This is a genomic window from Brevundimonas sp. RM1 (assembly GCF_052907225.1).
The window spans coordinates 1-110,721 of the sequence record NZ_JBRERY010000001.1 but is presented as its reverse complement, the minus strand read 5'-3'; the positions used below and the strand labels follow the sequence as shown (position 1 = coordinate 110,721).

Below are 110,721 nucleotides of genomic sequence, written 5' to 3'. Positions count from 1 at the left end.
CGCCCCCGCCATGCAGGTGGCGCACCGCAGCCACGTCATCCCCATGACCGATCCCCAGGTGCTGAACGGGATCATCATGGCCGAGGCCCCGCACATCATCGTGCCGGAAATCGAGGCCATCGCCACCGACGCCCTGGCGGCTATCGAGGCGGCGGGGCTGGCCCGCGTCATCCCCACCGCCCGCGCCACCCAGCTGACCATGAACCGCGAAGGCATCCGCCGTCTGGCCGCCGAAGAGCTGAGCCTGCCGACCAGTCCCTACGCCTTCGCCGCCTCGGCCGAGGAACTGGCGGCGGGGGCGCAGGCGGTGGGCTTCCCCTGCTTCGTCAAGCCGGTCATGTCGTCCTCGGGCAAGGGCCAGTCCTATGTCGAGGGGCCTGAGGGCGTGGCCGAGGCCTGGGCCTATGCCGAAGCGTCGGGGCGGGTCGCGGGCGGCGTCGTCATCGTCGAGGGGCGCATCGACTTCGACTATGAGATCACCCTGCTGACGGTGCGGTCGTTGCGCGACGGCGCCGTCCGCACGGACTTCTGCGCCCCCATCGGTCATCGCCAGCAGAAGGGCGACTATGTCGAAAGCTGGCAGCCGCAGATCATGAGCCCCGCCGCCCTGAAGACGGCGCAGGCCATTGCGGCCAAGGTGACGGAGGCGCTGGGCGGTCTCGGCGTGTTCGGCGTCGAACTGTTCGTGAAGGGCGACGAGGTCTGGTTCTCGGAGGTGTCGCCGCGTCCGCATGACACCGGGCTGGTGACGCTGGCGACGCAGGTCATGAGCGAGTTCGCCCTGCACGCCCGCGCCATTCTGGGCTTGCCCGTGGACGTGACCTTGCGCGAACCCGGCGCCAGCGCCGTCATCTACGGCGGCATGGAGGCCGAGGGCGTGGTGTTCGAAGGCGTGGTCGAGGCCCTGTCGGTCCCGACCGCCGACCTGCGCCTGTTCGGCAAGTCCGAGGCGTTTGAGCGCCGCCGCATGGGCGTGGCCCTGGCGCGCGGCGCCGACACGGACGAAGCGCGTGCGCGCGCGGCCGAGGCGGCGGGCAAGGTGCGGGTAGTCGCTCCGTAGTCCTTCTCCCACAACGGGAGAAGGACCGGCCAAGCTTCTTCGACTTTTGTCGATTGGCGCCGGACGCGATTAGGGTCCAAAAAAGACGAAAGGTCGCACCCAGTCGACCCGGAGGACCGTTCGTCATGGGCAAGCTCAAGACGGCGCTGATATTCGGCGCCATCGCTATCCTGGGGGCTGTGTCCCTCGCCGTCATCGCCCTGCACCAGGGCGAGAGCATCAGCGCCGTCTGGATCGTGGTCGCGGCGCTGTGCGTCTACGCCATCGCCTACCGCTTCTACGCCCGCTATCTGGCCGGGAAGGTGCTGGGGCTGAACGCAAGGCGGCCCACACCGGCCGTCCGGCACAATGACGGGTTGGATTACGTTCCGACGCCACGCAACGTCCTGTTCGGCCACCATTTCGCGGCCATCGCGGGCGCAGGGCCGCTGGTCGGGCCGGTGCTGGCGGCGCAGATGGGCTATCTGCCCGGCGTGCTGTGGATTCTGGTCGGCGCCGTGCTGGCGGGGGCGGTGCAGGACATGATCGTCCTGTTCATGTCGACCCGCCGCGACGGCCGGTCGCTGGGCGACATGGTCCGCACCGAGATGGGCCCCATCCCCGGCGTCATCGCCCAGGTCGGGGTGCTGATGATCATGGTCATCATCCTGGCCGTGCTGGCGCTGGTGGTGGTCAAGGCCCTGGCTGAGAGCCCGTGGGGAACCTTCACCGTCGCCGCCACCATTCCCATCGCCGTCTTCATGGGGCTGTACACCCGCTTTCTGCGCCCCGGCCGCGTGGGCGAGGTGTCGGTGATCGGCGTGGTGCTGCTGGTCCTAGCCATCATCGGCGGGGGCCATATCGCCGCCGATCCGTTCTGGGGTCCGGCCTTCACCCTGTCGGGCACGACGCTGGCCATCGCCATGATGGCCTACGGCTTCATCGCCTCGGTCATTCCCGTGTGGCTGCTGCTGGCGCCGCGCGACTACCTGTCCACCTTCCTGAAGATCGGCGCCATCGTCGCCCTGGCCGTCGGCATATTGATCGTGCGCCCGCATGTGCAGATGCCCGCCATCACCCCCTTCATCGACGGCACCGGGCCGGTCTTCTCGGGCGCCCTGTTCCCCTTCCTGTTCATCACCATTGCTTGTGGCGCGGTCTCGGGCTTCCACGCCCTGATCTCGTCCGGCACCACGCCGAAGCTGCTGGAGAACGAGAACCAGATCCCGCTGATCGGCTACGGCGCCATGCTGTGCGAAAGCTTCGTGGCGATCATGGCCCTGATCGCCGCCACCGTGCTGGACCCGGCCGTCTATTTCGCCATGAACAGCCCGGTCGCCGTCATCGGCGACAACGCCGCCTCGGCCGCCGCCGCCGTGGCCCAGTGGGGCTTCCACATCACTCCGGCCGAGCTGGAGCAACTGGCCAAGGACGTCGGCGAACACTCCATCCTGTCGCGTGCAGGCGGTGCCCCGACCCTGGCGGTCGGCATGGCGCACATCCTGTCGGGCGTCATCGGCGGCAAGGCCATGATGGCCTTCTGGTACCACTTCGCCATCCTGTTCGAGGCCCTGTTCATCCTGACCACGGTCGATGCGGGCACCCGCGTCTGCCGCTTCATGATCCAGGATCTGCTGGGCATGGCCGTGCCCAAGATGCGCCAGACGCAATCCTGGACCGGCAACGTCGTGGCCACGGCCCTGACGGTCGGGCTGTGGGGCTATTTCCTCTATACCGGCGTGGTCGATCCACTGGGCGGGATCAACAGCCTGTGGCCCCTGTTCGGCATCGCCAACCAGATGCTGGCGGCGGTCGCCTTGATCCTGGGCACGGTCGTCCTGTTCAAGATGAAGCGGCACAGGTTCGCCTGGGCCACGGCGGTTCCGGCGGTCTGGCTGCTGATCTGCACGGTCACGGCAGGACTGCAGAAGCTGTTCCACCCCGACGTGAAGATCGGCTTCCTGGCCCACGCCCGGAAGTATCAGGACGCCATGGCCGCCGGCGACATCCTGGCCCCGGCCAAGACCATCGGCGACATGCACCGGGTCATCGTCAACGACTACGTCAACTCAGCGCTGACGGCGGGCTTCCTGTTCGTCGTGCTGACGGTCGTGGTCTATGGCGTCGGGGCCTGCCTCAAGGCGCTGAAGTCCGACCAGCCGACCGTGGTCGAAACCCCGGCCGCGCATGAGCTGACCCTGACCGACGAAGCGATGGACATCGCCCGTGCTTAAGTCCTCTTCATCCTCAGCGACGACCGGCGGCGCAGACCTGCTCTGCGCCTGCCGGGACACGTTGGTGCGGTGGGGCAAGGACGCCCGCCGCACCGCCGGGCTGATGATCGGCCAGCCGGATTATGACGCCTATGTCGCCCACGCCGCCGTCACCCATCCGGATCAGGCGCCGCTGGACCGCACCGCCTTCTTCCGCCTGCATGAGGCGCGGCGGTTCGGCGAAGGCGGCGGCTTCCGCTGCTGCTGAAGCGGCTTGACCGCACCCGGACGGTTACAGGCGATCATATCTTGTTACGGGCCTTGTTACGGCGACGGGGTTGCAACCGCGCGCGCTCCGTCCCACTAAGGCGCCAATCATAACCGCCCCTGTTCAGGAGACTGCTCCCCATGACCGTTCGCGTCGCCATCAACGGCTTCGGCCGCATCGGCCGCCTCGTCCTTCGCTCGATCGTCGAGCACGGCCGCAAGGACATCGAGGTCGTGGCGATCAACGACCTGGGCCCGGTCGAGACCAACGCCCACCTGTTCCGCTATGACTCGGTGCACGGCCGCTTCCCCGGCACGGTCACGACGGGCGAGGACTGGATCGACGTCGGCACCGGCAAGATCAAGGTCACGGCCGAGCGCGACCCGGCCAACCTGCCGCACGCCGAGCTGAAGGTGGACATCGCCCTGGAATGCACGGGCATCTTCACCTCCAAGGACAAGGCCTCGGCCCACCTGAAGGCCGGAGCCAAGCGCGTGCTGGTCTCGGCCCCGGCCGACGGCGCCGACAAGACCATCGTCTTCAAGGTCAACCATGAGACCCTGACGACCGACGACATCGTCGTGTCCAACGGCTCGTGCACGACCAACGCCCTGGCCCCGGTGGCCAAGGTGCTGCACGACCTGTTCGGCATCGAGCGCGGCTACATGACCACCATCCACGCCTACACCGGCGACCAGCCGACGCTGGATACGATGCACAAGGATCTGTACCGCGGCCGCGCCGCCGCCCTGTCGATGATTCCGACCTCGACCGGCGCCGCCAAGGCCCTGGGCCTGGTCCTGCCGGAACTGAAGGGCAAGCTGGACGGCTCGTCGATCCGCGTCCCGACCCCGAACGTCTCGGTCGTCGACCTGAAGGTCGTCGCCGGTCGCGAAGTCACCGTCGAGGAAATCAACGCCGCCCTGCTGGCCGCCGCAAACGGCCCGATGAGCGGCGTCCTGGCCACGACCACCGACCCGCTGGTCTCGGTCGACCTGAACCACGTGGCCGCCTCTTCGACCGCCGCCCTGCCCCAGACGCAGGTCGTCGACGACAAGCTGGCCCGCGTCCTGACCTGGTACGACAACGAGTGGGGCTTCGCGACCCGCATGGCCGACACCGCCCTGGTGATGGCGAAGTTCCTCTGATCCGGCCTCGCGCCTGACAGACTGCTGACCTATGAGGGGCTCTCGCCGAACGGCTGAGAGCCCCTTGTTTCAAGACGACGGGCCCGCCGCCCAGATCAAAAGACGGACCACCGATGACCTTCCGCACCCTCGACGACGTTTCCGACCTTTCGGGCAAGGCCGCCCTGGTCCGCGTGGATTTCAACGTGCCGATGGAGGACGGGAACGTCACCGACGACACCCGTCTGAAAGCCGCCCTGCCGACCATCCACCGCCTGCGCGAGGCGGGCGCCAAGGTGGTGCTGCTGGCCCACTTCGACCGTCCCAAGGGCGAGCGCGTGCCGTCGATGAGCCTGAAGCCCGTGGTCGAGCCGCTGGAGCTGCTGCTGCACGGCCCCGTGCGCTTCGCCGACGACTGCGTGGGCGATGAGGCCAAGGCCGCCGTGGCCGATCTGGACGCGGGCGGCGTGCTGCTGCTGGAGAACGTCCGCTTCCACAAGGGCGAGGAAAAGAACGACCCGGCCTTCGCCCAGCAGCTGGCGGAACTGGGCGACCTCTACGTCAACGACGCCTTCTCGGCCGCGCACCGCGCCCACGCCTCGACCGAGGGTCTGGCCCGCCTGCTGCCCGCCTATGCCGGTTGCGCCATGGCGCGCGAGCTTGAGGCGCTGGACGCGGCGCTCGGCAAGCCGCAGAAGCCGGTCATCGGCATCGTCGGCGGTGCCAAGGTCTCGACCAAGCTGGACCTGCTGAAGAACCTGGTCGCCAAGCTGGACTACCTGGCCATCGGCGGCGGCATGGCCAACACCTTCCTGTTCGCCCAGGGCGTCGATGTCGGCGGCTCGCTGTGCGAGAAGGATCTGGCCGACACCGCCCGCGAGATCATCGAGGAAGCCCGCCGTCAGGGCTGCGAACTGCTGCTGCCGGTCGATGTGGTGGTGGCCAAGGGCGTCAAGCCGGGCATCGAGTCGGGCGTGCGCGCCCTGGATCGCATCGCCGCCGACGACCTGATCCTGGACGCTGGGCCTGAGACGGTCGCCCGTCTGAACCGCGCCATGGATCTGTCGAAGACGCTGATCTGGAACGGTCCGCTGGGCGTGTTCGAGGTTCCGCCCTTCGACAAGGCCACGGTCGAGGCCGCCAAACACGCCGCCGAACTGGCCAAGGCCGGCAAACTGGTCGCCGTGGCCGGCGGCGGCGACACTGTCGCGGCCCTGAACCACGCGGGCACGGCCGACGACATGACCTTCGTCTCCACCGCGGGCGGCGCCTTCCTGGAATGGATGGAGGGCAAGGTTCTGCCGGGCGTCGAGGCCCTGCGCGCCGCCTAAAAACGTCAAGGCGAGGGCTGTTCGCGGCCCTCGCCCCTGATGTCTGAAGCTTTAGTCTTCGCCGTCCATGTCGACGGCGCGCGCGACCAGATCGCGCCACGTCGGATCGGTGTCGTCCACCAGATCGACGTCGTCCAGCAGGGCCACCGCCCCGCCGCCGTCGGGCAGGATCAGACCCAGCACCTCCATCAGATCGCCGTCGGGCCCGACATGGGCCTCGGCCTGAACGATCACCGCCGCCTGTTCGCCGTCGTCTTCCCACCAGATGACCGGCTGAGGCAGCTCCATGTCGATGACGCGCGCCTCTTCGGTGTCGCCCAGAGCGAACACGGCCTTGCCCGCCTGAACATCGTCCAGCGTCGCCACGGCCCCGTTGAAGGGCGTCAGCCGCGCCCAGTCGTCGACGTCGAAACCGCCGCCGTCCTCATCCAGCGCATCATCGTTCTGGCTCATCGCCGCTCCTTGGTCAGATACGCCGAGGCGTCGCGTCCACTTAGAGGCTGCGCGCCCAAAGTCCACCAGGCTTGCGCCCTGTCACATCGGCGTGACTTCCCCCGCCCGACCGGCTAAGACCTCGGGCAAAATCATATCTGGTTCAGGAGACTATCCATGGCGCGCATCACGCTGCGACAACTGCTCGACCACGCGGCGGAGCACGACTACGGCCTGCCCGCCTACAACATCAACAACATGGAACAGGGCCTGGCCATCATGGAGGCCGCCGACGCCGTCAATGCGCCGGTCATCATCCAGGCCTCGCGCGGCGCCCGCTCCTACGCCAACGACGTCGTCCTGGCCAAGCTGATCGACGCCCTGGCTGAACTGTATCCGCACATCCCGGTCTGCATGCACCAGGACCACGGCAACGGCCCGGCCACCTGCGCCACCGCCATCCAGTACGGCTTCACCTCGGTGATGATGGACGGCTCGCTGGAAGAAGACGCCAAGACCCCCGCCTCCTACGAATACAACGTCGACGTGACGCGCCGCGTCACCGAGATGGCCCACAGCTGCGGCGTCTCGGTCGAGGGCGAACTGGGCGTGCTGGGCTCGCTGGAGACCGGCATGGGCGAGGCCGAGGACGGCCACGGCTTCGAGGGCAAGCTGGACCACTCGGCCCTGCTGACCGACCCGGATCAGGCCGTCGACTTCGTCAAGGCCACCAAGGTCGACGCCCTGGCCATCGCCATGGGCACCTCGCACGGCGCCTACAAGTTCACGCGCCAGCCGGACGGCGAAGTCCTGGCCATGAACGTGATCGAGGAAATCCACCGTCGCCTGCCCAACACCCACCTGGTGATGCACGGATCAAGCTCGGTGCCGCAGGATCTGCAGGACATCATCAACGCCTATGGCGGCCAGATGCCCCAGACCTGGGGCGTGCCGGTCGAAGAGATCCAGCGCGGCATCAAGAACGGCGTGCGCAAGGTGAACATCGACACCGACAACCGCATGGCCATGACCGGCGCCATCCGCAAGCTGCTGGCCGAAAAGCCGGGCGAGTTCGACCCGCGCGCCTATCTGAAGCCCGCCAAGGAAGCCATGCGCAAGCTGTGCCAGGAGCGCTATCTGCAGTTCGGCTGCGAAGGCATGGCCTCCAAGATCAAGCCCCTGTCCACCGCCCAGATGGCCAAGCGCTACGCTTCGGGCGAACTGGACCCGCGCATCGGCTGATCGCCGGTCGCGTCTTGATCAGACTGAAACGCCCGCCTTCGTCGACCGGAGGCGGGCGTTTTCATGTTCACCAGACGCCGTAGCGGCCGCCGATCGCCCCGCGCACCGCCCGCGCCTCGATCTCTGCGTAGTGAAGCGCCTCTTCGGCCTGGCGCGCATCGCGACGGGCGTCGCGAATTTCGTCACGCACTTCACGGATACGGTCGCGGATGCGGCGGCGCTCCTCGTCGGTCAGGCCGTCCTGGCGCAGCTCGCGCTGTTTGGCCTCCAGCTTGTCCTCGCGATTGTCGATGCGGCTGATCGCCGAGTTCAACGCGCTCTCGGCAGAGGCCACCGCCTGCTCGACCGCATGGATGCGCCGCCCGTCCTCATAGGCAGGCAGGAAGTCTCGCTCCTCGGCCGGGGCGCAGACCCCGCCGTAGCTGTTCCCTTCGCGCCCCTGCCGGAAGCCGTTCTCCCAGGTGCAATAGGTTCGCAGCCCGTCTTCTCGCGAGGCCAGATAGGCGCTCATGTTCGGCGCCACCCCGTATTTGGCGCAGGCCTTGGCGTGCTCGTCCAGGCGGCTGACCTGGCGTCCGGCCGCGCCGTCGCGCCAGCCCTGACCGCCCCAGTCGCCGACCAGGCACTGATCCTCGTTCATGGTGGCGCAGCCCGACAACAGCGTCAGGCCCGAAACAGCGACAACGGCGGCGATCAGCGACTTCATCTTCGGCCTCTCCAGGGGCGTTTTCGCGTTTGAGGTCTGATGACGTCTCTGCACGCAAGCCATGCTATTTCGCCTTATGGCCGATGAACCTTTGCTGACGGAAGACGACGAAACGCTCGAGGATGCGCCGCGCGCCGCAGAACGACTTCAGGCGCGCATCGACGCGCCGGGCGTGCGTCTGGACAAGGCTCTGGCCGAGGCCTTCCCGACCCTGTCCCGCGCCCGGCTCCAGGCCCTGCTGGCCGACGGCGCCGTCACCCGCGACGGCCAGACGGTCTCCAACGGTTCGGCCAAGGCCCAACCCGGTCTCTATGTGGTCGCCCTGCCGCCCGTCGCCCCGGCCACGCCTCAGCCGGAAGCCATCCCCCTGACGGTGCTGTTCGAGGACGCCGACCTGATCGTCATCGACAAGGCGCCCGGCATGGCCGCCCACCCGGCGCCGGGCTGCGAGACCGGCACCCTGGTCAACGCCCTTCTGGCCCACTGCGGCGACAGTCTCTCCGGCATCGGCGGCGTGGCCCGCCCCGGCATCGTCCACCGCCTCGACAAGGACACCTCGGGCGTCATGGTCGCCGCCAAGTCCGACCGCGCCCACGCAGGGCTCTCCGCCCTGTTCGCCGCCCACGACATCGAGCGCACCTATGTGGCCCTGACGCGCGGCGCGCCCTCGCCCGAGAAAGGCCGCATCCAGACCCAGATCGGCCGTTCCAGCGGCGACCGCAAGAAGATGGCCGTGCTGCGCTCCGGCGGACGCGAGGCGATCACCGACTATGTGGTCCAGCAGACCTTCGGCCGCCCGGCCAAGGCCTCGAACGCTCCGCTGGCGGCTCGCGTCGCCTGCACCCTGCACACCGGCCGCACCCACCAGATCCGCGTCCACATGGCGTCCAAGGGCGCGCCCCTGCTCGGCGATCCCGTCTACGGCTCGGGCAGTCCGGCTGCTGCCGTCCGCGCCGCCGTCGAGGCGTCCGGCTTGAAACGCCAGGCCCTGCACGCCGCCGTCCTCGGCTTCATCCACCCTGTCACCGGCGAAGCCCTTCGCTTCGAAACCGCCCCGCCGGACGACATGCAACGCCTCGAAGCCCTACTGTCCGAACTCTGACGCTCCGGACCGGCGTCCGACTGCGCCAAACTGTCCGCTTTATTAGCAACAACATCTGTGCTAGATAATGACGACGACGGCGAAGGACTGAGCATCGCCGCCGAATTGGGACAATCCGCCCCTTTCGCTTCGGGCAACGGATTCCCATCTTGTCAGTTGAGGGGCGAGGTGATGACGCACGTCATGTGGTCGGAACCGCAACGCCAGCTCATGTAGCCGGAGGGACCATATGGCCAACAATACGCTGACGGTGATGTCGCCTGAACAGGGACTGTCCCGTTATCTTACGGAAATCCGTAAGTTTCCCATGCTGACCAAGGATGAGGAGTTCATGCTCGCCAAGCGGTGGAGCGAACACCAGGATCCTGAGGCCGCCCACCGTCTCGTGACCTCTCACCTGCGCCTCGTGGCCAAGATCGCCATGGGTTATCGCGGCTATGGCCTGCCGATCGGCGAGGTGATCTCCGAGGGCAACGTCGGCCTGATGCAGGCCGTCAAGAAATTCGATCCCGACAAGGGCTTCCGCCTGGCGACCTACGCCATGTGGTGGATTCGCGCCTCGATCCAGGAATACATCCTGCGCTCCTGGTCCCTGGTGAAGATGGGCACCACGGCCGCCCAAAAGAAGCTCTTCTTCAACCTGCGCAAGGCCAAGAGCCAGATCTCGGCTTTCGAGGAAGGCGACCTGCACCCTGAGCATCTGACGGCCATCGCCACCAAGCTGGGCGTGTCGGAAGAAGAAGTCACCAACATGAACCGCCGCCTCGGCGGCGACGCCTCGCTGAACGCCCCGCTGCGCGCGGACGGCGAAAGCGAGTGGCAGGACTGGCTGGCCGACGACGACGCCGTCAGCCAGGAAACCCAACTCGCCGAAAACGAGGAAAAGTCGATCCGCATGAGCCTGCTGCAAGAGGCCATGGAGGAACTGACCGACCGCGAGAAGCACATCCTGACCGAGCGCCGCCTCAAGGACGACCCCGTCACGCTGGAAGAACTCGCCGGCCAGTACGGCGTCAGCCGCGAGCGCGTGCGTCAGATCGAGGTGCGCGCCTTCGAAAAGCTGCAGAAGGCCATGCGCGCTGCGGCCGAGGAACGGAACCTGGTCGACGCCTGACGTCGACCAGGGCTCACTACCCTGCCCGCGCCAGGGTCTCGGGCGGCGCCAGCTTCAGCACCGCCTGAACCGGCGCCGTTAGCGCGACCTTGGTCGGCGCCCCGGCGGCCAGCACCGTATCCAGACCCGCTGCGGCGATCGCCAGCGGCGCGTCGCCGGTCTTGATGGCCAGCGCTTTCAGGGTCTCGGCCTGCTGCTTGATGGCTCGCACGGCCTGCATCGGATCGCTGTCGAACTGCGTCAGGGCCGAAAACAGGATCCGCATAGCCTGATCCTTGACCGCCACCGCGGCCTCGGCGCCGGAACGCGGCTTGTCCGCCTTGCGCTTCTGCGGCCCGGCGTAGTCGTCCGAGTTGAAGCGTCGCCGATCCGGCCCGACATAGCCCACCGCCTCGACCCAGTCGCGCGGCTTGGTCGCCAGGTTCTCGATCCGTCGTTGCAGATCGCCGCTGGTGAAGGGTTTTCTCAGGAATTCGTGCACGCCGGAATCCCGCGCGCCCTTGATGGCGCTGGCGGTCGCCTCGGCCGTCACCATGATGATCGGCGCGCGGCGGCATGACAGGCTGGAGCGACGGATGCGCCGCACCAGGGCCTCGCCGTCCAGCTTCGGCCCCGCCCGCTCGGTGCAGATCAGGCCCGGCTCCATCTCGCGCGCCAGGTCCAGCACCCGCGCCTCGTCGCCCTCGACCACGACTTCGCGCGATCCGAACCCCTTCAGCAGGTCCATCAACAGGCGCGCGGCGGCGGGATTGGGGTCGACGATCAGCACACGCCGAACCACCGGCGCGATCCTCTGCATCGTCTTGGCGTCTAGGGCGAACACGGGGCGAGCTCCATTCCAGAGCCCGACCCTATGCCCCACGGGTTAAGGCGATGTTGCCTCAGCCCAAAAACGTAAACTCAACCTTGGAAAGGATCGCGCATCAGAATGGTGTCGTCCCGCTCGGGGCTGGTCGACAGCAGGGCCACCGGCGCGCCGATCAGCTCCTCGATCCGCCGCACATACTTCAGCGCATGGGCGTTCAAATCCTTGAAGCTGCGGACGCCAGCCGTGCTTTCGTTCCAGCCTTCCAGCTCTTCGAACACCGGCTCGGCCGAGGCCTGATCCTTTAGGCTGGACGGCAGATAATCCAGCACCTCGCCGTTGATGCGATAGCCGACGCAAATCTTCAGCGTCTTCAACCCGTCCAGCACGTCCAGCTTGGTCAGGGCGATGCCGTCGATGCCGTTGATCGCCACCGACTGGCGCACCAGCACCGCGTCGAACCAGCCGCAGCGACGCGCCCGGCCGGTGTTCACGCCGACCTCGCGACCGACCACAGCCAGATGTTCGCCGACCTCGTCGTTCAGTTCGCAGGCGAAGGGGCCTTCACCGACGCGGGTCGTATAGGCCTTCACGATGCCCAGCACATAGCCGACGCCGCGCGGACCGACGCCCGACCCCGCCGCCGCCTGTCCGGCGATGGTGTTCGAACTGGTCACATAGGGATAGGTGCCGTGATCCACGTCCAGGAAGGCGCCCTGGGCCCCTTCGAACAGCACGCGCTTGCCCGCCTTCTGCGCGGCGTCCAGCACCCGCCACGCCGGCTTGACGTAGGGCAGGATCTTCGGCGCGATCTCCAGCAGTTGCGCCAACAGGGCCGCCGGGTCGATCGGCTCCAGTCCCAGACCTGCGCGCAGCGGATCATGGTGCGAGCGCAGGCGGTCGATCTTGATCTTCAGGTCGTCTTCATTGGCCAGGTCGCAGACGCGGATGGCCCGACGCCCCACCTTGTCCTCATAGGCCGGGCCGATGCCGCGTCCGGTCGTGCCGATCTTGGCGCCCGGCGCGCTGGCGGCGGCTTCGCGCGCCACGTCCAGCGCCGGATGGATCGGCAGGATCAGGCAGGCGTTGTCGGCGATGGTCAGGATGTCAGGGGTGATGGCCACGCCCTGGGCCTGGATCTTCTCGATCTCGCCGACCAGGTGCCAGGGGTCCACGACCACGCCGTTGCCGATGATCGAGGGCTTGCCCTGCACCACGCCCGACGGCAGCAGCGCCAGCTTGTAGACCTTGCCGTCGACGACCAGCGTATGCCCGGCGTTATGGCCGCCCTGGAACCGCACGACCATGTCGGCCCGGTTCGACAGCCAGTCGACAATCTTGCCCTTGCCCTCGTCGCCCCATTGGGCGCCGACCACTGCGACGTTAGCCAAGACCGTTTCTCCGCAATCCAGAATGCGGTGGGAGCCTATAACCCCTGAATCGTCCGGAGTCGCCCCCCAAAGGGCGTAGAATGGGCGACAGAATTATCCGGCCAGTTCGTCGACCGCCGCCTGGAACGCCCACTCCAGCCATGGCGTCGCGGCCACGACGTCCGCCGTTTCCACCGTACAGCCGCACCACAGGCGCAAGCCCGGAGGCGCATAACGATGCGGCTCCATGTCATAGACCGCCCCCTCGCCTTCCAGCAGCCCCTTGAACCGCTTCACGAAGGCCTTCTGTCCCGCCTCGTCCATCGCCGCGATACGCGGATCGACGAACTTCAGACAGACCGACGTGGTCGAGCGGATTTCGGGGCGTTCCGGCAGGAAGTCGATCCAGTCGGTCCGCTCCACCCACTCGGCCAGGGCCGCATAGTTGGCGTCTGTGCGCGCGATCAGCGCAGGCAGGCCGCCTGCGCCCTTCGCCCAGTCCAGCGCGTCGATCCAGTCCTCGATGGTCAGGACCGAGAAGGTGTTCATCACCACCCCGTCCGCCAGGGTCCGGTCAAAACCCTTCTTGTCGACGATCCGCAGCACCTTGGGCACGGCCCGATCGGGGCGATAGGTATCCAGCCGCGCCACGGCGCGCGGCGACAGCACCATCAGGCCGATGCCCGCCTCGCCGCCCAGCGCCTTCTGGAAGCTGAAGGTCGTCACATCCAGCTTGTCCCACGGCAGGTCCATCGCAAACGCCGCCGAGGTCGCGTCGCAGATGGTCAGCCCCTCGCGATCATCGGCGATCCAATCCCCGTCCGGCACGCGCACGCCCGAGGTCGTGCCGTTCCACGGAAACACCACGTCCTTCTTCGGATCGACCTTCGACAGGTCAGGCAGTTCGCCCCACGGCGCCGTCAGCACTTCCGGCTCCAACTTCAAGTGATCGCGCACGTCCGTCGCCCAGACCTGGCCGAAATTTTCATAGGCGACGACCTGCACCGGCCGCTCGCCCAGCATGCACCACAGCGCCGCCTCGACCGCGCCCGTGTCCGACCCCGGCGTATAGAGCAGCACATAGTCGTCCGGCGGACTCAGCACTTCGCGCGTCAGCTTCAGCCCATGCGCGAACCGCTCGGCCACTTCCGGCGCGCGGATGCCCCGGCCCATCAGGTTCGTCGGCAGTCCCGCCAGCGACCAGCCCGGACGCTTGGCCGTCGGCCCGGCCGAGAACCAGGGGCGAGCGGGCTTGGCGGCGGGCTTGGGCGTCATGACGGTCTCTACAGTCTCGGGGAGGAGAAGAAGGAAGCTAAGCCCTTAGGCCATCAACGGCCGGGCTTGTAGGGCCGGCGCTCACGCCATTCGGTCGCAAACCGGACCAGTTCGTCGTCCGGCGTCTCCGGCAGCGTCACCACCAGTTTCGCCAGCAGATCGCCGCGCTTGCCGTTCGCATGGGCCCCGCGCCCCTTCAGCCGCAGCACCTTGCCCGAGTTCGAGCCCTTAGGGATGGTCATCATCACCGCGCCCTCGGGCGTCGGCACCTGGATCTTCCCGCCTAGCACCGCGTCGGGGACCGACACCGCCAGATCCATCGTCAGATCGGCGCCGTCGCGCTTGAACACCGGATGCGGCTGGATGCGCAGTTCGATCAGGGCGTCGCCCGCCTGACCGCCCCGCCCCGGCGCGCCCTGCCCCTTCAGCCGGATCACCTGGCCTTCGGAAGCGCCCTTGGGAATGGCCACATCCAGCATCCGCCCATCCGAGAACTGGATGCGCCGCGTCGTCCCGGCGATGGCGTCCTCAAGGCTGATGTCCAGTGTCGCCCGCACGTCCTGGCCGCGCCCGCCGCCGAACCCACGCCCAGCCCCACGCCCGCCGCCGCCGAAAGCGCCGAAAATCTCTTCCAGATCGATGTCGTCGAGGCTGGCCCGGCCGCCGGGACCGCCCTCGCCGCGCCCGCCGAAGCCGAAGCCCCCGAAACCGCCGCCGCCCGGCCGTCCGCCCTGCGCCCCCCCGCCGAAGCCGCGGAACTGCTCGCGTCCGTCGGCGTCTATCTCGCCGCGATCATATTTGGCGCGTTTCTCGGCGTCGCCCAACAGGTCGAAGGCGGCGGTGATGCGCTTGAACCGTTCCTCGGCGGCCTTGTCGCCGGGGTTCTTGTCGGGGTGCAGTTCCTTGGCCAGCTTGCGGAACGCCTTCTTGATCTCGTCCGCGCTCGCGCCCTTGGAAACGCCCAGTTCCTGATAGGGATCGCCAGCCAATTTTCGCTCCACTCCGGATCAATACAGACCAGAGCGTCAGTTAAGCCATGCGCCCGCCCGCCGAAAGGGGCCGACATGGTTTAGATCGGCAGGACCAGCGGAACTATCGCCTCCGCGCCCCAGCCGTACCCGTCGCCCCACTGGGCCACGGCGACCTTGGCTATGGAGCCGACGCCGCCCGGAAAGTCCGCCGCGACCTCGACCGCGCTGTAGACGGCCGCCAGCCCCTCGACCTCCCAGATCCGGCGCACGACGGCCCCGTCCAGCACCCGCACCCGGAACCGTCTCGGATCGACCTCGACCGGCTCGCCCTCCCAGCCGTCGCCGTCCTGCCGCACGCGCGGCAGCCAGTTCAACCGCCATCCGCCGCCTTCTGGGCTCGCCTTCAGATGCGCCGGTCGCCACGGCGCCGCGTTCCGGTTGCTCCAGGCGAAGCTCACCTCCGTCGTCCCCGTCCCGCCCGGCGGCGAACCCACAGGCCCCGCTCGCCAGACCCGCGGCAATCCGCGCTCGACCGCATCGACCTGGGCCCGCGCCATGCCGCGCTCCAGCACGACGACCAACGCCCCCGGCTCCGCCCCGCGCGCCGCCGCCTCTTCCGTCCCCTGCTGCCCGCGCAACAGGCCGCTCAGCCGCCACACGTCGCCGCCGATCAGTTCGGCCCGGCGGAACTGCGCCAGCTCCCACCCGTCCGCACTGCGCACCGCCAGCAGATTGGCGCCCGACAGCACCGCCTCGACCGCCCGGCTCTGCGGCGCCTGCCCCTCGATCCGCACGCTCAGCACGCCCGTCTCGTCCCAGCGCCCGACCACGCCGGGCCGCAGCGGCGCCGTCAGCGTGCCCACCGTCGCGGGCGTCTTCACCACCGCCCTATGCGTCAGACTGTCGACCGAGACCCCGCCATGCAGCGCCATCGGCGTCCACGGCTCCGCCGCCGCTGCGACCACCGGCCGCCCGTCCGCCTCCTCGCCCGGCAGCGGCGGCAGGTCCAACAGCATCAGGAACGGGGCCCCCGGCGTTCCCGCGCCGCCGCCGTCTCCACGCCAATCCTCGGGCGCGTCCACAACGACCACCTCAACCATCGGGGTCAAGGTCGCGCTGGGCGTCTCATCCCAGTCCAGCCGCTCGACGCGCCAGTCGCCCGCACGGCCCTCCACCGCCGTCACATCGCCCGGCTCCAGCCTCAGCGCCTCCAGCGGCCCCAGCTTCAGCGTCAACCGCTCGGCCGCCTCGCCCTGCAACAGCCGCTGCGCCGCCGCCGTCGCCAGCCCGGTCCCGACTACGGCGGGCAGCGCCGCGTCCACGCCGCCGCCCTCGCCGTCGCCGCGCACCGTCACCGCACCCAGCTGATAGTCCGCCGCCTCGTCGATGAAGCGCAGCCGCGCCGCCCCCGGCCGAGGCGTCAGCCGACGATCCGCCGCCTCGCTCCCGCCCTTGTCGGGCAGGGCCAGCGCCGCCTGATGCAGCGTCATCTCCCGCGCCGTCTCGCCCAACACGGCCACCCGACCATCCCGCTCGGCCGTCGTCGCCCCCAGCGCCTGCACCAGCGGCGACAGCGCATCCTTCGTCGCCATCGGCCGGTCGATGACATAGCCCGTCACCCCGCCGTCCACCCCCCCGACCGTGAAGTCCGTCTCCGCCAGACCGCCTCGCTTCAGGATCGCCTCGATCAGCCCGCGCGCATCGCCGCCCATCCGCCCGTTCAGCCAGTGCCCCGTGCGCCAGGCGCCCGCGTCCGCCCACACTTCACCCAGCGCCGGAAACGCCGGATAGGGCCGCGCATCCCAGCACCAGACGTCCGCACCCTGCAGCATCGGCCCGCCATAGACGCCCGAGATCGGATTGTTCGCCGGCTGTGCATAGTGCCCCAGCACCGCCTCGATCAGCCGCCGCTGCATCCGATCGTCGCGCGTCCCGGTCGAGTGCGGCGGCAACGCGTTCTCGCTGCTCTTGGGGTCCTGGAACAGGTTGGGCGCATTGCCCCCGCGATCCACCGCCGCACAGCCGAACTCGGTCAGCCGGATCGGCTTCATCCCGGGAACCCAGTCCGTCGGCGCCGCCTGCCGCACGCCGCCCACGCGCTCATGATGCCGGTTCGACCACCAGCCCTTCAGATCCTTATAACGCCAGATCCAGTCTTCGCCGTGGGCGCCGTCCGTGATCGCCGTGCGCCGCTGCGCCGCCCGATCCGCCGCGCCGGCGTAGAACCAGTCATACCCCTCGCCGCCCGCGACCTGCGCCGCCAGATAGGCCGGGTCCGACGGCCCTTTGAAATCTTCGGCGTCCCGCCCGCCGTCGCCGCCGCGCCAGTCGCCCATCGGCGGATACCAATCGATGCCGACGTAATCGATATTCGGGTCCGCCCACAAAGGATCGAGGTGAAACCGAACCTCTCCGTCCCTCTGCCAGCCGAAATACTCCGACCAGTCGGCGGCGTAGCTCAGCTTGACCCGCGACCCGACCACCGCCCGGCACTCCGCCGCCAGCGCCCGAAACTGCGCCACCGCCGGAAAGCCCCCGTTCGCATCCCGCGTCCAGGTCAGCCCCCGCATCTCCGAGCCGATCAGCAGGCCGTCCGCCCCCTCATCCGCCGCCATCCGGGCATAATGCAGCGCCAGCCGCCTCAGCCCCCAGCCGTGCCGAACAGGGCCGCGACCTCAACCGCCGCCCCCGCCCCGTCCGTCCCCGCGATCCGCCCCCGCCACGGATAGCCGGGGCAGTCCATGAAGACGAAGGGATACAGCGTCACCTCCAGCCCGCGCGCCTTCAGCGCCCGGATCGCCTGCCGCACGCTCTGATCCGACGGCGTCCCTCCATAGGCCGGGCCTTCGCCGCCCTCTCCGTCTTCGACCCGGCTGATCAGATGCGCGTCCGCGCGCGTCATCCCCGCCACGCCCCAGACCAGAGGCTGTGTCGGCTTGTCCCGCCGCTCCACCCCCGGCCGGATACGGCAATGGCCCATCCGCACGTCATCGCCGAACCAGCCGACCACCAGACTGACCCGCTTCAACCTCGGCGCCTGCGCCGTCAGCTGATCCAACGAGGCCTCCAGGTCCGTCTGACCCGCCGTCAGATGCACGTTCTCCGGCGTGGACTTCGCCAGCCCCTCGCGCCGCATCACCGGCTCGGTCGCCAGGCAGAACTCTCCCGCGCCGGGGATCAGGCACACGCCCTCCAGCCGGTCTTCCAGCTGCGGCGCCGCCCCCTGCGGCCGCCGGAACACCTCGAACGCCAGCTGCGGCGGCCGGTCGCCATAGGCGTCCAGCGGCAGATCCTCGAACACCACATAGGCCGTACCGCGATAGGCGGGCGCCCGCCCCTCCACCGCCTCGATCAGCGGGTCGGGCGTCTGATCCTCGGTCCCGCGATGCAACCGCATCGTCACGCCCGCCATATCCATCGGCTGCCCGTCGGCCCACACCCGCCCGATCCCGTCGATCGCCCCCTCGCACAGGGCCACGGCGAAGCTCAGCGAATAGGCGTAGTCGACCGTCTTCTGGCCGCCCTTGCCGCCCGACCGCTTCTCCTTCCTCTCCAGAAAGCGCGCGGCCCAGATCACCTGGCCGACCACCCGCGCCCTTCCGAAGACGCAGGCCATCGGCGCCCCCTCGGCCGAGGACTGCAGTTTCAGCCCCTCCAGCCTCGGCCCGACCTGCCGCGCGGGCGACAGGCCGGCGACCAGCCAGTTATCCGCCGCCCGCCCCAGAACCCCGCCGATAAAGCCCCCGATCGGTCCGCCCAGCGCCGACCCGATCCCGCCCAGAACGACCTGCGCCATGCCTGCTCCTTCTTAGAAATTCGGCCAGCGAAACGCCGCGACCAAACGCCTGCGCCACCACGCCCCCATCCAGCTTTCGACCACTGACCGCCCCCAATAGGCGTGGATCATCCGCCGCTCCGGCCCTTCGACCGCGCTCAACACGGCGCAATGCTTGGCCGGACAGCGCGCCGCCATGCGGAACAGCAGCACATCGCCCAGCCCCGCCTGCTCCGGCGCGATCTCCACCAGCCGCCGCCGCGCCGCGGCCCACAGCGCCTCCTCGCCCCCGACCTCGGCCCAGTCGGGACGATAGGGCGGCGGCGCCTCCGGCTCCTCGCCGACTGCCTCGCGCCACACCCCGCGCACCAGGCCCAGACAGTCCGCCCCCTCGCCCTTCACGCTGGCCTGATGTCGATAGGGCGTCCCCAGCCACCCCCGCGCCGCCGCCACGACCCGCGCGCGCCGTTCGGCATCCCTCATCGCCTGCGGCTCCGGCCGTCATTGCGTCCCGCCGCAGGTCGCGCCGTCAGGAAATCTTCGCCCGGAATGTCCGGAAAGCCCTGGAAATTGACCCCGTTCCCGAACACCCCCGTACAGGTCGCCCACCGCTTGTCGCGGTTGCGCCCCGCGACCGCCGCCGCATCCAGCCCGCACCGTCCATCGCCCAACACCGCGTCGCAGCCCCGGCCATAGGTCCGACCGACCACCCGCTCCAGCGCCGCCATCGGCCCGTCCAGATCGGCGACGAAGCGCCCGTTCTCACGCCGTATCCGCGCCAGCCTTCCCTTCCACAGCCGCACCCTCAGGTCCGGCCGCATCCAGTCCACGCGCCACAGCTCGACCTCGGCGGCGTCATACCGCCCCGCCGCTATGTCTTCTTCGGTGATCGCCGCATCATCCAGCCCGCCCGACGCCGACAGCGCACCCGCCGCCAACCCGACCTCGCCGTCGCCCGCCCCGCCGGTCCAGCCGCTGGCCGCCCGGCACGCCACGCCCTCGACCTCCAGATCGCGGTCATGGTCGGTGAAACCCATCGCCCGCCCGTCCGCCCGCCTCAGCAGCCAGACATGACATAGCGTCGCCGCCCCGCTCTCGATGCGGGCGGCCAGTTCGTCCGGAACATTCCGCATGGCTCAGACCCGCACCTCGATCAGCGGCATGGCGACCATCCGCCCGGCGCCGAAGCTCTCCAACGTCACCTCCATCCGGTCCGCGTCGAACCGCACCGGCACGTCAAAGGCGAAGCCCGCCGTCACCGCCGCGCCCTGCGGCGGCGGCGTCGCCAGCATCACCCGCCCCGTCGTTGTCTCCAGATTGAAGGCCGCCGTCTCCACGCCCGCCACGGCCACCCGCACCGATCCCTCGACCGGCTTGGCGATGAGGCGTCGATGATCGCCATAGGCCTTGCTCAACTGAAAGACGCGCGCCTGCCCGTCGCCCGTCCCGATCGCCTGATCCAGCGGCGTCACCGCCGCCCCCGGCGCTCCGCTCCTGAAGTCCGCGAAGTCGCGAAACCGGAACCCGTGCAGCCGCCCGCGCCGCGCTTCGAAAAACGCCGTCAGCGCCGCCATATCGTCCAGCGACCGCAAACCCGCCCCGATCAGATAGCGCCTGCGCCCGTCCGCCCAGGGCGTCGAGCGGCGCTCGAACCCTGACGCCAGCGTCGTGATCTCCGTCCTCCGCTCGACCCCGCCGGTCGAGCCGAACGCCAGCCGCGCAGGCAGGCGCACCTCATGAAAGGCCATGCGTCCTCGCTACTTGATGTGGATTGCGTCCCGTCGCGGGACAGATTGCGAACGTTTCGCGAGAAACTTCACCCGACGGCAGTCTTCGGGTTGTCCGAACGGCCAGGCTCAGCCATGCTTTCGTCACAACACGGCCAGGCCGGAAACAAGACAGGAGATCCGCGTGCGCGGCGAAATTCTCAGCTATGACGACGTCTCGGGCACGGGCCTGATCAGCGGCGACGACAGCATCCGCTACGGCTTCACGCGCGCGGACATCCAGGCTGGCGGAACCGTCGCCGTCGGCGCTCGCGTCGACTTCGTGCCGGAAGGCATGGAGGCGACCCAGATCATGATCCTGGCCTCCACCGCCCCCGCGGCGGCCTTCGGCCAGGCCGCCGCCTCGTCGACGGGCGGCGCCCCGCTCGGCGCCTATGACTTCGCCACGGCCATGCTGTCCTTCAACGGCCGCCTGCGCCGCCAGCATTTCTGGATCAGCTGGCTGATCCTGCTCGGCGCCGGCGTGGTGCTGGGCTGGATTCCCATCCTCGGCGGCCTGATCTCGCTCGGGCTGATCTGGCCGAACCTGGCCATCACGGTGAAGCGCCTGCACGACATGGGCAAGTCGGGCTGGTTCGCCGTCATCCCCTGGGTCGCCAACATCATCGGCTTCTTCATGATCATCGGCGCCGTCGGCACCGCCATCATCACCAACCCGCAGGCCTTCGAGAGCGAAGATCCCTCCGTGGCCCTGTCCATGCTGGGCTCCATGATGGGCGGCCTCAGCATCATGCTGCTCGTCGGCCTGGGCTTCCTGCTCTGGATCGGCATCTCCGACAGCCAGAAGGGCGACAACAAGTTCGGCCCCAATCCCAAGGGCGAATAATCGACCCATCGGTCTGCAAAGGGACGCCTCCGGGCGTCCCTTTTTTGTTGGCGCTGTCGTTCGACGCACAGCCCCTCCCTGCTTAAGCGCCGCTAGCCGCGCGCGCCCAGCGCCGTCGCCCGCGCCAGCATCCGTGCGATCTGCGTCTCTGACCGCAGCAACCCCTCGGCCCCGCCGTCCACCGTGACGTTGACCGTCACTCCGGTCGCGCCGCCCAACGGCTCGATCGTCCCCGCGCCCGACGGACGGAACACCTCCGGCCCGCGCTCGCCGACCAGATAGGCGCCCCCGCCCATCACCGGCCCGCCGTCCGCCCGCGCCCCGCCGAAACCGCCCAGCGCCGCCGCTATCGCCCCCGCCAGCCCGCCCCCGCCGCGCGCGCCCGCCGCCGCATTGACCACGTTCAGCACCGCCCGCGCCAGTTCGGCCAGCGTCACCTCTCCATCCGCCGCCGCCCGCGTCAGCGACCGCGTCAGGCTGGCCCCCGCGCGCCCGAAGGCGTCCTCGATCGAGGCCGCCGCCCGCTCCGCCGGCTCTTTCAGCGCCTCCAGCGCCGCCGCGGCCTCCGCCGCCTTCACCGGCACGGCGTCGATCCCGTCCGGTCTGAAACCATCAGTCATCCGGCCACCTCTCCTGCATCCGCTCCAGTTCGCCGCGCCCCAGCGGCGCGGCCTGAGCCGGCCCCGCCGTCAGCATCCGCCATTCCTTAAGCGACAGCCGCCAGAAGCCCTCCGGCCCCACGCCCATCCGCGCCGCCGCCTGCATCATCTCCGCCCATTGACGGTCTTGGGGCGTCATCAGGCGGCCGCCGCAAAAGCCTTCGCCACCGCCTCCGCCGCCTCGCGCGGCTCGACCGGCGCCGTCGCCAGCCCCTCCGCCAGCGCCGCCTCGCCGCCACCCCGCAGCAAGGCCGCCAGCACCACCATCAGATCGCGCGCCGACAGCGCCTTCATCCGCTCGGCCAGCGCCGCCATCCCGGCGACGCCCAGCCCCGTCTCGATCTCGGCCAGCGCCCCCAGCGTCAGACACAGCTTCCGCTCCGCCCCCGCCAGCCTCGCCACGACCTCGCCCCGCACGCCGTTCACCATCACAGCGCCGAGAACGTCACTTCGCCCGCGCTGGCCAGACTCAGCGCAAAGCTGGCCTCGCCCTCATGCTCCCCGGCGTATTCCAGCGCCGCCACCAGGAACGGCCCCTCCAGCACGCCGAAGTCCGGCACGATCAGCCGCCATGTCTTCGCCGCCTGCTCGAAGAAGGCCTCGCGGATCAGGGCGTCCGACGCCGCGTCGCGAAAAATCCCCTGCCCCGACACCGCCGCCGACTTCACGCCCGCCCCCGCCAGCAGTTCGCGCCACCGCCCGGCGCTGTCGCTGTCGGTCGCGTCCACCGTCTTGGCGTTCAGCGAGATCGTCCTCGCCCTCAACCCCGCCACCGTGATGAAGGCGCCGCCCGCGCCCTCGATCTTGAGCAGGATGTCCTTGCCCCGTTGTGCGCTCATCTCAGATTTCCTCCGTCACGGCTCTCAACCGCATCACCGCCCACGCCCGCTTCAGATCCGCGCTGCGGAACAGGTCCGTAAACGTCACGCCCAGACTGACCGCCCTCACTCCGTCCGCCTCCAGCGGCGCATCGGCCAGCCGCGCCCGCACCGCCGCCGCCACGGCCCGCGCCTCCTCCAGCCCCCTGAACCGACTGGCGCAGGTCAGGGTCAGCCGCTGCTCCACCCCGCCGCCGTCGGCGTTCAGCGGCCGGCTCTCGCACCGTCCAATCACCAGATGCGGAAACCCCGCCCCGGACGGCGCTTCGTCCCAGACCCGCACCGGATCGCCCAGCAGCGCCTGCAACGCCCCATCACCGCCCAGATGCGCGATCAGCGCCTTCGCCAGCGCCCCTTCATGATCCTTCATCGCGCCCGCTCCAGATCCAGCCGCACCCGGCCCGCCGCCTTCGGATCGGCCTCGATCCCGACCACGGCCCAGTCCGCCCCGCCGAAGCGCACGACCAGCCCTTCCTCCAGCCTCGAATCGGCCCGCACCGTGGCGCTCAGCGTCTCCACGCCGCGCGTCACGCCCGCTTCCGTTCGCTCGCGCCGCCTGCGCGCGCCCAGCGCCAGCCACAACGACCCGACCGGCTCATAGCTGACCACCTGCCCGCCATAGGGCGTCTGCGCCGCCACCGGCCGCACCAGCGACGCCACCACCTTCATCGCGCCCGCGCTCACAGCCGCACCACGCGATAGGGCGCGATCCACCCCTCGACCGGCGCCGCGCTCATCTCGCCGTCGCCTCGCTCATAGGCGCGCATCACCAGCATCATCACCGCCAGCCTCAACGGCGCCGCAGAGGTCGAGGTCAGGCTCAGGCCCACCTCCCCCTCCACCCGCGCCTTGGCGGCGTCGATCAACGTCTGGATCAGCCCGTCCTCCGCCTCATGCTCGACGCGCAGGAACAGCTTCGCCTCCGTGAGGCTCACGGGTGCGCTCATACAAATCTCCAATGTTCTGCTGCCTTCTCCCCTTGGGGGAGAAGGTGGGCGCCGGAGGCGCTCGGATGAGGGGAAGGGTTCAACAGACGACCGGCTGACCGAGAGCGCGCCGCCCCCGTCCCCCTCATCCGTCTCGCTGCGCGAGCCACCTTCTCCCCCGCAGGGGAAAAGGAAGCCCGTCATCGCCCTTACGAGGCCGCGAACTTCATCAGCTTGATCGCGTCGAAGTTCTGCACCCCGCCGCCGACACGCTTGGTCGTGTAGAACAGCACATAGGGCTTGGCCGAATAGGGATCGCGCAGCACCCGCACCCCCGCGCGATCCACGATCAGATAGCCGCGCGCAAAGTCTCCGAACGCGATCGACAGACTGTTCGCCGCCACATCCGGCATCGTCTCGATCTCAGTGACCGGATAGCCCAGCAGACTGGCCGTCTCGCCCGGCCGCGTCGCCGGCGACCAGACATAGTTCCCGTCCGCGTCCTTGAACTTGCGCACCGCCGAGACCGTGCGCCGGTTCATCACGAAACGCCCGTTCGGCCGATACTGGGCCTTGGGCGCATAGATCAGGTCGATCAGCTTATCGACCGGACTGGCGCTGGCGAAGGCGCCCGCCGCGCCCGACGCCACCGTGCCGATTTGGCCCCAGGTCTGCGTCCCCTCGGTCGCCGTCGCATAGGCCAGGAAGCCCTTGGGCTTGTTCACCCCGTCGCCGCTGACGAAGGCCGCCGTCTCCTGCGCCGCGAAGGCGTCCTCAACCTCGGCCGCCAGCCATTCGTCCAGGTCGATCAGGGCGTCGTCCAGCAGGGACTGCGTCGCCGCCGGACAGGCGTAGAGATCCGCCGACGAGAACTCCAGCAGCGCCAGCGTCGCCGGGTCCGTCTCCGGCCGCGCCGCCGTCTCGGCCACCCAGCCCGCCTGAACACCCGCCGTCGACACCGGCTTCCTGAACACGCCCGAGCCGACCGTGCGCACCGTGGCGATCTCGCGCATCGGCGACCCCGCCATCAGACGTCGCTCGATGGCCCGCTCCGTCTCCGGCGGCACGACATAGCCCGCCGAGTTCGACGCCGACGACAGCCCCGCCTTCAGCTCCAGCCCGTGCGCCTGACCCGACTTCATATAGCCGTCCCACGCCGCCTTGGCCTCCGGCGCCGCGACCACGGCGGGCGGCTCGGCGCCCAACATCGGACGGCGGCTCTCGCTCAGCGCGCGGTCCATGCGCGCCTGCGCCTGAGCCACCGCCTGATCGATGCGCGCCACCTTCTCCTCCAGCAGCGCATCGGCCGAAGCCTTCTTCTCGATCTCGTCCAGACGGGCGTCATTGGCCCCTTTGAACGCCTCGAACGCGGCCATCATCTCATGCATGGCGGCGCGCGCCTCGGGATGGCCCGAGACGGTCTTGATCTCTTTCATGGTCTCTCCAGAAAAATGCGCGACCGTCCTGCGGCGCGCCGTCAACCGGGCCAGGCCCGGAACTGGTGCGATCCTTCGTGCATCCGGGGAACCGTGCTACGCCGTCCTCGGATCAAGGGATGGATCAATGTTCAAGATCGCCGTCGCCGCCGTGTCTGCGGTTGGGCTCATGTCATGCACGGCGCATGACGCTTCGGCTCAACGCCCCTCCGCCGCCTCGTCGTCAGAGACGCCGCGCCTCTCGCCGGGCCAGGGACGCCTTTCGGCCTACACCTCGATCAATCTGCGGATGTTCGAGACCCTGGGCGCCTGCGAGCATCTCAATCGCGACAGCGCCGGCGATCAGGCTTTCGCGGCGCACCTCCATCGCCACGCCCCGACCGCCGATCAGGCCGAACGCCGCGCCCTCCGCGAAGCCTATGACAGAGGCCGCAGCCCCGCCGTCGCCTCGCGCCAGACGCCCGAAACCTGCGCCATCGCCCTGCGCGGCTACCGCCAGGAAACGCCCGAACTGCACGGCCGCCGCGATGATCGCCCCCTCGCCTCGCCCAAGCTCTGAACCATGCGGATCGTCTTCCTCTACGGCCCCGTCGGCGCGGGCAAGCTGACCGTCGGCCGTGAACTGGCGCGCCTGACTGGCCTGCCGCTGTTCCACAACCACTTCGTCGTCGACGCCGTCGGCGCCGTGTTCGACTTCGGCTCCGAGCCCTTCATCCGCCTGCGCGAAGCCTTCTGGCTCCAGACCTTCGCCGAGGCGGCCCGCGCCGGGCGCTCGCTCATCTTCACCTTCGCGCCCGAGGCCACGGTGGACCCCGGCTTCCCCGCGCGCGTCCAGGCGGCGATCGAACCGTTCGGCGGCGCCGTGACCTTCATCGCCCTGGCCGTCTCGCCCGAGGAACAGGAACGCCGGATCGTTCAGCCCAGCCGCGCCGCCTTCGGCAAGCTTCAGTCGGTCGAGTTGCTGCGTCGTCTCCGCGCCGACTTCGACGCCAGCCTGGCCGCCATGCCGCCCGCCGACCTGATTATCGACACCGAGGCCTGCTCGCCGTCCCAGGCCGCCGAGCGCATCGCCGCCCATCTGGCCGACCGATAGGTCCGCTACGACTTCCTGCGGTTCAGCTTCACCAGGCCGAACCCCACGGCGAAGCCCAACAGCAGGCCTATGGCCATGTTGTCGATCAGCGCGCCCAGGATGATGCCTCCGCACACGCCCAGAACAAAGGTTCCGCCGCTCTTCTTGTCCATCGCCCGCTCCCGCCTTGCGAAGGCCGCATCAGCCTTCGCTGGGCCGAAGTCGTCAATCTGTTTTCGCTCTGAACCGCGCGCCCGGCAGCATCGGAAACGTCACCAGCGACACCTCCCACAACTCCGCCCGGCTCAGCACCCTCAAGCGCCCGTCGCGCCGCGCCTTCATCGCCCGAAAGCCGATCGACAGCCCGTCCAGCGCCCCAGCCCGCGTCAGGGCGGCCGCATAGCGGGCCTCGGCGGACCAGTCCTCGATCCGTCCCTCGACCCACAGGCCGCGCTCGTCCTCGACCATCCGGTCCCAGACGCCGACCACCGCGCGGCTCTCGTGCTGATGCAGCATCCGCACCCCGCCCGCGCCGGTCTTGGCCAGACTGTCCGCAAACACCCCGCGCGCCGTCACGTCGCCGTTCAGATCGGCCACGCCCCACAGGGAGGCGTAGCCCTGGATGGCCAGCGCCGCCCCCGCACGGCCGGTCGTCGCCATCACTTCCCCTCCAGCTGTCGTTCGATCCGCTCGACCGCCGCGCGCACGGCCTCGCCCTGGGCCTCCAGCCGCGCCAGCCGCTCGGCGACCAGCCTCTGCTCGTCCACCCGCTGCTCCAGAGTCGCGATTCGCGCCGCCGCCCCGCCCGCCCACACCAGACCGCCGACGGTCTGCACCGCCAGGGCCGCGATCAGGGCGACGGGAAACTTCCTCGCCTGATCCGTCATTCGCCCACTCCCGCCATCCGGCGCCGTTCCTCGTCGGTCAGGAAGCTCGCCGCATTCAGCCGCGCCCACAGCGCATCCCGCTCGACCTGCAGGGCCGGAACCGCATCCAGATCCGGCTCGATCCGACAATCGACGAACCGCCCGCCCAGCCACCCCGTCATCGCCCCCGCCGCCTTCCTCACCAGCGGGATCACCGTCCCGCGCCAGAAAGCGGCATTCGCCTCGCGATAGTTGGCGTAGGTCGCATCCCCGGGAATCCCCAGAAGCTGCGGCGGCACGCCAAAGGCCAGGGCGATCTCCCGCGCCGCCGCGTGTTTGCCCGCGATGAAGTCCATGTCGTGCGGCGTCAGACTCATCGGCTTCCAGTCCAGCCCGCCTTCCAGCAGCAGCGGCCGCCCGGCGTTGCGCGCCCCCGCGTGGGCCTCGCCCAGCTCCGCCTTCAACGCCTCGAACTGATCCGCCGTCAGCCGCTCCCCGTCCTTGGCGCCATAGACCAGCGCCCCCGACGGCCGCGCCGCATTGTCCAGCAGCGCCTTGTTCCAGGCCCCCGACGCATTGTGCACGTCGATGGCGAAGGCCGCCGCCTCCAGAGGCGAGAACCCGTAGTGATCATCCGTCGGGTGAAACAGCTTCAGATGCATGACCGGCGACCAGCCGTCGCCATGCCGCGCGATCCGCACCGCGCGCCCGCCGACCGCATACTCATAGGCTTCCGGCCACCCCGCCCGCCCCGGCACCACCTTCACCCGGTCCGGCCTCAGCGCCCACAGCTCGTCCGGCGCCCCGTCGCCATCAGCGTCTCCGGTCGCCTCGACATAGGCGTTGCCCGCCGTCTGCAGCGCGCCGTACAGCGCCTCCATCAACTCCCCGCCCGACTGCTCGGGATTGGGCTTGTCGATCAGCCGCGCCAACGGATGATCCGCTGTACGCACGCCCCCGACCATGACCATGAGCGGCGTCGAGGCCGCCGCCTCCGCGATCATCCGCACGCAGCGATAGGCCACGGCGTTCTTGCCGAAGCCTTCGTCCGCCAGGTGGGCGTAGTCGCGCGGCGTCCACCGGGGACGGCCAGCCGAAGTCAGGGCGATCAACGGCCCCGCGCGGCTATCCTTGATCTCGGGCGCAGCCATGCGCCGCCGACCGAACGGTCGTCGCCAATCCATATGGTTCTCCATGATCTCTTCCCCTTCTCCCCTTGTGGGAGAAGGTGGCAGCCCTCGGGCTTGACCCGGGTGCTGACGGATGAGGGGTTGCGCCGCCGCTTGCCCCTATCCGACGGTCGCCGTCGCAAAACCCCTCATCCGTCCGGCTTCGCCGTCCACCTTCTCCCACAAGGGAGAAGGACCAGATCACAACGCCCGCAATCTCGGCTGCGTCTTCCCGGCCAGCAGCAGGTGCGTCAGCGCCCAGACCAGCGCATCCGCCCGATCCGGGCTCTTGCCCCCCGGCGCCTCGCTCCCCAGCGCCATCATCTCTTCTTCCAGCGCTGGAAACGCGCCGCAGTGAACCACCAGCCCCTGCTCGTACAAGGCCGCAACCGGCTCCGCCCGCGCCTTCTTCGACCGGCTGGCGTGGACCAGCCTCACCTGCGCCGGACAGTCCGCCTGCCCCAGCAGGCTGCGCACCATCTCCCCGCCCTGATTGGCCTCCGCCAGCACCAGATCGGCCTCGAATTCCCGCGCCGTCTCGGCTGCGCGCCGCGCCCAGCCCGCAGGCGACAGCCCCCGCATCGAGCGATCCGCCAGCACATAGCCCGTCCTATCCTTTCGCCCCGCCGCCACGATCCCGCAGGCGTCGCCGTGGGCGCTGGCGGGCGGATCGACCGCCACCACCACCCGCTCGAACTTCGCCGGACGGCTTCCCCGCGCCCGCGCCAGATCCTCGGCCCGGAACAGGGCGCCGTCGGCCTCGACCACCAGCCCCTCCATCTCCTGCGCCTCCAGCCGCGTCCCGGCGTAGAGCGCCTGCAGATGCCCCAGAAACCCCGGCGCCAGATTGTCCGCATTGTCCTTGGTCGCCAGCCGCGCCTTCACCACCCCCGGCTCGGCCAGCAACCGTCTCAGCGCCGGAATCGGACGCGGCGTCGTCGTGATCGCCAGCTTGGGATCCGCCCCCAGCCGCAGCCCGAACCTCAGGTTCGACAGCGTCGCCTCGATGTTTCTCCAGGCGCAGAACTCATCCGCCCAGGCCGCATGAAACTGCGGCCCGCGCAGGCTGTCCGGGTCTTCCGCCGAAAACGCATAGGCCGCCGCGCCCGATGGCCAGACCAGCCGGCGCCGCCCCGCCTCCCAGCGCGGCCGGTTGTCGCCCGGCGCCTGCGCCTTCAGCCCCGACGGCCCCTCGACCATCACCTCGCGCACGTCGTGCAGCGCCGGACCCACCAGGGCGAAGGTGCGATCCTTCGCCTTGGCCAGCTCATTCATCCAGAACCCGCCCGCGAAGGTCTTGCCCGACCCGCGCCCGCCCAGCAGCACCCAGGTCCGCCAATCCGTATCAGGCGGCGGCCAGACCTGATCGTCGTTCAGCCTCGGCGTCGCCCTCAGCAACCGCAGCAGCTCCTCGCGCGTCGCCTGTTCCAGCCGCTGCTGCGCCAAACCCCTTGCGCTCGGCGACCCCGAGAAGATGATCGAGACGAGACTGCAGCTCTGCCCGCACGGTCCGTTCTTCATCGTCGGTGATGTCACGATCGTCTTCGCTCATTCCGTCCTCTTCAGGGTCGCGAGGCTTTCGAGGGGGCGAGGCCGCCAAGGCCGCCACAGCCTTGGCCGTGCGGGCCAGCACGCCGATGGCGCGCCCCCGCTTCTCGGCCTCGGCCACGTCGGCCGGCGGTTCTGCGGCGGCCACCACGGCGATCGCCTCGTCGGTCAGCTGCATCAGCCGCCCCAGCGCATCGTCCAGCCATTCGGCCACTGCCGCCGCCCGCCCCGCCTCTTCCCCTTTTCCCGCCATGACCGAACCATAGCGGACCAGCGTCCTCAGGCTGGCGAACAGCCTCCAGAACCTCGCAAAGCCGGGAATTTCCTGGGATCGGCGCCCCCGGCTGCGATAGCCGGGACGAGATGGCCTTCGCCTATACCGCCATCGCGGGCGGTTGGTCGCAGGACAGCCACCGCGTCAGGGCGGCGGCCAGTTCGGCGATCTGGATCGGCTTGGCCAGGTGGCCGTCCATCCCCGCCTCCAGACAGCGCACCACCTGCTCCGACTGGACGTTGGCCGTCAGCGCCAGGATCGGCGTCCGTCGCCCGGTCCCGGCCTGCATCCGGCGGATTTCGCGCGTGGCCTGCAGCCCGTCCATGACCGGCATGTGCACATCCATCAGCACCAGGTCATAGGCGCCCGAATGCACCGCATGGACCGCTTCGGCGCCGTCGGCGACGGCCTCGACCTCCAGCCCCAGATTTCTCAGGATGGCGCTGACCAGTTCACGGTTCGCCGCCGCGTCGTCGGCCATCAGCACCCGCCCGCCGATCGCAGAGTCGGCCGCCTGTCCCTGACGCGTCTCGACCGCATCGTTCTCGGCCTCGGCCACGGCCAGCGGCGCCTCGAACCAGAAGGTCGAGCCCTGTCCCGGCGTGCTGTCCACCCCGATCTCCCCGCCCATCAGTTCGACCAGACGGCGCGAGATCGCCAGCCCCAGCCCCGTCCCGCCATAGACCCGCGTCGTCGAGGCGTCGGCCTGGGTGAAGCGATGGAACAGTTCGCTGATTTTTTCAGGCGGTATGCCGATGCCGGTGTCGCTGACCGCCGCCCGCATCCGCCACAGGCCGCTCTCGTCGAACCGTCCGTTCAGCGTCAGCGTCACCTCGCCCCGCGCCGTGAACTTCACCGCATTGGACAGGAAGTTCAGCATCACCTGGCGCAGCCGCCCCTTGTCGCCGGTCAGGCGCGCAGGCGTATCGGCGGCCACCACCACGCGCAGGATCAGCCCCTTGAGCGAGCACTGGCTCTCGATGATGGCGGCGGCGCCGTCCACCAGGGCCCGCGTGTCGAACGGCTCGGGGTCCATCTCGATGGCGTCGGCTTCCAGCTTGGAATAGTCGAGGATGTCGTTGATGACGCCCAGCAGGGCCTCCGACGCCGTGGCGATGCGCTCGACATAGATGCGCTCTTCCGGCGGCAGATGCTCCGATCCCTGCAACAGGCCGGAAAAGCCGATGACGCTGGTCAGCGGCGTCCGCAGTTCATGGCTCATATTGGCCAGGAATTCGCTCTTGGCCTGCACCGCCGCCTCGGCGGTCTCCTTGGCCTCCAGCACCTCGGCCTCCAGCGTCTTGCGCTGGGTCATGTCGCGGATCACCACCACCACGTCATCGACCTGGCCGTGCTCGTCCTTCAGAGCCTTAAAAGTGCATTCGACCCAGACGGTCTCGCCGTTCTTGTGCACCGCCCGGTGCTCCAGGCGGGTCGGCTCGCCGGTCTTCACCGCCTTGCCGATGGCGCCCAGCACCAGATGGCGGTCCTCGGGGTGGACATAGTCGGTCGACTGGCCGCTCATCTCCTCGTACGTCCAGCCCAGAAGCTGCTGGATCGCCGGCGAGATGTATTTGCTCGACCCGTCCATCTTGACCCGGGTGATGACGTCGCCGGTGTTCTCGGCCAGCAGGCGATAGCGCCGCTCATTGGTCTGCGCCGCCCGCAGGAGCCGCTCGCGCTCGGTCACGTCCTGCAGCACGCCGAACAGGGCGATCACCCGGCCGGTGGCGTCCTTCTCGGTCGCCCCCTCGGCCGCCACGACGCGCTCGACGCCGTCGGCCCCGACCAGCCTCAGCTTGAAGGTATAGCCCTCGCCCGTCTTCAGCGCCCGCTCGACCAGGCGCTGAATCTCCGCGCGGTCGTCTTCGTGATAGTGGCTGAACACGTCCTCCAGCTTGGGCGAGAAGGCGCCCGGCGCGATCGCATGGATGCGATAGATCTCGTCCGACCAGGTCACGGCCCCCGTCGTGATCTCATAGCGCCAGCGCCCGACCCCGACCATGTCCTCGGCCAGCCGCAGCGTCTCCAGACGCGCCGCCTCCTGGCGCATGGCCTCGGCGTGCTCCATCAGTTCGCCCGCCAGGCCGGCCAGTTCGCGGATCAGCCGCAGCTCCGTCTCCGTCGGCGCAGGACGCGGGTTGACGTCCATCACGCCGATGGCGCCCGCCGGACGGCCGTCGCCCGCGCATACCGTGGCCCCCAGGAAGAAGCGCACCCGCGGTTCGCCCGTCACCATCGGATGATCGCGATAGACCGGATGCTCCAGCGCGTCCTCGACCGCCACCACCGCTTCGGGCCCCAGGCTCGCCAGGGCGTGGCTGACGCTGCTCATGCGCGGAATGCTGATCTCATCCAGCCCCACGCCGGACAGAAAGACGGCGCGGTCCTCGTCCAGCACGGTGATCATGGCGTGAGGCGCGCGGAACGCCGCGCAGGCGATCGCCGTCAGCCGGTCAAACGCATCCCGCGCGCCGGTCCTCGCCCTCTTTTGTGCTGCGACAATGCCCATCTGCCCCCGTCCTACCCCCCTGCGGACGAATTATTCGTTAGCAGAGCCGCGTTCGCCCATCCACTCCGGAGCCTCGAACTCCAGCGCGTCCTCCGGCTCCTTCAACGCCAGCTCCGAAACCGTCTGGCGCCGCACCGAGACCCCGGCCGTATGCACCGTCTCCGGGTCGCCGGACACCAGCGGGTGCCACCAGGCCAGCGTCCGCCCTTCATGCAGCCGACGATAGGCGCACGACAGAGGCATCCACTTCAGCCGCTCGATGTTGTCCGGCGTCAGCTGCACGCAGTCCGGCACCTCAGCCTGGCGCCGGGCGTAGTCGGTGCAGGTGCAACGGTCCGGGTCGAACAGCTTGCAGTGCACCCGCGTCGGGATGATCTGCCCCGTATCCTCGTCCTCGAAACGGATGACGCAGCACAGGCCGCAGCCGTCGCACAGGCTCTCCCACTCGGACGGAGACATCTCCGCCAGGGTCTTGGTTTCCCAGAAAGGCTTGGGCGAGGTGGAATTCATGGGCGCGGCTATACGCCCCAAATCCCCATCTGTCGCGGTTTCAGTGACTGACGCTCTTGGAGAAGAGGTTGATCACCACCACCCCGCCGATGATCAGCGCCAGGCCGATGATCGCCGGAAGGTCCAGCTTCTGCTTGAACAGGAACAGGCCGATCACCGAAATCAGCACCACCCCCAGCCCGCTCCAGATCGCATAGGCCAGCCCCACCGGCATCTGCTTCAGCGCCAGGGTCAGCAGGTAGAAGGCGATGCCGTAACAGACCGCCAGCCCCGCCGTCGGCAGCGGTTTGGTGAACTGCTGCGACTGCTGCAGCAGGGTCGTACCCATCACTTCGAAACCGATCGCTCCAAGCAGGGCCAGCCAGGTCGTCGGGCTCATTCAGCGCTCTCGCCATAGGCGTCCGTCAGCAGACTGCCCGGCGTCAGCAGCGACAGCAGGGCCTTTCTCTGCTCCGGCGACACCTCATGCGTTCCGAACAGGTCGCTCATCCACAGACCGTCGGCGATCAGACGCAGCATCAGGGCGTCGTCCTTGCCTGCCGGATCGTCGGGATCGTCAACCGCCAGAGCGCCCATCGCCGCGCGCCAGCGCGGGGTCAGGCTCGGTTCAATGGCGCATGCAGCCAGGACGGCGCGGCCGATGCTGAAATCGCGCTCTGTCGCGGGTTCGTAAACGATCGTCCGCAGATAGGCCCGGGCGTTGCGGCCATAGGGGTTGGGATCGCGCGCCGCCTCGGCCAGCACCGCCGCCGTCATTTCGGACGCCAGATGGTCGATCACCCCCTCCAGCAGAGCCAGCTTGTTCGGGAAGTGATGCAGCAAGGCCCCCTTGCTGAACGGCAGGCGCGCCACCACCGCATCCAGCGTCACCCCCATCGCCCCCTGGTCGGCGGCGATCTCGATGGCCATGTCGATGATCTGGCGGCGGGTGTCTTCGGGCGTGCGGCGGGTCGGTTGAGCGTCCATGCAAAGCGACATACCGTCTGGACGGTTTTATGTAAATCCCGAAATATTGGCCCTCGCCCCCCGGTCCGCGCTATAGGCGTCGCCTCCCTTTTCGGACTGGTGTTCATGGCCGCTCGCCCCCCTCTCGTCGCCCTCAAGGACGTCCGCCTTCAGGACGGCCCCCGCCCGCTGTTCGACGGCGTCGACATGGCGATGGAGCCGCGCAGCCGCGCCGCCCTGGTCGGCCGCAACGGGGCGGGCAAGTCCACCCTGATGAAGGTGGTCATGGGCCTGATCGAGCCGGACTCCGGCGACCGCTCGGTCCAGGCCGGCACCCGCTTCGCCTATGTCCCGCAGGAGCCGGTCATCACCGGCGAGACCCTGGCCGACTACGCCGCCTCGGGCGAGGCCGAGCGATGGACCGCCGAAAGCTGGCTGGAGACCTTCGGCCTCAACCCGAACAAATCCACGCAAGGCCTGTCCGGCGGCGAGATCCGCCGCGCCGCCCTCGCCAAGGCCTTCGCCGAAGAGCCGGACCTGCTGCTGCTGGACGAGCCGACCAACCACCTCGACATCCTGGCCATCGAACTGCTGGAGAACGAGCTGATCCAGGCCCGCTTCGCCCTGCTGGTGGTCAGCCACGACCGCGCCTTCCTGAACCGCGTCACCGACACCGTTCACTGGCTGGAAGGCCGCAGGGTCCGCACCCTGAACAAGGGCTTCGTCGAGTTCGACGACTGGGCCGCCAAGGTCATGGAGGAAGAAGCCGAATCCCTGCGCCGCCTGACCAAGCGCATCGAGGCCGAGACCTACACCTTCTACCGCTCCATCACCGCCCAGCGCACCCGCAACGAGGGCCGCGCCCGCGCCCTGCAGCAGATGCGTCTGGACCGGGCCGAACGGGTCAACGATCTGCCGCGTGAACTGAACCTCGGCGTCGATTCCGGCGCCGTCTCGGGCAAGCTGGTCGCCGACATCAAGGGCGTCAGCAAATCGTTCGGCGACCGGACCATCTTCAAGAACCTGACCACCCGCATCATCCGCGGCGACCGTCTGGCCATCGTCGGCCCCAACGGCGCGGGCAAGACCACCCTGGTCAAGGTGCTGCTGGGCGAACTGGCGCCGGACGAGGGCGCCGTCCGCATGGGCGCCAACCTCGAACCCCTCTACCTCGATCAGTCGCGCGAGGGGCTGAAGTCGGACATGACCCTGTGGGACGCCCTGACGCCGGGCGGCGGCGACTCCATCCTGGTGCGCGGCCGCTCCATGCACGTCGCCGCCTACTCCAAGGACTTTCTGTTCCAGGAAGCCCAGCTGAAACAGCCCATCTCCACCCTGTCGGGCGGCGAGCGCAACCGGCTGCTGCTGGCGCGGGCGCTGGCCCAGCCCGCCAATCTGCTGATCCTCGACGAGCCGACCAACGACCTCGACATGGACACGCTGGAGAAGCTGGAGGAACTGCTCGAATCCTACGACGGCACCCTGATCCTGGTGTCGCACGATCGCGATTTCGTCGACCGTCTGGCCACCTCGACCATCGCCCTGAACGGCCGCGGCGACGTGGTCGAGACGCCCGGCGGCTGGCAGGACTTCCTGCGCCAGAACCCCGGCTTCCTCGCCCCGCCCCCGACCCACGCCGACGCCGCCCCCTCCGGGGCGCGTCGGGTCGAGAAGGCGGAGCCTTCTGACCGCGCCCCGAAGAAACAGGCCAAGCTCTCCTACAAGGACGCCCGCCGTCTGGAAGAGGTCGAAAAGCTGATGGAGACACTGCCGGTCGAAATCGCCCGTCAGGACGCCATCCTGGCCGACCCCGACCTCTACGCGCGCGATCCCGCCGCCTTCGACCGCGCCATGAAGGCCGCCGAAAAGGCCCGCGCCGAGCTAGAGGCCGCCGAACTGGACTGGCTGGAGCTGGAAGAGAAGAAGGCCGATCTGGCGGGCTGAGAAACACGCTGCGACACGCCGCACATTCTTCGCCAAATCCCTCCGTATCCAGCCAACCCTTCCGCGATAAGGGCAGAACCCACGGTTTACATTCGCCCCCGCTTGCCGCCTCATTCCAAGCTGGGCGGCGTCGTTCGCGCGCCCGGCTCTCGAGGGGGAGCCGCGTAGACAAACTGGGGGTTTATCCATGAAGAGACTGCTTGTCGTCGCCGCTTCGGCGCTGGCCCTAGCCGGGCCGGCCATGGCGCAAAGCGGGGGCCAGAGCGGGCCTCAAGGCGCGCCGCGCGTCGATGTCGCCGCCGCGAACCGCACCGAAGCCGCCATCCCGCCGCCCGTCATGTCCGAAACCCGCCACACCGGCGTCTTCGGCGGCCAGCGCATCGCCTACCGCGCCATCGCCGGCGAAACCTATCTGAAGGACAAGGAAGGCAAGCCGCTCGCGGCCATGGTCTCCTACAGCTACATCAAGGAAGGCCCGACGGACCCGAACCGTCCCGTGACCTTCCTGTGGAACGGCGGCCCCGGCTCGGGCTCCCTGTGGCTGCACATGGGCGCCTTCGGGCCCAAGCGCGTGGTCGTGCCGTCGGACGCGCGTGACGACGGCGCCGCGCCCTTCCCCATCATCGACAACGTCGACTCCCTGCTGGACGTCACCGACATCGTCTTCATCGACCCGATCGGCACCGGCTTCAGCCGCGCCCTGGGCAAGACCGACCCGGCCGACTACTGGGGCGTGACCAAGGACGCCAAGTCGATCGCCGAGTTCATCCGTCTGTGGCTGAACGAGCATGGCCGCTGGAACGCGCCGAAATTCATCGGCGGCGAGAGCTACGGCACCACCCGTTCGGCGGCGGTGATCAACGAGCTGGAAGGCAGCTACACCGACGTATCGATCAACGGCATCCTGCTGATCTCGTCGATCCTCGACTTCAGCCTGGCCGCCGACGCCCAGGGCAATGAGCTGGGCTTCGTCACCACCCTGCCCTCGATGGCGGCCGCCGCCTGGTACCACGACAAGGTGCCGAACAAGCCCGCCACGGTCGAGGAGTTCGTCGCCGAGGCCCGCGCCTGGGCCATCGGCCCCTACGCCTCGGCCTTGCTGAAGGGCAACGCCCTGCCGGCCGACGAACGCGCCACGATCCTGCAGCAGCTGTCGCGCTACACCGGCATCTCCCAGACCTATCTGAGCAACGCCAACCTGCGCCTGTCGCCCGGCCGCTTCTACAAGGAGCTGCTGCGGGATCGCGGCCTGACCATCGGCCGTCTGGACGCCCGCTACACCGGCGTCGACTACGACAACGCCGGCGATCGCCCGGACAACGACCCCAGCTTCTACGGCATCGACGGCGCCTATACCGCCGCCATCAACGCCTGGGCGCGCGAGGGTCTGAAGTATTCGCCCGACGTGGTCTACTCCTCGATCGGCGGCACCCGGAACTGGGACTGGAACCTGCCGACCGCCGGGCGCGGCGGGGCGGAGTATCTGAACGTGGCCCCCTACATCGGCCGCGCCCTGCGTGAAAACAGCGGCCTGCGCGTCTGGGTGGGTCAGGGTTACTACGACTTCGCCACGCCCTTCTTCGGCGCGGAATATTCGCTGAACCGTCCGGGCTTCCCGACCGACGGCCGCATCGAGTGGCATTACTACCACTCGGGCCACATGATGTACGTCCGCGACGACGACCTGAAGAAGCTGTCGAACGACATCCGCACCTTCATCCGCGCACGCTGATGATCCGCCGCCATCCGCTCCTGCGAGCGGGTGGTGGTCGCTTTCCTGTGGACAACGCAAGACGCTGATCCGCTTCCGCGAATTTCGTCCGTCCACAGATATCCACAGACTTGCCCACCGGGTCCGGGAGAATTCCGCACAGACGCGCCGATTTGGGCGCTTGCCCAATAACGGATTTCGCGGGAACGTCAACAGGCCGAGGGACACGGCGGCGCGGAAATCCGGGGAGACCCGGAGATCAAGCGGACCGGTCCGGCTCTCTGACCCAGGGTTCCAAGCCTCTTCGGAGGACGCGGAAACACCGAAGCAGGGCCCAGGCTCCCGATCCTCTAGCGCTTCGGCGCCGGGATCACGGAGAACCAGGCCGGGATCGACGGACGGCGCGAGGTTCGCCTTGCGGAACGCCGAAGACCAGGGGCCGATGGAATGACAGTCGAACGACGCCGGGTCCGCCCGCCGACGCTAAAGACCGACTTCCGACCCGATAGCGGCCAAGTCCAACCCGGACTTGGCGAGGGGACGCGATCCGCGATCCGACCGGCGACGGTCTGGCTCAAAGGGTTACGTCCCCTCGCTCAATTCCGGCGCATGATTTCCGGGCTGAAATCCCGCCCGGCGACGCCCCGCCGCCTTTCCAAGCGCGGCCCGTCCCCCTACACCCTAGACGTGATGACTCGCGCCCGCCTGCACCGACGCGGCCTGATGGCCGGCGCCCTCGGCCTGACCGCCCTGGGCGTCCTGTCCGCGTGCGGCCGACGCCCGGCCCAGACCGACGAATCCGGCCGGGTGCGCCTGCGGGTCGCGGCGGGCGGCCCAGCCGGCGCCCTGCACGGCGGCTTCTACCAGGCCGTCGCGACCGGGGCCTATGAACGGCGCGGTCTCAACGTCGAGATTCTGGCCGGGCCGTCAGGCGCCGACATCCCCGCCCTGCTGGCCGCCAGCGCGGTCGAACTGGCCGTCGGCCGCGACAGCTTCCTGCCCCTGCGGCTGATCGCCGACCGGGCGCCGGTCAAGGCCGTGGCCGCCTTCCTGCAGAAAGACCCCGTCGTCCTGCTGGCCCATCCCGGCCAGGAGCTGGAGGATCTGACCGTCCTGCGCGGCCGCCGCATCCTGATGGAGCCGGGCGACCAGACCGGCTTCTGGACCTGGCTGCGCACCCGCTTCGACCTGACGCCCGACCAGGCGCAGACCGGCGCCCCCGAGGACAATCTGAAGGCCTTCCGCGAGGATCGCCAAAGCCTGCTGATCGCCCGCCTGACCGACGGCGCGCCCAGCCTGATCGCGCGCGAGGTCGGCTTCCAGCCCCTGGTCCTGACCCCGGCCGAGGACGGCTATCCCTCCTATTCCGGCCTGGTGCTGGCGCCCAACGCCTTCGCCCGCGACAACGCCCACGCCCTGCGCGACTTCATCGCCGCCTCGGTCGAGGGCTGGCGCGACTATGTCCACGGCGACGGCGCCAAGGGCGACGCCCTGATCCGCCGCGCCCATCCTGACCTGCCCCAGCGCGTGCTGGACGCCGCCCGCGCCTCGCTGCGCGCCCAGGCCATGGTCGACGGCGGCGACGCGGCCCTCTACGGCCTTGGGGCCATGACGCCCGAACGCTGGCAGGCCTTCGCCGAACAGACCCAGGACGCCTATCCCGCCGCCCCCGACTGGCGCGAGGCCTTCACCAGCCAGTATCTGCCCTCGCGCGGCTAAGCCTGTCCGGCGTTAGGCGCGGATTAAGCCGCGCCGCCTAGGCTGTCCGGCTGAACGTCTTCACCTTGCACGAGGCGCCGGTGCCGCGCATCCTGACCATTGCCGTCCTTCTGCCCGCGCTCGGCGCCTCGACGGCCGCCCTGGCGCAGGCCGCGCCGTGGGCGCCGCCCCAGGCTCAGACGCCCTACCCGCCCGCCGCCTATAATCGCCAGCTATCCTGGCCGGGCCGCGCCCAGGCCCATCCGTCCAGCCAGACGGCCCCCGCCTATCCGGCCGCGCCCGCCGACGGTTTCGCCCCGCCGCAGGAAGCGGCCTACTTTGCGCCGCCCGCGGCTCAGACCGTCGCCCGTCCGGCCGTCATCCCGCACGGCGGCTATCCGTGGCGCGCCGGCGCGCCGGGCTACAACCGTCAGCTGACGCCCGCCCAGGCCTGGGGCGCGCCGTCGCCGATCCCGGCTCCGCCGTCGTCGGCCAACGCCCTGACGCCTGCGCCCGACTTCCGGCCCGTGACCAGCCATCCCGACGCGACCTGGGGCCCCTACGTCTCGCCCCCGGCCCAGCAGCCCGCGCCGGCCTACACGCCCCCGGCGCCGTATCAGCCGACCTATCAGCCGGCGCCCTGGACGCGTCAGCCTCTCTCGGTCCCGCCCCAGCCCGTCGCGCCGCCGCCTTCGGGCGAGGCCCCCGCGCCCTACGTCCCCGAGGCCCAGCCTCAGCCTCAGCCGATAGAGCGCGCTCCGGCGCCTGGCCACGTTCCCTGGACGCACGCCCAGCCCCAGATGCAACCCGCGCCCCCGCCGCCCGTCCAGCGCACGCCGCTGCCCGAACCGGCGCCGATGCCTATGCCCGAGCCTGTGCGGCCGACGCCGCCCGCGCCAGCCCAGCCCATCCCGGTCCAGCCCGCCCCGCGCGCCGTCGCGCCCCAACCGGCCCCGCAACCCGCTCCTGAGCCGGTCCGGCAGCCCGCGCCTGTTCCCGAACGCATTCCTGAGCGCGTCCCCGCGCCGCCCGTCCAGCCTGCGCCCGCGCCGATTCCGACTCCGGCTCCCGTTCCGGCCGACCCGGCCTTCGATCCGATGGCCCCGCGCCGCGACGCGCCGATCTTCCAGTTGCAGCGCAACACGCCCCAGCCGCCCGCTGCGACGCCCGCGCCCGCTCCGACTCAGGATCAGGCGCCCGCAACGCCCGCAGCCCCGACGCCTCAGCCCGCGTCCAATGACGCCCCGTCCCAGGGCAGCGCCCGCTACTATTCCGTCCACCGCCAGGCGGGCCGCCAGCCGGACGCCACGCCCCTGCCTGCGCCCAACTATCTGGACGCCATGCCGGTCGAGCTGAACGAGACGCCGTCCTCCGACGACCTGGCCCAGCCGCCCGAGCCGCCCGCCGTGATGCGCGACGCCCAGGGCCGCCTGCGCGCCGCCCCGCTGGCCGACGACCCGATGCTGCCATGAGCGACGGCGCCGCCCCCTCCCCCTCCGTCGCTTCCCCGGCCGAGACCGGCTCGCGCCTGCCCGACCTGATCGCCCTGGCGCAGGAGGAGTCCAGCCCCAAGCGCCGCGCCCTGCTGCGTGAGCTGACCGACTGCTTCTTCGGCGCCGCCGAGCGTACGGAGACCGAGACCGCCCTCTACGGCGCCGTCCTGTCCGACCTGACCGACGCCATGGAGACGGCCGTGCGCGCCGAACTGGCCGAACGGTTCGCCCAGTCGCCGGACGCCCCGCATCAGCTGATCCGCCGCCTGGCCAATGACGAGGCCGAGACCGTCGCCGCCCCCGTCCTCAGCACCTCGCCGGTGCTGACCGAGGCCGATCTGATCGGCGTGGTGCGCTCGCGCGGTCAGGGCCATATGCGCGCCGTCAGCCGCCGCGCCGCCGTGTCCGAGGCCGTGTCCGACGCCATCGTCGAGCGCGGCGACGACGAGACCCTGGGCGTGCTTCTGGGCAACGAAGGCGCCGCCCTGTCGCGCGCCGCGACCGAAACCGCCGTCGAGCGCGCCCGCGCCAACCCGGCCCTGCACGCCGTCACGGTCGAGCGCGCCAGCCTGCCGCCCGACCTGCTGAACGACCTCTATTTCGACGTCGAGGCCCGGCTGCGTCAGCGCATCCTGGAGCAGAACGCCCGCATGGACCCGGCCCTGCTGGAAAGCGCCCTGGCCGCGGGCCGCACGCGCGTCGCCGCCGAGGACGGCGCCCTGCCCGCCGACTACGCCGAGAGCCTGGCCTATGTCGAGGAACTGCGCGCCGCCAACCAGCTGACGCCTCAGGTGCTGGCCCGCTTCCTGCGTTCGGGCGGCCAGACCGCCTTCCTGATCGCCCTGTCGCAACTGGCCGACGTCGACTTCCACACCGCCCGCCAGATCATCGAGCGCCGCGAGCTGGACGCCCTGGCCGTCATCTGCAAGGCGGCGGACCTGGATCGCGCCCTGTTCCTGACCTACGCCGTGGTGCTGCTGAACACCGACGACAACGCCATGGGCAAGGCCCGCGCCTATGCCGGGATGTACAACGAGCTGACGCGCGAGGCGGCCCTGCGGACCCTGCGCTTCTGGCGCGCCCGCAAGGCCATGCAGGCGGCCTAGCCTATTCTTCGTAGCCGGTCGGGCGCGGCGCCGGACGACGGCGCTCGCGGTCGAAATCCATCCGGTCGCGCGGCAGGGCCTCGGGGCATTCGTCGCGCATGAAGGCCAGCATCTTCTCGCGCACCTCGGCCCGCAGGTCGAAGGCGACCGAGGCGTTGCGCGCGCTGGTCAGGCAGCGCACCTGGGCCGTCCGCTCGGTGACGTCCGTGACCTGCAGGGCCACCACGTCGCCGTCCCAGTGCGGCGAGGCGTGGGCGATCTGCTCCAGCTTGATCCGCAGCCGATCGATGGGCGCCTCGTAATCCACATAGAGGAAGGACACGCCGATCAGGCGCGAATCCTCGCGCGTCCAGTTCTGAAACGGCTTCTGGATGAAGTAGGTCAGCGGCAGCACCATGCGTCGCCAGTCCCACAGCTTGACCACCACATAGGTCGAGGTGATCTCCTCGACCCGGCCCCACTCGCCCTCGACGATGACGGCGTCGTCCAGGCGGATCGGCTGGGCGGTGGCGATCTGGATGCCCGCGATCAGATTGGTCAGGAAGGGCTGCAGCGCCAGACCGGCGACGATGCCGACCACCCCGGCCGAGGCCAGCAGCGACAGGCCCCACTGCTTGACGCCGGGAATGGTCAGCAGCGCCAGCCCCAGGGTGATCAGGCCGATCAGGATGGCCGCGACCCGTTGCAGGATGCGCGTCTGGGTGACGTGCTTGCGGGCGTAGAGGTTGTCCTCCGCCTCCATATTGAACTTCTTCAGGTGGACGATGGCGCCCATGTCCACCGCGCCCGCCAGCATCCAGCCGCAAACCAGGATGAAGCCGAACAGCAGGCTGCGCCGGATGAACAGCGACGGTTCGGGGTCCAGCGGCGACACGGTGACGGCCAGGGCCAGGGCGATGATCATCACCGCGATCCGCACCTTGAGCCGGGCACGCTTCAGCATCCCCTTCCAGAACTCGTCGCGGTTGCGCACCGCCAGCTTCAGCAGGGCGAAGACCACCTGATTGGCCGCCCAGCCGATGAAGACGAAGACCACGGTGATGATTGAGATCACCGCCCATTCCGGCAGCCAGTGAAACTGACGCCAGAGCGCGAAGATGGTGTTGGTCAGGTCGGTCACGAACTGGGGCATGGGCGGAGGTTAGACGGCCCAAACAGCCACGTCATCCCGCTTCCCTCTCCCGATGGGAGAGGGCTTGAGCGCACGAGAGCGTTAGCGATCGTTCTTGCGCGAAAGGGTGAGGGTTCGCGGGTGAAGTCGGCCGAAGGCCGCAACTGGCCGGTCAAGCGACGGCTTACGCCGACTGACAGGACAAGCCCCTCACCCTTTCGCTTGGCGGATCGCCTTCGGCTCTCCGAAGCTCAAGCCCTCTCCCGCCGGGAGAGGGTTCAGGAGGCCGCCGCCTCCACCAGATCGGCCAGCCTTTGCGCCGCATCCGGGATCGCCACGGATCGCGCCGCCGACGACATGGCCGCCAGCCCCGCCGGATCGGCCAGAATGGCGGTCAGCGCCGCCGTCAGGCTCTCGACCGTCAGGTCGTCCTCGGCGATCACCGTCGCCGCGCCCGCCTCGGACAGGGCCCGCGCGTTCAGGGTCTGGTGGTCGTCCATGGCGATCTTCAGCGGGATCAGCACCGACGGCAGGGCCGCCACCGCCAGCTCCGAACAGGTCGAGGCCCCGGCCCGCCCGATCACCAGATGCGCCTTCGACAGCCGATCCGCCATGTCGCGGAAGAAGGGGGCGACCTCGGCCTCGATCCCGGCGTCGAGGTAGATCTGGCGCGCGGTCTCCAGCGTCTCGGGCCGCGACTGCTGCTGCACCTTCAGACGGTTGCGGATGGCTTCCGGCAGGGCCGCCAGCGCGCGCGGCGTCGTCTCGGACAGGATGCGGGCGCCCTGGCTGCCGCCTGTCACCAGCACGTGGATCGGTCCGCCTTCGACCGGCGCGGCATAGGCCCGGTCGAACAGGGCGCGGATGTCCGGCCGCACCGGATTGCCGACCAGCTGGACGCGATCCCTCACCTTGTTCGGCGCCCGGCCCAGCGTGGGAAAGGCCGCCGCGATCACGCCCACGCTGGGCGCCAGATAGCGGTTGGTGCGGCCCAGCACGGCGTTCTGCTCATGGATGACGGTCGGGCGGCGCGTCGTCACCGCCGCCAGCAGGGCCGGCGCCGACGGATAGCCGCCGAAGCCCACCACCACGTCCGCGCCCGTGCGCTGGAACGCCGCCTTGGCCTGCCCCACGCCCTTCAGGATCGCCAGCCCGGCCTTCATCAGACCGATGGGACCGCGCCCGGTCGCCGCATCCAGCGCCAGCCGCTCTTCGGCGGGGAAGGCGTGGGCGTACTGCTCGCCGCGCCTGTCGGTGGCCAGCACCACGCGCCAGCCGCGCGCCGCCATCTCGCGGGCCAGCGCCTCGGCGGGGAACATATGGCCGCCGGTGCCCCCGGCGGCGACGACGCAGACCTTGTTCATGGATGGTGCTCTCTTACGGCAGCAGGCGGCGACGCGGGGCGACGTTCGACCCCAGTTCATAGGCGCCCGGACGGCGCCGGGTCAGGGCCAGGGCGAACCCCATCGTCAGCCCCATGGCCATCATGGACGACCCGCCATAGCTGATGAAGGGCAGGGTCATCCCCTTGGTCGGAATCAGGTTCAGGTTCACCGCGATGTTGATGCAAGCCTGCAGACCGATCAGCATGAACAGCCCCGCCGCCGCCGTCTGTTCGAAGGAGTCGTTCAGCTTCATCGCCTTGCGCATCCCGCGAATGACGATGAAGGCGTAGAGCCCGATCATGATCAGCGACAGCACCAGGCCGAACTCCTCGGCCCCGACGGAATAGATGAAGTCGGTGTGCAGGTCGGGGACGTGGCGCTTCATCACCCCCTCGCCGATGCCGCGCCCAACCAGGCCCCCGGCGCGGATCGCCTCGGACGCGCGGTCGATCTGGTGGGTGTCGGTCGTCTCGGGCGACAGGAAGCGGCTCAGGCGGTCCCGCATGTGGCTGAACATGAAATACAGCGACACCACCCCGCCCGCGCCGACCGCCGCCAGCGCCGCCACCCACTTCAGCGGCACCCCGGCCATGAAGAAGACGGCCATGAAGGTCGTGGTGATCAGCAAGGTCTGGCCGATATCCGGCTGGATCAGCAACAGGCCGACCGTCAGCGCCCACAGGCCGAAGGCGATGCTGACGCCGGGCACGCCCTCGCCCTTCTGGGCCTCGGCGAACATCCAGGCGGCGAAGACGATCAGGCCGGGCTTGGCGAACTCGGACGGCTGCAGGCTGAACGGCCCCAGGTTGATCCAGCGCGCAGCCCCCTTCACCGTGTCGCCGATGAAAGGCAGGGCCGCCATGACCACGATGGCGCAGAACAGGGCCAGCACCGCGATCCGCCGCACCCCGCGCGGCGACAGCAGCGAGGCGCTCAGCATGGCGATCAGCCCCATGGTCGAGAAGACCATCATCCGCCACGAATAGTGGAAGGGATCGCTGATCGATTCATCAGCCAGGATCGCCGCCGGGCTGGAGGCGAAGCTCAGCGCCACGCCCAGCCCCACCAGCGTCAGCGCCGCGCCCAGCAGGCCGCGATCCACCGTCCAGAACCAGCGCGCGATCAGGCTCTGGTCGTTGCGCGAAAAGGGATGGCTGTAGCTGTTGTGGGTCATGCGGCGGGCTCCGGCCGTGCGCCCAGGCTCAGGACGGCGGCGCGGAACGCCTCGCCCCGGACCTCGAAATCGGGGAACTGATCGAAGCTGGCGCAGGCGGGCGACAGCAGCACCACCTGCTCGCCCCCGGCCGCGGCCGCGTCAGCGGCGGCCAGTTCGACGGCCCGCTCCATCGTGTGCGCCACGACGTGCGGCGTGTCGGCCAGAGTGACAGCGAAGGCGTCCGCCGCCTCTCCGATCAGATAGGCCTTGGTCACGCGCGGGAAGAGGTCGTGCAAGGTTTCGATGCCGCCGTCCTTGGCCCTGCCCCCCGCGATCCAGAAGACAGCCGGGTAGGAGGCCAGCGCCTGCCGCGCGGCGTCGGCGTTGGTGGCCTTGGAATCGTTGATGAAGCGCACGGAGCCCAGCCGCCCGACGGCCTCCATCCGGTGCGACAGGCCGGGGAAGGTCAGCAGGCCCTCGACCGCCGCCTCATGCGACACGCCCAGCGCCCGCGCGGTCGCATAGGCGAAGGCTGCGTTCTGGGCGTTGTGGCGGCCGGGCAAGGACCGCGCGGCGGTCAAATCGGCCAGCACGGCGCCGCCCCCCGTCAACACGCCCGCCGCCGCCCCATACCCTTCTCCCCTTGTGGGAGAAGGTGGGCCCGAAGGGCTCGGATGAGGGGTCTCTCCGACCGAAGCCACAGCCGCGTCGCCGGACACGGGGAGCAACCCCTCATCCGTCTCGCTGCGCGATCCACCTTCTCCCACGAGGGGAGAAGGAAGACTCAGAACCGTCTCGACCCGCCGCCCCTGCGCCCGCAGGTCCGCGGCAGCCTTCCGGCCCCATTCCTCATCCACGCCGACCAGCGCCAGCGCCTCATCATCCTGCGCCTGGAATATCCGACGCTTAGCGGCGACATAACCCTCCATCCCGCCGTGGCGGTCCAGATGGTCCGGCGACACATTGGTCAGGATCGCCACGTCCGGCGCGAAACTCGTCGTCAGGTCCAGCTGATAGGATGACACCTCGATCACATAGACCGCATCCGCCGTCGGCTCCGGCAGGGCCAGCACCCCGATCCCGATATTGCCGCCGATGTGGACGCTGAGGCCCGCCTGCTTCAGCACCCAGCCGATCAAGGCCGTGGTCGTCGACTTGCCGTTTGTGCCGGTGATGGCGACCACGCGCGGCCGCTCCCCTTGCGGCAAGGCGGCCAGCGCCCGCGCGAACAGCTCCACATCGCCGATAACCGGCACGCCCGCCTCATGGGCGCGCTCGACGCTCCAGTGCGGCTTGGGATGGGTCAGCGGCGCGCCCGGCGACAGCACCAGGGCGGCGAACCCGGACCAGTCGGCCCGCGTCAGATCCTCGACCAGGAAGCCTTCCGCCTCAGCCTGCATCCGGCCCGAGACGCCGTCGTCCCACAGCACCGGGATGGCCCCGCCCGCCTGAAGCGCGCGCGCCGCCGTGATCCCCGACCGCCCCAGGCCGAAGACCGCAACGCGACGCCCCTCGAAGCCGGGAACGGGGATCATCGGCTCAACGCAGCTTCAACGTGGCCAGACCGAGCAGCGCCAGCATGGCGGCGACGATCCAGAAACGGATGACGACGGTCGATTCCGGCCAGCCCATCTTCTCGAAATGGTGGTGAATCGGCGCCATCAGGAAGATGCGCTTGCCCGTCAGCTTGAAGTAGCCGACCTGGATCATCACCGAGGCCGCCTCGACCACGAACAGGCCGCCGACGATGCCCAGCACCAGCTCGTGCTTGGTCGCCACGGCCATCGAGCCCAGGGCGCCGCCCAGAGCCAGCGAACCGGTGTCGCCCATGAAGATCTTGGCCGGCGGCGCGTTGTACCACAGGAAGCCCATGCCCCCGCCGATGATGGCGGCGCAGAAGATGGCCAGTTCGCCCGCGCCGGGCACGTGGTGGACCTGCAGATAGTCCGCGAACAGGAAGTTGCCGACCAGGTAGGAGATGATGCCGAAGGCGCCCGCCGCCATCATCACCGGCACGATGGCCAGGCCGTCCAGGCCGTCTGTCAGGTTCACCGCGTTCGAGAACCCGATGATGGTGAAGGCGGCAAAGGCCACATAGAACCAGCCGATGTTCAGCAGCACCGCCTTCAGGAAGGGGAAGGCGATCGAGGTCTCAAGCCCCGGCGAGGTCGGGGAATGGGTCATCCACAGCACGGTCAGGACGCCGGCGATCACGGCCACGACCGTCTGGGCCAGCAGCTTCTGCTTGGACGTCAGCCCGGCCGAGGTCTGCTTCGTCACCTTGGCGTAGTCGTCGATGAAGCCCAGCACGCCGAAGGCCGCCGTCACGCCCGAGACGATCCAGATATAGGGGTTGGTCAGGTCGCCCCACAGCAGCACGGCCACGCCGATGCCCGCCAGGATCATCAGCCCGCCCATGGTGGGGGTGCCGACCTTGGACAGGTGGGACACCGGGCCGTCGTCGCGGATCGGCTGGCCCCGGCCCTGCTTGGCGCGAATCCAGTTGATGAAGCGGCTGCCCATGGCGACCGCCACGATCATGGCCGTGGCCATGGCCAGGGCCACGCGCACCGTCTGATACTGGATCAGGTGCAGCAGCGGATATTCCTGGGCGATGTCCGCGTAGTAGAGATAGAGCAGGTAGAACATCAGGCGGACTTCCCTTGGGCCTCGGCGGCGACGCGCGCCTCTTGTTCGGCCACGCCGAGATTTGCAAGCGCGGCCGCGACCAGCGAGGCCTTCGACCCGTTCGAGCCCTTGACCATGACCACGTCGCCCGGCTGCGCCAGCAGGGCGGCCTCAGTCGCCAGTTCGGTGGCGGTCGCGCGCCACTCGCCGCGCAGCGACGGCGGCAGGGCGTCGTGCAGCAGGCGCATCTGCGGCCCGGCCGTGTGCACCAGGTCCAGCCCGGCGGCGACGATGGCGGGGGCCAGACCTTCGTGCAGAGCGCGGCTGTGTTCGCCCAGCTCCAGCATGTCAGTCAGCACCACGACCCGGCGACCGCCTAGCCCCACCGGCTTGGCGCCCAGACTGACGAAGCCCGCCTTCATCGACAGCGGATTGGCGTTGTAGCTCTCGTCGATCAGGGTGAAGGCGCCGCCGGGCACAGCGACCGTCCGCTCCTGCCCGCGCCCGGCCAGAGGCTGGAACCCCGCCAGCGCCTGCAGCGCCGTATCCAGCGACACGTCCAACGCCTGCAGCATCAGGATGACGCACAGGCTGTTCAGCCCCCAGTGCACGCCCGACTGGGCCAGCCGATATTCGATGCGCCGGCCGTCCAGCTCGGCCGTGACGGTCGCCCCCTCGCTGTCGGCGACGAAGTCCAGCAGACGCGCGTCGCAGCCCGCATCATGGCCGAAGGTCCGCACCACGGCTCCGGCCTTCTCCGCCCCCTGACGCACGATGTCGGCATGGGCGTCGGCGGCGTTGACCACAGCGATCCCGCCCGGCGCCAGCCCCTCGAAGATGGCGGCCTTTTCGCGCGCCACGCCCGCCTCGCCGTCGGCGAAGGCCTCGATGTGCACCGGCCCGACCGTGGTGACGCAGGCTGCGTGCGGGCGCACGAAGGCCGACAGCGGCCCGATCTCGCCCGGATGGTTCATGCCGATCTCGAACACGGCGCGGTCCGTGCCCTGCGGCATCCGCGCCAGCGTCAGCGGCACGCCGATGTGGTTGTTGTAGCTCTTGATCGAGGCGTGGCTTGATCCGGCCAGATCGAGGCCCGCCTTGATCGCCTGGGTCACGCTGGTCTTGCCGACGCTGCCGGTGACGGCGCCGCGCAGTCGGGCGCGATCGCGGGCGGCGACGCCCAGCGCCTCCAGCCCCTTCAGGGTGTCGGGCACCAGCACATAAGACCCGCCCTCGACCGGCCGGTCGACCAGGGCGACCGTCGCGCCCGCCGCAAAGGCGGCCTCGGCGAACTCATGCCCGTCGCGCGCGCCGTGCAGGGCCAGGAACAGGTCGCCCGGCTGGATCTCGCGGCTGTTGTAGGTCAGGCCCGAGACTGATGCGTCGGGTCCATGAAGCCGTCCTCCGGTCGCCGAGGCGATGGCTTCGGCGGTCCAGAGCGGCGTGTGAGCGTCAGGCATGGTCTTTCAGGGCTTCGGTCGCTTCGGCGGCGTCGTCGAAGGGATGCACGACCCCGCCGACGATCTGTCCCTGTTCATGCCCTTTTCCGGCGATCACGACCACATCTCCTTCGCGCATCAGGGAGACGGCGTGGCGGATGGCCTCGCGGCGGTCGCCGATCTCCAGCGCGTCGGGGCAGCCTGCGCGGACCTGAGCCCGAATGACGGCGGGGTCTTCGGAACGCGGATTGTCGTCGGTGACGATGGCCGTATCGGCCAGACGCCCGGCGATCTCGCCCATCAGGGGACGCTTGGCCCGGTCGCGGTCGCCGCCCGCGCCGAAGACCACGATCAGACGGCCGGTCGCGTGGGGACGAAGCGCGTTCAGCACCGTCTCCAGCCCGTCCGGCGTGTGGGCGTAGTCGACATAGACCTCGCCGCCGCGCGCGCCGCCGGGAATGCGTTGCAGGCGGCCCTGCGCGCCCTGAATCAGCTCCAGCGCCGGGATCACGCGGTCCGGGTCTTCGCCGCCCGCGATGCACAGGCCCGCCGCCACCAGGGCGTTCGACGCCTGGAAGGCGCCCGCCAGCGGCAGCAGGACGTCATGCATCCGGCCGCGCACGTCGAGGGTCAGGCGCTGGCCTTCCGGCGTCGCCCGGCGCGCCAGCAGGGTCAGGTCGCGCCCGCGCTCGCCGACACCCATCACGCCCAGCCCCGCCATGATCGAGGCCGAGGCGAAGGCCGAATAGGCGTCGGAATCCGCGTTCAGCACCGCCGTGCGGCCGCGCGGCAGCAAGGCCTCGAACAGACGCATCTTGGCGGCGCGGTAGTCCTCCATCGTGCCGTGATAGTCGAGGTGATCCTGCGTCAGATTGGTGAAGCCCGCCGCCTTGATCGCCACCCCGTCCAGACGGCGCTGGTCGATGCCGTGGGACGAGGCCTCCAGCGCCAGATGGGTGACCTCCTTGCGGGCCAGTTCGGCCAGCAGGCGCGCGGCCTCGGCGGCGTCGGGGCTGGTCAGGCCGGGGCCGGTCAGGGCGTAGGTCTTGTCGCCCTTCTGGCCGACGACGCCCAGGGTGCCCATGCTGGCCGACTTCAGGCCGAGCCCTGCCCAGATCTGGCGGCAGAAGTTGGCGACCGAGGTCTTGCCGTTGGTGCCCGTGATCGCGACGCAGGTGCGCGGCTGGGCGCCGTAGAAGGCGCGCGCGGCGATGGCGTAGGCCCGGTGCACGTCGCCCGACCCGACCAGAACCGGCGCCGCCCCCGCGGGCGTGTCCGACGGCGCCAGCACGGCGGCGGCCCCTTTCGCCAGGGCCTGCGGAATGAAGGCGCGGCCGTCGGCCTGCGTCCCCGGCAGGGCGACGAACAGGGCGCCGGGCACGACCTGGCGGCTGTCGGCGGTGACGGCGGTGATCTCCGGGTCCGAGGCTACGTCGCGGCGCAGCAGTTCGGAAAGGCGCAGCTGGCTCATCGGCCGTCGCCCTCCACGTCCTGGAACTCGGGGATCTTTTCGCCCAGGGCAGTGGACCAGCGGTCGGCCTTGCGCTCGACGCCCAGGAAGCCCGCGATGCGGTCGGCGATGCGGCCCACGGCGGGCGCGGCGACATAGCCGCCGGTGCGCGGATAGACGCCCGGCTCGTCCATCAGAACGAAGACGGTGTAGCGCTTGGCGTCCACCGGCCCGTCGGCGGGGAAGACCCCGGCGAAGGAGCCGACGGCCACCGCCGGATTATAGCGGCCGTTGACCAGCTTGTTGGCCGAACCCGTCTTGCCGCCCATGCGCAGACCCGGCGCGTCGGCGAACCGGCCCGAGCCGCGCGTGACGTTGCGGCGCATCAGGTCCAGCATGACGGCAGACGTCTCGGGCGAGACGACCTGATGCGTCTGGGCGTTCGGACGCCCGCCCTTGCGCAGGGTCGGCGGCACATAGCGCCCGCCGTTCACCAGCGCGCCATAGGCCGACACATACTGGATCGGCGTGACCATGATGCCGTAGCCGAACGACAGCGACGCCAGGGTGCTGTCGTCCCACTTCCTGACCTTAGGCGGGGCGGCCGATTCCTTCAGCTCGATCGGGGCGGCGTCCAGCAGGCCCAGACGGCGGAAGTAGTCGCGCATCACATCGCCGCCCATCTCGACCGCCAGCCGCGAGGTGCCGATGTTGGACGAATGCAGATAGACCTCCTCCAGCGTCAGCACCTTGTTGGTGGCGTGGAAGTCGGTGATGCGTCGCTTGCCGATCTGCAGCGCCTGGGAGGCGTCGAACAGGGTGTTCATGTCGGCCCGGCCGGTGTCGATGCCGGCGGCGACGGTGAAGCTCTTGAACACCGAGCCCATCTCATAGTGGGCCGAGACGACGCGGTTCAGCGTGGCCTCTTCCGGCGCGGCGTTGCGGCGGTTGGCGTCATAGGTCGGCCACGAGGCCATGGCCAGGATCTCGCCCGTCTGCACGTCGGCGACCACGGCGACGGCGCCCTTGGCCTTGTGCTCCTCGGCTGCGATGGCCAGCTCGTTCTCGACCACGCCCTGAACCCGCAGGTCGATGGACAGGGGGAAGTCCTCGCTGGCGGCGCCCGCCGCGCGGATCTCCTGGTCGAAGGCCAACTCGGCGCCCGCGACGCCCTGGCCGCCCGTGTCCGAACGACCGATCAAGTGCACAGCCGAGCTTCCCAGCGGATAGACGCGACGGTCTTCCGGCTCGAACGTCACTCCGCCCAGGGCCAGGGCGTGGACCGCCCGACGCTCGGACGGCGTCAAGCCGTTCAGGGCGATCAGACGGCGCTCGCCGCTCATCACCCGGTCCAGACGCGCAGCCGAAATGCGCGGCAGGGCGCGACGCAGCTGGGCCTTGGCCGCCGGAATGTCCCAGACCTCGCGCGGGTCGATGTAGAGGCCGTAGTGGGTGATGTTGGTCGCCAGCAGCTGGCCGTTGCGGTCCACCAGATCGGCGCGCGTCAGGGCGCCGGGATGGAAGCCCGCCCCCGCCCCGCCGCGCGGCGTCAGCAGCGCGGCGTGCGCCGCGCCCAGGGCCAGGCAGGAAAAGACGACGCAGAAGGCGGCCATGATCAGGAAGATGCGGACGCGGGTGTCTTCTTCCGGGCGAGCGTCGGCGCGGGCGCGCTCGAACGAATGCTCCAGGTTCCACACCAGGGAGGCGACCCACCGCCCCCAGGCCGAAACGGCGCCGCCGAAGGTCGCCTGCGGGCGGCCGCGATAGCCCATGCCGTGATGGTCATGCACGCTCATTGCACGGCCCCCGCAGCAGACGCCGCAGATGCAGCGACGGGCGCGGCGGCGGGCTTTTCAGCCGGCGGGGGCGCGATCGCGGGCAGGGCCGCCTCGCCCGCCTGCTTCTTCACATCGACCGGACCCAGACCGATCTCGCGCGACAGGGCCTCCAGCCGCGCGGGCTGCTCCAGCCGCGTGACCTCGGCGCGCAGCAGACGCACCCGCTCGCGGTTTTCGCGAATATCACGCTCGATGCGGCTGATCTCAGCGCTCTCCCGCGCAGCCGCCGCCTTGGCGATATAGACCGAGAAGACCAGCGCCAGCACGCAAGCCACGCCGATGATCTCGACGCAGCGCACGCCGCGCACCTTCCACTCGAACAGGCGCTTCACGGGAACGGGCATGGCGATCATGCGCCCCTCCCCTTCATCGCGCCCCAGGCCGGGGCGTCGGTCCGCACCGCCGCGCGGATCTTGGCCGAGCGGGCGCGGGGGTTGGCGGCCAGTTCGGCCTCTCCCGCCTCGCGCGCGCCCTTGAACAACAGGTCGAAGCTGGGCTTGCGCGTCTCGACCGCGACCGGCGCATGGCGCGATCCGCCCGGCGCATTGCCGGTGCGCTCGGTCAGGAAGGCCTTGACGATGCGGTCTTCCAGCGAATGGAAGGTGACGACGACCAGCCGCCCGCCGGGCGCCAGCGTCGCCTCGGCCGCCTCCAGCCCGCGCTCCAGCTCGCCCAGTTCGTCATTGACGGCGATGCGCAGGGCCTGAAACACCCGCGTGGCCGGATGGATGGCGGCGCCGCGACGCCCGCCCAGGGCCTTCTCCACAACCTCGGCCAGATCGAGGGTGCGAGTGAAGGGCTGCTCGACCCGACGACGCAGGATGGCGGTGGCGACCCGGCCCGACTGGCGTTCGTCGCCGTACAGCTTGAAGATATGGGCCAGCGGCCCGTGGTCCCAGGTGTTGACGATGTCGGCGGCGGTCGCGCCCTCATCGCTCATCCGCATGTCCAGCGGCCCGTCGCGCATGAAGGAGAAGCCGCGCTCGGCCTGATCCAGCTGCATGGACGAGACGCCGATGTCGAAGACGGCGCCGTCCAGCTTGGCCTTGCCGCTCTCCTCGAACGCCTCAGCCAGACCCGAGAAGGGCGTGCGGATCAGCTGGAAGCGATCGGGAAAGTCGCGCGCCACGGCCTCGGCGAACGACTGCACCGTCGGGTCGCGGTCCAGCGCCACCACATCCGCCCCACGCTCCAGAATGGCGCGCGTATAGCCGCCCGCGCCGAAGGTGGCGTCGATGATGACGTCGCCCGCCTTGGGCGCCAGCGCCTCGATCACCTCGGCCAGCAGAACAGGGGCGTGCGGAGAGGTCATGCCGCCCCTCCCGCCTTCGCCGCCATCGCCTGACGCCGCATCTCGCCGAACTGCTTCAGGCCCTCGCGCGCCATGCGGCGCTGCTCGGCGCGGTGCGCGGCCCACTTGTCCTTGTTCCAGATCTGAAAACGCTCGCCGACGCCGTAGATGACGACCGTGTCCGACAGGTCGACCTCAGCGCACAGATGCTCCGGCAGGGTGATGCGCCCGCCCGAGTCATAGGCCAGCGGCTTCTGCTCGCCGAAGATCGAGGCCTCCAGCGCCGAGCGGTAGGGATCGCCGAAGGGCAGGCTTTCGATCACCGCGCGATATTCGGCGAACAGCTTGTCGCCGCCCGCTTCCAGGCAATCGGCTTCGATGGAGGGAAAGCAGAAGACGCCGTGCTCGGCGCCGTTCTCGGCCGTGCGGAATTCCTGAGGGATCAGGAGACGGCGTTTGCCGTCCAGCTGCTTCTCGTAGGTCGAGAGAAACACGCCCTGCCCTATCGAACCCTGCGGCCCGTCCCTGAAATCCGTTGAAGAAAGCCCACGCGTCGGGCTTTCAGCCCCTACTCATGAGCCATTGGGATAGCATGGGACTGAATGGGTCTCAATGGGATTAGTTGACGCCCTTTAACCTAATTTGCGGTTCGATCAGCGTCGTCGGGACTGTAAAATCAGAACATACACAGAACAAAATGAGTATTCACAGCCTGTGGACGGGTTCTAACGCCTTGATTTCAACGGAATGGTTAATGAGCCCCCTCTCCTGATGGGAGAGGGCTTGAGCCTCCAAGAGCGAAGCGATTGGAACAGACGAAAGGGTGAGGGTTCGCGGGTGAAGTCGGCCAAAGGCCGTGGCTAGGCGTCAACGCGACGGCTTACGCCGATTGACAGGACAAGCCCCTCACCCTTTCGCGCAAGAACGATCGCCGACGCTCTCGTGCGCTCAAGCCCTCTCCCGCCGGGAGAGGGTCAGTTGTCCCTGAAATAAACACCAGACGGCCTGTAAGCCGGGTTCTGTTCCGCCCGAAAGCGGCGACGATCATTCCTCTGGGCCGCCCATTGCTGGACGGCTCTCGCGACCTACCCGGACGCCTGGGGCGGTGAGCCCTGCGGAGCGAGCCCCGCGCGACGTCCCTATTTGGTCTTGCTCCAGGCGGGGCTTGCCATGCCGTCGACGTTGCCGCCGACGCGGTGGGCTCTTACCCCACCCTTTCACCCTTCCCTGAGCCGAAGCCCAGGCGGTTTGCTTTCTGTGGCGCTATCCCTCGGGTCACCCCGGGCGGGCGTTACCCGCCGCCTTTTCACCGTGGAGCCCGGACTTTCCTCGACAGGAGCAAGCCCCCGCCGCGACCGCCCGGCCGTCTGGCTAGCGCTAGATGCGCGCGAATGGGCGGAAGGTCAATGCGGATGAACAGCCCCTCTCCCGATGGGAGAGGGTCATGTTTTTAATCCAGCACGCCCGTCACGCTCTCGACCGAGGCCAGTTGCAACAGGCCGACCAGACGCGCCCGCGTCTCGCCGTCGGCGATCCCATCGACGCGATCGGGCCGCCAGTGGCGCTGGAAGGCCTCGACCGTCAGGCGGGTTTCCTCGTCATAGGCCCCGCCCGGCTGCACCCCATAGCCCAGCCGGTGCAGGCCCGAGCGCAATACGATGACGCCCAGCCCTTCGTCACCGGGCGACAGGGGCGCGCCCAGGGCGCCGATGCGTTCGGGCGCGGGGTCGAACCACAGGCCGTGCCCGGCCTCGGCCAGACGCTTCCACGGAAACAGCTCGCCGGGATCCTGCTTGCGCTCGGGCGCCAGGTCGGAGTGGGCGATGATGCGGGCGTCGGGGATGGACCAGCGGGTGCGGATGTCGCCGACCAGGGCGATCACCGCCTCGATCTGCGGCTCGGGGAAGGGGCGATAGCCGAACTCATGGCCCGGATTGACGATCTCGATGCCGATGGAGGCGGCGTTGACGTCGGTCTCGCCCTGCCAGGCGCCGCGCCCGGCGTGCCAGGCCCGACGCTCTTCCGGCACCAGACGCAGGATGGAGCCGTCCTCGTCGACGACATAGTGGGCCGAGACCTTGGCCTCTGAGTCGCGCAGGCGGGCGATCGCCTCCTCGGCGGTCTCCATGCCGGTGTAGTGCAGCACCAGAATGTCCGGCGGGCCGCGCCGGGCGTCGAAGTTCGGGGACGGCGCGTCGGTGAAGGCGATCATGAGGGGCCGATCAGCGCCCTTCCTTTTCCCAGCCGTAGGCCACCCAGGTGTCGCCGACCTTCTTGGCGTCGATGACGCCGTCGTCGCGACGACGGCGGGCGCTCATGGTGCGGCGGGCGCGCAGGGCGAAACCGGCGAAGAAAACCAGCACCCCGCCGACGACGGCGATCATGGCCACGGCGGCGGCGGTGAAGACGGCCAGCAGGGCGCCGACCGTCACGGCCAGGGCGGTGGCGATCAGGCCCGCGACCCAGACGAAGGGCGCCAGCAGGCCGGAACCGGGCCGACGGCGCGCGTTGAAACCCAGCTGGCCCATCGGGTCGGAGTTGATCATGAACTCAAAGCCTCTCTCAGCGTCCTGATGAACGCCTGAAGCGCAATGTCGGTCCATCGACCTGAACGGTCAATGCACTGCGACATCACGCGCCAGTCACATTTGTTGTCCCGGCCAAGCCTCAGAAGGCCGGCTGATCCGCCAGGACCACCGCTCCGCGGCTGCGCATCCGGTCGGCCTCGACGCGGCTCAGCATGGCCTGGGCGGCGGGATCGCCCATCACCTGGCCGACCTTGACCATGGTTTCGGCGGCCTGACCCGAGGCGCCGAAGGCGGTCGCCAGCGCCTCCCACGGCGTCTGCGGTTGCGGGAAGCGCTTGAAGCGGACCGTCTCGGACGACGGGATCTTGGCCAGCTGACGCGCCTTGGCGACCGCCTCCTCCAGACCGCCCAGCTGGTCGACCAGACCCAGGCCGTGCGCCTGAGCGCCGGTCCAGACACGGCCCTTGGCGATCTCACGCACGCGCTCGACCGGCATCTTGCGGCCCTTGGCCACACGGGCCACGAACTCTTCGTAGATGCGGTCCATCGAGGCTGCGAAGGCGGCGCGCTGCCCCTGATCGAAGCTCTGCGTCGTGGAGAAGGCGTCGGCGTAGTCGCCGCCGACCGACAGGCCGCGCATGTCGACGCCGAAGCGGCCCAGGGCGTCGGCCAGGACGAACTTGCCGCCGAAGACGCCGATCGAGCCGGTCAGGGTCGAGGGCTGGGCCACGATCCAGTCGGCTTCCGAGCTGATCCAGTAACCGCCGGACGCGGCGTAGGCTCCCATCGACACCACCACCGGCTTGCCCGCCGCCTTGGCCGCGCGCACGGCGGCCAGCACCTGCTCAGACGCTTCCGGAGAACCGCCCGGCGAGGAGACGCGGAAGACGATGGCCTTCACGTCCTTGTCCTCGATGGCCTCATAGATGGCCTTGGCCGTGTCGTCCGAGCGGATGCTGGTCCCGCCGCCGAAGGGCGAGTCGTTGTCGCCGCGGCCGGTCATGATGGCGCCCTCGCCGCCCACGATGGCGATGGCCGACTTGGCCGAGCCGGAGCCTGAGGTGCTACGCGTTCCCTTCAGCGAGGCGTATTCGCCGAATTTGACGATCTTGGCGTTCTTGCCCGCCTTGGTCTTGGCGGCGGCCTCGGCTTCTTCGACCTGGCCGATCTTGTCGACCAGCTTCAGCGACAGGGCCTGCTCCGCCGGATAGGGGCCGGCCTCGATCACGGCCTTCAGGGCCTCGGGCGTGGTCTTGCGGTCGCGGGCGATATTGGCGATGGCGCTGTCGTAGATGGAGCCCATCCAGGCGACCATGGCCTCGCGGTGCGGAGCGGTGAAGTCGCTCTGCGTGAATTCGTTGACGGCGTTCTTGTACTCATACCGCTGCTCGAAGTCGGCCTTGACGCCGTACTTCTGGAAGGCGCGGCCCAGGAAGACGCTGTCGACAGCCAGACCCGTCGCCTGGAAGTTCGCCGTGTTCTGCAGCCACAGCTGATCCGCGCTGGCGGCGACCATATAGCTGGACGTCACGGCGCCGATCGGCGCAAAGCCCTGGCTGTGGGCGATCACCGTCTTGCCCGAGGCGCGGAAGCGAGCGATCGCCTGACGCACTTCGTCGGCCGAGGCGGGCGTCATCCCGACTTCCGGCGCGCGCACCAGCAACACCTTGACGTTGTCGTCGGCCGCCGCCTGAGCCAGCACGTCCACGACCTGAACCACCGACAGGCTGGAGCCGCCGAAAGACGCAAAGGGATTGACCGGCGTCTGATCCGTCAGGCCGCTGCGCAGATCCAGCTCCAGCACCGTATGGGCGGGCGTGGTCGGCTTGGAGGCCCCGGCCGCCATGGCGAAGAAGATCAGCGCCACCACGGGCAGAACGACGAAGAAGGCCACAAGCCCGGCGAAGACGCCCAGCATGGTGAGGAAGAACTGCTTCATGGAAAGGCGGACGTCCAGGATCGCGGCCAGAGGCGGCCAAGCGTGAGGATAGAGGCCGAGCCCGGCGCGTCAAATGAACGGACGGTAATAAACTCATGAAAAAGGGGCCCGCCGTCGCCGGCGAGCCCCCTCCTTCATCGCAAGGTCGCGATCAGCGGCCGATGTCGTAGGTTCCGCTGATATCGATGCGAACCGTCAGCTCGCCCGCTGAAACCGGGGTCGAGGCGCCGCCGGCGTCCATGGCGACGCGGGCGTACATGACCTCAGGACGCGGCTGCGGCGCATAGCCCCCGCCCTCGGTCAGGGAACGCACCGGCCCCAGGTCGACGCCCAGGGCCTGGGCGTACAGACGCGCCTTGTCCTGCAGGGCGCGCACGGCCAGGACGCGGGCCTGGTCCTCGGCCGCCTTCGGATCCTTCAGGCCGAAGCTGATGCCGTCGATCTGATTGACGCCTGCCGTGACCACGGCGTCAGCGGTCGTCCCGACCTTGCTCAGGTCGTTGATCGTCACCGTGACGCGGTTCGCGGCCTGATAGCCGCGCAAGCGGGGCGGTTCGTTCTGCTGATAGTCGTATTGGGCCGACAGGTTCAGGCCCGAGGTCTGAATGTCGCGCTCGGCGATCCCGGCGCGGCGCAGGGCGGCGACGACGCGGGTCATCTGCTGGGCGTTCTGGGCCATGGCCTCCTGAGCCGTCGGGGCCTCGGTCACCACGCCGAAGTTGATCGTGGCCTGATCCGGCGCGACCTTGACCTCGCCATAGGCCGACAGGTTCAGGGCGGGTTGTTGAGCCATGGCGTGCACCTGCATGGGGGAAGAGCCGCCGGGCTGGGATTGAGCAGACGCGACGGCCGGCGCCGCCAAGGTCATCAGGGCCGTGCCCAGCATCAGGGCGCGTGCGGTGCGGGTCATTACGAGGTCTCCGTCGAATTCATTTGGGCGGGCGTGTTCGCCAGCCACGGCCTAACTTGACCGTTTCAAGCTGAACGAACGCAAAAGACCCCTGTGCAGGTTCCGTTCATCGGCGTGAAAAGCGTGACAGGTCCAAGGCGGCTTTGCAGCCGACGCCCCGCCTGCTAGGCACCCCTTGCTGTGCTTCGGGGGCCCGTAGCTCAATGGTTAGAGCCGACCGCTCATAACGGTCTGGTTGGGGGTTCGAGTCCCTCCGGGCCTACCAAATCCGAACGCCTTCATCTCCATTCAAGGACGCGTCATGACCGCCCTTCTCCTCGCCGCCCTTCTGGCCTCCGTTTCCCCGGAGTCCGCCTTCGAGGCTCTGGAGCCGATTCCGGCCGCCGCTCAGGGCGAGGCCATCCCGACCTGCACCGTCGATCGCCGCTGGTGCGCCCTGATCGAGACGGACGAGACCCAGGAGCGCCAGGTGCTGCGCCTCTATGACGGCCTGCCCGACGGCCGGGTACCCGTGGCCTCACACCTCATCGAGAGCGAGAACTCGGAAGGCTTCTGGAGACCGAGCGCCATCTTGCGTCGCGCGGAAAGCGACGACGTCATCCTCGGCGCCGACATGGAGTTGCAGGCCATGTATTCGGGCGGCGGCGGCATGTCGTCCTATCGGACGCTGGTGCGGTTCACGCCGGGCGCGGCGCCGCAGGAGATTCTGACCGTTCCCATGTCCGGGTCGCTGATGATCCGCGCCTGCTTCGGCGAAGAGGACATGAAGCAACGCGCCGGCGCCTGCCACGACGAATATGAGTTCAACGCCGAACTGAAGGCCGAGGGCGACGCCTTTCCGCCGCGCCTGACCTATGCTTCGACCGCGACCACCTTCCCCGGCCCGGTGTCGCGCAACGAGGACTCCCTCGCCAAGCCGCCGCTGAAGCCGAAGGATCTGGTCAAGGCCGTCGACGCCGAATGCAGCGTGCGCCGCGTCTTCACTTTCGATCCGGCGGCGAACGCCTATGTTCCCGACGCGCCCCTGCCTGACTGCGGCGACTATACCGTTCCCTAGACTGCGTTGAGCCCCACCTGATGTCCTACGTCGCCCGTGACGACCGCCCCGCCGACAAGGCTGAACGCTACGCCGAGGTCGAGGCCGAGATCCTGGCCGTTCTGGACGGCGAACCGAACCTGACGGCGCGCATGGCGACGGTGGCGTCGATGCTGGCGGACGCCTTCCCCGTCTTCTTCTGGACCGGCTTCTACGTCGTGGACGCGGCCAAGGGCGATGAACTGGTCGTCGGTCCGTATCAGGGCACGCTGGGCTGCCTGCGCATTCCGTTCGGGCGCGGCGTCTGCGGCGCGGCGGCCAGGACGCGCGAAACCCAGGTGGTCGAGGACGTCCACGCTTTCCCCGGCCACATCGCCTGCGACAGCCGGTCGGCCAGCGAGATCGTGGTTCCGGTGCTGGACGCCTCGGGCGGGTTGATCGCCGTGCTGGACGTGGACGCGACCGAGACGGCCGCCTTCGACGCCGTGGATGCGGCGGCGCTGGAACGGCTGATGGCCAAGGTGTTCGGCGCCTGATGCGAATCGGCGTCGACTTCGGCGGCACCAAGATCGAGACGGCGGCGCTGGATGCGTCCGGGGCCTTCGCCGCGCGAATCCGCGAGCCGAACCCCGGAACCTATGACGCCGCCCTCAACCTCGTCGCCGACCTGATCGCGCGGGTCGAGGCCGAGACCGGACCGGCGCGATCGGTCGGCCTGGCCATTCCCGGCTCGCCGTCTCCGCGCACCGGGCTGATCCGCAACGCCAACTCCACCTATCTGAACGGTCGCCGCTTCGGCGACGATCTGGAGGCCGCGCTGGGCCGCCCGGTGCGGCTCGCGAACGACGCCAACTGCCTGGCCTTGTCCGAGGCGGCCGACGGCGCAGGCGCAGGCGCCGCCAGCCTGTTCGGCGTCATCCTGGGCACCGGCTGCGGCGGCGGGCTGGTCATCGACGGCAAGCTAGTCGAGGGGGCGCACGCCGTCGCCGCCGAGGTCGGCCACATCTCCCTGCCGTGGCCCTCGGCGGAGGAGGCGCCCGGCCCCGCCTGCTGGTGCGGCCTGAGCGGCTGTCTCGAGACCTGGATTTCCGGCACGGGCTTCCAGCGCGATCATGAAGCCGCGACAGGGCGGGCGTGGAAGGCGCAGGCCGTCGTCGACGCCGCCCGCGCAGGCGACGTCCGGGCCGCTGCGGCGCTGGACCGCTACATCGACCGGCTGGGACGAGGCCTGGCCATGGTGGTCAACCTGGCCGACCCGGAGGTCTTCGTGCTGGGCGGCGGCATGTCGAACGTGGTCGAGCTTTACGACCGCCTGCCCGACATCGTGGCGCGCTACGTCTTCTCCGACAGCTGGGAGGGGCGGATCGTTCCGGCCAGATGGGGCGATTCCTCGGGCGTGCGCGGCGCCGCGCGGCTGTGGGACGCCTGATCGCCGATTGATCCCGCGACGCGCGCCGCTATGGTCCGCGCCGAACCATTCAGGAGCGAGACGATGGGCGAACGGATTGCAGCAATCACCGGCGGGCACGGCGCCCTAGGGCGGGCCGTGGTCGAGGCCGCTTTGGCCGCCGGCTGGACCGTCGCCGTCATCGATCACGCCAGCGGCCACGTCGTCCCTGACGGCGTGCTGGAGGTCGGCGGCGTCGACCTGACCGACGCGGCCCAGGCCAAGGCGGCGATCGAGACCGTGGTCGCCCGCCTCGGCCGTCTGGACGCCCTGCTGAACATCGCCGGCGGCTTCGTCTGGAGCCCGGTCGAGGGCGCCGGCGAGGAGTGGGACCGGATGCACGCCCTCAACGTCAAGACGACGCTGAACGCCAGCCGCGCCGCCCTGCCCCATCTGAAGGCCTCAAGCGAAGGCCGCATCGTCAACGTCGGCGCCAACGGCGCGATCAAGGCCGGGCACGGCATGGGCGCCTACGCCGCCTCCAAGGCCGGGGTCCACCGCCTGACCGAGGCGCTGGCCGAAGAGCTGAAGTCGACCTCGGTGACGGTCAACGCCGTCCTGCCCTCCATCATCGACACCGCGGCCAACCGCGCCGACATGCCCGACGCCGATCCGGCCAAATGGGTCGCGCCCGCCGATCTGGCCGCCGTCATCCTGTTCCTGGCCTCGCCCGAGGCGCGGGCCGTGACGGGCGCCCTGATCCCCGTCACGGGCAAGGTCTGATGCGCGCGCGCAGCGTCCTATACCTGCCCGCCTCGAATGCGAGAGCGGTCGAGAAGGCCCGCGCCCTGCCGTGCGACGTGGCGGTGCTGGATCTGGAGGACGCCGTCGCGCCCGAAATGAAGGCTGAGGCTCGCGCGGCCGCCGTCGCGGCGGCGTGCGAAGGCGGCTTCGGCCCGCGCCTCGGCGTGCGGATCAACGGGCTGGAAACGCCGTGGGGCGCCGACGACCTGAAGGCCCTGCATGACGCCCCGGTCGACCTGATCGTCGCGCCCAAGGTCGAGAGCGCGGCCATGGTCCACGCCCTGTCGGCGGCGCTGCGTCCCGGCGTAGACCTGTGGGCCATGATCGAGACGCCGCGCGCCTTAGTCGATCTTGGCGAGATCGCCGGGGCGGACGGCGCCCTGAGCGGCCTGATGCTGGGCGTCAACGATCTGGCCAAGGATCTGAAGACCGGCCCCGCGCCCGACCGGGAGCCGCTGAAGCCGTGGCTGGCGGCGATCGTGGCCCACGCCCGCGCCAACGGCCTGAGCGTCATCGACGGCGTGTTCAACCGCATCAAGGACGAGACGGGCTTCGCGGCGGAGTGCGCGCAAGGCAGGCTGTATGGCTTTGACGGCAAGAGCCTGATCCATCCGTCGCAGATCGAGGGCGCCAACACGACGTTCGGCCCGTCGCCCGATGAAATCGAGTGGGCGCGCAAGGTCGTCGCCGCCTTCACCGCGCCCGAAGCCGCCGGGCTGGGCGTCATCCGCGTCGAGGGCGAGATGGTGGAGCGGCTGCATCTGCAACAAGCGCAGGCGCTGCTGGCGGCGCTGTAATCCCTTCTCCCCTCGTGGGAGAAGGAAGCATGGGGTGGCGCCCTGACTCTACAAACCGTAGACACCATCCCATGACCGCACCGCTTCCGCCCTCGTCGAAAACCCGCGCCTGGGTCTGTGCGCCGGGGGTGTTGAAGGTGCCGTTCCTATCCGCCTTCCTGCCCGATTACGACCTGTCCGCCCTGCCGGGATCGTCGATCGAGGCCGTCCTCGGCTGGGGCATGAAGCCGACGGCGGAAGCAGGCCGACGCTGGGCGGCGAAGCACGGCAAGCCCTATGTCGCGCTGGAGGACGGCTTCCTGCGCTCGGTCGGCATCGGCGAGAGCGGAGCAACCAGCCTCAGCCTGATCGTCGACGATCTGGGCGTCTATTACGACGCCACCCGGCCCAGTCGGCTGGAGCATCTGATCCAGACCGCCCCCGACTGGAGCGACGCCGCCATGAAGGCCCGCGCGCGGGGCCTGATCGACCGTATCGTCGCCTCCGGCGTGTCCAAGACCAATATGGGCGGGCCGCTGGACCCTGGCCTGCTGAAACCGGGCCGCCGGGTGCTGATCGTGGACCAGACCTTCGGCGACGCCTCCATCGGCTATGGGCTGGCGACCGAGGCCAGCTTCTCCGACATGCTGGCGACGGCGCGACGCGACGAGCCGGACGCCCAGTTGATCGTCAAGCGCCACCCCGCCGTGGCGGCCGGGCGCAAGCAGGGCTGCATCCCGGCGGATCACCTTCAGGGCGTCACCCTGATCGACACCGACGTGCGGCCCGCCGACCTGCTGGCGGCGGTGGATGCGGTCTATGTCGTGACCTCGGCCCTGGGGTTCGAGGCCCTGTTGCGCGGCCTGCCCGTGCGCTGCTTCGGCGCGCCCTTCTATTCGGGCTGGGGGTTGACGATCGATACGGTGCAGACTGGACGGCGCGGCGCAGCGCGCGATCTGGAACAGATCGCGGCGGCAGCCCTGATCGCCTACACCCGCTACGTCGATCCCGTCACCGGCCAGCGGTGCGAGGCGGAACAGGCGCTGGAGCGGCTGATCGCCCTGCGCGACCGGGCCGACCGGCTGGCGGGCGACTGGGCCGCCGTCGGCTTCGCCCCGGCCAAGCGGCCGCCGGTGCGCCGCCTGCTGAACAGCCCCAAGGGCCGCGTCCGCTATTTCTGGCGCTCATCCGCCGCCGTCGCCCATGCGCGGGCGACGGGCGGCAAGCTGATCTGGTGGGCCGGCAAGGAGACGCCGCAGATCCGCGCCGCCGCCGACGCCTTCGAGGGGCCGGTCGTGCGCATGGAGGACGGCTTCATCCGCTCGCGCGGGCTGGGATCCGACTTCTTCGGCGCCCTGTCCGTCGCGCTGGACGATCAGGGCGTCTACTACGACCCGACCCGGCCCAGTCGGCTGGAGAGCCTGATCGAGGCGGGCGGGCCGTCGCCGGATCAGGCGGCGCGGGCCGAGGCCCTTCGCGCCCGGGTGGTCGAGGCGGGCCTGTCGAAATACAATCTGAAGGGCGCGGGCGTTCCGGCGCACTGGCCGAAAGACAGGCCGATCCTGCTGGTCGTGGGACAGGTCGAGAACGACCGCTCGATCATGATGGGCTGCGGGCCGGACCTGCGCACCAACTCCGGCCTGGTGAAGGCGGCGCGGGCGGATCATCCCGAGGCCTTCCTGATCTATCGCAACCACCCGGACGTGACGGCGGGCAACCGCCCCGGCCTGCTGGACCATGCGGCGATGGAGGAGGTCGACGCCTCGGCCGACGATCTGGACATCGTGGACTGCCTGAACGCCTGCGACCGGCTGGCCACCCTGACCTCCCTGACCGGGTTCGAGGCCCTGATGCGGGGCAAGCCCGTCAGCGTCTACGGCCGCCCCTTCTATGCCGGATGGGGCCTGACCGACGACCGGCTGGCGTTTGAGCGCCGCACGCGCCGCGCCAGTCTGCAAAGCCTCATCCACGCCGCCCTGATCGGCTATCCGGTCTATGTCACGCCGGACGGCTGGCCGTGCGAGGCCGAGGATCTGGTCGAGGCCCTGATCGCCGCGCGCGACCATCCCCTGCCCGCCCCGCCGCGCGGCCGCATCAATCGCTGGTGGCGCGGCATAAAGGCCAGTCTCGACCGCAGCCCTCCCCCGGCCTATTGAGGACGTTCGTCATCGCAACGGACTGAGTCCGGCCCGCGAGGCGCCCGAACTTCGCCGCGAGGCGCCGACATAAGACTTGTCGAGCGTCGGGGACTCCATGTTCCCTCATGCAGCGAGGCGCCGCGCGCCGAGCGTCAGGGAACTACACAGTGCAAAAAGCCGTCATCTCCGCCACCGGCCTGTTCACCCCGGAACAGTCGATCTCGAACGAGGAACTGGTCGGCGCCTACAACGCCTGGGCAGAGGGCTGGAACGCCGCCAACGCCGAGGCCATCGCCGCCGGAGAGATCGAGGCCAAGACGCCCTCATCCGAAGCCTTCATCGAAAAGGCCTCAGGCATCAAGGCGCGCTACGTCATGGACAAGTCGGGGATCATCGACCCCGAGCGGATGCTGCCGCACCTGCCCGCGCGCGGCGACGACGAACTGTCCATCCTGGCCGAAATGGCCGTGAAGGCCGCTGAGGACGCCATCAGGGCCTGGGGCAAGCCGGTCAGCGAGATCGGCGCCGTCATCTGCGCCGCGTCCAACATGCAGCGCCCCTACCCCGCCATGGCCATAGAGGTGCAGCAGGCTCTGGGGATCGAGGGCTTCGCCTTCGACATGAACGTGGCGTGCAGCTCCGCCACCTTCGGCATCAAGACGGCGGCGGACTTCGTGGCCTCCGGCTCGGTCAAGGCCGTGCTGATGGTGAACCCGGAAATCTGCTCGGCGCACCTGAACTTCAAGGATCGCGACAGCCACTTCATCTTCGGCGACGTCGCCACCGCCGTCATCATCGAGGCCGAGGATCAGGCTGGACCGGGCGGCTGGGACATTCTGGGCACGAAGCTGCAGACCAGCTTCTCCAACAACATCCGCAACAATTTCGGCTTCCTGAACCGCGCCGCCCTGCCCACCGACGGGCATGAGCCGGTCTCGTCCGACGGCCTGACCGACAAGATGTTCGTCCAGCAGGGCCGCAAGGTGTTCAAGGAGGTGGTGCCGATGGTCTCGGAGATGATCCTGGGCCACGCCGCCGAGCTGGACCTGGACACGCACGGGCTGAAGCGCCTGTGGCTGCACCAGGCCAACATCAACATGAACACCCTGATCGGCAAGAAGGTGCTGGGTCGCGAGCCCGAGCCGAGCGAGAACGTCATCATCCTGGACGACTACGCCAACACCTCTTCGGCCGGGTCGATCATCGCCTTCCACCTGCACAACGACGGCTTCGCGCCGGGCGAGACGGGCCTGATCTGCAGCTTCGGCGCAGGCTATTCTGCGGGCACGGTTTTTGTGCAAAAGCGCCCCTGATCGTCCCGATCAGGAATCAATATTTCCGGCGCCGCTTGCACTGTTCGGAAATTTTTGCAAACCGTAACGCGTCGAGAAGCAGGGGGGACGGCGCCCGAATGACTCAGACAGCTTCGCCTTGGGCTGAAAAACTCAGTGATCCGCTGGCGCACGATGTGGCCACGGTGTTGCAACGCATGGGCGGTTCGGCCCATCAGGATATGGTGATCAACTGCGTCGCGGCGCTGAAACGCCAACGCGGCGAGTCGGTGACTCAAGACCTAAAGATGAAGATCATCGAGGTGTTCGAACGCTATCGCGACTTCTTCATCCGCCCCTTCGGCGAGGGGTCGCTGCGCTGGGCCCTGGCGCCGGGCGTCGCCTGACCGCCTAAAAAATCGACCAACGAAAAAGGCCCGCTCCGACTGGAGCGGGCCTTCGTCATTTCAGACCATCCGCGCTTAGAAGCGTCGGATGTAGCTGACCGAATAGGCGTCAGCCTCGCCGCGATCGTCGCGGAAGTCGCGGCGGGTCCAGTCGGCGCGGACGCCGTTGACGCCGTCCAGGTAGTAGTTGGCGCCGACGCCGTAGTTCCAGCTGTCGCCGCCGACCTTGCTCTCAGAGCCGGCCAGCTCCTGCTTCAGCTCCGTGTGGCCGTAGCCGCCGCGGGCGAACAGCTCCAGCTTGTCGCCGACGGGATACTTGCCGACGACATAGCCGGCCGCGTCCCACTCGTGCTTGATCTGACCGTCGACGCCGGCGACGGTGATGTCCTTGTCCTTGACCCCCACGCCGACCTCGGTCTCCACGGCCAGGTAGCGGTTCAGGTTGACGCCCAGGCGGCCGGACACGGCGCCGGTCTGGGCCGCATCGCCTTCCATGTGCGTGTAACCCAGCGAACCATAGCCACGCGGCTCAGGGTTCGATTGAGCAAACGCCGGAGCGGCGAGAACAGACACAGCAGCGGCGGCGAGAAGAACGTTACGCATTATTTCATACTCCTTAGATGATGTGACTTCTGTGATCACATGCCCCATCCAACGAATATTAAATGGTTGCGCCGCCACACTCGTTCCATAGGCGAAGCGACCAAACATGACACGAGTTACGCAAAAGACACACACATCGTTACCCAAATGACGCAAAAGAAAGGGCGCGCTCCGCCGGGGAGCGCGCCCAACCGATCCGCCGGGAATCGGATCAGAAACGACGGACGTAGTTGACCGAGTAGACGTCCACTTCGCCGCCGTCGTCGGTGAAGTCGCGACGGGTCCAGTCGCCGCGCAGGCCGTTCTGGCCGTCGAAGTAGTAGTTGGCGCCGACGCCGTAGTTCCAGCTTTCGCCGTCGGCCTTGCGCTCGACGCCGGCCAGTTCGGCCTTCATCTGCGTGGTGCCGTAGCCGCCGCGTGCGAACAGTTCGAAGTTCGGCGTGACCGGCAGGGTCCCGACCGCATAGGCGGCCAGATCATAGTCGTGCTCGATCTTGCCCTTGGCGCCGGCGATGGTGAAGTCGTCGTCCTTCACCCCGATCGAGCCTTCGCCCTCGACGCCGAAATAGGGGTTGAACTTGGCGCCCAGACGGCCGGTGACGGCGCCCAGGTTCCCATCCGAATGGTCCAGCTGCGAATAGCCGAGCGTGCCATAGTAGGTGGGGCCGCCCGGCTGCACGACCTGGGCCGCGGCCGGCAGGGCGAATACAGAAAGGGCGGCGACGGCGAGAATAACGTTACGCATGAGCTTCAATCACTCCTTATTGCGATGAACAGGCCGGGCCTGACCACCTTGCGGAGAAACAAAGCTCGAGCGCACAGCGCCGTTCCCTATGCTTGATACAGCAGTCTATGACTGTGCGAACGGAAGCACATACCGCGTTCCGTCAAGGATGACTATTTTGCGACATGAAAAAGGCGCCCCTTTCGGATCGCCCTTCTCTTGTCGTCGATTGAAAGGGCCTCAGCGGTCCTTTTCACGCTCCTCGCCCGAGCGTGCGCTCAGCGCGGCCTGCGCCGCCGCCAGCCGGGCGATCGGCACCCGGTAGGGCGAGCAGGAGACGTAGTCGAGGCCGACCGTCTCGCAGAAGGCGATCGACGACGGGTCGCCGCCGTGTTCGCCGCAGATGCCCATCTTCATGCCGGGCTTGACCGAACGGCCCCGCTCCTCGGCGATGCGGATCAGGTCGCCCACGCCGTTCTGGTCCAGACGGACGAAGGGATCGGTTTCGAAGATGCCCTTGTCCAGATAGGCCTGCAGGAAGTGGCCGGAATCGTCGCGGCTGATGCCGAAGGTCGTCTGCGTCAGGTCATTGGTGCCGAAGCTGAAGAACTCGGCGTGCTCGGCCAGATCGGCGGCGCGCAGGGCGGCGCGGGGCAGCTCGACCATAGTGCCGACCAGGTAGTCCACGCTGTCGCCGGCGTCCGCGAAGACGGCCTTGGCCGTGCGGTCGGTCAGTTCGCGCAGATACTTCATCTCCAGACCCAGGGCGACCAGCGGGTGCATGATCTCCGGGATCGGGGCGACGCCCGACGACGCCTTCACCTGCAGCGCCGCCTCCAGGATGGCGCGGACCTGCATCTCGTAGATTTCCGGATAGGCCACGCCCAGACGGCAGCCGCGGTGGCCCAGCATGGGGTTGGTCTCATGCAGTTCGCGGGCGCGGCGCTTCAGCTTGGCGGCGTCCAGGCCTTGCGTGGCGGCCAGGGCGTCGATGTCGGCGTCAGTGTGCGGGATGAACTCATGCAGCGGCGGGTCCAGCAGACGCACGGTGACGGGCAGGCCGCTCATGATGGTGAACAGCTCGACGAAGTCGGCCTTCTGGAACGGGGCGATCTTAGCCAGGGCCACGCGGCGGCCCGCCTCGTCGTCGGCCAGGATCATCTCGCGCACGGCGGCGATGCGGGCGTCGTCGAAGAACATGTGCTCGGTGCGCGACAGGCCGATGCCCTCGGCGCCGAAGCCGCGCGCGGTCTTGGCGTCCAGCGGGGTCTCGGCGTTGGCGCGGACCTTCAGGCGGCGGATGCCGTCGGCCCAGCCCATCAGGGTCTGGAAGTCGCCCGTCAGCTCCGGCTCGATCATGGCCACGGCGCCGTCCAGCACCTCGCCCTTGCCGCCGTCGATGGTGATGACCTCGCCCGCCTTGAAGGTGCGGCCGCGCGCGGTGAAGGTTCCCGCCTTCTCATTGATCGAAATCTCGCCCGCGCCCGAGACGCAAGGGCGTCCCATGCCGCGCGCCACCACCGCCGCGTGGCTGGTCATGCCGCCGCGCGCCGTGACGATGCCGCGCGCCGCGTGCATGCCGTGAATGTCTTCCGGCGAGGTCTCGTCGCGGACCAGGATGACGGCGTCGCCGTTCTGGCCCAGACGCTCGGCTTCGTCGGCGTCGAAGACGATCTTGCCGGTCGCCGCGCCCGGCGAGGCGGGCAGGCCCGCCGCGACGACCGTACGCGCCGTCTTGGGGTCCAGCGTCGGGTGCAGCAGCTGGTCCAGCGCCGCCGGTTCGACGCGGCTGACGGCCTCATCCTGAGAGATGACGCCTTCGGAGGCCAGATCAACGGCGATCTTCAGCGCCGACTTGGCCGTGCGCTTGCCGTTGCGGGTCTGCAGCATCCACAAGCGGCCCTGCTCGACCGTGAACTCGATGTCCTGCATGTCGCGGTAGTGGCTTTCCAGCCGCCCCACCACGTCCACGAACTGGGCGAAGACCTCAGGCATGGCCTCTTCCATCGACAGCGCCGTCTCGCCCATCTCCTCGCGGCCCGCCTTGGTCAGGGACTGCGGCGTGCGGATGCCCGCGACCACGTCCTCGCCCTGGGCGTTGATCAGAAACTCGCCGTACAGCTTGTTCTCGCCGGTCGAGGGGTTGCGGGTGAAGGCGACGCCCGTAGCGCTCGTCTCGCCCATGTTGCCGAACACCATCGACTGGACGTTGACGGCCGTGCCCCAGCTTTCGGGGATGTCGTGCATGCGGCGATAGAATTTCGCCCGGTCGTTCATCCAGCTTTCGAACACGGCGCCGACGGCGCCCCACAGCTGGGCCTGGGGATCCTGCGGGAAGGGCTTGCCCAGTTCCCGCTCGACCAGGGCCTTGTAGTCCCCGACCACCTTCTCCCAGTTCTCGGCGGTCAGTTCGGTGTCGACCGAGACGCCCAGACGATCCTTATGGTCGTCCAGCACCTCTTCGAAATAGTCGTGGCCCAGACCCAGCACCACGTTGGAGTACATGGTGATGAAGCGGCGGTAGGAATCGAAGGCGAAGCGGCGGTCGCCCGACAGCTTGGCCAGCCCCTCGACCGTCTCATCGTTCAGGCCCAGGTTCAGGACGGTGTCCATCATGCCCGGCATGGAGGCGCGGGCGCCCGAGCGCACCGACACCAGCAGGGGGTTGGCGGCGTCGCCGAAGGTCTTGCCCACCACGCCCTCGACGTGGGCCAGGGCGGCCTTGACCTGATCGGTCAGGTCGGACGGATAGGTTTCCTGATTGGCGTAATACCAGGTGCAGACCTCGGTGGTGATGGTGAAGCCGGGCGGCACCGGCAGGCCGAGGGACGACATCTCGGCCAGGTTCGCGCCCTTGCCGCCGAGAAGGTTCTTCATCGACGCGTCGCCATCGGCGGAGCCGCCGCCGAAGCCATACACCCACTTGGTCATTTCGTAGTTCCTGAACCGTGGTCTCGCGAGACTGAGTCCCGCCTTATGCGGGGTTTCACTAGCGCGCTGCACCTGCGAAGGCGAGGCCGTAGGCGTAACAATCCGTGAGAGGATGTATCCGCTCGCCATCGTCTTCAGCCCCAAACCATGGAGCGGACAAAGGAAAACGCCCGCCGGTTTCCCGACGGGCGTTTGCATTCGTTCAATCCTGAGTGGAGGCTCAGGCCGGATCCGTTCAGGCGGCGACGGTGATCGCGCCTTCAGCCGGGTCGCGCAGGACATAGCCGCGGCCCCAGACGGTCTCGATGTAGTGCTTGCCGCCGGCGGCCGTCGCCAGCTTCTTGCGCAGCTTGCAGATGAAGACGTCGATGATCTTCAGTTCCGGCTCGTCCATGCCGCCGTACAGGTGGTTCAGGAACATTTCCTTGGTCAGGGTCGTGCCCTTGCGCAGGGAGAGCAGCTCCAGCATCTGATATTCCTTGCCGGTCAGATGCACGCGGTGGCCGTTCACCTCGACGGTCTTGGCGTCCAGGTTCACCGCGATCTCGCCGGTGTGGATGATGGCCTGGGCGTGGCCCTTGGAGCGGCGGACCACGGCGTGGGTGCGCGCGATCAGCTCGTCCTTGTGGAAGGGCTTGGTCAGGTAGTCGTCGGCGCCGCCGCCGAAGGTCTTGACCTTGGTGTCGATCTCATGGCTGCCCGAGAGGATCATCACCGGCGTATTGATCTTGCCGTTGCGCAGCTGACGCAGAACCTCAAGCCCGCTCATGTCCGGCAGGTTCAGGTCCAGCAGAATGAGGTCGTAGTCATAGATCTTGCCCAGATCGATGCCTTCCTCACCCAGGTCGGTCGTATAGACGTTAAAGCCTTCCGACTTGAGCATCAGCTCAATGCTTTGGGCTGTCGCGTGGTCGTCTTCGATCAGCAGGACGCGCATTCTTGCCCCTCCAGGCAAAGCTTGGGATAGCCGCGCGGGAGCGGCGGCCAGGTAACCTTGTTCCAACGTTAACGGGCCAAAACCTTAAGAAGGGTTAACGCATCCCGATATGAAACGCCTAAGGTGATTTGCGAATCGCCGTCCAGAGTCCTGAGTCAAGGATTCGTTAATTTATTTGGCGCCGCCCCCTCATTCCCCTGTTGACGTCTGGCGCGTCTTCCACAGGGGACGTGCACAACCGCCCCCGCCGATGCCGGACCCCGCCTGGGGAAGCGACCGTTTCTGACGTTTGATAGGACAACATTCCTATCTCGGTCGCCGAACGCACTCATAATGGCGACATCCACAGGAATGACGGGAGGAAGCGCAGATCATGGAACCCTATCGCGTGCCGGTGACGGAGGGCGACCGCATCCGGGCGGACGCGGCCCTGTCGCTGGCGGCCCTGGCGCTGGGCGTGCCCGTCGCCGAAATGACCCGGCGCGAGCGGGTGCGGCCTCGGGCGTGTCGGGCGCGCTGGTCGGCCATGTATGTGGCGCACGTCTCCTATGGCTGGCCGCTGGAACGGGTGGCCCACGCCTTCGGCCTGAACCGAGCGACGGCCGGCGCCGCCTGCCGCTGGGCCGAGGATGAGCGCGACCGGCCCGACTACGACGTCCTGATGGACGGGCTGGAGGGGGCGCTGCGGGCCGTGATGGAGCTGCCGCTGGTCGATCTGGCGCCCGAGATCGGAGGCCGTCGATGAACCGTCAACTGGAACGCGCCCGCAGCCTGCTGCAACGCCCCGGCGCCTGGCTGGATCAGGCGAACGGCGCCTATCCCCTGCGCCTCGGCGGCGACCGGCGCAGCCGGGTGGTGCTGACCCTGGACGAGGCCGTCTTCCGCGCCGTGATCGAGCAGCCGGGCCTGCGCCTGCGCGAAGGCGGCGGCTGGCTGCCTCGCGCGGCCAACGACCACGCTCCCGCCTCGGCCCCGCCCGGCCGCCCTGGCGTCATCGAGGGCGAGCGCGCGGTGATGGAGGGCGACGGCCGCCTGACGATGCGCCGCGCCAATCTGGGCGAGAGCCCGATCCTGTGGCTGGCCCGGCGCAAGGATCAGTCGGGCCGTCCCTGGCTGACCCCGGCCGAGGTGGCGGCGGGCGAGCGCCTGCGCGCCGAGGCCGAGATCGCGGCGGCCGGTCCGTCCCTGACCATGCGCTGGGACGCCTTGCCGACCTCGCGTTCGGGCGGCGGGGGCGTGCGGATCGAGCCGGGCGACCGCGCCCTGTCGGCCTCGGCGCGGGTGCAGGCGGCGCTGGACGCCTGCGGCCCGCGCCTGCGCGCCATGGTCGAACAGGTCTGCATCCACGGCACGTCGCTGCAACTGGCGGAACAGGCCCTGTCCCTGCGCCGCCGACAGGGCAAGACCCTGCTGAAACAGGGTTTGCAGGCTCTGGCCGAGCACTACGGCCTCGCATGACGGCGCGCCGCCGTCATGCGGGACGCACAATCAAAGATTGCTGATCTACGATTACTTAAGCATGGCCGTTCTACCCAAGGGCGATCCTCCCGGTCGCAGTGAGTAGACTCCCCATGACGTTCCTCCGCCCCGCCTCGCTCTTTCTCGGACTGGCGGGCCTCGCCGTCGCCGGTTCCGCCAGCGCCCAAGCCGGCGCCGACGACCAGTGGCGCGTCACCGTCAGCCCCTATGTCTGGGCGACTTCGCTGGACGGCAATGTCACCCTGGCCGGGCACAAGGCGCCGGTGGACGTGCCCGCCTCGGACGCCTTCGACCAGCTGGAGAGCGTCGTCATGGGCGACGTCGAGGTGCGCAAGGGCCGCTGGGGCGCCTTCGTCGACTATCAGTACGCCAAGACCCATGAGGGCGTGTCCCTGATGGGCGTTCCGGCCGAGTTGGGCACCCGCTCGACCACCGTCTCGGGCGGGGTGCTGTTCCGCCTGATCGACGATCCCGTCGGCGGCCGCACCGCCTTCGGCGACGCGCGCAGCTTCCGTGTCGAGCCTCTGATCGGCGCCCGCTGGAGCAAGCTGCGGGCCGAGCTGAACACGCCGCTGGGCGCCACGCAGAAGGGCGCCGAATGGACCGACCTGCTGCTGGGCCTGCGGGTCGAGAGCGACGTGTCCGAACGCTGGACCCTGCGCACCCAGGTCGACGCCGGCGGCCTGGGCGACGACGACCGTCACAGCCTGGCCTGGCAGGCGCTGGCCTCCTACCGCACGCCGCTGGCGGCCGGCGCCGTCTCGGTCAACGCCGGCTATCGGATGCTGCATCAGAACTATGAGCAGGACGATTTCACCGGCCAGCGCTTCGACTGGAAGGTGACGCGCCACGGCCCGGTGCTGGGCCTGTCGCTGACCTACTGATCCTCCCTCCCCCTGACGATCCTCTCACCTCAGGAGACGACATGCGTAATGGAATGAAGAAGGGCGTCGCCGCCCTGGCCGCCGCCTTCATGCTGGCCGTTCCGGCGGCCGAGGCCTGCACCCGCCTTGTCTATCACGGCCACGACGGCGCGGTGATCACCGCCCGGTCGATGGACTGGAAGGACGAGATCATGACCAACCTCTGGATCTTTCCGCGCGGCATGGCGCGGGACGGGTCCGGCGGTCCGAACTCCCTGACCTGGACGTCCAAATACGGCAGCGTCATCGCCAGCGGCTATGACATCTCGACCGTCGACGGCGTGAACGAGATGGGCCTGGTCGCCAACGTCCTGTGGCTGGTGGAGTCGGAATACCCGGCCCACGATCCGAACAAGCCCGCCCTCAGCATCGCCGCCTGGGCGCAATACGCGCTGGACAACTACGCCACCGTGGCCGAGGCGGTCGAAGGCCTGCGCGACGAGCCGTTCGTTCTGGTCAGCGACAATGTGCCGGGGCAGGAACGCCTGACCACCCTGCACCTGTCCCTGTCGGACTCGACCGGCGACAGCGCCATCTTCGAATACATCGACGGCAAGCTGGTGATCCACCACAGCCGCGACTATCAGGTGATGACCAACTCGCCGACCTTCGACCAACAGCTGGCGCTGAACACCTATTGGGAAGGCATCGGCGGCACGGTCATGCTGCCGGGCACCAACCGGGCGGCCGACCGCTATGCGCGGGCCGCCTTCTACGTCAACGCCATCCCCAAGTTCGAAGACCAGAACATGGCCGTGGCCAGCGTGTTCAGCGTGATCCGCAACGTCTCGGTGCCGTTCGGCATCTCGACCCCGGACCAGCCGAACATCTCCTCGACGCGCTGGCGCACGGTCGTAGATCACAAGCGTCAGCTCTACTTCTTCGAGTCGGCCCTGACGCCGAACACCTTCTGGGTGGACCTGAAGAAGATCGACTTCTCTGCGCGCGCCCCGGTCAAGCGGCTGGAGCTGGGCGAGAACCAGATCAACACCCACGCGGGCGACGCCACCGCCAAGTTCAGCAACGCGCGGGCCTTTCCCTTCCTGGGCCCGCAACAGTAGGCCGCGACAAGGCGGTCGGGGCTCAGAAAATCCCGACCGCCGCCTCGGCCCAGATCACCAACACGGCCAGGACCACCGCCCCGGCCAGCGCCAGCCGCACCAACGGCGTCCGCGCCTTCCACAACAGCAGCTCCAGCAGCAGCCCCGCCCCGATCAGCAGGACGGCGGCGAACAGGAAGTCCTGCGCGTCCCAGGCGACCTCGGAGGTGAACTGCATGGCCACCAGCGGCGTCAGCAGGATCAGCCCGACCGCGCTCCAGCCGGCCGTTCGGATCGGATTGAAGAAGGAAGGCGCGCGTTTCGTCAGGACCGACATCGGACCGCTCCGCACAGGATGAGACGCCCCATCATGCGCCCGATCGCGTTCGACCGGAAGCGAGAAGCGCGGTCAGCCCGCCGCCAGCGCCGCTTCGCGGATGCGGCCCACCATGCTGTTCAGGCCGTTGGCGCGTTGCCGCGTCAGGGCCGAAGGCAGGCCCAGACGGTCCAGCGCCGCCCTGGCGTCAAAATCCAGAATCTCAACCGGCAGCCGTCCCGAATAGAGCCGCAGCAGCAGGGCGATGTTGCCCTTGGACAGGGCGCTGTCGCTGTCCGCGTCAAAGAACAAGCGATCGCCCTCGGCCCGCGTCGACAGCCAGACCTGGGCGGCGCAGCCCGGCACCTTGTTCGCCTCGATCCGCGCCTCTTCGGGCAGGGGCGGCAAGTCCTTGCCCAGATCGATGACGTATTCGATGCGTCCCTCCCAATCGCCCAGCAGGTCGAACTCCTCGACCAGTTCGGCCAGGGTCTCGTCGATGGAGCGGGCGGGAGCAGCGGTGGAGGTCATGGGCGCGACATAGGCCGCGCGCGCCCTCGCCACAACCGCCCCTCTCACACCCGGCTCTTCGCTCCCCCGACAGGCGAGCGCGCTAGGGGGCGCTTGGGGCGCAGTCTAATCTATAAAGCTGATTCAACCCCTGCGCCCGGATGGCCGTGACGTCTAGGACCGCCCTTCTCGATCCCATCCGCCGCCCCGAAGCCGCCGAGGCCGGGGACGGCGCCGCCGTGGCCGCCTGGCACGCCGGGTGGACGGCGGTGGTCGGGCTGAGCGCGCTGGGCGCCGCCTGGCTGGGACGGCCCCTGGCCGCGCCCGAGGCGCTGGCTCTGGCCGTCATGGCCGCGCCGGGCGTGGCGGGCCTGGCCCTGCTGGCGCGCGACACGACGGCGTTGAGAACCGCCCTGACGACGCTGTGGGCCTTGGCGGCCCTGACGGCGGCGGCCCTGGCCGGCGGGGCGGCGGGGCCGCTGGCCGGCTTCGTCTTCGCCCCCCTGGCGGCGGGGCTGGCGCTGGGCGGAAGGCGCCGCGCGGGCCTCGGCGCCCTGGCCTCGGTCGGCGCGGCCCTGGTCGGCGTCATCTCCACCGCCGTCGTCGGACCGGCGACGCCGGGCGGCGGCCTGGCCGGCGCCTCGGCCCTGATCACGACGAGCGCCGCCCTGCTGGGTCTGGCCCTGGGCCTGCGTCGCCAGTCGCGCCGCCTGACCGCCGCCGAGGACGCCGTGGCGCGGGTCGAGGCCGTCCTGTCGGGCCAGCCGGGCCTGACCCTGACGCTGGACGCCGACGGCCGCTATCGCGCCCTGTCCGCCTATGGCGCGGCGCCCGCCGCCCTGCCCGTCGATCTGCTGTTCGAGGACGGGCTGCTGGCCGCCGTGGACGAGGCCGACCGCGCCGCCGTCCTGACCGCCCTGGCCCGCGCGCGGAACGGAGGCGAGGCCCAGGTCCGCTTCACCCCGCGCCTGGCGCTGGACCGCCGCATCCTGCTGGTCGCGCGACGACTCGATAAGGGGCCGCGCCTGATCGTTCAGGCGCTGGACGCCACCTTGCAGCACGCGCGCGAGGCCGAACTGGACGCCGCCCGCGCCGAGGCCGAGGCCCAGAACCTCGGCAAGACCCGCTTCCTGGCCCACATGAGCCACGAACTGCGCACGCCGCTGAACGCCGTGGTCGGCTTCTCCGACGCCATGCGGCAGGAGCTGTTCGGCCCCGTCCCGCCGCGCTACGCCGACTACGCCGCCTCGATCCATGAGGCGGGCGGCCACCTGCTGGACCTGATCAACGACGTGCTGGACGTCAGCCGCATCGAGGCCGATCGCTATGAGCTGTCGCTGGAGCGTTTCGACGCGCGCGAGCCGGTGCTGGCGGCGCTGGCCCTGGTCCGCATTCAGGCCGACGACAAGGGCGTCGAACTGGCCGCCGTCCTGCCGCCCGAGGCGCTGAGCGTCCGCGCCGACCGCCGCGCGCTGAAACAGATGGCGCTGAACCTGCTGGCCAATGCGGTGAAGTTCACGCCGCCCGGCGGAACCGTCACCGTGTCGGTGCAGGCGGCCGACGACGCGCTGGAGGTGACGGTGGCCGATACCGGCGTCGGCATTTCGGCTGAAGATCTGGCGCGTCTGGGCCGCCCCTATGAACAGGCGGGCGACGCCGAACAACGGGCGCAGGGGTCAGGTCTGGGTCTGGCGCTGGTGCGCGCCCTGGCCGGGCTGCACGGCGGGACGCTGGCGCTGGACAGCGCGCTCGGCGTCGGCACGGCGGCGACGGTGCGCCTGCCGCTTGAGACGCCGGACGCCTGAGCCTCAGACCTTCGAGGCGGCCAGCTTCAGCCCGAAGCCGATGAAGACCACGCCGACCACCCGGTCCATCGTCCGCACCACGGCCGGACGGCGCAGGAACCGGCCCAGCGGCGCCGTCGCCAAAATCAGCCCGGCGAACCAGACGATGGTCAGCGCCACATGCACCCCGACCAGGAAGAAGGTGAAGGCCGCCACATGGGCCCCCTGCGGCACGAACTGGGGCAGGAAGGTCACGTAGAAGACGCCGATCTTGGGGTTCAGCAGATTGGTCAGCAGGCCGCGACGAAAAGCGACCGGACCGCTGGGAGGCAAGGCGGCGCCCGGCTCGCCCAGACTCCTGCGCGGCTTGAACAGCATCTGCGCGCCCAGCCAGACCAGATAGGCCGCGCCCGCCCACTTCACCACCGTATAGGCCAGCTCCGACACCCGCAGCAGCGCCCCGAACCCCAGCGACACCGCCGCGCCCCAGATCAGACAGCCCAGCAGGATGCCCGCCCCGGCGAAGACGGCCGAACGCCCGCCCTCGGCCGCCGCCGAGCGCAGCACCATCGCCGTGTCCACCCCCGGTGTGATCGTCAGAATGGTGATGGCGACCAGGAAGGCGGCGAACAGGGCGGGATCGAACATGACGCGTACTGGAACACGCCGTATCGCCCCGCCGCAACCGCCAAACTGGACGGCGCCGCCGCGCCCGGCATAGGAAAGACGCATCCGGCCCAGCGAGGACGCTCATGGACGAAACCGCCTATCGCGCCGCCCTGCGCGCCACGCTCGACGCCCACGACGGTCCGGCGCTGGAGCGCATCCGCGCCCTGCTGGCCGCCCTGCCCGAGGCGGCGCGCGAGATCCACGTCGTCGTCTTTCCCGATCAGGACGGCGAGGGCGCCTTCAGCGTCCACGTCAGTCTGAACGGCCCCGACCTCTATGTCCTGAACCGGGCGATCGAGCCGCACCGCACCCTGTTCGAAGTCATCCACGGCGAGGAAGGCTTCGAGCCCGACCTGCCGATGTTCGGACGCAATCCGGGCTTCAGCGTTCAGGACGCCATCGTCGATACGGCCGCCGACTGGATCGAGGCCCTGTGGCCTCGCGCCGGACGCGCGCCCGTCCCCGTCATGATCTACGGCGATGAGGACTACGGCTCCGCCGCCCCGCGTCGGCTGGAGCCCTAGACCGGTCCCATGGCCAGGAAGGCGCGGGCGGCGGCGAAGTCGCCCGCCTCGAACCGCGCCGTCGCCACGCTGTCGTCGCGGAACAGGAACTCGATCAGAAAGGGCTCGCGCGGGTCCAGCGCCGCCAGAGCCTCGGCCGCGCTGTCGGGAAAGCGCCAGACCTCGCCCGCCCGCGCCCCGGACGCCAGCAGGTCGCGCGGCGCCAGATCGGACCCGGCGGCGAAGACGGCGCGGCGCGCGGCCTCGGGCGGCAGGCCGTCCCCCGCCAGCCACGGCCGGGGCGAGCGCGCCGCATCGCGCATGACGATGCGCGCGGCATAGGGTCGGGGCTTGCCGACGAAGGAGACGACCGCCGCCGGGCGCGCATCCTGGGGCGCTCTGCCGGTCAGGCCGAACCGCACGGGCGAGGCGCCGGTCGCCCCGTCCTGAAACAGACGCCAGCCGTCGCGGCTGCTCTCGAAACGGTCGGCGCTCCACACGGCCTTGTCGCCGGGGAAGTTGATCCGCGCCGCGCGCGACCATCCGGCGAAGGCGTGGCGCACCCGCGTCTTGACCCGGCCCAGCTCGGCGTCGTCGCAGGGGGTGGCCTCGGCCCGCGCCGTGGCCCGCGCGGCTGTGGCGGCCAGTTCGGTCGCCGGGCGCCCCGCGCGCAGGGCCGCCCCGCGCGCCTGCAGGGTCGCCGCCTCCAGCGCCTGGGTCAGGCGCGGCTCGAACAGGCGGCACTTGTCCTGCGCCGCCCGTACGAAGGCCCGCTCATAATAGACGTCGCCCCCAAGGTTCTGGCCAGCAGTCGCCGTCCCCGCCGCGAGGGTCAGGGCGACGATCGCGGCCAGCGTTCTGCTGACTATGCGGGGCGACGGCGCTATCTTCATGCCGCCACCCTAGCCGCCGCCGGTTCCGGGTCCGTGTCCAAACAGGGTGAACCAATTGCTTCTTTCCACTGACGTCTGGGTCGGCGCCCTGATCCGCCGCGCCGAGCTGGAGGGCGCCAACGCCGTGGTGGTGAAGAAGGGCGACGCCCGCGCCGGGGCCGTCATCGTCAAGGCCTATGACACCGCCAACCGCAGCGCCCGCCTGTGGACCGAGGCGACCGGCCAGGACGGCGAGCCTTTGTGGATCCAGCCCGTCGCCAGCGAGTTCGAAAGCGAACTAGACGCCTATCTGGACCGCCAGCGCCGCTATGACCCCGACCTCTGGATCATCGAGATCGAGGACCGGCAGGGACGACACTTCCTGACCGAAAAGACGCAGGCCTGACCCTCACCCGATGGGAGAGGGTTCATCGGCCTTCAAGCAGGCTGACGGCAGACAGGGCTGCTCAAACCGCCCTCAAGCAGCGCAAAGCGCGTTAGGGCCACCCAAAATGGTAACCGTCCCATTCACCGCGTTCGTGAACCGGACCGCAAGCGCAGGCGCCCTACAACCCGTCGCATGGGGCCAGAACGGTCCTGCGAGCGGGCGCGGTCCATGCTGTTTCTCTTGAACGATGTCGTCTTTGATCTGGACGAGGCCTGCCCGGCCCCGAGCCATGACGTGCGCCGCTTCGAGACCTTGTCCTGCGACTATGTGTTGGAGATGGGTTGCGAGCTGTTCGCCGAAGACCCGCTGCTGCACCGCACGGACCCGGCCCGCGCGCGCCGCCTAGCCTGGCTGATCGCGCACAAGGCGCAGGGCGTCAACGCCGCCCTGTTCGCCGCGCCCGAAGCCGGTTGCGCGCCCGAACTGGTCGAGCCGCGCTTCTGCGCCCTGCCGGAAGTCGTCCTGCGCCATCTGCAACAACGCGCCCGTCGCGGCGCCCTGAACGCCGCCACGGCGGACAAGGCGGTCTGGGGCCGACTGGCGGCCTGATCCCTTCCAAAAGCGAACATCGTTCGGTATTCCTTACCGCTTCAGGGGAGGAGATCGATGTTGCAGGCATTCAGACAACGGCTGGCGCAAGGCGCTCTCGGCTTCGGCGCGCTTGTGTTTGCGACCCTGGCCGCTGCAAACCCCGCCCAGGCCGGATGGCTGAAGGCCGAGAGCGAACGCTTCATCGTCTACAGCGACGGCAATGCGAACCAGTTGCGTCGCTTCACCCAGGAATTGGAGTCCTTCGACCGGCTGTTGCGGATACGCTTGGGCGTCAATCTCGATCAGCCGACTTATCGCAAACTACCCGTCTACCTGTTGGGCTCGCGATCGGCGATGCTGCAGATCAAACCGGACGCGCCCGAAGAACTCGCGGGATTCTACATGGCGACGGATGAAGACATCTTCGGCGTCGCTCGCCGCGACGAGGAGATGCACACCCTCAAGCATGAATACGCGCATCACTTCATGATGCAGAATTTCTCCCACGCCTATCCATCGTGGTTCATCGAGGGGTTCGCTGAATACTTCGCCACGGCCGACTTCAAACGCGACGAGATTCACGTCGGACGTTACAACCAGAACCAGGCCTATTGGCTGATCAACGGAACCTGGGTCTCGATGGAGCAGCTTCTGGCCGAACGGCCCGGCGCCTCGCTGCGCCATCGCGAGACCTATTATCCGCTGGCCTGGCTGCTGACCCACTGGTTCATGAGCGACACCGAAAGACGCAAGACCCTGGGCGTCTATCTGGCGGCGGTAGGCGACGGCGCGGATCCGGTCCAGGCCATGCAGGACGCCACGGGGATGACGACGACGGAGTTGCAACGCACTCTCCGCCGCTACATGCGTGATCGCATGACCTATGTGGTGATGAAGACCTCCTTCGATCAGGTCGAGATCGCCGTCACCCCAATGCCCAAATCCGCCGACGACATCTTGCTGCTGAACCAGAGATTGAAGGTCGGCGTGCCGGAAGAGCGACGCGCGGCCACCGCCGAAGACGTGCGCCGCGTCGCCGCCCGTCACCCGGACGATCCGCTGGCCTTGCTGGCGCTGGGCCACGCCGAGTTGCATTTCGGCGACGCCGCCGCCGCAGAGGCGCCGCTGCAAAGGCTGCTCACGATCCAACCGGACCACGTTGAAGGCCTGCAATACCTCGCACGCGCTAGAATGGACGCCGCCGCCGAGGAAGACGACGCGGAAGCCGCCCTGAAGCTTAAAATCGAAGCGCAACACTATCTGTCACGCGCCTACGCTGCAGACGACGCCAACTTCGCCAGCCTGCTCCTGATCGCCGAGAACCGCGCCGACGCCCACAGCTACCCAAATGACAACGACGTGGCCGTGCTGGAGCAGGCCTTTATCCTGGCGCCGCAGTTGGGCACGGTTCGCTTCAATCTGGCTCAGGCTCTGTTGGAGCATGACCGCAAGGCCGAGGCGGCGACCTTGCTGCAACCGCTGGTGAACAATCCCCACGCGCCCAATGCCTCAGCGCGCGCCCTGCTACGAGAGATCGAAGGTCGCGCCGAAGCCGACGAGGACGAAGAAACGTTCATTGACGATGGCGATCAGGCGCAGTCGGAGCCCACAGGCGACGATTAAAGACTTCGGCGCGTTTAGAGCAGGATGCCGAACACCGTGTGCACCAACGCCGCCGCCAGGACGATCAGGGCGAACCCGGCCAGAAAGCAGACCAGCGGATGAATCTTGCGCTCGTTCTGTACGGGCGCGACCTTGCCTGGATGGGCCAGAGCCATGACGTTTCCCTTCCCTCGTGCGGCGGACTCATGGCCCGCCGTCTCCCGAAAACGAGCATGCCTCGAATAACCCTCATACGCGAAGGGTCTCTCACGGCATCGTGAACGTCGACAATTGGAGCCCGGCGCGGTAGGTCGCGCGTCCTAAAGGAAGCTCCATGTCCAAACTGACTCTCGCCCAGGAGGCCGACCGCCGTCGGACCTTCGCCATCATCGCCCACCCGGACGCCGGTAAGACGACCCTGACCGAGCACATCCTGCTGGCGGGCGGCGCCGTGCGCGCGGCCGGGGCGGTCAAGGCGCGCGGCGAGAACCGCCGGGCGCGCTCGGACTGGATGAAGATCGAGAAGGAGCGGGGCATTTCGGTCACCGCCTCGGTCATGACGTTCGAGCACGACGGCAAGATGTTCAACCTGCTGGACACGCCGGGGCACGAGGACTTCTCGGAAGACACCTATCGCACCCTGACCGCCGCCGACTGCGCCATCATGGTGCTGGACGCCGCCAAGGGCATCGAGCCGCAGACGCTGAAGCTGTTCGAGGTCTGTCGCCTGCGCGACATTCCGATCATCACCTTCATCAACAAGCTGGACCGCGAAGCCCAGGATCCGATGGCCCTGCTGGACGAGATCGCGTCCCGCCTGCAGTTGGACCCCGCCCCCATCTGGTGGCCGGCCGAGAGCGGCAACCGCCTGCGCGGCCTGGCCGAGGTCGGCGGTCAGGGCCGGTTCCAGCCCTACACCCGCAAGACCTCCGACAACGACGGCGAACACCCTGCGCCCCTGCCCTTCGCAGACGCCGCCGCCTTCTTCGAAGGCACGGAGCAGGCCGACTTGGTCGATGCGCTGGAGCTGGTCGAGGCGGGCTATAAGCCGTTCGACCGTCAGGCGTTTCTGGAGGGCCATATGACGCCCGTGCTGTGGGGCTCGGCCCTGCGCCACTTCGGCATCGAGGAACTGCTTAAGGCCATCGGCGAATGGGCCCCGTCGCCCAAGACCATGACCGCCCGCAAGGAGGCGCCGCCCGAAACCCGCAACGCCCCCGCGCCCGAAGACATCACGGTCGAGCCCAGCACGGACGAAGTCACCGGCTTCGTCTTCAAGGTTCAGGCCAACATGGACCCCAACCACCGCGACCGCATCGCCATGTTCCGCATGGCCTCGGGATCGTTCAAGCGCGGCATGAAGCTGAAGGTGCAGAACACCGGCAAGCAGTTGTCGGTGAACGCCCCCATCATGTTCTTCGCCTCGGATCGCGAACTGGCCGAAGAGGCCTATGCGGGCGACGTCATCGGCATTCCGAACCACGGCGTGCTGCGCGTCGGCGACAGCCTGTCGGAGAGCGGCCTGGTGCGCTTTGCGGGCCTGCCCAACTTCGCGCCGGAAATCCTGCAGCGCGTCCGCGTCAAGGATCCGCTGAAGGCCAAGCACCTGCAGAAGGCGCTGGTCGGCCTAGCCGAGGAAGGCGTAACCCAGCTGTTCCGCCCGGAACTGGGCGCGGACTTCATCGTCGGCGCCGTGGGCCAGCTGCAGTTCGAGGTTATGGCCGACCGCCTGGGCGAGGAATACGGCCTGGACGTCGTCTTCGAGCCGAGCCCCTACGCCGAAGCGCGCTGGGTGTCGGGAGCCAAGGCCGACCTTGAGGACTTCGCCGGCAAATATCGGCCCCAGATGGCCGCCGACATCGACCAGAACCCGGTCTTCCTGGCCAAGTCGGCGTGGGAGACGGGCTACGTCTCCGAACGCTTCCCCAAGGTGGCTTTCACCAAGACCAAGGAACGCGGCTGAGGCCGACCTCAGCCGCCGATGATCAGGGCTTCGGGCACCTCATAGCGTTCCTTCCTGCCGAGCGCGATCTTGTAGAGATCCTCGATCTTCTCGGCCTTGAAGCCCTGGGCGTCGGCCCCGTCAGCCTCGCTGACATCCGAGCCCACGGCCCCGGTGCGATCGAAGAACAGGTTGCGCATACGGCCGTCGGGGAGCGTCACCCTGACCACCGCCGTGCCGTCCGCATTGCGGATCACCCCAGCCTGGCATTGCGCCATGGGCTGAGCCGCCGCCATGGCGCAGGGAATGATGCTCGTCGCATGGAACGGCGTCCCTTCCACAAGGGCGTCGACATCGCCTGGAGCGGGCGTAGAGGCCGTCTGGCTCGGCCTGTCCGCCGAGGCGGCTTCGACCGAAGACGCCTCGACAGGCGCGAGAGCCTGATCCCGATCGCCTTGCCCGCAAGCCGCCAAAGCCAGAAGCCCAGCCGCCGCGGCGCCGGATATGAACACACGTTGCACGATGGCCTCCTGCCTCATAGTGAACGCGCCCAGCCTCGCCCCGCATAGGAAGGCGGTCAAGGGCGGCCTCAGGTCTTGCTGATAGACACCCCGCCGTCGACCAGCATGGCCGTCCCGGTCATGAAGCTGGAGGCGTCGGAGGCCAGGAACAGGGCGGCGCCGGCGATCTCGTCCGGGCTCGCCATCCGCTTCAGGGCGTGCATCCCTTCGACGAAGGCGATGATCTCGGGCGTGTGGGCGAACTCGCGCCCGGCCTCGGTGTCCGTGCCGCCGGGCAGCATGCAGTTGCTGCGGATGCCTTTCGCTCCATACTCGGCGGCGATGACCCGCGACAGGCCGACCAGCCCCGCCTTGGCCGCCGCATAGGCCGCCATGCCCGGCATGCCGATGGCGTGGCCGACAAAGGTCGAGGTGAAGATCAGCGAGCCGCCGCCGCGCGCCAACAGGGCCGGAATCTGATGCTTAGCGCCCAGGAAGGCGGCCGTCAGGTTCAGGTCCAGCGTCTCGCGCCAGCGCTCTGGCGCGATCTCATGCGTCGGCTCATTGGCGCCGATGGCCCCGGCGTTGTTCAGGGCGATGTCCAGCCCGCCGAACCGTTCGACCGCCGTGCGCACCAGCCGCTCGGCCAGAGCCTCGTCGCGGACGTCGCCCGGCACGGCGACGGCGCGCCCGCCCTCGGCCTCGATGGCGGCGACCAGGGCCAGAAGCTCGGGCTCGCGCCGGGCGGTGACGACCACCGCCGCGCCTTCGCGCGCGAACAAGCGGGCGGCGGCGGCGCCGATGCCGGAGCTGGCTCCGGTGATGACGGCGACCTTGTCGATGAGTGCAGGCATGACGACCTCGTGCGTGAAAGAGGCCGCCTTCCTTTCACGCCCTCAGGCCGCGGTCTGGCGAGGTTCGGACTCGGCGTTCAGGTCGAGGGCGCCGCCCGCCGCTCGCCGCGCCCCAGCGCCTGAAACCACGGCAGGAAGACCTGGATCAACGGGCCGATGCCCACGGCGAAGACCACCGTGCCCAGGCCCACCGAACCGCCCAGCAGCCAGCCTCCGACTAGGACGCTGACTTCGATCAGCATTCTGGACACGCGGATCGACCAGCCCAGGCGCTGATTGAGGCCGATCATCAGGCCGTCGCGCGGCCCCGTGCCCATGCCCGCGCCGATATAGGCCGCCCCGCCCATAGCGGTCAGCGTCACCCCCGCCGTCATGAAGGCCAGCCGCAGCGGCAGGCCCGTGATCTCGGGCAGGACAGCCAGGGCCGCATCCATCGACAGGCCGATGACGAAGATGTTGAACAGCGTGCCCAGCCCCGGCTTCTGGCGCAGCGGAATCCACGCCAGCATCACCAGAACGCCCATGATGATCGAGGCGGTCCCCAGGCTCATGCCCGTTTTCAGCGACAGGCCCTGGTGAAAGACGTTCCACGGGTCCAGCCCGAGGTTGGAGCGCACCATCATGGCGGCGGCCACGCCATACAGGCACAGGCCCAACTGAAGCTGGATGAAACGACGCATGAACATAGACCCCTTCTGCCCGATCGGCGGGGGATTTAAAGGCCCGGCCTTTGTCTGAGGCCGAAGGTCATGGCGAACATGATCAGGCAGACGCCGCTGGAGACCAGCAGGGCCAGACCCGCCGAGCGATCCAGCACCACGCCGTACAGCGCCGGCGCCGCCGCCTGGACGAAACGAGCGGGCGTCAGCATCAGGGCCTGGCGCGCGCCATAGTTCTGGCGCCCGAACAGATGCAGCGGCAGGACGCCCGAGGCCACCGCCAGCAGGCCGTTGCCCGCCCCCTGCCCCAGGGCGACGGCGCCTGCCGCGCCCTTGCCGCCGACGAAGGCGATCAGCGCGCCGAGCGGATGCAGCAGGGTCGCCGCCCGCGCCGCCGCCACGGGCGAGCCCTTTCCCGACGCCGCCAGGACGATCAGGCGCACCGCTATGGCGGCGCTCGCGATCATCCCTAGCCCCAACACGGGGACGATCAGACGGGAAACGGCGGCGTGCGACATGGCGCGCTCTGTCAGCGGATTTGCCCGCACGACGAAAGCGACCTATCGAACACCTCATGTTCGAAAACCTCACAGCTTCAGGCGCCATACCCTCGCTGAACGCCCTGCGCGCCTTCGAGGCCATGGCGCGCACGGGCGGCGCCACCCGCGCGGCGGCCGAGCTGAACGTGACCCACAGCGCCGTCAGCCGACAGGTCAAGGCGCTGGAGGCGCAACTGGGCCTGCGCCTGTTCGAGGGGCCGCGTCACGCCCTGACACTGACCGAGGCCGGGCGCGGCCTGCTGCCCGGACTGACCGCCGCCTTCGACCAGATCGCCGCCGCCGTGGCCGAGGCGCGCGGGACCGGGCGCGACCTGCACGTCGCCGTCAACGCCAGCCTGGCGGTCAAATGGCTGATCCCGCGTCTGGCCGACTTCAACCGCCTGCATCCCCAGGTGCGGGTCCACTTGGTCGAACTGGCCCCGCACGCCGTCAGCCGACGCGGCGCCGACATGCTGCTGCGATTGCTCGACACGCCTCGGATCGAGGCTCTGGGCGCGATCGCCGTCATTCCCAATGCGGTCGGGCCGGTGATCGCCCCCGCCCTGGCCCAAGACGACGCGCGGACGGCGGTCTTGACCGCGCCGCGCCTGACGCCGCGCACCCACGCCACGGCCTGGAAGGATTGGGCCGGTCTGAGCAGACGGCGGCTGCCCCCCGCGCCCGAGCGGCCGGTCGCCCATCTGCATTTCGCCCTGGACAGCGCCCTGGCGGGCTGGGGCGCGGCGGTGCTGCCCTGGGCGTTGACGGCCGAAGCCGTGATGGACGGACGCCTCCTGGCGCCCTTCGGCTTCGCCCGCGACGACGGGGCCGTAGCGGCCATCCCCGGCGCAGGCGAGATGTCGCAAGATCGTCGCCTGCTCCTGCGCTGGCTCTCCGACCAGGGCCGCGCCATGCCCACGGCGCCGGATGCAACCTGAAGCTTTGCTGAACACGGCTTTCATCCGTCGCGGGGACGTGGTTCTCTAAGAGGACGCAAATCGGCCGCGCCGCGCCGTCATGATCCGGGCCGTCGCCGTTCGCGGCCCCTGTGGAGTTCAGATGCTGCTCGTCGCCTTCACCGCCGTTCTGGCGCTGGTTCAAGGTCAGGCTCAGGCCCAACCCCCTGCTCCGGCCCCTCGGCTCGTCTCCTATGACGAGGCGGTGCGCTGCGCTGGCCTGACCCAGGCCGCGTCCGAGCTGGAAGGCGGCGAAAGCCGTTACGGCCGCGAGCTTTACGACGCCGCCCTCTATTGGTCGCTGGCGGCCATGCAGGCGGCGACGACCGCTGGGCGCAACCCGACGGCGGCCGAGAACGACCAGACCCGCGCCCGACTTCAGTCCGTGCGCCGCCTGTCGGCAGGCGACGCCGAGGCGCGCTCCGCCCTGCAACGCTGCCGCAAGGCCGCGCCTCGCCTGGGCTAGAGACGAAAAATCGGCCGCCCACCGTTTTTCTCATCATATGGTTAAGCCGAACCCTTCGAACGGCGCTGCGTTTGCTTGGACGACCTCCGGATCACCCTCGTGATCCCGAAGCGGGACGACGGAGCGCCATGTTCGAATTCGGCAGAGATCTGAGACGGCTGTTCGAGAAGGCGCGCGACAGCGACGATCTCGGCTGGCTGGAGCTGATCGGCGCAGGGCTTGTGGAGGTCGAGGCCCGTCAGCAGGCCACGGATGCGGGCCGCGTCTCCTGCGCCCGCCCCTTCGAAGCCGCCCTGCGCGCCGCCGCCCTGTGGCGCGAGCACGCCCGCCGCTGCGGCGCCGCCGCCAGCATCGACCGCGCCGAGGCCGCCGGACGCGACGCCGCCAAGATCGCCGCCAACGACGATCAGGCCGTGCGCGCCGCCCTGGACCTGGCTCAAACCGGGATGCTGGCGTTCGATCTGCGCGGCGGCCCTGAACGCCTGACGGCGGCGCTGGGCCTGCTGGGCGACCTGCCCGCCGCGCGGCGCGCCGACACCGCCGCCGCCATGGCCGCCTTGCACGCCCGCCTGCGCGCGCGCCAGGCCCTTCTGTCCGGCCGCCTGCCTGAACTGACCGAGGCGACGGCCCTGCTGGACGCCGCCCTGGCGCGAATGAAGACCGGGCGCGCGGCCGAGGACGAGCTGCGCATGGATCGCGCCGTCGTGACGCTGGAGGCCGGGCTGATCGCCCGCGACCCGCGCCTGCTGGATCAGGCGGGCCGCGACCTTCGCGCCCTGGTCGAGGCCGCCTCGCCGGAGCAGCGCCCGCTGAGCCGCGCCCGCGCCCTGGCCCTGTGCGGCGCGGGCATGGCCGCCCTGGCCGCCGTGGCCGAGGACGCTGCCGCCCGCGACCAGGCCCAGGCCCTGTTCGACGCCGCCGCCCAGTTGTTCACCCCCGACCACAGCCCGCTGGACTGGGCCGCCATTCAGGTGATGCGCGCCGAACGCGAGACCCTGCCGCCGCTGGTGCTGGTCCAGGCCGAGGCCCTGACCGAGGGCGGCGGCCTGATCCTGGGCGCCCTGGCCCACGAACAGCGGGTGGCCCAGGAGGCTGCGCGCGCGGGCGCCGCCGGCGACCTGACCGCCCTGCTGGAGATCGAGGGCGCCCTGCGGCGTCGCCTGGTGCGGCCTTCGGTCTCGGCCACGCCGCTGGACTGGGCGGCCGAGCAGATCGGCCTGGCGCGCATCGCCCTGGCCCGCGCCCGCTGGACCGGCGAAACGCCCCGCGCCGTCGGCCTGATGCTGGCCGAGGCGGCCCAGACCGCGCGCGAGCACGGCGCCGCCGGCCTGGCCGAACGCGCCGAACGCCTGACGCCGCGCCCGCAAACCGTCTGATCGAACGCGGCCGAGACGCCGACCGGCCTTGACCCGGCCCCATTGGGCGCCTAGCTCACGGGCTTCGCAGAAGGGTTCCGACACAGTGACCGAACAAACCGCCGCCGATCCCGTCCACGCCTTCATCGCCCAGACGGTGGCCGAGCATGACGTGGTGCTCTTCATGAAGGGCACGCCGGATTCGCCGCGCTGCGGCTTCTCCTCGGTCACGGTCCAGATCCTGGACCACGTGGGCGCCCCCTTCGTCGGCGTCGACGTGCTGCAGGACGAAGCCCTGCGCGAAGGCATCAAGGCCTTCACCGACTGGCCGACCATCCCCCAGCTCTATGTGAAGGGCGAATTCGTCGGCGGCTCGGACATCGTGCGCGAGATGTTCCAGTCGGGCGAACTGGCCGCCCTGATGTCCGAAAAGGGCGTCGCCCTCGGCGAAGCCTGAGCCCGATGGCCCGGCCGCAACTGCAACCGCGTGAGGACCGCGAGGTCTTCGTCGTCCCGCTGGACGTGCGGCCGGAACACATCGACGAGAACAACCACGTCAACAACGTCGTCTACGTCGGCTGGCTGCAGGACGTGGGCACGGCCCACTGGAACGCGCGCTTCGACGACGAGACGCGCGCCCGCTGGTCGTGGATCGCCCTGAGACACGAAATCGACTACCTGCGCGCCATCGCGCCCGACGCGACCGGCGTCGTCGCCCGCACCTGGGTCGGCGACCCGCAGGGCCCGCGCTTCAACCGCTATGTCCGCATCGAGGACGCCGAAGGCCGCCTGTGCGCGCAAGGCCTGTCCGAATGGTGCCTGGTCGACGCCCAGACCCTGCGCCCCGCCCGCATTCCCGCCGACATGCTGGGACCGTTCACGGCCTAAGCCTCCCTTCTCCCCTTGTGGGAGAAGGTGGCCCGTCAGGGCCGGATGAGGGGTCTTGCGACGGTCAATGAGGGGCGAGGCGAATGTCCCGCAACCCCTCATCCGTCTCGCTTCGCGAGCCACCTTCTCCCACAAGGGGAGAAGGACGATGGATCAGCCCGCGATCTGGCCGAAGTCGGCGACGCGGTTCATGACGCCGCGCACCTGGACCAGCAGCTTCAGACGGTTTTCGCGCTCTTCGGCTACGTCCGAGTTGACCATGACTGCGGTGAAGAAGGCGTCCACCGGACCGCGCAGGGCGGCGAGCGCCGTCATGGCGGCGGCGAAGTCCTCGGCCTCCAGCGCCGCGTCCACGGCCGAGGCGGCGGCGGCGGCGGCGAAGGCCAGGGCGGTCTCTTCCGCCGGCTGATTCGGCAGGCCGGTGGCGACGGCGCCTTCCGGCAGCGGCCCCTTCTTCTCCTCGGCCTTGAGCAGTTGGGCGGCGCGCTTGTAGCCCGCCAGCAGGTTCGCCCCGTCGTCCGTCGCCAGGAAGGCGGCCAGCGCCTCCACCCGACGCACGATCCGCACCAGATCGTCGTCGCCCAGCGCAAAGACGGCGGCCACGAGATCGTGACGCTGGCCCTTGTCGCGTAGCAGGACGGTCAGGCGGTCGGCGAAGAAGGCGAGAAGGCTGGTCGAATTCGCCTTATCCATGCTCAGGTTACGGCCACTGACGATCATCACGACAGCAGGGTGAGTGAGTTTGGTCAGCGATGCTCTCACCCCATTCTCCAGCACCAGCCGGATCACGCCCAGCGCTGCACGGCGCAGCGCATAGGGATCCTTCGACCCCGTGGGCTTTTCGTCGATGGCGAAGAAGCCGACCAGGGTGTCCAGCTTTTCGGCCATGGCGACGGCGACCGTGACCGGGGCGGTCGGGACGGTGTCGCCCGGTCCCTGCGGCTTGTAGTGGTCGCGGATGGCGTCGGCCACGGCGTCGGGCTGACCGGCCAGACGGGCGTAGTAGCCGCCCATGATTCCCTGCAGTTCCGGGAACTCGCCCACCATGCCCGAGGCCAGGTCGGCCTTGGACAGGCGCGCGGCCTGTTCCGCCTGAGCCGGATCGGCGCCGACCAGCGGGGCGATCTCGCGCGCCAAGGCGGCGATGCGGTCCACCCGCTCGGCCAGCGTGCCCAGCTTGGCGTGGAAGGTGACGTCCTTCAGCTTGGCGTTCCAGGCGTCGAAGCCGACCTTCTGATCCTCGGTCCAGAAGAACTCGGCGTCGCTCAGACGCGCCGACAGCACCTTGGCGTTGCCCGCCGCCAGAGCCTGACCGCCGTCTGTCGCCTCGACGTTGGCCACGACGACGAAGTGGGGGGCCAGGCCTTCCTTGCCCGGTTCGCGCACGGCGAAATACTTCTGGTGCACCTTCATCGACAGCTGGACCACTTCCGGCGGCAGGGCCAGGAACTGCGGGTCCATGTCGCCCAGGATCGGCGTCGGCCATTCGGCCAGGCCCGACACCTCGTCCAGCAGGCCGTCGTCATCGACCAGGGCCAGCCCCTTGGTCGCGCAGACGGCCTTGGCGCCCTCGAGGATGCGCAGCTTGCGGTCGGCGGCGTCCAGCAGGACGAAGTTGCGCTCCAGCTTCTGGCGATAGTCGGCGAAGTCCTTGACCGCGAACGGCTGGCCCGCGCCCATGAAGCGGTGGCCCTCGGTCACGTCGCCCGAGGGAATGCCGTCGACCTCGAACGGGATCACCGCGCCGTCGAACAGGGCCAGAATGCGCTTGATCGGCCGCACCCAGCGCAGGGTTCCCGTGCCCCAGCGCATCGACTTGGGCCAGGGGAAGTGGCGGATGATGTCGTCGACGCTCTCGGCCACGACCTCGGTGGTCGCCCGGCCCTTGCTGCTGATTTCGGCGAACCAGACCCCGTCGCGCTCGACCAGCTGGTTCTGCGTCAGGCCGGTCTTGCGCAGGAAGCCTTCCAGCGCCTGAGCGGGGGCCGAAATCTTCGGGCCCTTCAGTTCTTCATTGCGGTCGGGCGTGGCGGCGGGCAGGCCGTCGATCACCAGCGTCAGGCGGCGCGGCCCGGCGTAGGTCGTCAGGGCGTCCCAGGTCAGGCCCGCGGCCTTCAAGCGGTCGGTCGCCATACGCTCTAGATCGCGCGCGGCGCCCTGCTGCATGCGGGCGGGGATTTCTTCGGAGAAGATTTCGAGGAGAAGCTGGGACATCAGGCGGTCGCCCGTTCGTGTTCGACTTGAGCGAGGGCGCAGGCTTTGCACAGGTCGCGGATGCGGCCGATGTAGCTCTGGCGTTCGGCGACGGCGATGGCGCCGCGGGCGTCCATCAGATTGAACAGGTGCGAGGCCTTCAGCACCTGGTCATAGGCGGCCAGCACCAGCGGCTGCCCCTGCGGCCCCTTCATGGTCAGGAAGTGGGCGGCCTCGCGCTCCATGTCCTCGAAGCGGCGCTTCAGCGCGGCGACGTCATAGCCGTGGAAGTTTGCTTCCGACTGCTGGCGCTCGTTCTCGAGGAAGACCTCGCCATAGGTGAGCCCTTCCTTGTTGAACTTCAGGTCATAGACGTTGTCGACGCCCTGGACATACATGGCCAGACGCTCCAGCCCGTAGGTCAGCTCGCCCGAGACGACGTCGACCTCGATGCCGCCGACGCCCTGGAAATAGGTGAACTGCGTCACCTCCATGCCGTCGCACCAGACCTCCCAGCCCAGGCCCCAGGCGCCGACGGTCGGGTTTTCCCAGTCGTCCTCGACGAAGCGGATATCGTGCAGGCTGGGGTCGATGCCGATGGCGCGCAGGGAGTTGAGATACAGCTCCTGCAGGTTGTCGGGGTTCGGCTTCAGGATGACCTGATACTGGTAATAGTGCTGCAGCCGGTTGGGGTTCTCGCCATAGCGGCCGTCGCCGGGGCGGCGCGACGGCTGGACGTAGGCGGCCTTCCACGGCTTCTTGCCCAGCGCCCGCAGCACGGTGGCGGGGTGTAGGGTGCCGGCGCCGACCTCGATGTCATAGGGCTGCAAAATGGCGCAGCCCTGCTCGCTCCAATAGTGGTGCAGGGTCAGGATCAAGTCCTGAAACGAGAGAGGTTCAGCAGCGGCCACGGTCGACATTTCGGTCCGATTTCGGGAGGCGCGGACCATAGGGCCGCCACGCTTCGCCAGCAAGGCGAGCGGACCGAAACCTTCATCCTTCTGCAAGCGCCGTTGCGCTAGAAGGCGCCCATGATGCAGCAACGGATCGATCAGATGCGCCGCCGGGCGGCGCGCTACCTTGGCGTCAGGCCGACGACAGTCGCGCCCGCGCGCGGGATTCTCAGCCTCAGCTTCGACGACTTCCCGGCCAGCGCCTGGACCGAGGCGGGGCCGATCCTGGCCGAACACGGGATCAGGGCGACCTATTACGTCGCGGGCGGTCTGTGCGGCGGCGAGAACATCGGCAAGGCCCAGTTCGAGGTCGAACACCTGCAGGCCGCGCATGAGGCCGGGCACGAAGTCGGCTGCCACACCTTCGACCACGTCAGCGCCCTGCGCCTGAGCCCCGCCCAGTTGACGGACCAGTTGGCGAGAAACGCCGCCTGGGTGGCCGAGCGGCTGGACGGCCACGTCATGACGACCTTCGCCTGGCCCTTCGGCGACGTGGCCCTGGGCGCCAAGACGGTGATCGACGAGCGGTTCCTGCTGGGACGCGGGGTGCGCGACGGGGTCAACGCCGGACGCGCCGACCGGGCCAATCTGCAGGCCATCGGCCTGGAGTCCCGCCGCCTGCCCCACTACGACCTGGAGGCCCTGGTCGCCCGCGCGGCCGAGGCGCCCGGCTGGCTGATCGCCTATGGCCATGATGTCGAGAGCGCCCCTACCCTCTACGGCTGCACCCCCGAGGATCTGGACCGCCTGATCCGCCTGGCCAAGGCGGCCGGGCTGGAGATCCTGCCGGTCGGCGAGGCGTGGGAGCGATTGGGCGGCGACGCTTAGATCAGGCCCTTCGCCTCGGCCCAGCGAATCAGCGGTTTGCGAGGCCAGCACAGCAGCCAGGAGCAGGCGCTGTATTCGCCCGCCTCGATCATGGCGCGGCGGGTGGGCGATGAGGCGGAGGCGCGCTCGTCGTGGATCTCGCCGCCGCCCTGATGGATCATGAAGGCGCCGTTGTTCACGGGCGTGGTGCGCAGATAGGTCAAGCGCGGGCTGATGGTCTCCAGCGGCGGATCGAAGAACCAGCTGGAGCCGATGACGCCCGCCAGTTCGGGCCGCGTCTTCAACAGGGCGGCGGCGGCGGCCCAGTTCCGCTCCCAGCCCGCTTCATTGAAGTCCGACAGGTCGCGCGCCTCGGTGTGCGTCTCCAGCCAGGGGCTCCAGCCGCCGGCCCGGACCCAGGCGATCAGCGGGCCGGGTCCGCGCCCGCCCAGCATGTGCCGCACCACCAGCCCCGGCCCGACGGGCGAGGACAGGTCCAGCATCTGGGTGTTGCTGCCTGGCACGCTGAGCGCCAGGGACACGCGCACGTCCTTGGCCCAGAAGTCGGGATCATACGGGTCCGCCCCGCTGTCCAGATAGGCCGCGAGCCGGTCCACATAGGTCGGATAGCCCGCCAGCACGGCCTGCGGCAGGCGCTCGGCGGCGATGCGGCCGGGCAGCTCCAGCGCCCAGGCGGCGATCAGGCCGCGCCTCTGGTCGTCGTTCGCGCCCTCGCCCAGCAGGCCGTCCACAGTGCGGGCGGCCAGTTCGAAGTCCCAGTGCGGGGCGACCTCGGCGGCGGCGCGGGCGGCGGCGTCCTTGAGCTCGTTCACGCGGGCGCGGTCGGCGGGCGACAGGCGCGACAGGGCGCGTTCAAAGGCGGCGGTCTGTTCGGGCGTCAGCTGGGTCATGGCCGCCAGCTTGACCGCAGGGGCTGTAAATCCGGTTAAATAACCGCACGCGGTTCGATATCAGGCGCACCCAGCACCACCGGCCGCGCCCACCAGCCCGGCCGATCCAGGACGAAGGCGGCCTCGATCGCCGCCGCGCGGCCGTCGAACAGGCCGAAGACCGTCGCGCCCGATCCCGACATCCGCGTCAGGCGACAGCCCGGCGCGGCGCGCATGGCGGCCAGCGCCTCTTCGATGCCCGGCGTGACGGCCAAGGCGGGCGCCTCCAGATCATTCCGCTGTGTCGCCAGCCAGTCGATGACGGAGGCGACGGACCAGTCGACGGGCTCCGACGGCCGATCCGCGTCCCCGGCGGGCGCGGCGTCATAGGCGCGATAGACTGCGCCCGTCGGCGACGGCAGGCCGGGGTTCAGCAGGACTCCGTGCAAGGCCGGCAGGCGCGGCTCGTCTTCCAACGCCTCGCCGATCCCCGAAGCCCAGGCCGGGCGGGCGCGCAGACACATGGGGCCGTCCGCCCCGGCGGCCAGGGCGAGTCGCTCCAGTTCCGCCTCAGCCATGTCGAGGTCCAGCAGGCGCGCCGTCAGCCGCAGCGCCGCGCCTGCGTCCGCCGAGCCGCCGCCCAGCCCGGCGGCGATCGGCAGGCGCTTGTCCAGGGTCACGGCCACGGGCGGTTCGCCGATCCCGACCGCCGCGCCCAGGGCGCGCAGGGCCTTGAGGATCAGATTGTCGCCCTGCCCGTCCAGACCCGCCGCGAACGGCCCCTCGACCGTCAGCGACAGGGCCTCGGCGCGGCGCACCGTCACCCGGTCGCCGACATCAGCGAAGACGGCCAGGCTGACCAGGGGATGATAGCCGTCGGCCTGCACCGGCCCGACGTGCAGCAGCAGGTTGATCTTGGCCGGCGCCAGGCCGCTCAGAGCGTCGGAATCGGACATGGCGGCGTCAGTCGGCCGCGCCGCCCGCAGACCCCAGCCCCTTGTCCCCGGTCGGATCCTGGCCCAGGCGGTCGCGCAGCTTGGCCTCGACCTCGCCGCGGCGCTTGTCGTCGACCTCCAGCGTCAGGACGCGATTCCACTGGAAGCCCGCCTCGCGCTGACGGCCCACGGCCCAGTAGGCGTCGCCCAGGTGGTCGTTGATCTCGGCGTTGGCGGGCTCCTTGTCGACGGCGCCCTCCAGATTGACCACCGCCGCCTCATACTGCCCTTGGCGGTACTGGGCCCAGCCGAGGGAGTCCTGAATGTTGCCGTCCTTGGGCTCGGCGGCGTGAGCGCGGGCGATCATGGCGGCGCCCTCCTGCACCCGCGTCCCGGTGTCGACCCACAGATAGCCGAGATAGTTCAGCAGGGTCGGATTGTCGGGCTGCATCTGCAGGGCGGCCCACAGCTCGGCCTCCGCCTCGGTGTCCCGGTCGAGGGATTCATAGGCCGCGCCGCGCAGGAAATGGACCTCGAAACCCTGATCCGCCTTATTCAGCAGCGGGCCGTTCAGCAGCTCCAGCGCCGCTTCGTGCCGTTCCATCTGCATCAACTGGCCGGCCAGCATATAGGCCACGCCCGCCTCGTCGGGACGGGCGGCGGCGGCGCGGCGCAGTTCGACCAGGGCCTCTTCATCCCGCCCCGCCTTGCCCAGGCTGATGGCCGTCTGGATGCGGGCGGCGGCGTAGAGGGCGGGCGAGGCTTCGCTGACCTCCGCCAGGGCCGCCCGGCCCGCCGGTTCGATCCCGCCCTGGATCAGGGTCTGGCCGATCAGAAGCTGGGTGTTGTCGTTGGGGTCCAGGTTCTGGGCCAGGCGCAGATAGACGACGCCGAATTCGTGGGCGCGCTGTGCGATCATCTGGTCCGCAGCGGTGCGCAGCGCCTGGGCGGCGCCCTGGCGGAAGCTGGGCAAGGCGGGCTGGCGGCCCTTGGCCAACACCCGCTCGCGCCCCTGGATCACGCGACGATCGGCCGTTCCGGCGGTGATGGCGGCGTCATACTGGACCAGGGCGTCGTCGCGCCGACCGCGCCGCTCCAGGTACTCGCCGTACGGTTGGCGGAACAAGGCGCCGGTGATGGCGTGGCTGGTCAGGTCGCGCCATTCGGCGTCGGCCTCGTCATAGCGGCGGCGCTGCTCCAGCAGGCGGGCGCGGTTGGCCCGGGCCACCATGGCGCTGACCGGATCGAAATCGGCGGGCGGCAGGGCCAGGGCGCGATCCCAGTTCTTGGCGGCGGCGGCGATCCAGCCCTGGACGTAGAAGCCCGCCCGGTCATGCGGCTCGCCGACCGGGGCGTCCTTCAGCAGGGCGTCGGCGCGCCGGGCGTCCCCGCCGGCATAGGCCTGCACCGCCTGAACCAGGCGCCCGGCCTGGACGATGACCGGCGACACCTCGGGATCGATCGGGGCGATGCGCCCCGCCTCGTCCAGATCACCGGCCAGAAGGGCGGCGGTGAAGGCCTGTTCGCGCACGCGCGGCTGTTCCGACGTCAAGGCGTAGACGCGGCTGAGATAATCGGCCCCGACCGCGCTCTCGCCGCTGGTCAGGGCGTTGCGACCCGCCAGGTAGAGGCCGAAGGCGCTGTTCCTATGGGCGTCGAGCGGGATCGGCGCCCAGACGGCGGGAATGGGCGCGGCCTCGGGTTCTTCGGGCGTTTCCGGCTCATCCGCGATGATGATGTGCGGGACGGGATCGCCGTTCAGCTCGGCGTCCTGCCCCGCCGGAGCTTCGGCCGGCGTTTCCGGCGCAGGCTCGGGCGCCTGCTGCGCCAGGGACGGCGCGGCCAGCGACAGCGCAAGGGCGGAAGCCGCCAGGAACAGGACAGGACGAGAAGAGACGAAACGCATGGCCGGACCCTTCACGCTTTCCCTTTCGCCCGCAAGAGTCTGAAGCGCAAATCCCTCTCCCGCCGGGAGAGGGTTGCCGGCCTACATGTTCGGATAGTTCGGACCGCCGCCGCCTTCGGGCGTCGTCCAGACGATGTTCTGCGACGGATCCTTGATGTCGCAGGTTTTGCAGTGGACGCAGTTCTGGGCGTTGATGACGAAGCGCGGATCGGCGCGGTTCGCCTCGTCCGCATAGACGACCTCGTACACCCCGGCCGGGCAGTAGAGGCGTGCGGGCTCGCCGTACTTGGGCAGGTTGACGTTGATCGGCACGGACGGGTCCAGCAGCTTCAGGTGCGCGGGCTGGTCCTCGGCGTGGTTGGTGTTGGAGATGAAGACGCTCGACAGCTTGTCGAACGACAGCTTCCCGTCCGGCTTGGGATAGGCGATCGGCTTGTGCTGCGAGGCAGGCTCGGTCGAGGCCGCGTCGGTCTTGCCGTGGCGCATGGTGCCGAAGAAGGAGAAGCCGCCCGTCAGGTGGTTGACCCACAGGTCGAACATGCCGACCGCCCCGCCCATCATCGTGCCCAGCTTGGACAGCAGGGGCTTGGCGTTGCGGACGACCTTCAGCTCCTTATGGACCCACGAGCGCAGATAGGCCGCCTGATAGGCGTCGAGCACGTCGCCCTCGCGGCCTTCCATGACGGCGTCATAGGCGGCGTCGGCGGCCAGCATGCCGGTCTTCATGGCGTTGTGGCTGCCCTTGATGCGCGGCACGTTCACGAAGCCCGCCGAACAGCCGATCAGGGCGCCGCCGGGGAAGGCCAGCTTGGGCACCGACTGGAAGCCGCCCTCGGTGATGGCGCGGGCGCCGTAGGAGACGCGCGTGCCGCCCTCCAGATGCTCGGCGATGGCCGGGTGATGCTTGAACTGCTGGAACTCGTCGAACGGCGACAGGAAGGGGTTCCTGTAGTTCAGGTGGACGACGAAGCCGACAGACACATAGCGGTCGCCGAAGTGATACAGGAACGACCCGCCGCCCGTCTTGTCGTCCAGCGGCCAGCCGGTGGTGTGCTGGACCAGGCCGGGCTGGTGCTTCTCGGCCGGGATCTGCCACAGCTCCTTCAAGCCGATGCCGAACTTTTGTGGATCGGCGGCGTCGCACAGGTTGTGGCGGGCCATGATGGTCTTGGCCAGCGAGCCGCGCACGCCCTCGGCGACGAAGACGTATTTGCCGTGCAGCTCCAGACCCGGCTGGAACTCGCCGGTCGGCTTGCCCTCGCGGTCGATGCCGAAGACGCCGGCGACGACGCCCTTCACCCGGCCGGTCTCTTCTTCCCAGACGACGTGGCTGGCGGCCATGCCGGGATAGACCTCGACGCCCAAGCCTTCCGCCTGTTCGGCCAGCCAGCGCGCGACATTGCCCAGCGAGGCGATGTAGCAGCCGTCATTGTGCATGAAGGGCGGCATGGCGAACATCGGCAGAGAGGCCTGTCCCTGCGGCCCCAGCACCAGGAACTTGTCCTTGGTCACCGGGGTCTCCAGCGGCGCGCCGCGTTCCTTCCAGTCGGGGAAGAGCTCGTTCAGGGCCTTCGGGTCGATGACCGCGCCCGACAGGACGTGGCCGCCGATCTCGGCCGACTTCTCCAGCACGGCGACGGAGATCTCCTTGCCGTCCTTCTCCGCCCGCTGCTTCAGGCGGATGGCGGCGGACAGGCCGGCGGGGCCGCCGCCGACGATGACGACGTCATATTCCATGACCTCGCGCTCGACGCCCGCCAGGGCCTCCAGCGGCGGCAGGTTGTCGATGACGGCTTCCTCCCATGCGTTCTTGGCGCCGCCTTCGATCATTTCCTCGGCCATGTCCCCTGAATCCTCGTTGTCGTCGTGGTTATCCGCCTTATCGGGAGGTGACGCGGGGGCGGTCAAGGCCTATTGCCTATAGTCAGATGAACGCCCCTTCCCTCGACATGGCTGCCGCAGAGGCCCTGTTCGCCTTCTGGCGCGACGCAGGCGTGGACGCCTGTTTCGAGGCGGAACCGGTCGACCGCACCGTCTTCGTCGCCCCCGTCGCGGCCAAGGGGCCGGCCACGATCACCCCCTTGCGCGCCCCCGGCGCCCCGCCGTCCGTCGATGAGGCGGCCGTCGAGGCGCGTCGCCTCGCGGCGACGGCGACCACCCTGGACGAACTGGCCGAGGCCGTCGCCGCCTTCGAGGGCTGCCCCCTGCGCGCCATGGGCGCCCGCCAGTCCGTCTTTGCGCGCGGCAATCCGCAAGGTTCGCTGATGATTGTCGGCGAAGGCCCCGGCGCCGAGGAAGACGTGCGCGGCCAGCCCTTCGTCGGCCAGGCGGGTCAGCTGCTGGACCGCATCCTGACGGCGGCGGGCCTGCTGGACGAGGCCTTCCTCACCAACACCGTCTTCTGGAAGACGCCCGGCAACCGCACCCCGACGCCGCAGGAACAGGCGGTCTGCGCCCCCTTCCTTGAGCGCGCCCTGGCCCTGCTGAAGCCCAAAGCCGTGCTGCTGGTCGGCGCGGCGGCGGCCAAGGCCGTGCTGAAGACCGACGACGGCATCATGCGGACGCGCGGCCAGTGGCGCGAATGGCGATTGTCCGAAGACGGAATCGCCGCCCCCGTCATGGCCACCCTCCACCCCGCCTTCCTGCTGCGACAGCCGCAGGCCAAGGGTTTGGTTTGGAAAGACATTCTAGATTTGTCCGCTCGCCTGCGCGGCGAAGTGGTTGAGCCGGGCGCCTGATTCAGGCATTCTGAACTCTTGGAGACCAGTCCGCAGAGCGTCGTAGAATCCCGAATCGAGACGGGACCGACGCCGACGAAGGGGGCCGCCGCGTCATGTATTCTTTCCGCCGGACGCGTCGTGCGTCTCTGTTCGCCTTTGCGCTCAGCGCCCTTGCTGCGACCGCAGCCCAGGCTGAAGATGTCGATACCTCCCGCCCCTATGCCGCCGCTGGCGCAGATTCCGGCGCAGATTCCGGCGCAAACGCCTCGCCGTCGCCCACGGCGCTGAGCAGCGAGGACCGGCTCAGCTACACCACCGCCTTCGACGCCCTGCGGCGCGGCGATCTGGAGCTGGCCCGCAACTCGGCGCGTCAGGCCAAGGACCGCGTCCTGCTGGGTCAGGTCGAGTTCGAGCGCCTGTTCCACCCCAGCCACGTCGCCACCTATGACGAACTCGCGGCCTGGCTTGAGACCTATTCCGACCTGCCGATGGCCGAGCGGGTCTATACCCTGGCGATGCGCCGCCTGCCCGACGGCGCGGCCGAGCCCAAGCGCCCCGGCGGCCTGCTGACCCGCACCTGGGCCAGCCTGACCAATCCCGGCGACGGCGGCGTCAACGATCCAGCCAAGGCCGCGCGCGTGGCCCTGAACAACGACGACCTGTCCGGCGCCTACACGATGGGCCAGCAGATCGGCGACTGGTGGACGGCGGGTCTGGCCGCGTGGCGCATGGAGCAGCACGCCGACGCCTTCCAGGCCTTCGAGCACGTCGCCCAGGATCCGACCGAGGATCCGTGGGTCCGCTCGGGCGGCGCCTTCTGGGCGGCGCGGGCGGCGGGCCAGTCGGGCCGTCAGGATCTCGTGAACGAATATCTGCGCCAGGCCGCGCGCTGGCCGGCCACCTTCTACGGCCAGATCGCCCTGCGTCAGCTGGGCGAGGAGCCGGTGATCGAGAACCAGGGGCCCCGCCCCTATGAGGCGACGCTGCAACGCGCCTCATTCACGCCCGAGCCGATCGGCGTGGATGCGCGCGCGCTCAACGCCTTCATCCGCTCGGACGAGGACGCCCGCCGCACCGTCGCCCTGTACGAGGTCGGCCGCCGCAACGATGCTGAACTGGCCGCCCGCAACGGCCTGCGCGCCGCCAGCGGCGACAGCGCCGCGCGCCAGATGTGGGTCGGCCTGTATCGCCTGGTCGCGCCCGGCCGCGCCGCCCAGTCCGAGGCCAGTCGCATCGACGCCGTCCGCTATCCGATGCCGGACCTGCAGCCCATGGGCGGCTTCACCATCGAGAAGGCCCTCGTCTACGCCATCGCGCGCAAGGAGACGGACTTCAACGCCAACGCCCGTTCCGGCGCCGGCGCCTATGGCCTGATGCAGGTGATGCCGACCACGGCCGCCCACATGACCGGCGACCAGGGCTATGTCCGCACGCCCCAGCGCCTGCTGGACCCGGCGGTGAACATGAAGCTGGGCCAGGACTATGTGAACCGCCTGTTCCAGATCGAATCCTTCCAGGGCGACCTGCTGAAGGCGGTGGCCTCCTACAACGCCGGGCCGGGGCCGATGCTGGCGGCGATCCGCAAGCTGGGCGCCGACGCCGATCCCCTGCTGCTGATCGAGACCATCGACGTGCCCCAGGCGCGCGAATACGTCGAGAAGGTCGTCGCGGCCTACTGGATCTATCAGCGCATGATGGGCGGGCCGGTGAAGACGCTGGACGCCGTTGCCTCGGGCGCGCGCGCCGTGCCGATCCGTCTGGACTACGTCCCGCCCGCCCCTGCGCCCCTTCAGGTGGCCGAGGCCGTGCTGGGCGGCGGCTCGCGCTGAAGCGCGATTAAGACGCCTCAGACCATCAAGGTCAGAAGCGACGTCCACACCAGGGCCATGACCACCGCCGCCAGGGCGTAGGCTCTGGCCGTGCGGCCCCAGTCGGTGTTCCTGCTGATCGTACGCATGGCTCCGCCCCTCCGAGAACAAGCTGGACTATAAGTCCGCTCTCTTAAACCCGCGTTCTCAGGATCGGTTAATCAACGTTAGATGACAGCGCCGCCGCCTCCCACTCGCGGAAGTGCGGCTGGGCCAGAAGGGCGGCGACATAGGCGGCGGCCGTCCCGTCGTCGCCGTGGGCCGACAGGTCGATCTGGAAATGGCGGACGCGCGCCGCCACCGGGGTGAAGAAGGCGTCGGCGATCGACCAGTCGCCGAACAGCCACGGCCCGCCTGCGCCGAAGCGGCCGCGCATCTGCTTCCACAGCACGACCAGACGCGCCAGGTCGCGGTCCAGGCCCGGATCGGACGGCGCCGGGCTGCGCGCATCCCCGGCCATCGGATGATCCGGCCCCATGCCGCACAGGTCGCGCAGGGCGTGGAAGCCGGAGTGCATCTCGGCCGTCGCCGAACGGGCCAAGGCGCGCGCGATCGGATCGACCGGCCACAGATGCGCCTCGGGATAGCGTTCGGCCGCCCATTCGCTGATGGACAGGGTGTCCCAGATCGTCTCGCCCTCGACCTTCAGCAGCGGCACGAAGCCCGAGGGCGACAGACGCCGCAGTTCAGCCTTTTCAGCCTCGGAGCGATACCAGACCTCGCGCGTGTCGAAGACGGCGCCCGCGCGCCTCAACACCAGCCACGGCCGCAGGGACCAGGTGGAGAAGAGGCGCGGTCCGACGATCAGTTGCATGGCGAAGCTCCGAGGCTGTCGCCGTGACTAATGGCTGGAGGCGAGCTTCAGCACAACCAGGCCGCTGACGATCAGGACGGCGCCGATGACGCGCATCGGCGTGACGGGCTCGCCCAGCACGGCGATGCCGACCACGAAGGCCCCGACGGCGCCGATGCCGGTCCAGATCACATAGGCGGTGCCCAGCGGCAGGGTCTTCATCGAGATCGACAACAGGCCGAAGCTGACGATCATGAAGCCGATGGTGCCGATCGTCGGCCAGGGCTTGGTGAAGCCCTCGGAGGCCTTCATCAGGAAGGCCCAAACGATCTCGAACAGACCGGCGAGAAGAAGGAAGATCCAGGCCATGACTTGCTCCCTTGCATGGCGTGCCGGGTCGTCCCAGCGTCATGCCCAAGATGGGAGAGGTCGTCCTCTGATCCCGCCTATCTGGGACACGCGGGTCTCAAGTCAAGGCTTGCCGCCCTCGGGGGCTTTCGCAGACGCAATATGCCGTCAGGTGGAGGCCATTTTGCATCAGTGGAAGGGGGGGGGGGGGGGGGGCGGGCGGTCTCCCGCCTGCTCCCCTCGCCCATCATCAGCGCATGATCCGCAGGGTCACGCCCACCGTGCGCGGCGCCCCCAGGAAGGCGCCCAGCGTGCCTGTCTGGAACGGCGCGCCGAAGGCCACCTGGCGATAGTCCTGATCGAACAGGTTGCGGCCCCACAGCTCGACGCTCCAGGCGTCATCGCGGGCTAGCGCGACGCGGCCGTCGACCAGCCAGAAACCCGGCTGGCTCTTGGCCGGGTCCAGGTCCGAGCCGGTGTTGTATTCCGACGAATATTTGGCCGCCAGGGTGACGCGGCCCGTCAGCCCCGCCGCCACCGGCCGCTCATAGGTTCCGGCCAGAGACCCGCTCCACAAGGGCGCGAAATTCATCCGCCTGCCCGCCAGCAGCGGCAGGCCCGGCACGGCGTCGTCGCCGTATTCCGTCTGGGCGTAGGTCAGGCCGCCCTGCAGCGACAGCCCCTCGAACGGCAGGAACATGAAGTCGGCCTCGACGCCCTTGGCCCGCACCTCGGGGATGGAGCGGACCAGGAAGGTCGTGCCCAGGAAGGTGTTCAGCTGGAAGTCGTCATAGGTCTGGCGGAAGGCGGCGGCCGAGACCAGCAGGCGCCGGTCCAGCATCACGCTCTTGATCCCCGCCTCGAAGGCGTCGGCGCTCTCGGCCGGGAAGGCGCGCGAGGCGTCGGGGACCAGATTGGTCTGCCCGCGATCCAGGTTGAAGCCGCCGTTCTTGCGGCCCCGCGACCAGGAGGCGTAGAGGCGCGTTCCTTCGGTCGCCTTGAACTCGGCGCGGGCCATGCCGGTCCAAGCCTCGTCCTTGACCGTCTCGGACTGGCTCAGGCCGTTGAAGGCCGGGTTCGACCACGGCAGGCACAGGATGGCGTTGCGGACGCCGTTGGCTATCGCCGCCGCACAGGCGCGCCCGCCGTCGGTGTTGTGATAGGCGGCCGTCATCTCCTTGGTCTCATGGGTGCGGCGCAGGCCCCCGGTCAGGGTCAGGCGATCGGTCACGGCGTAGGAGACCTGGCCGAACAGGGCGGCGCTGCGGGCCGTCTGCCAATAGCGGTCCAGCTGACCCTCGCCCTCGACGAAGCTCGCGCCGACGCGAAGCCCCGTGATGCCGGACACGAAGGCCGGGTCGCCCAGCGGGTTCGACGCCGAGCGCGACAGCAGGCGGCTGACATAGCCTTCGTAATCGGCGCCGTAGAACAGGCTGTCGCGACGGGTCAGCTTCTCATCGGCGAAGAAGGCGCCGGCTGACCAGTCCAGCTTTCCGTTCTGGCCCGACAGGCGGAACTCCTGCGTCAGGGTGCGGAAGCGGTTCGACCAGCTGCCGTCGTCCGGGCGATAGGCCAGATCAGCCGAGGTGAAGTCCCAGTCCTGGCTGATGACGCCGCGCCAGTCGCGCACCGCCGAGGTGCTGTCCAGCCTCGCCCAGCCCAGATCGGCGCTCAGATGCAGGGCCAGGCCCTTGTCGCGGATGCGGGTGTTGGTGTCGCGGTTGGAATAGGCTGTGCGATCCCACGGTTTCGGCGTCGCCGCCACGCCGCCGTCGGGCGCAAAGGTCGCCAGCAGGGGCGCGGTGGCGCCCGTGACCAGTTGCACGCCGACGCAGCAGCGTTCGTCCCGCTCGGTCCAGTCGGCGGTCAGGCGGGCGGTCAGGTTCGGCGTGGCGCGCCACAGCAGCTGACCGCGCACGGTGTCGTAGTGTTCGGTCTGATCGTCGGTCGAGGTGCGCGGGCCCTCCCCCGTTTTCTTGGCGCCCGTCTTCACGTCATAGAGGCCGTCGCGGCGGCGCGCGGCGACATACAGCCGCCCGGCCAGAACCTCGTCCACGATCGGGCCGGTCAGGGAGATCGAGCCGCCGTGCGCGCCATAGTCGCCGAAGGTCGCCTCGCCCGCCATGCGCGCGTCGAACGAGGGGGCGGCGGTGACGACGTTGATGACGCCCGCCGAGGTGTTTTTGCCGAACAGGGTCGCCTGCGGGCCCTTCAGCACCTCGACGCGCTCGACCTCGCCCAGATCGCCCAGGGCCGCGCCGTTGCGGGGGCGATAGACGCCGTCGATCATGACGCCGACCGAGCTTTCGACGCCCGGATTGTCGCCCACCGTGCCGACGCCGCGGATGCGGGCGGTGGTGAAGGTCTGGTTCGAGGTCGAGGCCACGATCAGGCCCGGCGTCAGAATCTGCAGATCCTTGATGTCGCGCACGCCGACGCCGTCCAGCAGGGGCTGGCTCGCCACCGTCAGCGACAGGGGCGTGGCCGCCAGGGGCGCCTCGCGCCGTTCAGCCGTCACCACGATCTCGGACACCTGGGTCGGTCCTTCGTCAATGGCCGCCTCGGCCATGACGGGCGCGGCGAAAGCGAGCACGGACAAGGAGGCGGACGCGAGGGACGCGGCGCGAACAGCAGAAATCATGGGAGGAAAAACCGCTTTGCGGAGCGACGGCGCAAGGCTTCGTCGCGGACTGTCAGCGGATGTAACAGCCCCGTCGGCGGGGCGGAACCCCGGCCAACGATCATCAAACGATGACTTTCAGGCCCGCCCGGCCAGCGGTCCCGAAGCGCGCGGAGCGAAGCTGTGCTCCACCCGGCTGCGGTGGAAATCAACGTCATTGCGGACCGCGCCGCCGACCCGGCAGAGCTGCTCCAGGCCCCGGCCGCCGCCGCTCTGATGCGACGTGATCAGATCCAGAAGACGCTCGGCTTCGGCCAAGGTCTCCAGCCGCTGCTCCAGAAGCCAGACCTCAAGCGCGCCCAATTCAACCGTCAGCCCTCCTTCACGAACGGAGGCCTCCAGCCGATTGTCATTCCATTGACGGAGCAGCGCGCGCGCGGCCTCCATCGTCCAGTGTCGAGCCATCTCGCCCCCCCAGGGCGTAGCGCCGGTCGGCCTCGACCTCCCAGACGCCAAAAAATAATGTGAGCACGATCAGGAACCACAGCCCCCAGATCAGCGTGAACAGCGCCCATGCCAGAGGCTCCGACGACAGGAGCGGGGCGCAGTAGGCCAGAACACCCACAAGCTGAAACGCAGACGCCAGAACGATCCACCAGCGACCCGCACGCTCTGCGATCAGCCACAGCGCCACGAAGGCCAGGCTGTCGACGAGCATCAGACCGAAGTAGAGCCCGTTCCATGTCAGATCCTCGACGGCATAGGAGGCGGCTACGGTCATCAGCATGACGGCGGCGGCCGCACGGTCGCCAGGACCGCCTCGCCACAACAGCAGGCCCAGCCCCGCGAAACCGAGGAACAGCAAAGCCAACTGAACCAAGTCCATCAACGCCTCCCGCAGGCCGGCCTAACCAGGCCCCTAGCCGCTATTTCCCATCATTCACGCGCTCCTTCGCCTTATTTGAAGCGTCAGCGCAGGCTGTGGATCATCTCCAGGACGGGAAGCACCAAAGAGGCGGCGACCACGGCGATCAGGATCCAGGCGAAAGCCCACCCCAAGATCAGCCACAAGACCGAGCCTCCGATCTTTCGAGGCCGTCGCCAAGCTCTGAGACTCGCATATGACCGAAAGAAGGGTGTCGGCCACGGCGTTTTCCCGTCCCCGACATGTTCCGCGGAACCTGCAAGGACGCCCCTTTCTGCCGATGAGACGGGGGGCGGCGACAGTGGGATTGATCCCCCTGAGTAGTGATCACTCAGGAGCCGCGCAGCCTGAATCCGGTTGGAGACGCCCAGCTTTTCATAGGCTCGGTGCAGGTGGTTCTGAACCGTCCGGGGCGAGAGGTTCAGCTGCTGCGCGATCTCCTTGTCGCCCAGACGGCCGGCGGCGAGGCGCAGGATTTCAAGCTCGCGCGGCGTCAGGCTGTCGATGGGCGAAGTGCTTTTCACAACAGTCGACTATCTACGACACGCGCCTGGCGTCCAGTCCCCCGTCCCCGGCGCGCGCCGATCGGGCCAGGGTGTCACCGCGACGCGACACAACTCGCGCGCGAGGCGGCATTTTGATTGCGTCCCTTCGGTTCGGCGTCGCATTAGGGGATCATTCAAACGGGGGAACCGACTTCTATGTTGCTGGCGCTTCTGATGGGCGGGCTGGGGTTGATCGTCGGCAGCTTCCTGGGTCTGGTCAGCCTGCGCCTGCCGCGCGGCGAGGACATCGTGGTCAGCCGCTCGCGGTGCGGCGGTTGCGGGCGCCCGCTCAAGCCCTGGCGGATGATCCCGGTGGTCAGTTGGGCGTTGTCGCGCGGCAAGTGCGGCGACTGCGGCGCCGTCATTCCCCTGCGCTATCCCTTGATCGAACTGGCGTCCGGCGCCGTCGGCGTCTGGGCGGCTCTGTGCTTTCCCGATCCGGCCTGGGCCCTGGCTGGGGCCGTTCTGGGTTGGCAGCTTCTGCTGATCGCCGTGATAGACGCTGAGCATTTCTGGCTGCCTGACGCCCTGACCCTGCCCCTGTTTCTCAGCGGCCTGTTCGCCGCCGTGGCCCTGGATCCGGCGAACATCCAGAGCGGACTGAAGTGGTCGCTGATCGGGCCGCTGAAGACGCCCCTGATCGGGGCGGCCGCCGGTTTCGGCGGACTTTGGCTGCTGGCCTTCCTCTACAAGCGACTGCGCGGACGCGACGGTCTGGGCGGGGGCGACCCCTTCCTTCTGGGCGCGATCGGCGCCTGGGTCGGGTGGATGGGCCTGCCCAGCGTGCTGCTGTGGGCGTCGCTGACCGGCCTCAGCCTTGTGGCGGCCAAGCTCGTGCTGCGTCGCCCCGTCGCCTCCACCGACCGCCTGCCGTTCGGCGTCTTCCTGGCCGTCGGAGCCTGGCTGACCTGGCTCTATGGCCCCTTGGGCCTGGGCTTCGGCGCCTAGAGCGACAGCAGGTCAGACCAGCGCCAGCGCCCGCCGCCCAGCGCCACGCGCGGCGCGCCCGGCTGGTCGCTGAGCGTCAGCAGCACATAGCCGTTGACCGTCTCGGCCTTGCAGGCGCGCGACGAGAAGCCGACCGTCACGGCGATGGCCTGACGCACCCCGGCCAGACCCTTGCCCTCTTCGCCGGGGCTTTGCAGCCAGTCGCCGTTCCACATCAGGATGGCGCGGCCCGAGGCGCCGGAGGTGCGATAGGCCTGGCCGATGGCGGCGTTGATCCGCGCGTCGTTGCGCAGGGCGTCCTGGATGCGCTTGACCATGTCGCAGCCCTGGCCCGAGCCGCCGCCCACGCCCGAACCCGACCCGCCGCCGCTGCCGCCGCCGACGCCCGCCCCTGCGCCGCCGCCCCCGCCTGAGCCTTGTCCTGCGGTCAGGGCGCCGCTCAGAGCCCCCTCGCCCAGCAGGAAGAAGGAGACGCTGGGCTCCGGCGCGGAGATGGGCAGAGGCTCGATCGGCGCCGGGCGCGGCGTCGAACGGCTGGGCCGCGGGGTCGGCGGCGTCGGCGCGGTGCGCCGCGCCTTCTCGGGCGTCTGAGCGGGAACGGGCGCGGGCGCGGCG

109 protein-coding genes, 1 tRNA gene, 1 other RNA gene and 3 pseudogenes (1 of these 114 only partly in view) are annotated in these 110,721 nt (G+C 69.3%); 44 read left to right on the top strand and 70 right to left on the bottom strand.

Annotation, left to right across the window (positions count from 1 at the left end; all coding sequences use genetic code 11):
- The 5 genes from purT to ACU5AP_RS00550 form a co-directional block, all read left to right on the top strand.
- Positions 1 to 1,060, top strand: the 3' portion of a protein-coding gene (gene purT / locus ACU5AP_RS00570) for a formate-dependent phosphoribosylglycinamide formyltransferase (RefSeq protein WP_446680664.1). It extends 134 nt beyond the left edge of the window; only the last 1,060 of its 1,194 coding nucleotides appear in the window; its start codon lies off the left edge, out of view; the stop codon is at positions 1,058 to 1,060.
- 125 nt (positions 1,061 to 1,185) lie between these two features.
- Entirely contained in the window at positions 1,186 to 3,273 is a 2,088-nt protein-coding gene (locus ACU5AP_RS00565; protein WP_128720535.1) for a carbon starvation CstA family protein, read from the top strand.
- A complete protein-coding gene (locus tag ACU5AP_RS00560) occupies positions 3,266 to 3,520 on the top strand; it encodes a YbdD/YjiX family protein (protein WP_128720536.1) in 255 nt (84 codons plus the stop codon). Before ACU5AP_RS00565 ends, ACU5AP_RS00560 begins: the two co-directional genes overlap by 8 nt.
- 140 nt (positions 3,521 to 3,660) lie before the next feature.
- Positions 3,661 to 4,668 carry a type I glyceraldehyde-3-phosphate dehydrogenase gene (gene gap, locus ACU5AP_RS00555; protein ID WP_446680663.1) on the top strand — a complete coding sequence of 336 codons (1,008 nt, stop codon included), beginning with the start codon at positions 3,661 to 3,663 and terminating at the stop codon, positions 4,666 to 4,668.
- Between the two features lie 113 nt (positions 4,669 to 4,781).
- Complete coding sequence (locus ACU5AP_RS00550; protein ID WP_128720538.1) at positions 4,782 to 5,978, top strand: phosphoglycerate kinase; 1,197 nt, start codon at positions 4,782 to 4,784, stop codon at positions 5,976 to 5,978.
- 51 nt (positions 5,979 to 6,029) lie between these two features.
- On the opposite strand, the gene ACU5AP_RS00545 is transcribed toward ACU5AP_RS00550, so the two are convergent.
- Complete coding sequence (locus tag ACU5AP_RS00545; RefSeq protein WP_046653215.1) at positions 6,030 to 6,431, bottom strand: hypothetical protein; 402 nt, start codon at positions 6,429 to 6,431, stop codon at positions 6,030 to 6,032.
- 156 nt (positions 6,432 to 6,587) lie between these two features.
- Between ACU5AP_RS00545 and fba the strand changes: the two genes are divergently transcribed.
- The gene (gene fba / locus ACU5AP_RS00540; protein ID WP_003165803.1) at positions 6,588 to 7,652 is read left to right on the top strand and encodes a class II fructose-bisphosphate aldolase; all 1,065 of its coding nucleotides are present in this window, start codon (positions 6,588 to 6,590) and stop codon (positions 7,650 to 7,652) included.
- Positions 7,653 to 7,719: 67 nt separating this feature from the next.
- On the opposite strand, the gene ACU5AP_RS00535 is transcribed toward fba, so the two are convergent.
- A complete protein-coding gene (locus tag ACU5AP_RS00535; protein ID WP_197733798.1) occupies positions 7,720 to 8,358 on the bottom strand; it encodes a DUF2799 domain-containing protein in 639 nt (212 codons plus the stop codon).
- Positions 8,359 to 8,434: 76 nt separating this feature from the next.
- Between ACU5AP_RS00535 and ACU5AP_RS00530 the strand changes: the two genes are divergently transcribed.
- Both ACU5AP_RS00530 and rpoH read left to right on the top strand, forming a co-directional pair.
- A complete protein-coding gene (locus tag ACU5AP_RS00530) occupies positions 8,435 to 9,460 on the top strand; it encodes an RluA family pseudouridine synthase (RefSeq protein WP_446680662.1) in 1,026 nt (341 codons plus the stop codon).
- A 229-nt stretch (positions 9,461 to 9,689) separates the two neighbouring features.
- Complete coding sequence (gene rpoH, locus ACU5AP_RS00525; RefSeq protein ID WP_003165807.1) at positions 9,690 to 10,574, top strand: RNA polymerase sigma factor RpoH; 885 nt, start codon at positions 9,690 to 9,692, stop codon at positions 10,572 to 10,574.
- 16 nt (positions 10,575 to 10,590) lie between these two features.
- Here rpoH and ACU5AP_RS00520 read toward each other — a convergent pair whose 3' ends face one another.
- From ACU5AP_RS00520 to ACU5AP_RS00485, 8 genes and pseudogenes are all read right to left on the bottom strand, one after another.
- Positions 10,591 to 11,397: a response regulator gene (locus ACU5AP_RS00520; protein WP_312121080.1), complete on the bottom strand. Its 807-nt coding sequence runs from the start codon at positions 11,395 to 11,397 to the stop codon at positions 10,591 to 10,593.
- 77 nt (positions 11,398 to 11,474) lie between these two features.
- On the bottom strand, positions 11,475 to 12,770 hold the full coding sequence (locus tag ACU5AP_RS00515; protein WP_128720539.1) for an adenylosuccinate synthase: 1,296 nt from the start codon (positions 12,768 to 12,770) through the stop codon (positions 11,475 to 11,477).
- Between the two features lie 93 nt (positions 12,771 to 12,863).
- On the bottom strand, positions 12,864 to 14,024 hold the full coding sequence (locus ACU5AP_RS00510) for a phosphoserine transaminase (protein WP_128720540.1): 1,161 nt from the start codon (positions 14,022 to 14,024) through the stop codon (positions 12,864 to 12,866).
- Between the two features lie 53 nt (positions 14,025 to 14,077).
- Positions 14,078 to 15,013 (bottom strand): DnaJ C-terminal domain-containing protein, encoded by a 936-nt coding sequence (locus tag ACU5AP_RS00505; protein ID WP_446680661.1) that lies wholly within the window; start codon positions 15,011 to 15,013, stop codon positions 14,078 to 14,080.
- A gap of 80 nt (positions 15,014 to 15,093) precedes the next feature.
- A pseudogene (locus ACU5AP_RS00500) lies at positions 15,094 to 18,791 on the bottom strand (baseplate multidomain protein megatron).
- Between the two features lie 12 nt (positions 18,792 to 18,803).
- Positions 18,804 to 19,253 carry an NlpC/P60 family protein gene (locus ACU5AP_RS00495; protein ID WP_128720542.1) on the bottom strand — a complete coding sequence of 150 codons (450 nt, stop codon included), beginning with the start codon at positions 19,251 to 19,253 and terminating at the stop codon, positions 18,804 to 18,806.
- Positions 19,250 to 19,903 carry a DUF2163 domain-containing protein gene (locus tag ACU5AP_RS00490; RefSeq protein ID WP_446680660.1) on the bottom strand — a complete coding sequence of 218 codons (654 nt, stop codon included), beginning with the start codon at positions 19,901 to 19,903 and terminating at the stop codon, positions 19,250 to 19,252. Before ACU5AP_RS00490 ends, ACU5AP_RS00495 begins: the two co-directional genes overlap by 4 nt.
- 3 nt (positions 19,904 to 19,906) lie before the next feature.
- Entirely contained in the window at positions 19,907 to 20,518 is a 612-nt protein-coding gene (locus ACU5AP_RS00485; RefSeq protein ID WP_396487642.1) for a phage distal tail protein, Rcc01695 family, read from the bottom strand.
- Between the two features lie 163 nt (positions 20,519 to 20,681).
- Here ACU5AP_RS00485 and ACU5AP_RS00480 point away from each other — a divergent pair, with 163 nt between their 5' ends.
- A complete protein-coding gene (locus tag ACU5AP_RS00480) occupies positions 20,682 to 21,383 on the top strand; it encodes a DUF805 domain-containing protein (RefSeq protein WP_446680659.1) in 702 nt (233 codons plus the stop codon).
- A gap of 92 nt (positions 21,384 to 21,475) precedes the next feature.
- On the opposite strand, the gene ACU5AP_RS00475 is transcribed toward ACU5AP_RS00480, so the two are convergent.
- From ACU5AP_RS00475 to ACU5AP_RS00440, 8 genes are all read right to left on the bottom strand, one after another.
- Complete coding sequence (locus tag ACU5AP_RS00475; protein ID WP_446680658.1) at positions 21,476 to 22,003, bottom strand: phage tail tape measure protein; 528 nt, start codon at positions 22,001 to 22,003, stop codon at positions 21,476 to 21,478.
- On the bottom strand, positions 21,996 to 22,181 hold the full coding sequence (locus ACU5AP_RS00470) for a phage tail assembly chaperone (RefSeq protein WP_040345944.1): 186 nt from the start codon (positions 22,179 to 22,181) through the stop codon (positions 21,996 to 21,998). Before ACU5AP_RS00470 ends, ACU5AP_RS00475 begins: the two co-directional genes overlap by 8 nt.
- Complete coding sequence (locus ACU5AP_RS00465) at positions 22,181 to 22,471, bottom strand: GTA-gp10 family protein (protein ID WP_088410139.1); 291 nt, start codon at positions 22,469 to 22,471, stop codon at positions 22,181 to 22,183. The genes ACU5AP_RS00470 and ACU5AP_RS00465 overlap by 1 nt, the downstream gene beginning before the upstream one ends.
- Entirely contained in the window at positions 22,471 to 22,881 is a 411-nt protein-coding gene (locus tag ACU5AP_RS00460; RefSeq protein WP_446680657.1) for a phage major tail protein, TP901-1 family, read from the bottom strand. The genes ACU5AP_RS00465 and ACU5AP_RS00460 overlap by 1 nt, the downstream gene beginning before the upstream one ends.
- 1 nt (position 22,882) lies before the next feature.
- A complete protein-coding gene (locus tag ACU5AP_RS00455) occupies positions 22,883 to 23,290 on the bottom strand; it encodes a DUF3168 domain-containing protein (protein ID WP_446680656.1) in 408 nt (135 codons plus the stop codon).
- Complete coding sequence (locus tag ACU5AP_RS00450; protein WP_446680655.1) at positions 23,287 to 23,604, bottom strand: phage head completion protein; 318 nt, start codon at positions 23,602 to 23,604, stop codon at positions 23,287 to 23,289. Before ACU5AP_RS00450 ends, ACU5AP_RS00455 begins: the two co-directional genes overlap by 4 nt.
- Entirely contained in the window at positions 23,601 to 23,867 is a 267-nt protein-coding gene (locus tag ACU5AP_RS00445; RefSeq protein ID WP_128720548.1) for a head-tail connector protein, read from the bottom strand. The genes ACU5AP_RS00450 and ACU5AP_RS00445 overlap by 4 nt, the downstream gene beginning before the upstream one ends.
- A gap of 188 nt (positions 23,868 to 24,055) precedes the next feature.
- Positions 24,056 to 25,282, bottom strand: a complete 1,227-nt coding sequence (locus ACU5AP_RS00440; RefSeq protein WP_446680654.1) for a phage major capsid protein — start codon at positions 25,280 to 25,282, stop codon at positions 24,056 to 24,058.
- Positions 25,283 to 25,409: 127 nt separating this feature from the next.
- Between ACU5AP_RS00440 and ACU5AP_RS00435 the strand changes: the two genes are divergently transcribed.
- Both ACU5AP_RS00435 and ACU5AP_RS00430 read left to right on the top strand, forming a co-directional pair.
- Positions 25,410 to 25,841 carry a hypothetical protein gene (locus tag ACU5AP_RS00435; RefSeq protein ID WP_446680653.1) on the top strand — a complete coding sequence of 144 codons (432 nt, stop codon included), beginning with the start codon at positions 25,410 to 25,412 and terminating at the stop codon, positions 25,839 to 25,841.
- A gap of 3 nt (positions 25,842 to 25,844) precedes the next feature.
- Positions 25,845 to 26,375, top strand: a complete 531-nt coding sequence (locus ACU5AP_RS00430) for a shikimate kinase (RefSeq protein ID WP_128720551.1) — start codon at positions 25,845 to 25,847, stop codon at positions 26,373 to 26,375.
- A gap of 5 nt (positions 26,376 to 26,380) precedes the next feature.
- Here ACU5AP_RS00430 and ACU5AP_RS00425 read toward each other — a convergent pair whose 3' ends face one another.
- The 10 genes from ACU5AP_RS00425 to ACU5AP_RS00380 form a co-directional block, all read right to left on the bottom strand.
- Entirely contained in the window at positions 26,381 to 26,527 is a 147-nt protein-coding gene (locus ACU5AP_RS00425) for a hypothetical protein (RefSeq protein WP_003165818.1), read from the bottom strand.
- Between the two features lie 52 nt (positions 26,528 to 26,579).
- Positions 26,580 to 27,014, bottom strand: coding sequence for an HK97 family phage prohead protease (locus ACU5AP_RS00420; protein WP_128720552.1), 435 nt, complete (start codon positions 27,012 to 27,014; stop codon positions 26,580 to 26,582).
- A complete protein-coding gene (locus ACU5AP_RS00415; protein ID WP_128720553.1) occupies positions 27,014 to 27,241 on the bottom strand; it encodes a hypothetical protein in 228 nt (75 codons plus the stop codon). The genes ACU5AP_RS00420 and ACU5AP_RS00415 overlap by 1 nt, the downstream gene beginning before the upstream one ends.
- Positions 27,238 to 28,416 carry a phage portal protein gene (locus ACU5AP_RS00410; RefSeq protein WP_128720554.1) on the bottom strand — a complete coding sequence of 393 codons (1,179 nt, stop codon included), beginning with the start codon at positions 28,414 to 28,416 and terminating at the stop codon, positions 27,238 to 27,240. The genes ACU5AP_RS00415 and ACU5AP_RS00410 overlap by 4 nt, the downstream gene beginning before the upstream one ends.
- A gap of 174 nt (positions 28,417 to 28,590) precedes the next feature.
- Positions 28,591 to 29,835, bottom strand: a complete 1,245-nt coding sequence (locus ACU5AP_RS00405) for a DNA-packaging protein (protein WP_446680652.1) — start codon at positions 29,833 to 29,835, stop codon at positions 28,591 to 28,593.
- Positions 29,735 to 30,190: a hypothetical protein gene (locus tag ACU5AP_RS00400; RefSeq protein ID WP_128720555.1), complete on the bottom strand. Its 456-nt coding sequence runs from the start codon at positions 30,188 to 30,190 to the stop codon at positions 29,735 to 29,737. Before ACU5AP_RS00400 ends, ACU5AP_RS00405 begins: the two co-directional genes overlap by 101 nt.
- A 121-nt stretch (positions 30,191 to 30,311) precedes the next feature.
- Positions 30,312 to 32,723, bottom strand: a complete 2,412-nt coding sequence (locus ACU5AP_RS00395) for a PAS domain-containing protein (protein WP_128720556.1) — start codon at positions 32,721 to 32,723, stop codon at positions 30,312 to 30,314.
- Positions 32,724 to 32,753: 30 nt separating this feature from the next.
- Positions 32,754 to 33,233, bottom strand: a complete 480-nt coding sequence (locus tag ACU5AP_RS00390; protein WP_128720557.1) for a YcgN family cysteine cluster protein — start codon at positions 33,231 to 33,233, stop codon at positions 32,754 to 32,756.
- Between the two features lie 40 nt (positions 33,234 to 33,273).
- Positions 33,274 to 33,612, bottom strand: a complete 339-nt coding sequence (locus tag ACU5AP_RS00385; RefSeq protein WP_128115991.1) for a DMT family transporter — start codon at positions 33,610 to 33,612, stop codon at positions 33,274 to 33,276.
- Positions 33,609 to 34,199, bottom strand: coding sequence for a TetR/AcrR family transcriptional regulator (locus ACU5AP_RS00380; protein WP_278450123.1), 591 nt, complete (start codon positions 34,197 to 34,199; stop codon positions 33,609 to 33,611). Before ACU5AP_RS00380 ends, ACU5AP_RS00385 begins: the two co-directional genes overlap by 4 nt.
- Before the next feature lie 99 nt (positions 34,200 to 34,298).
- Here ACU5AP_RS00380 and ACU5AP_RS00375 point away from each other — a divergent pair, with 99 nt between their 5' ends.
- The 5 genes from ACU5AP_RS00375 to ACU5AP_RS00355 all read left to right on the top strand — a co-directional run bounded on the left by ACU5AP_RS00375 (position 34,299) and on the right by ACU5AP_RS00355 (position 42,130).
- Positions 34,299 to 36,122: an ABC-F family ATP-binding cassette domain-containing protein gene (locus tag ACU5AP_RS00375; RefSeq protein ID WP_446680651.1), complete on the top strand. Its 1,824-nt coding sequence runs from the start codon at positions 34,299 to 34,301 to the stop codon at positions 36,120 to 36,122.
- Between the two features lie 187 nt (positions 36,123 to 36,309).
- Positions 36,310 to 37,854, top strand: coding sequence for a S10 family peptidase (locus ACU5AP_RS00370; RefSeq protein WP_046653179.1), 1,545 nt, complete (start codon positions 36,310 to 36,312; stop codon positions 37,852 to 37,854).
- Positions 37,855 to 38,523: 669 nt separating this feature from the next.
- Positions 38,524 to 39,552, top strand: coding sequence for an ABC transporter substrate-binding protein (locus ACU5AP_RS00365; protein WP_223850970.1), 1,029 nt, complete (start codon positions 38,524 to 38,526; stop codon positions 39,550 to 39,552).
- A gap of 65 nt (positions 39,553 to 39,617) precedes the next feature.
- Positions 39,618 to 41,003, top strand: a complete 1,386-nt coding sequence (locus ACU5AP_RS00360) for a hypothetical protein (protein WP_141258301.1) — start codon at positions 39,618 to 39,620, stop codon at positions 41,001 to 41,003.
- Positions 41,000 to 42,130, top strand: a complete 1,131-nt coding sequence (locus ACU5AP_RS00355; protein ID WP_046653176.1) for a DUF2336 domain-containing protein — start codon at positions 41,000 to 41,002, stop codon at positions 42,128 to 42,130. The genes ACU5AP_RS00360 and ACU5AP_RS00355 overlap by 4 nt, the downstream gene beginning before the upstream one ends.
- A 1-nt stretch (position 42,131) precedes the next feature.
- On the opposite strand, the gene ACU5AP_RS00350 is transcribed toward ACU5AP_RS00355, so the two are convergent.
- The 16 genes from ACU5AP_RS00350 to ACU5AP_RS00275 all read right to left on the bottom strand — a co-directional run bounded on the left by ACU5AP_RS00350 (position 42,132) and on the right by ACU5AP_RS00275 (position 59,805).
- On the bottom strand, positions 42,132 to 43,262 hold the full coding sequence (locus ACU5AP_RS00350) for a mechanosensitive ion channel family protein (protein WP_003165831.1): 1,131 nt from the start codon (positions 43,260 to 43,262) through the stop codon (positions 42,132 to 42,134).
- 257 nt (positions 43,263 to 43,519) lie between these two features.
- Entirely contained in the window at positions 43,520 to 44,605 is a 1,086-nt protein-coding gene (gene murG, locus ACU5AP_RS00345; protein ID WP_128720562.1) for an undecaprenyldiphospho-muramoylpentapeptide beta-N-acetylglucosaminyltransferase, read from the bottom strand.
- 13 nt (positions 44,606 to 44,618) lie between these two features.
- Positions 44,619 to 45,800 carry a putative lipid II flippase FtsW gene (ftsW, locus tag ACU5AP_RS00340; protein ID WP_128720563.1) on the bottom strand — a complete coding sequence of 394 codons (1,182 nt, stop codon included), beginning with the start codon at positions 45,798 to 45,800 and terminating at the stop codon, positions 44,619 to 44,621.
- Positions 45,797 to 47,317: a Mur ligase family protein gene (locus tag ACU5AP_RS00335; RefSeq protein WP_128720564.1), complete on the bottom strand. Its 1,521-nt coding sequence runs from the start codon at positions 47,315 to 47,317 to the stop codon at positions 45,797 to 45,799. Before ACU5AP_RS00335 ends, ftsW begins: the two co-directional genes overlap by 4 nt.
- Before the next feature lie 4 nt (positions 47,318 to 47,321).
- A complete protein-coding gene (gene mraY, locus ACU5AP_RS00330) occupies positions 47,322 to 48,431 on the bottom strand; it encodes a phospho-N-acetylmuramoyl-pentapeptide-transferase (protein ID WP_003165834.1) in 1,110 nt (369 codons plus the stop codon).
- Positions 48,431 to 49,870, bottom strand: coding sequence for a UDP-N-acetylmuramoyl-tripeptide--D-alanyl-D-alanine ligase (locus tag ACU5AP_RS00325; protein WP_128720565.1), 1,440 nt, complete (start codon positions 49,868 to 49,870; stop codon positions 48,431 to 48,433). The genes mraY and ACU5AP_RS00325 overlap by 1 nt, the downstream gene beginning before the upstream one ends.
- Positions 49,863 to 51,320 (bottom strand): UDP-N-acetylmuramoyl-L-alanyl-D-glutamate--2,6-diaminopimelate ligase, encoded by a 1,458-nt coding sequence (locus ACU5AP_RS00320; protein WP_128720566.1) that lies wholly within the window; start codon positions 51,318 to 51,320, stop codon positions 49,863 to 49,865. The genes ACU5AP_RS00325 and ACU5AP_RS00320 overlap by 8 nt, the downstream gene beginning before the upstream one ends.
- The gene (locus ACU5AP_RS00315) at positions 51,317 to 53,095 is read right to left on the bottom strand and encodes a peptidoglycan D,D-transpeptidase FtsI family protein (RefSeq protein ID WP_128720567.1); all 1,779 of its coding nucleotides are present in this window, start codon (positions 53,093 to 53,095) and stop codon (positions 51,317 to 51,319) included. Before ACU5AP_RS00315 ends, ACU5AP_RS00320 begins: the two co-directional genes overlap by 4 nt.
- Positions 53,092 to 53,490 (bottom strand): cell division protein FtsL, encoded by a 399-nt coding sequence (gene ftsL, locus ACU5AP_RS00310; protein WP_313416957.1) that lies wholly within the window; start codon positions 53,488 to 53,490, stop codon positions 53,092 to 53,094. Before ftsL ends, ACU5AP_RS00315 begins: the two co-directional genes overlap by 4 nt.
- Entirely contained in the window at positions 53,487 to 54,449 is a 963-nt protein-coding gene (rsmH, locus tag ACU5AP_RS00305) for a 16S rRNA (cytosine(1402)-N(4))-methyltransferase RsmH (protein WP_446680650.1), read from the bottom strand. Before rsmH ends, ftsL begins: the two co-directional genes overlap by 4 nt.
- Positions 54,446 to 54,922, bottom strand: coding sequence for a division/cell wall cluster transcriptional repressor MraZ (locus tag ACU5AP_RS00300; protein ID WP_446680649.1), 477 nt, complete (start codon positions 54,920 to 54,922; stop codon positions 54,446 to 54,448). The genes rsmH and ACU5AP_RS00300 overlap by 4 nt, the downstream gene beginning before the upstream one ends.
- A 498-nt stretch (positions 54,923 to 55,420) precedes the next feature.
- Positions 55,421 to 55,799, bottom strand: an RNA gene (gene rnpB / locus ACU5AP_RS00295) — RNase P RNA component class A.
- A 79-nt stretch (positions 55,800 to 55,878) separates the two neighbouring features.
- Positions 55,879 to 56,640 carry an N-acetylmuramoyl-L-alanine amidase gene (locus ACU5AP_RS00290; protein WP_003165841.1) on the bottom strand — a complete coding sequence of 254 codons (762 nt, stop codon included), beginning with the start codon at positions 56,638 to 56,640 and terminating at the stop codon, positions 55,879 to 55,881.
- A 10-nt stretch (positions 56,641 to 56,650) separates the two neighbouring features.
- On the bottom strand, positions 56,651 to 56,974 hold the full coding sequence (locus ACU5AP_RS00285; protein WP_040345987.1) for a hypothetical protein: 324 nt from the start codon (positions 56,972 to 56,974) through the stop codon (positions 56,651 to 56,653).
- Between the two features lie 121 nt (positions 56,975 to 57,095).
- Entirely contained in the window at positions 57,096 to 58,895 is a 1,800-nt protein-coding gene (gene sppA, locus ACU5AP_RS00280) for a signal peptide peptidase SppA (protein WP_446680648.1), read from the bottom strand.
- A 151-nt stretch (positions 58,896 to 59,046) separates the two neighbouring features.
- Positions 59,047 to 59,805: an SIMPL domain-containing protein gene (locus tag ACU5AP_RS00275; protein WP_040345993.1), complete on the bottom strand. Its 759-nt coding sequence runs from the start codon at positions 59,803 to 59,805 to the stop codon at positions 59,047 to 59,049.
- A 189-nt stretch (positions 59,806 to 59,994) separates the two neighbouring features.
- Here ACU5AP_RS00275 and ACU5AP_RS00270 point away from each other — a divergent pair.
- The 9 genes from ACU5AP_RS00270 (at position 59,995) to ACU5AP_RS00230 (ending at position 67,624) form a co-directional block, all read left to right on the top strand.
- Positions 59,995 to 60,070 (top strand) — tRNA-Ile (locus ACU5AP_RS00270).
- Between the two features lie 36 nt (positions 60,071 to 60,106).
- Positions 60,107 to 60,862 (top strand): hypothetical protein, encoded by a 756-nt coding sequence (locus tag ACU5AP_RS00265; protein WP_446680647.1) that lies wholly within the window; start codon positions 60,107 to 60,109, stop codon positions 60,860 to 60,862.
- 20 nt (positions 60,863 to 60,882) lie between these two features.
- Positions 60,883 to 61,377 (top strand): GAF domain-containing protein, encoded by a 495-nt coding sequence (locus tag ACU5AP_RS00260; protein ID WP_128116012.1) that lies wholly within the window; start codon positions 60,883 to 60,885, stop codon positions 61,375 to 61,377.
- On the top strand, positions 61,374 to 62,270 hold the full coding sequence (locus tag ACU5AP_RS00255) for an ROK family protein (RefSeq protein WP_164918075.1): 897 nt from the start codon (positions 61,374 to 61,376) through the stop codon (positions 62,268 to 62,270). Before ACU5AP_RS00260 ends, ACU5AP_RS00255 begins: the two co-directional genes overlap by 4 nt.
- Before the next feature lie 63 nt (positions 62,271 to 62,333).
- Positions 62,334 to 63,011: an SDR family NAD(P)-dependent oxidoreductase gene (locus tag ACU5AP_RS00250; protein WP_440229205.1), complete on the top strand. Its 678-nt coding sequence runs from the start codon at positions 62,334 to 62,336 to the stop codon at positions 63,009 to 63,011.
- Positions 63,011 to 63,829: an HpcH/HpaI aldolase/citrate lyase family protein gene (locus ACU5AP_RS00245; protein WP_128720574.1), complete on the top strand. Its 819-nt coding sequence runs from the start codon at positions 63,011 to 63,013 to the stop codon at positions 63,827 to 63,829. The genes ACU5AP_RS00250 and ACU5AP_RS00245 overlap by 1 nt, the downstream gene beginning before the upstream one ends.
- Positions 63,830 to 63,900: 71 nt before the next feature.
- Complete coding sequence (locus tag ACU5AP_RS00240) at positions 63,901 to 65,964, top strand: capsular polysaccharide biosynthesis protein (RefSeq protein WP_223850969.1); 2,064 nt, start codon at positions 63,901 to 63,903, stop codon at positions 65,962 to 65,964.
- A 149-nt stretch (positions 65,965 to 66,113) separates the two neighbouring features.
- Positions 66,114 to 67,259 (top strand): beta-ketoacyl-ACP synthase III, encoded by a 1,146-nt coding sequence (locus tag ACU5AP_RS00235; RefSeq protein WP_128720575.1) that lies wholly within the window; start codon positions 66,114 to 66,116, stop codon positions 67,257 to 67,259.
- A 98-nt stretch (positions 67,260 to 67,357) separates the two neighbouring features.
- Positions 67,358 to 67,624: a hypothetical protein gene (locus tag ACU5AP_RS00230; RefSeq protein WP_003165854.1), complete on the top strand. Its 267-nt coding sequence runs from the start codon at positions 67,358 to 67,360 to the stop codon at positions 67,622 to 67,624.
- 75 nt (positions 67,625 to 67,699) lie between these two features.
- Here ACU5AP_RS00230 and ACU5AP_RS00225 read toward each other — a convergent pair whose 3' ends face one another.
- From ACU5AP_RS00225 to ctrA, 4 genes are all read right to left on the bottom strand, one after another.
- A complete protein-coding gene (locus ACU5AP_RS00225) occupies positions 67,700 to 68,227 on the bottom strand; it encodes a porin family protein (RefSeq protein WP_040346021.1) in 528 nt (175 codons plus the stop codon).
- Between the two features lie 211 nt (positions 68,228 to 68,438).
- Entirely contained in the window at positions 68,439 to 68,972 is a 534-nt protein-coding gene (locus ACU5AP_RS00220) for a porin family protein (protein ID WP_128720576.1), read from the bottom strand.
- Between the two features lie 219 nt (positions 68,973 to 69,191).
- The gene (gene ppdK / locus ACU5AP_RS00215) at positions 69,192 to 71,882 is read right to left on the bottom strand and encodes a pyruvate, phosphate dikinase (RefSeq protein WP_446680646.1); all 2,691 of its coding nucleotides are present in this window, start codon (positions 71,880 to 71,882) and stop codon (positions 69,192 to 69,194) included.
- 235 nt (positions 71,883 to 72,117) lie between these two features.
- Positions 72,118 to 72,819 (bottom strand): response regulator transcription factor CtrA, encoded by a 702-nt coding sequence (gene ctrA / locus ACU5AP_RS00210; RefSeq protein WP_003165857.1) that lies wholly within the window; start codon positions 72,817 to 72,819, stop codon positions 72,118 to 72,120.
- Between the two features lie 373 nt (positions 72,820 to 73,192).
- Between ctrA and ACU5AP_RS00205 the strand changes: the two genes are divergently transcribed.
- The 4 genes from ACU5AP_RS00205 (at position 73,193) to ACU5AP_RS00190 (ending at position 76,282) form a co-directional block, all read left to right on the top strand.
- Positions 73,193 to 73,564, top strand: coding sequence for a chromosomal replication initiator protein DnaA (locus ACU5AP_RS00205; protein ID WP_046653138.1), 372 nt, complete (start codon positions 73,193 to 73,195; stop codon positions 73,562 to 73,564).
- Entirely contained in the window at positions 73,561 to 74,277 is a 717-nt protein-coding gene (locus ACU5AP_RS00200) for a DUF6456 domain-containing protein (protein WP_046653136.1), read from the top strand. Before ACU5AP_RS00205 ends, ACU5AP_RS00200 begins: the two co-directional genes overlap by 4 nt.
- 113 nt (positions 74,278 to 74,390) lie before the next feature.
- A complete protein-coding gene (locus ACU5AP_RS00195) occupies positions 74,391 to 75,182 on the top strand; it encodes a hypothetical protein (RefSeq protein WP_128720578.1) in 792 nt (263 codons plus the stop codon).
- Between the two features lie 41 nt (positions 75,183 to 75,223).
- Complete coding sequence (locus ACU5AP_RS00190) at positions 75,224 to 76,282, top strand: linear amide C-N hydrolase (RefSeq protein WP_223850968.1); 1,059 nt, start codon at positions 75,224 to 75,226, stop codon at positions 76,280 to 76,282.
- 22 nt (positions 76,283 to 76,304) lie between these two features.
- Here ACU5AP_RS00190 and ACU5AP_RS00185 read toward each other — a convergent pair whose 3' ends face one another.
- Entirely contained in the window at positions 76,305 to 76,598 is a 294-nt protein-coding gene (locus tag ACU5AP_RS00185; protein WP_128720579.1) for a hypothetical protein, read from the bottom strand.
- Positions 76,599 to 76,670: 72 nt separating this feature from the next.
- Positions 76,671 to 77,108, bottom strand: coding sequence for a SufE family protein (locus ACU5AP_RS00180; protein WP_040346929.1), 438 nt, complete (start codon positions 77,106 to 77,108; stop codon positions 76,671 to 76,673).
- A gap of 146 nt (positions 77,109 to 77,254) precedes the next feature.
- Here ACU5AP_RS00180 and ACU5AP_RS00175 point away from each other — a divergent pair, with 146 nt between their 5' ends.
- Positions 77,255 to 78,892, top strand: a complete 1,638-nt coding sequence (locus ACU5AP_RS00175) for a sensor histidine kinase (protein WP_198478753.1) — start codon at positions 77,255 to 77,257, stop codon at positions 78,890 to 78,892.
- 3 nt (positions 78,893 to 78,895) lie between these two features.
- Here ACU5AP_RS00175 and ACU5AP_RS00170 read toward each other — a convergent pair whose 3' ends face one another.
- On the bottom strand, positions 78,896 to 79,519 hold the full coding sequence (locus tag ACU5AP_RS00170) for a LysE family translocator (RefSeq protein WP_128720776.1): 624 nt from the start codon (positions 79,517 to 79,519) through the stop codon (positions 78,896 to 78,898).
- A gap of 104 nt (positions 79,520 to 79,623) precedes the next feature.
- On the opposite strand from ACU5AP_RS00170, the gene ACU5AP_RS00165 reads away from it, so the two are divergent.
- Entirely contained in the window at positions 79,624 to 80,064 is a 441-nt protein-coding gene (locus ACU5AP_RS00165) for a DUF6389 family protein (protein ID WP_128720581.1), read from the top strand.
- On the opposite strand, the gene ACU5AP_RS00160 is transcribed toward ACU5AP_RS00165, so the two are convergent.
- On the bottom strand, positions 80,061 to 80,936 hold the full coding sequence (locus ACU5AP_RS00160; protein ID WP_128720582.1) for a hypothetical protein: 876 nt from the start codon (positions 80,934 to 80,936) through the stop codon (positions 80,061 to 80,063). The two genes, ACU5AP_RS00165 and ACU5AP_RS00160, sit on opposite strands and share 4 nt — an antisense overlap.
- Positions 80,937 to 80,991: 55 nt before the next feature.
- On the opposite strand from ACU5AP_RS00160, the gene ACU5AP_RS00155 reads away from it, so the two are divergent.
- The 3 genes from ACU5AP_RS00155 to ACU5AP_RS00145 all read left to right on the top strand — a co-directional run bounded on the left by ACU5AP_RS00155 (position 80,992) and on the right by ACU5AP_RS00145 (position 83,517).
- Positions 80,992 to 81,321, top strand: a complete 330-nt coding sequence (locus tag ACU5AP_RS00155; protein WP_446680645.1) for a DUF1491 family protein — start codon at positions 80,992 to 80,994, stop codon at positions 81,319 to 81,321.
- Positions 81,322 to 81,531: 210 nt separating this feature from the next.
- Positions 81,532 to 81,912 (top strand): hypothetical protein, encoded by a 381-nt coding sequence (locus ACU5AP_RS00150; RefSeq protein WP_088410184.1) that lies wholly within the window; start codon positions 81,532 to 81,534, stop codon positions 81,910 to 81,912.
- A gap of 57 nt (positions 81,913 to 81,969) precedes the next feature.
- Positions 81,970 to 83,517, top strand: a complete 1,548-nt coding sequence (locus ACU5AP_RS00145; RefSeq protein ID WP_128720584.1) for a hypothetical protein — start codon at positions 81,970 to 81,972, stop codon at positions 83,515 to 83,517.
- Between the two features lie 14 nt (positions 83,518 to 83,531).
- Here ACU5AP_RS00145 and ACU5AP_RS00140 read toward each other — a convergent pair whose 3' ends face one another.
- Entirely contained in the window at positions 83,532 to 83,672 is a 141-nt protein-coding gene (locus ACU5AP_RS00140) for a hypothetical protein (protein ID WP_003165874.1), read from the bottom strand.
- Between the two features lie 158 nt (positions 83,673 to 83,830).
- Between ACU5AP_RS00140 and ACU5AP_RS00135 the strand changes: the two genes are divergently transcribed.
- Positions 83,831 to 85,459: a peptide chain release factor 3 gene (locus ACU5AP_RS00135; protein WP_128720585.1), complete on the top strand. Its 1,629-nt coding sequence runs from the start codon at positions 83,831 to 83,833 to the stop codon at positions 85,457 to 85,459.
- An 8-nt stretch (positions 85,460 to 85,467) separates the two neighbouring features.
- On the opposite strand, the gene ACU5AP_RS00130 is transcribed toward ACU5AP_RS00135, so the two are convergent.
- The 4 genes from ACU5AP_RS00130 to ACU5AP_RS00115 all read right to left on the bottom strand — a co-directional run bounded on the left by ACU5AP_RS00130 (position 85,468) and on the right by ACU5AP_RS00115 (position 87,969).
- Positions 85,468 to 85,959, bottom strand: a complete 492-nt coding sequence (locus ACU5AP_RS00130) for a hypothetical protein (RefSeq protein WP_128720586.1) — start codon at positions 85,957 to 85,959, stop codon at positions 85,468 to 85,470.
- 68 nt (positions 85,960 to 86,027) lie between these two features.
- A complete protein-coding gene (locus ACU5AP_RS00125) occupies positions 86,028 to 86,792 on the bottom strand; it encodes an SDR family oxidoreductase (RefSeq protein WP_128720587.1) in 765 nt (254 codons plus the stop codon).
- A gap of 77 nt (positions 86,793 to 86,869) precedes the next feature.
- Positions 86,870 to 87,472: a membrane protein YczE gene (gene yczE / locus ACU5AP_RS00120; protein ID WP_223850967.1), complete on the bottom strand. Its 603-nt coding sequence runs from the start codon at positions 87,470 to 87,472 to the stop codon at positions 86,870 to 86,872.
- Positions 87,473 to 87,507: 35 nt separating this feature from the next.
- Positions 87,508 to 87,969 carry a hypothetical protein gene (locus ACU5AP_RS00115; protein WP_446680644.1) on the bottom strand — a complete coding sequence of 154 codons (462 nt, stop codon included), beginning with the start codon at positions 87,967 to 87,969 and terminating at the stop codon, positions 87,508 to 87,510.
- A 56-nt stretch (positions 87,970 to 88,025) separates the two neighbouring features.
- On the opposite strand from ACU5AP_RS00115, the gene ACU5AP_RS00110 reads away from it, so the two are divergent.
- The 5 genes from ACU5AP_RS00110 (at position 88,026) to ACU5AP_RS00090 (ending at position 91,655) form a co-directional block, all read left to right on the top strand.
- The gene (locus ACU5AP_RS00110; RefSeq protein WP_128720589.1) at positions 88,026 to 88,928 is read left to right on the top strand and encodes a LysR family transcriptional regulator; all 903 of its coding nucleotides are present in this window, start codon (positions 88,026 to 88,028) and stop codon (positions 88,926 to 88,928) included.
- Between the two features lie 121 nt (positions 88,929 to 89,049).
- The gene (locus ACU5AP_RS00105) at positions 89,050 to 89,412 is read left to right on the top strand and encodes a hypothetical protein (protein ID WP_088410190.1); all 363 of its coding nucleotides are present in this window, start codon (positions 89,050 to 89,052) and stop codon (positions 89,410 to 89,412) included.
- 128 nt (positions 89,413 to 89,540) lie between these two features.
- Positions 89,541 to 90,788, top strand: a complete 1,248-nt coding sequence (locus ACU5AP_RS00100; RefSeq protein ID WP_128720590.1) for a hypothetical protein — start codon at positions 89,541 to 89,543, stop codon at positions 90,786 to 90,788.
- Positions 90,789 to 90,873: 85 nt separating this feature from the next.
- A complete protein-coding gene (gene grxD / locus ACU5AP_RS00095) occupies positions 90,874 to 91,224 on the top strand; it encodes a Grx4 family monothiol glutaredoxin (RefSeq protein WP_003165880.1) in 351 nt (116 codons plus the stop codon).
- Between the two features lie 5 nt (positions 91,225 to 91,229).
- Positions 91,230 to 91,655 (top strand): acyl-CoA thioesterase, encoded by a 426-nt coding sequence (locus ACU5AP_RS00090; RefSeq protein WP_128720591.1) that lies wholly within the window; start codon positions 91,230 to 91,232, stop codon positions 91,653 to 91,655.
- Between the two features lie 153 nt (positions 91,656 to 91,808).
- Here ACU5AP_RS00090 and glyS read toward each other — a convergent pair whose 3' ends face one another.
- A complete protein-coding gene (gene glyS / locus ACU5AP_RS00085) occupies positions 91,809 to 93,869 on the bottom strand; it encodes a glycine--tRNA ligase subunit beta (protein WP_446680643.1) in 2,061 nt (686 codons plus the stop codon).
- Positions 93,869 to 94,768, bottom strand: coding sequence for a glycine--tRNA ligase subunit alpha (locus ACU5AP_RS00080; RefSeq protein WP_003165881.1), 900 nt, complete (start codon positions 94,766 to 94,768; stop codon positions 93,869 to 93,871). Before ACU5AP_RS00080 ends, glyS begins: the two co-directional genes overlap by 1 nt.
- A gap of 111 nt (positions 94,769 to 94,879) precedes the next feature.
- Between ACU5AP_RS00080 and ACU5AP_RS00075 the strand changes: the two genes are divergently transcribed.
- A complete protein-coding gene (locus ACU5AP_RS00075; RefSeq protein WP_128720593.1) occupies positions 94,880 to 95,629 on the top strand; it encodes a polysaccharide deacetylase family protein in 750 nt (249 codons plus the stop codon).
- On the opposite strand, the gene ACU5AP_RS00070 is transcribed toward ACU5AP_RS00075, so the two are convergent.
- The 4 genes from ACU5AP_RS00070 to ACU5AP_RS00055 form a co-directional block, all read right to left on the bottom strand.
- Positions 95,626 to 96,519 (bottom strand): hypothetical protein, encoded by an 894-nt coding sequence (locus tag ACU5AP_RS00070; RefSeq protein WP_128720594.1) that lies wholly within the window; start codon positions 96,517 to 96,519, stop codon positions 95,626 to 95,628. The two genes, ACU5AP_RS00075 and ACU5AP_RS00070, sit on opposite strands and share 4 nt — an antisense overlap.
- Positions 96,520 to 96,554: 35 nt before the next feature.
- A complete protein-coding gene (locus ACU5AP_RS00065; RefSeq protein WP_128720595.1) occupies positions 96,555 to 97,454 on the bottom strand; it encodes a 4-(cytidine 5'-diphospho)-2-C-methyl-D-erythritol kinase in 900 nt (299 codons plus the stop codon).
- 7 nt (positions 97,455 to 97,461) lie between these two features.
- The gene (locus ACU5AP_RS00060) at positions 97,462 to 99,339 is read right to left on the bottom strand and encodes a tetratricopeptide repeat protein (RefSeq protein WP_446680642.1); all 1,878 of its coding nucleotides are present in this window, start codon (positions 99,337 to 99,339) and stop codon (positions 97,462 to 97,464) included.
- An 81-nt stretch (positions 99,340 to 99,420) separates the two neighbouring features.
- Positions 99,421 to 101,076, bottom strand: coding sequence for an electron transfer flavoprotein-ubiquinone oxidoreductase (locus tag ACU5AP_RS00055; protein WP_223850972.1), 1,656 nt, complete (start codon positions 101,074 to 101,076; stop codon positions 99,421 to 99,423).
- Between the two features lie 191 nt (positions 101,077 to 101,267).
- Between ACU5AP_RS00055 and ACU5AP_RS00050 the strand changes: the two genes are divergently transcribed.
- Positions 101,268 to 102,077 (top strand): uracil-DNA glycosylase, encoded by an 810-nt coding sequence (locus ACU5AP_RS00050; protein ID WP_128720598.1) that lies wholly within the window; start codon positions 101,268 to 101,270, stop codon positions 102,075 to 102,077.
- Positions 102,078 to 102,172: 95 nt separating this feature from the next.
- Complete coding sequence (locus ACU5AP_RS00045) at positions 102,173 to 103,888, top strand: lytic transglycosylase domain-containing protein (RefSeq protein WP_446680641.1); 1,716 nt, start codon at positions 102,173 to 102,175, stop codon at positions 103,886 to 103,888.
- Positions 103,889 to 104,084: 196 nt separating this feature from the next.
- Here ACU5AP_RS00045 and ACU5AP_RS00040 read toward each other — a convergent pair whose 3' ends face one another.
- From ACU5AP_RS00040 to ACU5AP_RS00015, 6 genes and pseudogenes are all read right to left on the bottom strand, one after another.
- Positions 104,085 to 104,741: a glutathione S-transferase gene (locus tag ACU5AP_RS00040; protein WP_128720600.1), complete on the bottom strand. Its 657-nt coding sequence runs from the start codon at positions 104,739 to 104,741 to the stop codon at positions 104,085 to 104,087.
- A 27-nt stretch (positions 104,742 to 104,768) separates the two neighbouring features.
- Positions 104,769 to 105,089 carry a DMT family transporter gene (locus ACU5AP_RS00035; protein ID WP_003165889.1) on the bottom strand — a complete coding sequence of 107 codons (321 nt, stop codon included), beginning with the start codon at positions 105,087 to 105,089 and terminating at the stop codon, positions 104,769 to 104,771.
- Positions 105,090 to 105,318: 229 nt separating this feature from the next.
- A complete protein-coding gene (locus ACU5AP_RS00030; protein WP_446680640.1) occupies positions 105,319 to 107,709 on the bottom strand; it encodes a TonB-dependent receptor in 2,391 nt (796 codons plus the stop codon).
- 117 nt (positions 107,710 to 107,826) lie between these two features.
- Positions 107,827 to 108,051 carry a hypothetical protein gene (locus ACU5AP_RS00025; RefSeq protein ID WP_446680639.1) on the bottom strand — a complete coding sequence of 75 codons (225 nt, stop codon included), beginning with the start codon at positions 108,049 to 108,051 and terminating at the stop codon, positions 107,827 to 107,829.
- Positions 108,052 to 108,097: 46 nt separating this feature from the next.
- Positions 108,098 to 108,574, bottom strand: a complete 477-nt coding sequence (locus ACU5AP_RS00020) for a hypothetical protein (RefSeq protein ID WP_046652069.1) — start codon at positions 108,572 to 108,574, stop codon at positions 108,098 to 108,100.
- A gap of 386 nt (positions 108,575 to 108,960) precedes the next feature.
- Positions 108,961 to 109,137 (bottom strand): annotated as a pseudogene (locus ACU5AP_RS00015) (helix-turn-helix domain-containing protein); the annotation flags it as partial.
- Positions 109,138 to 109,314: 177 nt separating this feature from the next.
- Between ACU5AP_RS00015 and ACU5AP_RS00010 the strand changes: the two are divergent.
- Positions 109,315 to 110,106 carry a prepilin peptidase gene (locus ACU5AP_RS00010; RefSeq protein ID WP_446680638.1) on the top strand — a complete coding sequence of 264 codons (792 nt, stop codon included), beginning with the start codon at positions 109,315 to 109,317 and terminating at the stop codon, positions 110,104 to 110,106.
- Here the strand turns inward: ACU5AP_RS00010 and ACU5AP_RS00005 are convergent.
- Positions 110,103 to 110,721, bottom strand: a pseudogene (locus ACU5AP_RS00005) (hypothetical protein); the annotation flags it as partial. The gene ACU5AP_RS00010 and the pseudogene ACU5AP_RS00005 overlap by 4 nt on opposite strands.

Bases quoted from the DNA above. Each gene is read 5' to 3' on its own strand.
- ACU5AP_RS00565 (WP_128720535.1), top strand. From the start codon at position 1,186: ATGGGCAAGCTCAAGACGGCGCTGATATTCGGCGCCATCGCTATCCTG.
- ACU5AP_RS00230 (WP_003165854.1), top strand. From the start codon at position 67,358: ATGACTCAGACAGCTTCGCCTTGGGCTGAAAAACTCAGTGATCCGCTG.
- ACU5AP_RS00365 (WP_223850970.1), top strand. From the start codon at position 38,524: ATGACTCGCGCCCGCCTGCACCGACGCGGCCTGATGGCCGGCGCCCTC.
- ftsL (WP_313416957.1), bottom strand. From the start codon at position 53,490: ATGATCGCCATGCCCGTTCCCGTGAAGCGCCTGTTCGAGTGGAAGGTG.
- ACU5AP_RS00335 (WP_128720564.1), bottom strand. From the start codon at position 47,317: ATGATCCCCGTTCCCGGCTTCGAGGGGCGTCGCGTTGCGGTCTTCGGC.
- ACU5AP_RS00105 (WP_088410190.1), top strand. From the start codon at position 89,050: ATGCTGCTCGTCGCCTTCACCGCCGTTCTGGCGCTGGTTCAAGGTCAG.
- ACU5AP_RS00415 (WP_128720553.1), bottom strand. From the start codon at position 27,241: ATGACGGATCAGGCGAGGAAGTTTCCCGTCGCCCTGATCGCGGCCCTG.
- ACU5AP_RS00020 (WP_046652069.1), bottom strand. From the start codon at position 108,574: ATGGACTTGGTTCAGTTGGCTTTGCTGTTCCTCGGTTTCGCGGGGCTG.
- ACU5AP_RS00395 (WP_128720556.1), bottom strand. From the start codon at position 32,723: ATGGGCATTGTCGCAGCACAAAAGAGGGCGAGGACCGGCGCGCGGGAT.
- ACU5AP_RS00145 (WP_128720584.1), top strand. From the start codon at position 81,970: ATGTTGCAGGCATTCAGACAACGGCTGGCGCAAGGCGCTCTCGGCTTC.
- ACU5AP_RS00030 (WP_446680640.1), bottom strand. From the start codon at position 107,709: ATGATTTCTGCTGTTCGCGCCGCGTCCCTCGCGTCCGCCTCCTTGTCC.
- ACU5AP_RS00400 (WP_128720555.1), bottom strand. From the start codon at position 30,190: ATGGCGGGAAAAGGGGAAGAGGCGGGGCGGGCGGCGGCAGTGGCCGAA.
- sppA (WP_446680648.1), bottom strand. From the start codon at position 58,895: ATGAAGCAGTTCTTCCTCACCATGCTGGGCGTCTTCGCCGGGCTTGTG.
- ACU5AP_RS00185 (WP_128720579.1), bottom strand. From the start codon at position 76,598: ATGTCGGTCCTGACGAAACGCGCGCCTTCCTTCTTCAATCCGATCCGA.
- ACU5AP_RS00080 (WP_003165881.1), bottom strand. From the start codon at position 94,768: ATGTCGACCGTGGCCGCTGCTGAACCTCTCTCGTTTCAGGACTTGATC.
- ACU5AP_RS00060 (WP_446680642.1), bottom strand. From the start codon at position 99,339: ATGCGTTTCGTCTCTTCTCGTCCTGTCCTGTTCCTGGCGGCTTCCGCC.
- fba (WP_003165803.1), top strand. From the start codon at position 6,588: ATGGCGCGCATCACGCTGCGACAACTGCTCGACCACGCGGCGGAGCAC.
- ACU5AP_RS00090 (WP_128720591.1), top strand. From the start codon at position 91,230: ATGGCCCGGCCGCAACTGCAACCGCGTGAGGACCGCGAGGTCTTCGTC.
- ACU5AP_RS00225 (WP_040346021.1), bottom strand. From the start codon at position 68,227: ATGCGTAACGTTCTTCTCGCCGCCGCTGCTGTGTCTGTTCTCGCCGCT.
- ACU5AP_RS00495 (WP_128720542.1), bottom strand. From the start codon at position 19,253: ATGAGGGATGCCGAACGGCGCGCGCGGGTCGTGGCGGCGGCGCGGGGG.
- ACU5AP_RS00290 (WP_003165841.1), bottom strand. From the start codon at position 56,640: ATGATCGCCTTCACCGACGCGCCGTCCCCGAACTTCGACGCCCGGCGC.
- ACU5AP_RS00420 (WP_128720552.1), bottom strand. From the start codon at position 27,014: ATGGCGACGACCGGCCGTGCGGGGGCGGCGCTGGCCATCCAGGGCTAC.
- ACU5AP_RS00535 (WP_197733798.1), bottom strand. From the start codon at position 8,358: ATGAAGTCGCTGATCGCCGCCGTTGTCGCTGTTTCGGGCCTGACGCTG.
- ACU5AP_RS00440 (WP_446680654.1), bottom strand. From the start codon at position 25,282: ATGAAAGAGATCAAGACCGTCTCGGGCCATCCCGAGGCGCGCGCCGCC.
- ACU5AP_RS00285 (WP_040345987.1), bottom strand. From the start codon at position 56,974: ATGATCAACTCCGACCCGATGGGCCAGCTGGGTTTCAACGCGCGCCGT.
- ftsW (WP_128720563.1), bottom strand. From the start codon at position 45,800: ATGACCCACAACAGCTACAGCCATCCCTTTTCGCGCAACGACCAGAGC.
- ACU5AP_RS00410 (WP_128720554.1), bottom strand. From the start codon at position 28,416: ATGGAGAACCATATGGATTGGCGACGACCGTTCGGTCGGCGGCGCATG.
- ctrA (WP_003165857.1), bottom strand. From the start codon at position 72,819: ATGCGCGTCCTGCTGATCGAAGACGACCACGCGACAGCCCAAAGCATT.
- ACU5AP_RS00530 (WP_446680662.1), top strand. From the start codon at position 8,435: ATGGCCGATGAACCTTTGCTGACGGAAGACGACGAAACGCTCGAGGAT.
- yczE (WP_223850967.1), bottom strand. From the start codon at position 87,472: ATGCGTCGTTTCATCCAGCTTCAGTTGGGCCTGTGCCTGTATGGCGTG.
- ACU5AP_RS00115 (WP_446680644.1), bottom strand. From the start codon at position 87,969: ATGTCGCACGCCGCCGTTTCCCGTCTGATCGTCCCCGTGTTGGGGCTA.
- ACU5AP_RS00490 (WP_446680660.1), bottom strand. From the start codon at position 19,903: ATGCGGAATGTTCCGGACGAACTGGCCGCCCGCATCGAGAGCGGGGCG.
- ACU5AP_RS00055 (WP_223850972.1), bottom strand. From the start codon at position 101,076: ATGGAATATGACGTCGTCATCGTCGGCGGCGGCCCCGCCGGCCTGTCC.
- ACU5AP_RS00550 (WP_128720538.1), top strand. From the start codon at position 4,782: ATGACCTTCCGCACCCTCGACGACGTTTCCGACCTTTCGGGCAAGGCC.
- ACU5AP_RS00425 (WP_003165818.1), bottom strand. From the start codon at position 26,527: ATGGACAAGAAGAGCGGCGGAACCTTTGTTCTGGGCGTGTGCGGAGGC.
- ppdK (WP_446680646.1), bottom strand. From the start codon at position 71,882: ATGACCAAGTGGGTGTATGGCTTCGGCGGCGGCTCCGCCGATGGCGAC.
- rpoH (WP_003165807.1), top strand. From the start codon at position 9,690: ATGGCCAACAATACGCTGACGGTGATGTCGCCTGAACAGGGACTGTCC.
- ACU5AP_RS00435 (WP_446680653.1), top strand. From the start codon at position 25,410: ATGTTCAAGATCGCCGTCGCCGCCGTGTCTGCGGTTGGGCTCATGTCA.
- ACU5AP_RS00075 (WP_128720593.1), top strand. From the start codon at position 94,880: ATGATGCAGCAACGGATCGATCAGATGCGCCGCCGGGCGGCGCGCTAC.
- ACU5AP_RS00125 (WP_128720587.1), bottom strand. From the start codon at position 86,792: ATGCCTGCACTCATCGACAAGGTCGCCGTCATCACCGGAGCCAGCTCC.
- ACU5AP_RS00370 (WP_046653179.1), top strand. From the start codon at position 36,310: ATGAAGAGACTGCTTGTCGTCGCCGCTTCGGCGCTGGCCCTAGCCGGG.
- murG (WP_128720562.1), bottom strand. From the start codon at position 44,605: ATGAACAAGGTCTGCGTCGTCGCCGCCGGGGGCACCGGCGGCCATATG.
- rsmH (WP_446680650.1), bottom strand. From the start codon at position 54,449: ATGACCTCTCCGCACGCCCCTGTTCTGCTGGCCGAGGTGATCGAGGCG.
- ACU5AP_RS00065 (WP_128720595.1), bottom strand. From the start codon at position 97,454: ATGTCCGATTCCGACGCTCTGAGCGGCCTGGCGCCGGCCAAGATCAAC.
- ACU5AP_RS00485 (WP_396487642.1), bottom strand. From the start codon at position 20,518: ATGGCCTTTCATGAGGTGCGCCTGCCTGCGCGGCTGGCGTTCGGCTCG.
- ACU5AP_RS00045 (WP_446680641.1), top strand. From the start codon at position 102,173: ATGTATTCTTTCCGCCGGACGCGTCGTGCGTCTCTGTTCGCCTTTGCG.
- ACU5AP_RS00380 (WP_278450123.1), bottom strand. From the start codon at position 34,199: ATGGACGCTCAACCGACCCGCCGCACGCCCGAAGACACCCGCCGCCAG.
- ACU5AP_RS00265 (WP_446680647.1), top strand. From the start codon at position 60,107: ATGACCGCCCTTCTCCTCGCCGCCCTTCTGGCCTCCGTTTCCCCGGAG.
- ACU5AP_RS00325 (WP_128720565.1), bottom strand. From the start codon at position 49,870: ATGCCTGACGCTCACACGCCGCTCTGGACCGCCGAAGCCATCGCCTCG.
- glyS (WP_446680643.1), bottom strand. From the start codon at position 93,869: ATGTCCCAGCTTCTCCTCGAAATCTTCTCCGAAGAAATCCCCGCCCGC.
- ACU5AP_RS00455 (WP_446680656.1), bottom strand. From the start codon at position 23,290: ATGAAGGATCATGAAGGGGCGCTGGCGAAGGCGCTGATCGCGCATCTG.
- ACU5AP_RS00200 (WP_046653136.1), top strand. From the start codon at position 73,561: ATGAACCGTCAACTGGAACGCGCCCGCAGCCTGCTGCAACGCCCCGGC.
- ACU5AP_RS00470 (WP_040345944.1), bottom strand. From the start codon at position 22,181: ATGACGCCCCAAGACCGTCAATGGGCGGAGATGATGCAGGCGGCGGCG.
- ACU5AP_RS00035 (WP_003165889.1), bottom strand. From the start codon at position 105,089: ATGGCCTGGATCTTCCTTCTTCTCGCCGGTCTGTTCGAGATCGTTTGG.
- ACU5AP_RS00465 (WP_088410139.1), bottom strand. From the start codon at position 22,471: ATGGTGAACGGCGTGCGGGGCGAGGTCGTGGCGAGGCTGGCGGGGGCG.
- ACU5AP_RS00315 (WP_128720567.1), bottom strand. From the start codon at position 53,095: ATGAGCGTGCATGACCATCACGGCATGGGCTATCGCGGCCGCCCGCAG.
- ACU5AP_RS00070 (WP_128720594.1), bottom strand. From the start codon at position 96,519: ATGACCCAGCTGACGCCCGAACAGACCGCCGCCTTTGAACGCGCCCTG.
- ACU5AP_RS00245 (WP_128720574.1), top strand. From the start codon at position 63,011: ATGCGCGCGCGCAGCGTCCTATACCTGCCCGCCTCGAATGCGAGAGCG.
- ACU5AP_RS00275 (WP_040345993.1), bottom strand. From the start codon at position 59,805: ATGACCCGCACCGCACGCGCCCTGATGCTGGGCACGGCCCTGATGACC.
- ACU5AP_RS00250 (WP_440229205.1), top strand. From the start codon at position 62,334: ATGGGCGAACGGATTGCAGCAATCACCGGCGGGCACGGCGCCCTAGGG.
- ACU5AP_RS00150 (WP_088410184.1), top strand. From the start codon at position 81,532: ATGCTGTTTCTCTTGAACGATGTCGTCTTTGATCTGGACGAGGCCTGC.
- ACU5AP_RS00040 (WP_128720600.1), bottom strand. From the start codon at position 104,741: ATGCAACTGATCGTCGGACCGCGCCTCTTCTCCACCTGGTCCCTGCGG.
- ACU5AP_RS00050 (WP_128720598.1), top strand. From the start codon at position 101,268: ATGAACGCCCCTTCCCTCGACATGGCTGCCGCAGAGGCCCTGTTCGCC.
- gap (WP_446680663.1), top strand. From the start codon at position 3,661: ATGACCGTTCGCGTCGCCATCAACGGCTTCGGCCGCATCGGCCGCCTC.
- ACU5AP_RS00160 (WP_128720582.1), bottom strand. From the start codon at position 80,936: ATGAAGATAGCGCCGTCGCCCCGCATAGTCAGCAGAACGCTGGCCGCG.
- ACU5AP_RS00220 (WP_128720576.1), bottom strand. From the start codon at position 68,972: ATGCGTAACGTTATTCTCGCCGTCGCCGCCCTTTCTGTATTCGCCCTG.
- mraY (WP_003165834.1), bottom strand. From the start codon at position 48,431: ATGTTCTACCTGCTCTATCTCTACTACGCGGACATCGCCCAGGAATAT.
- ACU5AP_RS00100 (WP_128720590.1), top strand. From the start codon at position 89,541: ATGTTCGAATTCGGCAGAGATCTGAGACGGCTGTTCGAGAAGGCGCGC.
- ACU5AP_RS00190 (WP_223850968.1), top strand. From the start codon at position 75,224: ATGCGTAATGGAATGAAGAAGGGCGTCGCCGCCCTGGCCGCCGCCTTC.
- ACU5AP_RS00180 (WP_040346929.1), bottom strand. From the start codon at position 77,108: ATGACCTCCACCGCTGCTCCCGCCCGCTCCATCGACGAGACCCTGGCC.
- ACU5AP_RS00510 (WP_128720540.1), bottom strand. From the start codon at position 14,024: ATGACGCCCAAGCCCGCCGCCAAGCCCGCTCGCCCCTGGTTCTCGGCC.
- ACU5AP_RS00010 (WP_446680638.1), top strand. From the start codon at position 109,315: ATGTTGCTGGCGCTTCTGATGGGCGGGCTGGGGTTGATCGTCGGCAGC.
- ACU5AP_RS00445 (WP_128720548.1), bottom strand. From the start codon at position 23,867: ATGAGCGCACCCGTGAGCCTCACGGAGGCGAAGCTGTTCCTGCGCGTC.
- ACU5AP_RS00475 (WP_446680658.1), bottom strand. From the start codon at position 22,003: ATGACTGATGGTTTCAGACCGGACGGGATCGACGCCGTGCCGGTGAAG.
- ACU5AP_RS00320 (WP_128720566.1), bottom strand. From the start codon at position 51,320: ATGAGCCAGCTGCGCCTTTCCGAACTGCTGCGCCGCGACGTAGCCTCG.
- ACU5AP_RS00195 (WP_128720578.1), top strand. From the start codon at position 74,391: ATGACGTTCCTCCGCCCCGCCTCGCTCTTTCTCGGACTGGCGGGCCTC.
- ACU5AP_RS00460 (WP_446680657.1), bottom strand. From the start codon at position 22,881: ATGAGCGCACAACGGGGCAAGGACATCCTGCTCAAGATCGAGGGCGCG.
- ACU5AP_RS00385 (WP_128115991.1), bottom strand. From the start codon at position 33,612: ATGAGCCCGACGACCTGGCTGGCCCTGCTTGGAGCGATCGGTTTCGAA.
- ACU5AP_RS00355 (WP_046653176.1), top strand. From the start codon at position 41,000: ATGAGCGACGGCGCCGCCCCCTCCCCCTCCGTCGCTTCCCCGGCCGAG.
- ACU5AP_RS00240 (WP_223850969.1), top strand. From the start codon at position 63,901: ATGACCGCACCGCTTCCGCCCTCGTCGAAAACCCGCGCCTGGGTCTGT.
- ACU5AP_RS00350 (WP_003165831.1), bottom strand. From the start codon at position 43,262: ATGCCCCAGTTCGTGACCGACCTGACCAACACCATCTTCGCGCTCTGG.
- ACU5AP_RS00140 (WP_003165874.1), bottom strand. From the start codon at position 83,672: ATGGCTCTGGCCCATCCAGGCAAGGTCGCGCCCGTACAGAACGAGCGC.
- ACU5AP_RS00135 (WP_128720585.1), top strand. From the start codon at position 83,831: ATGTCCAAACTGACTCTCGCCCAGGAGGCCGACCGCCGTCGGACCTTC.
- ACU5AP_RS00430 (WP_128720551.1), top strand. From the start codon at position 25,845: ATGCGGATCGTCTTCCTCTACGGCCCCGTCGGCGCGGGCAAGCTGACC.
- ACU5AP_RS00205 (WP_046653138.1), top strand. From the start codon at position 73,193: ATGGAACCCTATCGCGTGCCGGTGACGGAGGGCGACCGCATCCGGGCG.
- ACU5AP_RS00110 (WP_128720589.1), top strand. From the start codon at position 88,026: ATGTTCGAAAACCTCACAGCTTCAGGCGCCATACCCTCGCTGAACGCC.
- ACU5AP_RS00545 (WP_046653215.1), bottom strand. From the start codon at position 6,431: ATGAGCCAGAACGATGATGCGCTGGATGAGGACGGCGGCGGTTTCGAC.
- ACU5AP_RS00170 (WP_128720776.1), bottom strand. From the start codon at position 79,519: ATGTTCGATCCCGCCCTGTTCGCCGCCTTCCTGGTCGCCATCACCATT.
- ACU5AP_RS00260 (WP_128116012.1), top strand. From the start codon at position 60,883: ATGTCCTACGTCGCCCGTGACGACCGCCCCGCCGACAAGGCTGAACGC.
- ACU5AP_RS00390 (WP_128720557.1), bottom strand. From the start codon at position 33,233: ATGAATTCCACCTCGCCCAAGCCTTTCTGGGAAACCAAGACCCTGGCG.
- ACU5AP_RS00165 (WP_128720581.1), top strand. From the start codon at position 79,624: ATGGACGAAACCGCCTATCGCGCCGCCCTGCGCGCCACGCTCGACGCC.